Raw genomic sequence first — 115,343 nt, 5'->3', positions numbered from 1 at the left:
GAACGCGGAATTTATAGGTCATCAATTTTCGGGCGTCGGCGGCCAACTTGACTTTATTCGGGGGGTTCACTATTCAGAAGGCGGTAAAACCATTATAGCCAGCAGTTCCACAGCAAAAAATGGAACATTGTCTCGAATTGTCCCCCGTTTGACAGCAGTGGCTACTGACACGCGTCTAGACATTGACTATGTCGTCACTGAGTACGGCGTTGCTCAGCTGAAGGGCCGCTCAACCACTGAAAGGACTCATGCACTTATTAAAATTGCGCATCCTTCATTTAGAGATGAGTTGCAACATCAAGCTAAACAACAGGGTTTTATTTAAGGACCTACTATGGACTTATCCACTTCTCCAGCCATTTTATTCACTCCCGGGAATAAACCTGAGCGGTTCGACAAAGGGTTAACCTCTGGTGCGGATGCGCTTATTTTAGAACTTGAGGATGCTGTTGCCCCCGATGAAAAAGAACTAGCAAGAGATAATATCTTAAAGTTTTTAGATAAAAAAACCGCGCAGAATTTGCCCATTATTATTCGAATTAACCACATCACGACTGATGCAGGACTTACCGACCTAATGGCATTCAGGGAAGCAAAAGCACATTTTGATGCCATTTTATACCCTAAAACAGAAAGTGCAGATGAATTAAAAATTATTTATGACATTCTTCAATTAGAAGCTAAGAACATTAAATTATTTGCTTTGATCGAAACAGGGAAAGGTTTACATCAACTCGGTTCGATTGTAATGAATGCGCCTGTTTCAGGAATTTTTTTTGGTGCAGCTGACTTTGCAACCGATCTTGAATGCCAGTTAAGCTGGGAAACAATGGCTGTTGCGCGCAGCCAGATTATTCAAGCGGCTGCTTTAAAGAAAATAGCGGCCATTGATTCCCCATTTTTCGATTTCGGTAACGAGCAAGGGCTTATTGAGGAAACCCTTAAAGTAAAAGCGCTTGGCTTTAAAGGAAAAATGGCAATTCACCCAAAGCAAATAAAGCCCATTAAAGAGAATTTTGCTCCTGCTGCTGATCAAATTGAGCGGGCAAAAAATATTGTCGCCCTCTTTGAACAAGCGGAAGGTAAAGCTTGCCAATATAAGGGCGAAATGGTTGATGTTCCCGTTTACAAACACGCGCAGCAAGTACTTAAACTCGCGAAAAATATTAAAGGACAAGGTCATGAGTAATCAAAGCTATTTATCCCTGGGGGATAATCGAATCAGAGAAGATTTTGGTTTTTATTTTGAAGATTTCACTATTGGACAAATTATTGAGCACAGGCCAGGCCGAACTATAACCCAGAATGACAATATATGGTTTACTTTGCTTACCATGAATACCGCGCAGCTCCATTTTGATGCCCATTATGCCGAACAAACGGAATGGAAAAAACCTTTAGTGGATAGTACATTCACCTTAGCGATTATCACTGGGATGACAGTAAACACAATTTCTAAAAAAGTGGTCGCCAATCTTGAGTGGGATAAAGTCAAATTGTTAAAGCCCGTCTTTGAAGGGGATACTATCTATGCAGAAACAGAAATTAAAGCCAAGCGTGAATCAGACTCTCGGCCTAACCAGGGTATTGTGACAGTAGAGACACGCGGAATTAATCAGCACAATGAGGTTTTTATGTCATTTGAGCGCACCGTACTCGTTTATAAGCGAGGCGGTGCTCCTGATTATTCAATCTAATTTAATTGATCTGCAGTAATTACCGATTATGAAAATTTTTTCCCTTAGCAAAAGCCGACCTATTTGATGTAGATAGGGTCGGCATAGTAAGAACAGGAGAAATAACCTCTGATAAAACCAGCGTTAAGTAGAACGTAAAAAGCAAAAATCCATTCGAATAATCCAACACCCGCCAGGTTGCAGCAAGGGAGAAAGAGCTTTTGAGTCGAACCCGGGAAATAGCTAATTCGCTAACCTATCACAAGCAGGCGTTATAAAACTATCTCACAACTTAGGCGAATTAAAATCTGTATTTGGTTCATCGTCGCCTGGAGCTTCCTTTTTATCGTTATTATCACTGAACTTGAAACCTGGATAATTTGGCTTGCCCGTAATAAGCCGGTCAATGACTACACGGGGATCAACTTTCACCAGGGGATTGTATAACACCTTATTTTCTTCATTTACCAGAATAAAATGCCCCTCAGCAGCCTGAGTTATATAGATGCCTCGTAAAATCGGATCGCCGTCGGGCATCTGTTGAATCCATGCTCCTTCAGGAAGATCCCTTGGATCCAAACTATCAATAAAATTCTTAATACCCTGTAATTCCCTTGCAGGAATATTCGGGGGAACTTCATTGTCATTTGATGGATTGGAAGTGTTCAGGCGTCTATATAGCAAGTTAAAGTTCATAATACCATACCTCCTAATTTGGCTTACAGTAAGTATAGCCCTCTAAATCGTGAGTTTCATTCCTATTAGTCATTGGGCCATTTGGCCGCTAACTCGCATTTTCTGACACTCCCTCTGTTGCAGTAGGCTTTTTGAACCCGTAGGGACTTTTTCAATTGCTGTGTAATGAGTCTTAAGTTAATCAAGGCGTATTATCTTTTGTTGTTTCTAAACTATTAACGGGCTGTTCTCTTTTATTATTTTCCTGAAAAAATACTGCTTTTGAAGACCAATGTGTTGGAAAATCGTGTATATCTAACAGCTGAGGCTCCTTTTTTCCCAAATTTTTATTCAAGCCTTCAGAACCTTTGAAAATTGCACTTCCCATGTCGAAATCTGGAACATGCGGATTACCAAACCATAACCCCTCTTTTATTTTTGCGTCGACATCGCCACAGCCAGCAAAACCATGTTTTTGCCGTAAATTATCTATTAAGTTATAACACTGGATAAAATGTAACGGTGCGGTTCGTGGTTTTAATTCAATATAGCTACGTTCTAGTATAGGCAGTAGAAGGTTGTTTGTTTCATCTTCTTCCACACTAAGGATGGCTAAGCGTTTTAATTCTAAAATTTCATCTGTAGTAAGTGATGCGCATAAGTCTTTTTCAAAAGCGGAGTAGTCTTTTAATAGGGTTAAACATTGATCTAAGTCACCTGTTGAAACAGCTTTCTTAAATGCAAAAATGATATGTTTTTCCATTTTTTCTTCCTATCATAAAAAACAATATTAGGGGGTTAAATTAGTGGTACGAAATGCACGCTAAGCCAAAGTTAATTGTTGCTTATCTTAAATTTTACCAATAACAGTACCTTAGTGATAGAGCACTTACCTTGATCAATTATTCATTCGAAAGTATTTCGAGATGCACCGTTCAGATTCCTGCTTTAAGTGGGTAATGTGCTAAACTTTTCAGAAAATTACCTACAGGCATCGTTCTTCGACCTTCCATGGTCTGCAGCGACAGGGATTAGAAATTACAAGAAAATCAAAATCAACTAAATGTCCCATTCTAATAATGCAGAATGCGATACATCTTCCAAGCCTTTATCGTCAATGGGACCTGGGGGAATTGACGGAGAGGATTTAAAAAATAATTGGTCATCAGCTCCCTGAAGAACGCTTTTTTTCTTCACATAACTTCTAAGTTGACTCAGAAACTCCTCGTACGTAACTAATTTATCTATAAAAATGTCTTTTGCCTGAGGATCAATAAGATTACACTGTGTCATTTCCTCTAACTTATCCTTTAAAATTTCCTTATTTTCTGTAAATGGAACAAGAATTCGGGCTACATCAGAAAGGTTCACATTACTATGTGGAACTGAGGATTGATTAATACCTGGCATAGAGTAAATGAGATAGTAAGGACCATGTCCAACGGGTGATATATTGGGTGATCCACTAATAAAAGCCCCCCAATAAGATGAAGGCACCCTTACTTGATTACTAATACACATAAGGAGCAAATTATACATGCCTCCTTTTGTTTCTTCGACGCCATGAGCCTGGATACTCGCCCCGAATTCGCTTTCAATATGTTGCAAATCATAAGTAACTATTGTTTTGGTGTTTACATAAGGCATCTTGAATAAGCTTTTGAACACTTCATGAGCATTGTTATTACTTTTCTTAGCGTATGGAATCAAAATATCCGCTTTAATTTTCTCATAATCCGGAGCATCTCCCTTAAAATAGATGGGATAATAAGACTTGAGGAAACTTATATAATCCTTGCCGTATAAATTCACCCAATTGTTATTTGGTTGAAAAAAATCGTTAAAAGTTTTTATTTTCTTTGCAGAGACAGGATTTCTTGTATTTGAATCAGTTTTTCTTTTCATCGTAATTTATTTCTTGAGGTAGGCCCAAAAAGGCAATCATTGGTGGTAAAGCGAACCATTGTAGCACAAAATGATCAAATTGTCTCACCGCTGGTGAGACAATTAGCCTGGACATAATTTGATTATTATCAACCTACGGGAGGATAAGGAAGAGCCTGATTTTTATTTCAGATTATTGAATGGCGAGGCAAGCCCAAGCAGATTCGTTGTGACAATGGACCTGAATATATCAGTAAGTTGCTCGTGCAGTGGGCTGATAAAAATCAGATGCAGTTGGTTTTCATTCAATCAGGAAACCCGTAACAAAATGCGATTCCAGCCGAAAACACTAAAACCAACATAGTCATGAGAATTCACCTCACAGAAATGACCAAAAAGGTATTACGAGAACTCAAAGCCCACAGCGATTCAGAATACGTCATTACAGGCGCAAACGACCAAAGTATTTTATCCGCCCGAGTTATGCCAAGAGCAGTAACCAGAAGACAATCACGAGTCGGCATCTCCCACTGGACAGCCCAGGATTTTAAGACGCACCTTTGCAATTCAGCTTGGTGAGGCTTTGCATGTTGATCCGGTGGTGGTTGAGGAATGTTTAGGGCATAAGATGCCGAAGATCATGGCTACTTACAATAAGAATGAAATGCTACCTCAGCGAGAGGAGGCTTTAAATGCCTGGTCAGAGCTTATTGAAAATATGCAGCAAGAAAATGTAGTAATAATCAAACCCCAAAGAGTATCAGAACAATAAGGAATTTTTATGGGAAATAACCCAGCCAATTTTGAACAATACCATATTCGACGTTTATATGATGAAGAAACTGGAACATGGTTTTTTTCAGTTGTAGATGTAGTCCAGGCTTTGATACAACAACCTGAATATCAAAAAACCAGAAAATATTGGAACAAACTGAAAGAACGATTAAACAAAGAAGGAAGTGAAGTGGTGACAAATTGTCACCGGTTGAAAATGAAAGCTGAAAACAACAAATTGAGACTTACAGATGCAGCAACCGCTGAAACATTATTACGGCTCATTCAATCAGTGCCAAGCCCAAAGGCTGAACCCATTAAATTATGGCTAGCTAAAGTCGGCTACGAACGTATGCAAGAAATGTCAGACCCCTCTCAAGCACTTGATAGAGCCAGAGAAACATGTAAACAACATGGCTACAGTGAAAAATGGATACAACAACGCATGACGGGTCAGGAAACCCGGAATAAGCTCACGGACTATTGGAAAGAACATGGCATGAACCCAGTGAATTTGCAATCCTTACTAATATCATTCATCAAGAATGGACAGGATTGAGTGTAAAAGAACACAAACAGGCAAAAGGATTAAAATCCCAGAATCTTCGAGATCATATGAGCGAAGCTGAGCTAATCTTCACAGCACTTGCAGAGCTATCCACAAGGCAAATTGCTGAGGCTACAAATGCCACTGGAATGACTGAAAATCAGAAGGCTAGTAAGCAAGGTGGTAGCATTGCCAAAAAAGCACGTTTAGAGCTGGAAGAGAAAACTGGCAAAAAGGTCGTAAGCAAAGATAATTTCTTACCTAATAAAAATAAAAAAACCTTACCCAGCAAAAAATAAAGCCATGGACATCAGTTATTTCCAAAATGGAAACAACTGATCCAAGCAACTATTTCCATTTTGGAAACAGTTCGATAAATAATCACTTAATACTCATAATTTCAAAGGATAGGGGCAAATTGCCCCCCTCCCTTTCGATTAAAAAAATTAGTAAACTAAGTTTACAAAAAACATTGTGTGGCCTATTATGACTATAAACAATGTAGGCGAGGAAAACCCCTTGGAAGCTAAAATAGAACCTAATGTCCTATATATGGGACTTGGTTTTCCTATCGAATTAGAAAATGTAGAAATGATTAAATTCAATGATGAATGGCTTCCAAAAATAGATGTCCAATACATTGCCGATGAGATAATAAAAAAATTAGTCCTTCAAGAAGAAAGATTAACTGGCAATCAAGTTAAATTCATTCGCTCTTATTTTTCTATGCCTCTGCGAGAGTTTGGTAAAACAGTGGTTCATGAATCACATACCGCGGTTCGTAAGTGGGAAAAATGCGGTAATGATATAACCAATATGAATGAAAATACCGAGCAAGTGTTACGAATTTATATTATTGAGCAGACACAGACTAAAACCCGAGCCGAACAAGAGAATTTCTATTCAAATTTTAAAAAAAGCAAAGTATTTGTGAATGCTGAACGCAAAAATCCCAAGCCAATTCGATTAAATCTCTGTGCATAACGACTCAACCCTGATCTACTCAAAATCAGACAAAGTCTTACCATTTATTTAAATTTGGTAAGGTTATGTCTGATTTTGATTAAATTAAACCGTGACAATTTGTCACGCTTTGAAAATAACTTCATATATGTTCAATCAGTAACAACCAGAAAAATCTTTTGACAATCACTCCGATTTAAATAAACATCATCAATAGATAACCATTAAACTAAACTTTCACCACAATTTTTTAACTCCCCAAATCAATGAGCCTAAATCCGCCCAAAACAAGGCCGACCTTAACCCGACACATCAACCCGGCACAAACCCGACATAGCAAGATCCAATAGTAGTAAAGAGAAAAAACCTGTCGAATCTAAAAACCAGACAAAGAAAAAATCTCTAGGCCGACCCACCTCATAACTCCAGATCTTATTTTTGTGTGTTTATGCGCGCGAGGAAAAATTTTTTAAACAATTTTGAACAAAAATAACCAATTACCAATGTAAAAACTTCTCAGTAAAAAAATATTAGGTTCATTTAATATCATTTGCTATCAAGCCCATTTTCCCTATTGACACTCCCCACCAATTTCCTAGAATGAATCAAGTTTAATGCATCTTGGTTATCTAAATATCATCGATTGATAGCGTTTGATATCAATCGAAATAAAAATACAGGGTTAAAACAGGAGTCGAAATGGATTTCTTATTTGTCACCACATACGAACTGGACGCACTCAGAGAAATCCCTCTCATGCAAAGAGTGGTCTATCTCATGGGCATCCGTCCCTACATGGACAGAAAGACCTTCATGGTCGGCATCAAACGCAAAATCAGTTACCAGTCACTGAGAGAAACACTTTATGTCGCCCCCATCAAAGGCGTAAAAACAGGCTGTCCTAGTCACCAACAAATGAAACGTGTAATTAAATCTCTGGCACGCCAAGGCATCATAGAAATTCGCTCAACAACCAAAAACCTCATTGTGAAATGCCTTCTGGCTAACCCACATGAGCCGATAGAGCTTAAAAATAAATCTCGGCCTGAAGCAAATCCATCAACCCAAGCAGAACAGAAGCAATCATTACCATCAGACAATCTAAAATCAATCAAACCCAGACAGTCATCCAGCTCAAAATCAGACTTCAGGACGCAGCCCGGTAGTAACATAAAAGAGCTATACCAAAGATTTGAACAATTTTGGCAACTCTACCCCCTGCCTAGTTATAAATCTGAAGCCTGGAAGCAATTCCAACAAATTGATCCAGATGATCGGCTTTTTGCACAGATCATTGATGGTTTACAAGAGCAATTAACGACGGTTAACAGATCAGGGACTCATTGGCCTTATCCTGCTAGTTGGTTAGGTCAAAAAAGTTGGATTGGCAATAGAGTTAGATAAATTTGTATAAAAGAAAACCCGACCGTGCATTTTTGCAATGTAGAGGGTCGAGCCATATTATGAATATTATGCCACTATTAACTTTAAAAAAAAATGACAATTAATCTTCGCTGTAATATTTAGTTATTCTGTTTTACTTGCTCATAAATTCGCAAAAACTGCTTATAATCTCTTCCATGTTTCATATGACCATGATTTGGCTCGTCAGCATGACACTTAACACATAGAACTTTTAAATTATGTTTTCTATTATTATTTTTTTGCCCGTCAAGATGGTGGACATGAAGATACTGACTATAAGCACCGGCTAAATCAACGTGGCAATTTGAATTTTGACATTTGTAGCCAGCTTTTCTTTTTGCTTCTTTACTAATATGAGTCCAATCTGTGGAATAATCATTTAACGGTGCAGTATCTGCAGTATGCGAAGGAGTTACCGATAATAATGATTTAGGAAATTTTTCAAAGAACTGACTAATAGAAAATTCATCAACAATTTTATTTCTGATTAGTTTGTTTTCAGAGTAATTATTCCAATTTAGATTGTCCAAACAATTACGACAAACGTTTAATTTTTCCTGACGTACATCAACATTAGAGTTATTGTCAAATCTGGTGTATGCCCATTAGGCGGCCACTCTGTTTGACTGCTCATTAACTTGCACTCCGTTTACAAATTTCACATTATTAACAACTAATGTTAATAGGTTAAACCCTCTAATTTTAATCCATCGTTTTTGAGCCACTTCCATGAGCTTAAAGACCATTGCCAGGGTGGTGTCTCTGGAGCCACAGTTTCTGGACTTATTAGTCCTCAGACGCACTGTAGCGAAGGCAGATTCAATGGGATTGGTTGTCCGTATGTGAATCCAGTGTTCGGCCGGAAAATCGTAGAAGGCCAACAGTTCCTCTTTGTCCTTGGCCAGGCACTCCATCGCTTTTGGGTACTTAGCGCTGTAAAGCTCCACCGTATTATCAAACGCCTTATAGGCCTCTTCTTTGGTCGATGCCATCCAAATCTCATGCAAAGCGGCCTTTACCTTTGGCTGCATCGATTTGGGTAGCTTGTTTAATACATTCGCTGTTTTGTGCACCCAGCACCGCTGTTGCCGTGTTTCAGGGTAAATGGCTCCAAGGGCACTCCAGAATCCCAATGCCCCATCCCCCACGGCTAACTTCGGAGCCGTTGGAAGGCCTCGTTGGCGCAGGTCAGTAAGCACCTCACTCCAGCTCGCTGCGGACTCTCGATACCCATCATTAACCGCTACAAGCTCTTTTACCCCGCTCTCAGTAACACCAATGATGACTAGAAGGCACACCTTGTCATCCATGCGAACCTTGCTGTAAATACCATCAGCCCACCAATAAACATAGCGTTTGTCGCTTAAATCCTGGCGTTGCCACTCTTTGTGTTCATCAAGCCATTTTTCTTTTAATCGCGACACTGTATTGGCTGACAGTCCGCGCGCACTCTCGCCAACTAACGCGGATAAGGCTTCTGTATAATCTCCTGTTGATAACCCTTTTAAATACAGCCAAGGAATGAGTTCTTCCATGCTCTTCGTCCGTCTCAAGTAGGGCGGCAACAACTGACTGCTAAAATGAATACCTGAACCGCTACGATCTCGTACCTTCGGGACTTGAACCTCTACTTCTCCTATCCCCGTCTGAAGCTGTCTCGCGGGGAGATAACCATTCCTGACTACTGCTGGACGACCATCCAGTAAACGCACGTCTGAGTACGCTGAGAGCATCTCTGATAGTTCGGCCTCAACCGCTTTCCTTATCAACTCTTTTGCTCCTTGTCTCAACACCTCCGTTAACGGGTCTTCAAAGCCCTTGGCTACCGCTGGTGTCGATGACTGCTTTAGATTACAATCCTTCATGGCGTATCTCCTTTGTTGATTTGTGTTCCGACAAGAACAAGCAACAGAATACGCCACCTAATTTATTTTGTCATACACCACTTTCGACTATAACTCTCAACATTACCATCTCTCATAAGATTAATTTGAAAAATTCCATTTTCACGTTGATATAATACATAACGTTCAGATCGTTTTCTCTGCCACATATCAACCAAGGTCTTACAAGTAGATACATGAAATTTAGGTAAGCTTATTTCATGTCTATAAGCAGATACATCTCGAATATATATTAGAACTCTTTGTCCTCTGAAACCTAAAGTTGCATCACTTCTAAAATCGATTTCATCCAGGCTATCGATTTCAACTCCATCATCACCAAGCCTTTTTATAAAATCTTCATCAAGAAGTGAAATACCCGTATCAAATTTAAACTCTTTAATAAGCTCTGCTTCCATCATATGTCTAAGATTATTCAAAGCAGAGAATTCAAAAAAATTTACAAGCTTAACCATTTTTCATACTTCTAATCTGTTCAGAGATTTCATCTAATTTTGAATCAGCATTAGTAACAATTACAAACTCTACGCGCTGTGAACGATTGTCATCAGCAATATGTAATTGATTGAATACTGGTTTTGATGAAGAAAAACCACTTGATGTTAAAAACTTACGCATCCATTTTTCGTGTTCCAGCAGAGAAGGCAAGCTCAAAATATACTCCAACATTGATTGAGCTCTCTCTTGTGACAAGCGCATATTTTTAATATATGCAGTTTTTACATCCGTATCTAATGCCCATTTCTTTGATGTATGACCTTCAATGCGTATTTCTTTTATTGAATTTCTGTATTTTTCTGATGAGACAAGTGATATATACCGAGGTATGAAATCATTAAGAATCCTTTTAAAGGCAGGCTTAACGACGGAAGATCCCGTATCAAAAAGAACATCGGGGTTATCAAATCTTATTGTCATATCACCAAGTAGTTCAGCATCCCACTGCCTTAAATCTTTTGCAAACTCCTTTTGCAAAGCTTGAGCTAAATCACTCTTTGTTTCTTCAAACTCTTTAACGACTAATGTAGTGGTTTGTTCAACTCTCAACATAAAAGTTACTGCTATTAGCATAAAAACCATCATGAGGCCTGTCATTAGATCACTTAATGGAATCCAATATGATTGATTATGACCCTCCATGTTTATGCAGCCTCATTGTTTCTAGCTAAACGAACAACTTCTCGTAATCGTTCAGTTAATGGTAAATAATCAGAAACAAATTTTTCAGACAATGATGCAAGTTGTTTACCTAGACTTGTTAATGAGTCTGTAAGTCCTTTTTCAAGCTCCTTATCCAATGCAAGAACACCCTCTCTGATTATTTTTGCGTTTTCTTGTAACCCTGCTGTCACCTCTTGTTGAGATTTGGTTATACCATCTACAAGCACGTTTTTCATTTCAGCCTGAGTTGATTGCAATTGAACAGAGTGATTTTTTATAATGTCTGTTGTTTGTGACTCGACATTAATTATCGCTTCTTGAATCATTTCCATATTATTTTTGATACCAACCGAGAAAGAGTTTTGGGCTTCTTTCAACACATCCGCTAATGCATTTTTCATCTCATTATTAATTGATTTAATTTCTGTACCGTAATTAGAGATTATTTTGGTTGTTTCTAATTGAACTAATTTTACCCCTTCAGAGATTTCAGTAATCATTTTCTGAGTGCTTGATGAAAATTCAGGGATATGATCTTTCATTGTGGATAAAAGCTCACTTAATGCTTTTTCTTGAACAAAAAGTACATCTTTTTGTTTATCCATCGAATTAAGGAGTATCTTCAAGTTTTGAGCTATATCTGTGAATTGTTTTGCATGTTCTACCACAGTAGCAAAAGCGTCAGCGGATTGTTTCATATCATTGGAAAATTGAGATTGATACTGTTTTATAGTTTCTAGTTCATGCTTATATTGCTCTTGCCATATAATTAATTTTTCAACAGATTGATTTAGATGTTTAAAGTTTTCACCAAACTGTTCAGTTAAGTTTTGATTAAAATCTCTAATCGCCTCCTTTAAGGCTTCAATGAACGCTTTTTGGTTATTTTCGACCATATGTTTTGCAAAATTATCGAAAGATTCTTGCAATTTTTTCTGTTGATCATTTGAGTCTTGCCTCAACATTTTGATCTGTGAAATTAATGAACCCTCTTCATCACCTGATAAGGTTCTTCGTAAATTGGCAATTTCCTTGACTAAATCATCCATAGAAGCAGGAGCTGTTTCATTTATTTTATGGAAATCAACCTTGCTAAATTTATGTTTCCCTCTAATAAGTAGAGCACCAGATACGCCAATAAACGACGAACAAAAAGCAGTTTTAATACCATTTAATAAGAAAGGTATACTAGCTGTTATATTTTCGCTGTTAAAATGCAATAAAGCCCAGGCAATACAAGCAAAGCATCCTACAATCCCCATTGTGGTTAATATTTCAGGGCCATAGGTCACTGCAAATTTATCGAATTTAATAAAAAAGAATATAAAAAAGCATACCGTCAGAGACATCCAACATAATTCAATTATCGAGAATTGTTGGAGTAGAGAAAAGCCGCCTGGTGCTAATATCTGATTTTCAGAAGCCAACGCAAGCGAAGAAAAAAATGACAACACTAGAAATACAAAAAATTTAGGCATAAGGGATCTCAGTTTATTACAACACTAACTTCGACCGCCTTGATTTGTTATTCTTAGATTATTTTTATCTAAGTAAGTCGATAAATTATTTATTTGGTTACAATTAAGCCAAGCGATCATATCAAATTAAAATCTAGTTGCAATAAATTTATCAAATAAATTCTGAGAATTGCTTTCGAGGTAAATGCGCTATTGATATAAATTTATAAATTCGCCAGTTTCCGACACACGAAAGTGTTGCGTAGCATATATATATGTGAGTTCTTCTGAAAGTACTTTATTTATAAAATCTATTGCTTTTGTAATTTTTCTAGGCTCATTACTATTAATTTTATTTGGATTCTCATTTACATATTTTGCCAAATGTTTACCCCAGTCCTCCCCCTTGCCAAAGGTATTCAAGACTTTAAATGAATCTCTAACTAATTTTTCCAGCGCTTTTGCATTGTCAATTGATTTGAGCAATTGTTTAAAACTGTCTATTTCTGTATCTAAAGCACCTTCTTTTCCAGCATAATTACTTATAATTTGCTCAAGTTCAACTTTTGTAAAATTTTCAAACTCAAAATCAGGATCGGAATAAAATATTTGTCCAAAAAACTCATTGTTTTTACATGATTGTTTTAATGTTCTTTTCACATCTTCCCGATCATTATCAACAATAACAACGCTGAATATATTATCCTCCATATCTCGTTTTAAAAAATCCCTAATGTCAAATATTTTTTTACTAGAACTCATTTTTCCCTTCAAATTAATTACTTCAATACTTGTTGCTCCTGATAATATAGATTGAACTATACTTTGTTCAGTTTCGCCTTCCACATAACAACGAATTTTTATGGAATAATCAGCACCAATTAACTTAAAAATCTCCTTTGCTATAGAAGAGTCATCATATAACCTTTCTCGGCTATAATATTTCTGTTTATATCCCTTCGTCCAAAAGAAAATCCATTTTCAATCTCTTCAGGTAATTTAACATCATGTGCTCTTTCTATAGCTCTTCTGATCGACTCAGCCATATCAAATAGCACCATTGAAGCACCAATATTTCCTTTTAAATCCCGTCTAAAATCATCATTCATAAGTCTTATTAACAAATGTAAATATGGATTCCCGTCAAGATCTTCTGAGATTAAACAAATTTTTTTTCTTATAGCTTCTATTTCCTCAACAGAAATATTTTTAAATAACTCAATAACATCTGGAATATTTTGATATAACTTCGAGATAACCGATAATGCAATAGTATTATTCCGGCTTAAATTTTCTTTCACAAAAGATGTATGGAATCGGGGAGTATTCTTATCATGTGTATTTTCTAAATCAATAATTTTCTTAACGCCATCTTGATAAATTAAAAATTGCAGCGTATCAAAATTATATTTAGCAATATTTAAAATATATAATATTGAAAACAACCGAAACCTATGATGGTTATAGAGCTATCTGTTTTAGCTGGCAAAAGGCCATGAAGTCCTTAAGGCTCTCTGGAAAGAAATGCTGGCGTTATCTTTATGCTCAGCAATTAAGTTCACAATTATCCTCTCAAATATCACATTACCGTTTGTCCTTACTCATCATGGATGAAATGGGTCTGAAATCCCGTACCACAATTTGGAGTTATCTCAATGAGCAATAAATTACGCAGCGCACTTTACTCAGTACACCAATTAATTAAACAAATGCAGGGTTACTCCTATGCCAGCAAGGCAGATATGAAACATATGATTAATCGTTGCATGAAAGATTTACATGATTTAGGTTTCAAAGTTGGTCATTTAAATGGTCTAAAGCCCAAGCATATCTATATACTGGTTATACTGGTTGAACATTGGAAAAAACAGGGCAAGAGTCCCGCAACTATCAAGAATTATATGTCCAAACTGTGTAAACTCGCTTATTTTCTTGATAAACCCAAGCTGGTTAAAACTGGTAATGACTCCTATCAAATTGATAAACGCACTTATATTCCTACTCAAAATAAAGCAATCCACCATATTGATTTAAACTTATGCACCGATCCACACATACGCCTTTCACTGGAAGCACAAATGCTTTTTGGTCTACGTAGGGAAGAATCGATGAAATTTGTAGTCAGTGAAGCATGGCATGGTTATTGTTTGCATATCAAACCCAGTTGGACAAAAGGCGGTATCGGTCGATTGCTTAAAATCACCAATGAAGAGCAAATGAAATGGCTATTAAAAGTCTCGCAACAGATTAGACGGGGTGAGTCACTAATTCCTGCGGAAAGAACCTATAAGCAACATTTAGCCCAATATCAACAACAGGCTAAATTAATGGGAGTCTGTAAATTGCATGGCCTGCGTCATGCTTATGCTCAACGTCGATATACTGAATTGACCAAAGAGATTGCTCCGTTAAAGGTAGGATTAATCTGTCCAATAGCTGGTGGGAAAACTGCTACAGAATTAAATTTTGAAGAGAAGCAAATTGATAGACAGGCTCGAGAAATTATCAGCCGTGAACTTGGTCATTCGCGTTTAAATATTACTAAGACATATCTTGGATAGCAGCAACTATTAATTTCTTTGTGCGCTTTAGAAACTCAATCACTTGCTATAATGAATATAAATACAAGGATATAGTTAAATTTATATGGACAAAATTACTATTTTTGGTGATTCTGATAAAACTACGATTGACAAAAAAAATACCATTTATATCGTGCCAGTTAAGAATTTATTATTAACTAGTGAAACAAACCATAAAATATTAATTAATGGCATTAAATTCATTAGTCATAAAAAATTGCTCGAAGACGAAAATACAAAAATATCAATCCCTAAAAAAGTATCTGAAATTGATAAGAAATTTTATAAATATGATACATATGCAGTTAAACAATACACTAATTATAATGAAGAGCAACATGACTTATTCAGAGAAGAGGTGAGTTATTGTCAATTCTGGTGTATGACCAAAATTTCATCAGGCGGCCTTCCTGTCTGATTGTTCAACAACCTGCACTCCGTCTTCAAACTTAACGTTGTTAACGACCAGTGTTAATAGGTTAAACCCTCTAATTTTTATCCACCGCTTCTGAGCGGATTCCATTAGCTTAAACACCATTGCTAGCGTGCTATCTCTCGAGCCACAATTACGCGATTTTTTTGTACGTAAGCGCACAGTCGCAAAAGCGGATTCTATTGGATTTGTTGTTCGAATATGAATCCAATGTTCTGCGGGAAAATCATAAAACGCAAGCAGTTCCTCTCGATCTTTACTCAAGCAACCCATTGCTTTGGGGTACTTGGCACTGAATAATTCCAATGTGTTATCGAAAGCCTTGTAAGCGTCCTTGCGAGTCGGTGCCATCCAAATGTCATGCAGCGCGTCTTTTATTTTTGGCTGCACAGATTTTGGTAATTTATTGAGAATATTGGCCGTCTTATGCACCCAGCAGCGCTGATGACGCGAGTCGGGATAGACTTTACTCAGCTCATTCCAAAAGCCCAGTGCACCATCACCAGCAGACAATTTTGGTGAATGTGTAAGACCTCTTTGTCGCAGGCTCGTGAGCAACTCCTCCCAGCTTGCCGATGACTCACGATACCCATCACTCACAGCAACCAGCTCTTTGTGACCATATTCCGTAACACCAATAATAACCAGCAAACATAAGCGGTCATCCATTCTAACCTGGCTATAGATACCATCAGCCCACCAATAAACATAACGCTTTTGACTTAAATCCTGACATTGCCAGCTCTGATGCTCTTCAAGCCATTGGCTTTTTAGCCGAGATACTGTATTTGGGGATAAGCCTTTTGCATGTTCTCCCAATAGTGAACCTAATGCTTCTGAATAATCACCCGTCGATAAGCCTTTCAAATAGAGCCAGGGGATTAATTCTTCAATGCTCTTCGTACGTCTTAAATAGGGTGGCAGTAGATTGCTATTAAATTGAATCCCTGAACCACTTCGATCCCTCACCTTGGGTACCTTGATAATGACATCACCAATGCCTGTTTGAATCGTTCTCTCCGGCAAATATCCATTGCGCACAACGGCTTGCCTGCCATCGATTAGCTTTAAATCCTCATAGTCAGAAAGCATGGCGCATAACTCTGCTTCAACCGCTTGCTTAATTAAATCACGTGCACCATTCCTTAATAATTCGGTTAATGGATCAGTGATTTTTTTAACTGGTGTAGATACTGATTTCAGATTACAATCCTTCATGGCGTATTTTCCTTTTGTTGATTATGTTCTTCCGGAACAATCAACAGGAGTTTACGCCACCTAATTTATTTTTCCATACACTAGATTCGACTATAACTCAGAAGAGGTCAATAAAGCATTAGATATTCTTTCTCTTTCACAGTTAATCTATGCTAATAGAGAGCAAAATGCTGTATTATCATTTTCTAATGAAAGATCTATTAATAACATTAGTTTTTTGGTTGTAAGTAACGAAAATTATTTGCATGAAAATTTAGTTCTTGATAGTCCCATACCACTAAAGATTGATAAGAATTAGGTAATATTTCAGTCTTTTAGTTTTTTTTACGACCTACTGAAAATAATTAATAATGGTGTAAATAAAACCCTAAAAAATAAAATTCAAAAAAATTGGAGGGAGAAATTACTTTCTGATGCTATTTTAGCAGGAAAAAGCCAACGATCCAGAAATCTCTGGTATTCTTTTTTATTAAATATGATAGCGCTTGAAATTATTCTTGTTGCCGATGGTGAAAAATTTACAGATACTTTACCAGAAAGAGTTGAAGCTTTTATTGGCTGGAGTAACAATTGGAAAGTGGAAGATCTACATCTAAAAGTTTCTAAGTTGTATGTTAAAAGGTGTGATATTGTACATCGCGGAAAATTAGATATAACTTATGATGATCTTCGTTTATCTGATTATTTTCTTTTCAACATTCTTCAAAATATTGTAAAACATATTGATTTATTCCCTAAGCAGGCAGAATTAGTACTTTTTTCAAAGAAAGTTCAAGCGGAAAAGCTCTTGGGCATTGAGTCTAATGTAAGACCAGAAACTTTACAGGATATTGGGCATAACAAAATAATCCAGAAAAAATATGTTCCTAAACATATTTGGGATATTGTTGATCATATGATTAAACATGGGACTAGACAAAATTAATCAGAATAAGGTTTCTTTAAAGATTGTTTTGCTAAGCCCGCCTAAAAAAGATAATACGCTAAAGAAACTGACAATATCATTGATATGGTCATAATTGTTACCATGCGAATTTGTTGTACCTCTGATCGTGAGAAGCTAAAACTCATATTTTTCAGAATTTTTATCACCCATTCAAATATTCTTGTGGAAACAAAATTAACAATCGGGTAAAGAAAAAAGGTAAATATAACTGATACTGGGCTTATTCGTCCTCGAACATATTCAAATGCCAGCTTAGACACATAATTATCTTGGATAGGATGATTAATATACTTTGAATAATAAAAAATAAATATGAAACCCAAAGCTAAAATACAATACAGCCAAATCATTGTGATAACATAATATGTCCAATTAGATAAAAACACTCTCTCGTTAATCTGTTCACCAAGAGATGGTTTTTGGGTATTGAGAATATTAATTTCTGAGCTAATCATTAGTAGATCTTGACTGGATTTTCCTCCATCCCACATTTTGTCTAACCACTTTGCAAATATAACGCTAATTAATGCTATGAAAATTTGTTGAATCATTTCTGACATAACTGGTCCATAATACCTATTACTCATAATTCATTAATAACTTACCTTGCTATACTTTAATTATCAAGGACGAGAAAATGTATATTATTTATTTTGATGAAGTAAAGAATAGACCGCACAGACAAAAATATTACCGATTAGGAGCTTTAGCCATCCCAATTGATAAAGCAACAGATATTGAGGATAAGGTTAACTCATTATCACTGGACGTGTTTGGTAGTTCCCTGTTGTCAAAAGATACAGAATTTCATGGCAATCCTTTAATTTGTGGCCAAGGGCTTTATAACAATTATGATGATTATAAACGAATCTAGCAATAATCGACTCATTTAACGAAATTTTAAAAATTGATATTCGAATAGACGCTGATAAATATTTTGCTTCATTTGGAATAAATGAAATGGCTTTTATATTTCTCGTTGAAAAAGCTAATGAACTAATGAAAGAAAATAAAACTCACGGTATGTTGATTGGTGACTATGATGAACCCATTATTGATCAATCAGTAAAAGATCTAAGTGAATTCAAAATCTCTGGGACTCCCTATAAGTACAAAGAAATTGGGAACTTAATTGATACTGTTCATTATACCAAATCACATCACAGTAGATTTATTCAATTAGCTGATATTTATGTTCACTCCTTACAATTAGAAGAAAGAAGAAACCCCCAACCAATCACAGCAAGCATACAAAATTATATAAAGACGTTACAAAATAGATTTCCCCAAAAATACAAGCAATGGCCACAGTAAAAAATCCAAAGTACACCCAGAAGTACACCTAGCAGATTTTTTGATTTTAAATGAGTTTAACTAAGAATATGCAACTACCTGATTTCAAAGGGGATTTTATGGTCGGGACGGAAGGATTTGAACCTTCGACCACTAGCACCACATGCTAGTTCGTATCAATATCAAAAAATATCAAAGAACATCAAAAAATCGATATAACCATTGATATATAAGGATTTCATAGTTATCCTATATATCAATCAATATCAACTGAATTCATGTAAGCTCATAAAAAAGTACCCACTAAAGTACCCATTAAATCAATTATCAGGTGGAATCGATGAATCAATTTACGGACACGTTTATCAAACGACTAAAAAGTGAACAACTTGATTTAATAATTATTAAATATACTCAAGTATTAGTTACCTTCTATCAACCAAATAAAGAGGAAATCGCTAATAAATTGAATAATATTTTTTGCTAAAGAAATTATCTAAACGTGAAAAATAAATATTTGCTTTATTTATTCAAGGAAACACGATAACACAAGTCGCTCATACAGTCTATTGTCCCCTCGAACCATCGAAGAATATCTAGCTAATTAAAAGCAAAGTAAATGTGCGGAAGCAAATCTGAGCTTATTATGAAAGCCATCGAAAATGGCTGGATGACCATTAACTTATAACATTCTTTAAGGCCTTGGACTGAAGTTAAAATTGTAATTTTTTAAAGTACAACCAGTCTGATCCCGGTAGCACCATTCATATTAAATCCTGTTACTGTGCAATTAATCAAATTTCCATTAACAGAAACTTCACATTTGGTAACATTATCATCTGTTGCATTAGTAATATAGGCTAATGCTTCATTTGCATTGAGAACTAGAAATCGAGACGTATTACCGGTGGATGCAGCCTGAATACAATTAATCAGATTACCATTACTGTCCACTTCACATTGATCAACACTACCTATACCGAACGGGCCATTTACCACATAAAGTCGAGTTCCCGATGAATTGAAAGCTATACCAATAGGAACAGTAAAGCCTGCTCCAGCAAGCGAACAATTGATTAAATCGCCATTTATTCCAACATCACATTTTATTACCTGTGAACTTGATGCCATATACACCCTGGAACCTTCAGGGTTAAAAGTAATTCCTTTAGGAGAAATCACAGCTCCAGCATTTAAACAATTGATCAAGTTCCCATCGATATCTAGCCCACACCGGGTAACCCTATTTCCCATTATATTAGTAATATAGATTTGCGTACCTGCTGGATTAAAAATAATGTCAACCGGATTATTGAAAATTGCTGCCGAATTGCTGCAATTAATAAATTCACCATTCGTATCTATATCACATTTAGTGATAGTATTACCATTGAAGTTAGCCACATAAACCCGTGAGCGGTCGGGGTTAAAAGACAGACTAAAAGGATTTGAGAAGCCTGCGCCTACTATTGTGCAATTAGTAAAATTGCCAGTATTGTCGAAACTGCAGCGAGTTATATTATTTGCCCCAGATCCAAAATCATTTGTCACATAAGCGAAGGATTGACCAAAAACTACTGTTAGACTGTGGTTGGCATTAATATTGTTTAGCTGGAAACTCGTACCCCCAGTTTGCACCACAGCACCATCCAGAAGCCAATGCTTAACGGTAAATCCTGCATTTGGAGTTGCTGTAAACGTGAGATTACTTCCTGCATTTACTACCTGAGTCTGGTTTGGTGTAATAGTACCATTAAGTCCCGCCAAAGGAAGCACTGTATATTGTTGTATGGGTGGCTGTTTCAATAAATGGATACGGAGTGAATTAAGGATGCTGGGTTGATAGCATTGATTGAGATTTCCCTGCTGACACAATACGGGACCTCCTAAAACATCCCCCTGTAATGCGGCACCCTGAATACTCAGTCTCAAAGTGCAAGTGCCTCTACCCGGCAACTGGCAAACGCCATTTTGCGTGATACCTGCTATCGGTATCATCACTAAGGTCTTAGGATGGGCGGACTGATTTTGTACTGTATAAATAACTTCGGCACTGCCGTTATTTGTCAGTGTTAATTCGACTGATGTTTGTGGGATAAATGTCCATAAGGGTGTTGCGGCTTGTGCTTTTGCAATTATTAACAGTAAGAGTAATTTCATCAAATATATTTGTTTTTTTCGCATTCGTATTCCCTGAAGCTCGATGAATCTAATCCGATGACTAGTTAATATTTTTCTGTAGGCACAATATCAGTCAAAATAAATCTTGTTTTAAAAAAATTTGATTTTCATACTGATGTTAAAAGATACTAAATATGGTGTCTGGAATTATTTGACAATCACAGTCACCAAATGTCAATAGAAATTATGATTTTCTTTAACTTCTCTGCTATGCATAATGCTTGGTTTCGGGGTTTTTATTTTTCCAAGCTTGAACCAAAATAAACAATCATATATAGAAAACTGAGCTTAAATATTTCTGTACTATAATTCAATCAAGTTTATGATGGTGTTGTCATTTAATGGATTGATTATGAAAGCAAAATGGCTTGACAATCTTATCCCACTGCATACTCGTTACCAGGGTACACAATACGCAGGCTGGAAACCGGCCAAATTTGCAGATGAGAATCTGGGATGTATTCTTTATTCAGATGTTTTTGTCCCATGCCAGACGGTGTTCGTCTGTCAGCAGATATATATACTCCGCAAAAAAAAGGAAAATATCCGAGTATTGTTCAATTTTCAGCTTATAACCGTGATTTGCACACAGTGGGTATGCCAACAGGAACCAATGAAATAGGCTCCCCTCCTAATTTTACTAATCGAGGCTACAATGTCATTGTTTTAACTGCTCGCGGTATTGGACGCACGGAAGGAGAACTACGATATTGGCAATGCAATGAAGAAGTGGAAGATCACTATCATGCCATCCAGTGGGTCAGCGAACAAAATTGGTGTGACGGCCAGATTGTATTATTTGGTTCTTCCTATTATGGGATGTCTCAGGTAAATGTTGCAGTAAAAAATCCCCCTGCATTAAAAGCGTTTTTTGCGCATGAAGTCTGTACCGATTATTTCCGTCATGTCTTTCATTATGCAGGCCTAAGTGCCAATAGTTTTATGAGTTTATGGGCTGGCTCCAATTTCACCGAAAAAAATATCAAACGATATATTGCTCCCTGGAAGCGAGCTTTACTTAGCCATTTTATCAATCATCCCTGGACTTCAAAGCTCGGCCACACGTTTATAAATCATATCTATCATCATTTGAAAGACCACTATGTCGCTAAAGAAGTTCTTCCATTTTATGAACATATTATATTTGACTTAAATACAAGAGAAGAAAACATCGCCCAAGGCTCCTACCAACAGTTGAAAAATATACATATCCCCTTTGTTGTTGTTCAGAATAGAACGGATATTGCATTACATCAATTTGGTGCTTATGACTTATTTGAACATAGCTCAACACCTAACAATAAAAAATGGTTAATCATCAATCGCCCCGAGTATGAATTACCAGTTTTGGAATGGCAGTTAGAGGCGGCTGCATTTTTTGATTATGTCATTAAGGGATTGGACAATGGCTATGATAAACTGTCGCCTGTGCGTTTTTGGGTTGATGGAGAAGAACAGTTTGAAAGTGCCATCGCATTTCCTCCTGCAAATACAGAAAAGAGAAAATGGTATTTCAGTCAAAATACTCTTTCAAAAAACGTTCCAGCAGAAAATGATGAAACCTGGCTAAGTGTGCCGCCTTATGGAGATGTTGTTAAGAATATAAACAATATGACAGCGCAAACACTACGATATGAATTCCCAATCAAAGAGCCAATTAAAATTGCCGGCCCCATAACTGAGATTTTGTATTTTCCATCAGTATGCCAAGAGAGCCCCGAACCTCTTGGATAAAGATAAGGTCTGGCATAGAAAAAATCCCAATCTATATCTTTAAGACCTATCAAATGAGGGAACTCAGCAGAGCCTACTATGAGCTCCTGGATAAATAAATCAATCGTTGTAGCGGTAGGATATACTTGCTCAGTAGTGCAAGGTTCTGATCTTGGATGGGAAATTGTAACGTTGCCCCATAAAGGGGCACCATCTTCGATACTAAAAGCATTTACCCATCTGGAAGAATGAACAAACTTAAAGCTTTCAGTTTGAATATAACTCCAAATTTTCTCAAAATCCGATGGTTCTAAGAAATCATCGATTACTGCAAACACATCATTGCTTAGAATTAATTTCATATCTACAGCGAAACTATTAAGAGAGAATGCTTTTACTGACCTTGATTACCAAGGCATATATTCATCTTTATCTTCTTCCGTATCAATTGCATCAAAATATTCTTTCATAACATCTCCCTATAAAGATCATTTTTTGTCAGAGTGCCATTTATAAATTCATTGCGTTTCCGAGACAACTCATCTCCGGCTCTGTTTTTATACATCCTGGTTCATAGGGGAGCTTAAAATTATAATTTGTATTAGGCCGTCTACTTCTAGCTGTTAATGCGCTCGTTAAAAATCGTCACTAGTTGACAAATCATCTACTTTAGCTTTGATTAAAAATGGGGAATTACCCCTCTGATTGTAAAAGTTAATAACTAATTTAATGATTTCTCTTAATCCATAAAAACTGCCTCTTCCACATGAAATACCTACGGGTATTGCATTCTATCTCAAAATATTTCTCATACCCCGAATGCATCTTTTTAGACCAACAGAACTTTGCTCCTTGATTCTTTTCTTCAATACACTTTGAAGAAAGTTCTGGATAATTATTATCAACTTCTACTTCTTCGTCCTTGTAATCCTCTGCCTTAACTATCTTATAGCCAAATTTTTTTAGTATAAATGCGTGTAGCTTTAAAAAAGCTTCTTTGATTTTTAATAATAGAGGTAAAAGATCCATCTAGATTCTCATTTAAACAGTTAATGATTAAATTATAGATATCAGATATAAAAATCTGCGTTGATCCGTAATGTGAAAGACCATTAAATTATAAAGGCTCGCTTTATAGTTGTTTTGAAAAAAGTACCCACTGAAGTACCCAGTATAGAATAATTGATTAGTTAGAAATATTTATTTAGAGGTCTTAACCATATGATTTTGAAAGGATTTTATTGGTCGGGACGGAAGGATTTGAACCTTCGACCACTAGCACCCCATGCTAGTACGCTACCAGGCTGCGCTACGCCCCGAACTGCCGCTTATTAAAGCGATTTTGCAGGGAAATGTCAAGATGAAATGGTTTTATTTGAGTTGTTGGGTGTATTCATAGGCCTGTTTTTGCAGGTTATTACCGCTGCAGATGGGGCTGGCCCATTTGTCTGGGCAGGGTTTATCCCTGGCGATGGACCACATGGATAATCCGCCAATGCTTTTGCTGATTGCAAATTCACGTAGTTTTTTGGCATTATCCAGTGTGAATTGCTCTGTATTGATATCGTTGACTCCAATCATGGGGGTTATCTCAATCATTGACCATAATTCCGCTTCCGACTTTTTGGGAAACAGTATTCGCAATTCATCTCTTAGGGCGTTTGCTGATGCGATGGCATAATCGCCCATATCGCCGGTGTAAGCGGCGCCGTAATCCATGGCCATTATATTGACATTAAAAATCAAATCAGTGGCTTTGGCCATTTCAATTAACTCTTTGCCTTGACTGGTTAAACCTTCTGGTAGAACCGGTAACGTAAAGATTATTTTTATCTCGGGATTTTGCTGTTGAAAAATCTGTAAAGCCTGAATAAGAGTTGGTGCGTCCGCGGTATTATTTTCCACATCGAAATCCAGTGATTTCGCATGGTAAATTTCACTGACTTTGCTTAAAACCAGTTTGAGCTGTTCAACATTGCAATTCATGGATAAATCGGTTCCCAATGCGCCGCCAAAGGAAATGCTGATATCAATGTTATTTTTCATTAGTTTGTCAGTTAAATGCTGTCCCCATTTATTGCTGACTAAATAGCCTGAATGACCTCCCCAAGCAGGTTGACAATGCCCTGAATCGGTAATGAACGCCAAGCGAAAGGCTTTTAAATCCTGTTCCGTGGCGATTTTACTCAAGTCCATCGGTTGGATGGACTGATAATCCGGATCCCAGTAAGTATTGATAGTCATATCCGCATAAGGACTAAACGGTGGAGTGGCCGCGTCTTCCAGAGGATGCGCAAAAGCAGCTAAAGGAGTGCATACACTGATTAATAATCCAGTTATTTTATTAATCATTATTTAACCTTTTCTTATCCCTAGCTAAAGGATAGTCCATTAAACCCTTGTTGATTAAATCTTATTCAGATTATTTGCTTCTTCAAATTGTTCGGCAGTTTCATCCAGTTCAGGATCGGTTCCAGTAGCAATATAACCGGGAACCCCATTGCCTAACATATTTCCCATCTCGGCACCGGTAAATGAATTTTGCAAGGTATCATTGGAGCTGCCGGCAACCTTCAGCGCTTCCCTGAGGTATTCAGGCGATATCGCATCCATAGGCCTTACACGCGTATCTGGCTTTTCCGTCATTTTTATTTTTTTTGACTTTTTCGAATCCAGATCTTTGTCTTCGTCTTCATCCTTCGATTTGTTGGTGTATTCACGCGTGATGATGCCGAATCGTTTCTTAACCATAAACCCCACCTGTGCAATTGTTTATTTAATTATAAGATATACGCAGGCAAATTGAGTTGTATCAAAACAATTTTGCGAATTGTTAACGAATTGCCAGGGTCCCGCGGATAAAATCACATTTTTTTCCCGCATCGAATCCCCGCGGCAGCGACCGCGGGGCCCACACGAAGCCTATTTGGAATATCAGTTTTGCTAATTTTAGGATTATGTTTGAAAGACTTGTTCCTAACTGTTTTAATTGCTATATCGGCAACATTGGATTTCTCTGAAGAGCATGTCGGCCACCAGACATGGGCCCCGCGGTCCCAGCCGCGGGGATTCGACTGCATTTGTGTAGATAGCTATGGTATAAAACGCGGGACATTGGCATCTTGTCAGATCAACCAAAGGCATTGATACCCGTGATATGACGCCCTAATACTAGCGTATGCACATTATCCGTTCCCTCATAAGTGAAAACTGATTCCAGGTTGAGCATGTGACGGATGACTGGATATTCAAGGCTGATGCCATTTGCCCCTAAAAGGTTACGGCAGGAGCGGGCAATTTTTAATGCTTCGCGGCAGGCATTGCCCTTGGCCAGGGAAATCATAACCGGCGTTTCGCGATGCTGATCCTTTAAGCGGCCAATCTGCAGATTCATGCACTGGGCTTTAATAATTTCAGTATACATATCGGCCAGGTCTTTTTGAATTAACTGGAAAGAAGCCAGGGGTTTGGTGAATTGCTTACGTTCAAGCAGATAATCCCGCGTGGCATCAAAACAAGCCATGGCCGCACCAATGGCTCCCCAGGCAATTCCATAACGCGCCTGGCTTAAACAGCTCAGCGGTGCGCCCAAGCCTTTGTCACTACCGGGCAAATAATTTTCATCGGGAACGAAAACATCCTCAAATACCAGCTCGCCGGTTAAAGAAGCGCGCAGGGACATTTTATGTTTAACTTCAGGCGCTGAAAATCCTTTGGCCTTTGAATCAACAATAAAGCCGCGGATCCCCTCTTCTGTTTTAGCCCAGACAATGGCGATATCTGCGATAGGCGCATTGGTGATCCACATTTTTGAACCGTTCAAACGCCAGCCGCCGTCTACTTTTTTGGCATAAGTGCGCATACTGGCTGGATCAGAACCGGAATCTGGCTCAGTCAATCCAAAGCAGCCAATCACCTCCCCTCTTGCCATATCAGGCAGGTAGCGTCTTTTTTGTTCCTCTGAACCATAGCGAAAAATGGGATACATGCACAATGAACTTTGTACGGATACGAAGCTTCGCAAGCCGCTATCGCCTTTTTCCAATTCCTGACATACCAGACCGTAGGAAACATAGGACGCTTCTGCGCCGCCATATTCTGCAGGCAGGGTTAATCCCAGCAAACCTAATTCAGCCGATTGTTTAATCAGTTGACGAGGAAACTCGCCATGCTCAAAGGCTTCAGCCATTAACGGAATCACATCATGATTTACAAAACGGGCGACACTGTCCCGAATCATCCGCTCATCATCTTGTAGTTGTTCTTCAAGAAACAGCAAGTCGTCCACTTTCTTTCTCCCTTTTCACTGAATTCAAATCAAGAACTGCTTCAACAATGGATTCTTTACTCGGCAACAAATATTGCCACGCAGTTCCCAGGGGGATGAAGCAATCTTCACCCGTTATCCGTTTAACCTTTAAGCGAGAAGAAGCTTCTTCACTTAGAAGAGTCATTAATCCTTCGCTGATTGAAGCACTTCGCCGGCCTTCATCGACAATGAGAACGCGTTTTGCCTTCACCAGCTCACGCAAAATCGACTTGGCAGGCAGTGGGCTTAGCCAACGTAAATCGACGATTTTAGTTTTAATCTGATGTTGATCCCGCAACACTTTAGCGGCCTGCCTCGATAAGTAATAGCCATTCGCATAGGTCAGAATGACAGTATCCCCTTCACCGAATACGCCAACATCCCCATATTCTATGATCTCATTAACAGCAGGGTATTCAGACAACCAGCCATTATCGCCGTTTTCATGCAAATCTTTGGTCATATAAAGAGCAATTGGCTCGAGGAAAACAACCACCCGCCCTTCTTCATGCACCAGTTTCATGCAGGTTCTTAACATTTTAGCAGCATCCGCTCCATTGGAGGGACAAGCAACAATGACACCCGGAAGATCACGAAGTACTGCAATAGAATTATCATTGTGGAAATGCCCACCAAAGCCTTTCTGATAGGCAAGTCCAGCAATGCGTATCAGCATGGGGTTGCGGTATTGGCCATTGGAGAAAAAGGATAAAGTCGATGCTTCACCGCGTAACTGATCCTCTGCATTATGCAGATAAGCCAGGAATTGAATTTCAGGAACAGGAATAAAACCATTATGCGCAAGGCCAATAGCTGTCCCAAGTATTGTCGTTTCATCGAGTAGGGAATCGAAAACACGGCGCTGGCCAAATCTTGCCTGCAAATCAGCGGTAACCCGATATACGCCCCCTTTTTTGCCGACATCTTCTCCAAAAATCAGCATGTTGGGGTATTGAGCCATCAGATCAGTCAAAGCAAAATTAATGTTCTGACAAAGATTACGTTTTAACGTCAATTGATTATAGGCACTGCCAAAGGCTTTAATCCGTTCCGCCTCACCGGGCAAGGCATATTGTTTCACTGGCGTGATTTTAGGAACGAGGGAGGACATGACTTCAGCGGCACTGCCCATCCGCGGCAAGCGAATGGCTTCCATGGCTTTTGCCTCAATCAGGGATTTATTATCCAGATACAAATCCACCATTGCTTCCAGACTCATCCAGTTCTGTTCGTGTAGAATTCTGGCGGTATGGAGCAAGGGATCATTCGCCTCTATCCGTTCAATTTCAGCCTGGCTATGATATTGGGATTCAATATCCGATCCCGCATGACCTAAGAGGCGCACGCATTTCATGTGTAAAAAGACGGGCTGTTTTTTCTGCCTGGCGATTTGCTGGGCTTCCTGCGCTTTGCTATAAATATCGGCGATATTCAATCCATCACAGCTGATATAATGAATCATCGGGCGGTTTTTGATTGAATATTCAATCCAGTGCTTGGGAGTAGGAACGGAAATGCCTATTCCGTTATCTTCGCAAATGAAGACCAAAGGCAGAGGATATCCCTGGCTGGCAATCCAGGAGCAGGCATTCAATGTAGTCTGGGAAGAAGCGTGGTTGGTTGATGCATCCCCAAATGAACAGAGTATAACGGAATCAGAAGGCAGCTTCGATTCAATCCCTAATTCTTTAGCCCGGGTAATTGAAATTGCCGCACCCAGCGCTTTCGGCAAATGGGAGGCAATGGTGGAAGTCTGCGGTGGAATGGATAGGGGCACGCTGCCAAAAACTTTATGCCGGCCGCCAGCAATGGGTTCCTCCGCAGCAGCCACTAGGGAAAGCAATATATCACGTACCCCATCACAACCCGACAGTTGTTTGGCTCGCTGAAGATAAAATGCAGCGCTTCGGTAATGAAGAAAAGCCATATCGGTTCGACGGAAAACCTGTCCTAAAACCGCATTACCTTCATGGCCGCTGCTCCCAATGGTGTAAAAAGACAGGCCTTTTTCTTTTAACTGGCGGGCTATCAGATCAAGCAGGCGCGATTTAATTTGAGAATCAAACAGCTCGATTGCCATTTTCTTATCAATGCCAGCCTCTGCAGCCTGGGTACCACTTTGGGCAGCAGGGAAATCTGCGGCACGTACTTTATTCAGGAACTGTTCATCCACTACACTTGCTCTATCCAGCATCATTACACCCTGTTAATTGATCCTCAATCCTTCACGAACCATCAAGCTTTCCTGCTTGAAGAATTCTGCGTATAAGCTACGTGAAAAAAGAGCGAATAGCCAGATCCCGGGCTATAAAAAGTGTATACTTTAAAGAATTCCCGTAAGCACTTAGTGCATATAAAACCGGGACTCTTGCGACCTTAAGGAACAACCTGATGACCATGGAATTGGTAGTAGCGCAGAACCTGCGTTTAAATCCCGTTTCAAATGAACCTAGAATCAGCAAAAGCCAGGATTTGTACATAGGCCAGCTCCTTAAAGCGGTTGTCAATTTTCAAAACGCCAGCGAAGTCAGCATTAATATTAATGGCCAGAACATAAACGCCAAGACTTCCCACCATTTTTCACCAGGTGAATTATTACAGGTCAAAGTCGCTAAAACTGGCGACTCTACAATCCTTCAGGTTATTAAGGATCCCATTCCCCTAAACACATTGAACCAGGCTTTATTGCATTATTTGCCCCGGCAAATGCCAGCCACTCAATTGTTAAGCTTATTGGGTATTCTGCAAAACCAGGAAAGTCTTCCTGAACCGCTTCGCATGCAAGTACAGCAATTGCTGCAAAGTCTGGTGCCTTTAAATGAATTGCCGCAGAAATTTCAGCAAGCCCTGAGTCAAAGCGGTTATTTTCTGGAGGCTTCATTGCTTAATGCAGGCAAGCAATTAAATCCTGGAGTTGATTTTAAAGCGCAATGCCTGCAATTATTGGCCTCTATTCAAAAAAACTATGCTGGCAGCGGCAGCATTATTGCATTGGATAACAATCCGGTTCAAAAAGAAAATTTACCTCTTCCAGGGGTTCTGCCCCAACCTTTTGCCAGACCCTCGCCAATGGCAGATCTAAGTATTGAGCAACTATTGCCTATGATTCGCGATCACCTTGAACAGGTTTTAGCGCGCATCACTTCAGGACAGTTAAATCATTTATTGCATATCAGCAATTATGCTTACAGCCTGATGCTTGATTTGCCGGTTCGGAATGAGACGCATACGGACATCATCCCTTTGCTAATAAAAGAAGAACAACGGCAAAAAAGTCAGGAAAGCAATTGGTCAATCCGCTTTGCGGTCAATTTGGAACAGCTTGGCCCGATACAGGCTAAATTGTCTCTGCAAGGTAATGCCCTGGATGTCCAACTAAATTCCGAAATAGGTTCAACACTGGGTATTTTGCAGGATAATGAGCAAAGCTTTGCAGAGTTATTGGAAGAAGCTGGATTAAATTTACGCAGTTGGATTCTACGCCAGGGCTTGGAAGAGAATCAGCTGGATACAGCTAATCTTAAACTACTGGATATCAAGGTATGATAAAAAAGAACCGGCAGGCAGTAGCCCTCCATTATGATGGTAAGAAAGCACCGCGTGTGACCGCCAAAGGCGAAGGGGAAATTGCCGAGCGCATCATTCAGATTGCGAAACAACATGGCATTCCTCTGCAGGAAAACAAAGAGTTGACAGCGTTATTGGCGCAGGTACAACTCAATGGCGAAATTCCTCCCAAACTTTATGTGGCTGTTGCTCAAATGCTGGCATTTCTCTATTTTTTGAATGGCAAAACGCCGAAGGATTATCATCCTTAGAATGGGAACCTAAGCTGCGTACCACAAGCTATAACCCTCTACTTACCTCGTTTTATGCCTGAGCACAAAACACACTCATTGGCGAATATTAGTCAATTAAACTACAATTAAATCAATAATAAAAGACAAGAGGTCAATCATGCGATGGATAGCCGTCTTACCCACAGTTTTTCTTCTGGCAGCCTGCTGTTGCAAAAATAAAGAGGTGATTGAATACCGTCAGGTACTTGCCACCCCTCCTTGCTACACCTCAGCATTTGTCGATGAGGAACCTGTGGACGTGACTACAACGACGGTGCAATATTACTAGGAGGCAACATGACTCGTAATACATCTAGCCCTCAACCACAGGCAGTTGAACGGAAAGATAAATCGGTTAACAAAGAGCCGCCCTCAAACTTACAGGGCAGTAAGCCGGATAAACTGCCTAAAGACAAACGCTTTAATCGTTAAAATACACTTCTCCAGGCTTGATAACTATCAAGCTTGAAGGAGTGTTGCCAAAACCACCCTTTTGTGCAAAAATATACCACTTTTTCTATTTTCAGTTTTGAAATAGGATAATTTTGACACGTTGGAGCCTTAATGAGTTTATTTGAAGTACAGTCGGTTGAAGAACTGAAAAAAATGATAGTTACAATCAATCCTGCCGATTTAACCCAGCAAAACGCCCAAAAGCAAACCCCTATTGCCTATTATGCCTCGAAAGGAGAATGGGACAAGGTTGAAGCCCTGCTTAACCCTGACAATGACATAAAGGATTCGCAGATGTTTGCGGAAGTCATTGTACTTGCCCGAAAAGCAAAACAAGATTTGCTGGTGCAGAAACTCTTTGATTTAGTGCATCCCCAGACTCATTGGCTAATCCAGAATGAAGAAGGAAATAAAGATATTGCTCCCCTGCATTTATTCATCATGAGGCAAAAAAAAGAGCATATTGCAATCTTGGCTTCCACCGCTGATTTAAGCCTTAAAGGCCCGGGGACAGCAACCAGAAGAGGCTATACAGCAGTTCGCCTGGCCTCGATCTACCATGATTGGGAGACGGTGAAACTTTTGTCAAAAGAGAACACCGATGAATTGGATACGTTTCAGTATGGTGGAGCGATGCTCCATGCTGTACACCAGAAACAATATGAGCTGGCGATTGCATTGGCTAAAAAAGGAGCAAGGCTCAATTATGCCATCGGCTGTGGTGAAGAGGGAGCATTAAACTGCTTTCATATTGCTGTTAGAAAAAATCATACTGTATTTCTGGAGCTTTTAATCGCTGCCCAAATCCGAAGCTCAAATCAGGATGTTTTAGAGCAAAAATTCAGGGGTCATACTCCTATAGAGTGGGCTATCCTGTGTAAACACTGGCATCTTATCCCCCTTATGGCGAAAATGAAACCGGCTAATCCCAAAGCAGCCGGATATGTGGCTGCTTATAAAAAAGCAATGAAGAAAGCCGATATGTTTACACCGGAAACGCTGGAGGCCTTGCGGATAGCTGCTCAGGTTGAAAAGGAGGGTACGCCACAAAAACCTGTAAACAAGGACACGGCGAAAGGCAGTCCTCCGCCTGCCCAAAAGCCTAATTCTGATAGACTTTATGAAGCAACCCAAAAGCTCTTTCTCGCAGCACAAGAAGACGCACAGCTTTTAAGCGCATTTAGAAAGATTTATACAGCCTTGTACAATGGCCAATCCTCTTTTCTCAAATCAGCCAGCTTTCTTGATAAGCATGAGAATATCACCCTGAAACTGATTGATGGCTATTGTCGGGAAAAACCTGCCTCAAGAACGAGCAAAGCAATGGTCTTAGCGCAAAAATATGTAAAGGATATGACCAATATCGAGTTGGTCAAAGAAATCCATCAATATGCCTATGAGCACAGCGGTTTTTTCAAACGCTCTCCTAATAGGGCTAAATTGAACTCTGCCCGAGCGCAGGAAGCCTATATCAATGCAAATGCAGACTCAAGAACGGGTCAGATTCGAAGCGCATTGAGACAATAGGTATCTACACAAATGTATAAAGCTACAAAGTATTCTTAAGTCGAATCCCCGCGGCTGCGACCCATAGCTATCTACACAAGTGCATGAGAATTAAAACCTATCGAATCCCCGCGGCATCGACCGCGGGGCCCACACGAAGCCAATTTAATGTTAAGAACACTTGTTTATGACTACCTCTTAAACCCTTTTTTTGGCAACATTGAAACCGGTCTGACGACCATGCTACTCCAACAGGCATGGGCCCCGCGGTCGCAGCCGCGGGGATTCGGTGGTCGGTGCCGCGGGGATTCGGACGGGGAAAACATTTGTGTAGATACCTGTGTATAGGCATGGGAGCACTCAGCTTACATCGGCTGCGGTTCTGGTGCATTAGCAGGAACACAGGATGCGAATTCATCCTGAAACTCTTTAAGCATTTTTCCAGCCAGTTTATGGGCTTGCATACACGATGCATTTTTTTGCGCAAGCCGATCAACATAACCGCTTTCCGCAATATTTGTATTCACATCAAAGAATGAAAGTTTGCCACTCGGCTTATTCGTTTTCTCCAGTTTTGAAGGTCCACCCTGATCAACATGACTGTGACAGCAGGCGCCGCCATATAGGGTCGAGCGGTTATACGTAGTATCAAGGCTCCTTTGCACATCATTCATGGTGGCTTTCCCTTCGATGTAAGCCTTAAAATTAGTGAGTAATGCCAATTTGCCAGGAGTTAAATCCCTTGCCGGCTCGGTCATGCTCCAGAGCAAGGCAACCCGTCCGGAAACGGCCTGGTAGCGCTCGTTGGCGCTCTTACAGCCAGCAAGCGAAGCAGGCTCGAGGAAAATAGACATAGTCTGCATAAGCATGCCAAATTGAGCATTCCGATAATCGCCACTAGCCAGGGCTTTAAACAAAACCTGGGCGACCAGGGCATGGAGGTTATCTTCCGCAGCTTGTATATTGACCGAATTCCACTTCTCGCGCATGCCTTCAAAATAATCCTGAGCCATTTTTCCAGAGAAAGAATCCTTGAAAAAATCAGAATTATTTCGTTCTTGTTTTAAATAGGTAAAATAATAAGCGCGTAATTTTTCCGAGGCAGCATACAGGCTTTGATTTAAGGATACAGGCAAATATGAACGATAACTTACCAGGGTTGACAGCATTGCCATGTGCGCCATTAATGTGGCTTCTCTGGCCACATCGTCAAAAGCCTCATGATTCAGTTCGAGAGTATGCTGATTAACGGGAATATTCTGCACATAAACGAGCCCATCCAGTTTTCCCTCTTCAAGTTTTTTCTTATTGTATAAATGGGCTCCCTGAATAATCAGCTTTGCACTTTCCCGCTGATGATTTGCACCTGGCCCTATATCACCAATGCGGGTATATAATGAAGTGAGCAGATTATAGATCACTGGCCCGCGATAGGCTGGATTTCGAAGGTGTAGTTCTGCTACATCGACCGCCAGCTTTTCTGCAACATCCCTAACTGCATTCTCCTTTAATTTCAAAACAGCAATGGAGGGAACCCGCGCCTCAACCGCTTGTCGTTTGAAAGCGACTACCGCTTCTTTCACATTGGGATAGTATAAGTTTCTTGCAATGGGCCTGAATGCCTGCTTATTAGCACCTCTTCGCTTATTATGAGCTGTTTCCTCTGTAGCGCTTACACGCATCGTCAGATGATTACTGGCATCAGTATGCAGATAATCGGAACCTGAAGCGGTGGTTCCAGTGAAATGGGATTCATTTAAATCAGCGCTGACTGCCGCTTTTAATGCCTCAATATTTTGCGAATTACTAATTTTTTCACGTAAAATTGTGTGCAGTAACTCTCTGGCATCAGCAGACAATTTCTTTCTTGAGCTATCGAGCTCTTTATTCAAGGCAGCAATATTTGTAGAGTAGTTAAGCGCCTGAGTATAGGTATGCAGCACTTGCTTATTGATCTGGGCTAATAACTGTTGCTTTTCTTCCATAGTGAGCAAGGATTCACCCGGCTGCAACAGGTCTTTTTCAAGCAGGACCCGCTCCAGGGCTCTTAAGGCCAGAAAAACATGCATGGTCATTTCTTCCTGAAGGGGAATAACACTGCCCTGCTCTTTCTTATCAAACAGACCTTGCAGCCGGGCGGCTATTTCCTTGTCCGTTGATGCACCAACCGCATGCAGGAATTTTGCATGCAAACCTTCATTAAAACTGATATCCAGATTGCAGAATGTCGTGCCGGTAATGCGCCCGACCCCCATCGCTTCTGCTAATTTTTCCAGACTGCCGCGGGTTTCATTACCTTCCGATATTATTGTAATCAGCTCGTCCATGTCTTCCTGGGTAAGGCTTACTTCGATCAGAATATGCCCCTGGGTATCAAAAATGGGCTGTGTCTGCTTTTCAGCAATCGCGATACCTTTAGTGATTAGAAATTGTTGATAAATGGCCTCTGCACGTTGATGATTCTTGCCTAAATTATATTTGGCAACATTTGCCACTGACTTGTAGACACTCAATTCGCTTTCAATAATCCGTCCCAACCAGGATTCCTGGGCTGTCTCTGGCTTTACCAGAACCGTTTCAATACGTTCAGTCACGGCATTGTCAAATTTATCGGCTAATGTATCTACATGAGGCAATGAGCCTGTCAATATCATTCTCTGCTGATCTTGTGGCAAGAGCACTTCACCCAAAGTAGCGATGGTAAATAATTGTGTCATTAATTGTGCTGCGCGGGAACGAGTCGGCCCCGACCATTTGGCAAATAATTTATGTCTATCGGCTGCTTTTAGCGCATTTTCCAGCATCTCTACAGTGATCTGGCCTTTTCGTTTAATTTCTAAGCCCAACTCATAGAAGATTTCATCTTTATAAGCATTGGGATTTAATAGTAAATAGGATTCAATTGCATTCAAAGCTTTGGTAGCCTGTTCTCTATGGATAAATAGCTCGGCTCTTTCTCCCAATCGCTCCTTAACGCGTTCTCGCAAACTGATTAAAATCATTGAGCTACTCTGTGCAGCTTCGCCCTCCTTTGCTAAAAAATCACTTATAGATGACAATTGGTGGGTAGCTACAACAGGATCCTCCCGCAAGTATTCATTCAAATAGCGTTCTAATTCTCTGGTCTCTGCGGGGCTAAATGAATTGAGCACCTCTTTTTGTGATGGCGAGTTCAAAGACAGAAAAAACAGGGGATGTGCCGCTGTCAATTTCGCTAAGATAGCAACGTCAACTTGAGAAAGCGCATGAATTAATTGTTGATTACGTTCAATCAGGGCGGGATCTTTGTCTTGAATAAGAACAAGCATCTGATTAGTTAAATGCTCTGCAAACTCGTCTGCCCGGTCTTCTGATTTATATTGGCTGAAGAGTTGATTGATTAAAATTGGCAGATAGTCCGGAGCTCGTTGCAGGACAGTCAAACAACTGGTGCTTAAGTTAATGTTTTGCTTGTCCAATTCCTTTTTTAAGGCTGTCGACAGAATATAAACATTCGTTTCCGCTGGAATTGGCAGCTTCAAATCACTTAGCAATTGCCGATTCAAATACACTTGTTTAGCGACTGAGAAAGGATACTTTAGCCAGGCCTCATAAGGATAGCGGCTAATTTTTAGCGCATTTGTCTTTGAAATACCTTCCGCGACAATAATTGCCAGGGATAGATCATGTATGGGAATCCCAAGATAAGTCTCATAAATTCTTGCGACCAACTGGGCAGCCTGACTCGAAATCGCAGGCTTCCCCCGCATCCGCTTATAAAAAAGCAAGGCGCGATTTGTTTTCAAAGCTGCAATTTTTTCATTAAGATAATCAACAGAAAGACTGCCTGTTCTCAGCTTATCGAGTATGTCGGCAAAGAATTCTTTTTTGACTTTATTATGCCCTTCCTCATCTTTACTCTCGATGTATGCCCTAATATCATCGGCCAAAGACATTTATTACTCCAGAAATTCGAGTTCTTTTGAAATTATAGAATTTGACTTAAGGAAATATTATTTATTATACATCATGCTTTAAATTTACGCTTTTGTTACATTTGAATTGCGAAACGTTTGCATGCTTTTGGGGAGGGAAGGTCTTTTTTACTTCGGGATAAAGTTTGAGGTGCTGGGCTTTACAGCCCAGCCTACATTAACTGACGGCTTCTCGGATTATCCATACACGCTGCGAATCGGCGGGAACATTCGAGGTTTCCATCCATAAAATATTTCCGCTGACCATGGTTTTTGAAGAGACTGCTACGGCAAAGGGATATTTCTTTTTCAAAGCCTGAAGGGCGTTTAACACTCTGCCTGGATCAGACTGTGCATCCTTTAGTAATAACTCGTTGCCACGATAAATAACTGTTACCGCCTGCCCATTGACGGCCTGTTTAACCACCGTTTCCAGACGGCGCCATCTTGCCTGTTTACCACGCTGCTGTTCTGCCTGGGTGGGCCCCATTTGATATTTAATACGGTTTTTCGAGGCGAATATACGGGACCAGGAGTTATTACTGGGCTTTTGCTGCAGGAAATAAGTGCATAAGGCATCAATCAGATAACGGTATTTTCCTGAAATGGAGGGACTGGTTCCTGGGCGGTTATTGATATACATGGCAAAGGCCAGGGTATGCGCATTCGCGGTGTATAAATAACCGGACAAGCTGACAATACCCGTCATTGTACCGGTTTTCGCACGAACCATATCTTGCTGATCAGGCCGCTTGAACCGGCGCTGCAAGGTGCCGTCACGCCCCGAAACAGGCAGTGCAGAAATATATTCATAGGCAAGCGGAAATCTTTCATAAAGAAATCGCAGCAGATTAACAGTCTGGCTCGCTGTTAATAAATCATTACGCGATAAGCCGGAACCATCTGTCAGGATAGCTTGCTGCATGGGAATACCGGTTTGATCCTGAAGGAATTTTTTAACAACCTGCTGTGCTTCCGGCCAATTGACTGGTGACCCATGCAGCTTGTGAGCCGCATGCAAAAAGAGGCTGTCCGCATAGAGATTATCAGAAGGTTTCAGGGTATCAGCCATCAATTGGGAAATCGGTTTTGAAGAGTCTGTAGCTAGCAACATGGCACCATTCGGGGTATTGCCCAGTGCTACATTGCCGTCAAGAATAATATTCTCTTTGGCCAATTGCTGGCGGATTAAACCTTTCGCATAGGCGAGTGGATTACGGATCGCCATTTTCTGCTGAATAGCCCATTGCCCAACACCAATACAGCCTCTAACGTTTAAATGATTTTCCTGATCCATTACAAAGGAAACCCCGCAACGGGCGGTTTTCTCTTTGGTTTTCACTTCATTATTTACAATAATACTGCCGCTATCGTCATCGACCTCCACCACTGCCGTCTCACCTGGCTTGCCAGCAGGATTCACCGTTGCAACCATACGATTGGCATCAATCATGGTCGGGCCTAAGGGCGCGCCATAACTGTAAGCCAGGTCGCTGGTCATCCAGCCTGGTGCGTAAGGATTCACGATAGCATGGCTGCTATCAATGATTACATTGCCCTGAATGTGGTTGATATGCCAGCTTTTTAACACGGCTAACAAGCTAGCCAGACGCTCACGGCTAAAAGAAGGATCCCCGGAAAGTTTGAGGTAGAGGGAACCTTTTAACACGCCATTCTGTAATTGACTTGCATTGGTGCTCAGGGTATTTTTAAAGCGGTAATCGGGGCCAAGCACCATTAAAGCTGCCGCATCCGAAAATAATTTCATATTGCTGGCAGGCACAAAAGCCTGATTCTGATTACGGCTATAGAGCGTCGTGCCAGTGTTTAAATCGACGACTTCAATACCAATATTGGTTCTCGGGTCTACCTGATTAATTAGCCGGTCAGCTCCGCCTTTAATGGTCGCATGGGAGAGGTCAGAAATTATCAGGCTAAGCAATGCGCACGACAAGATCCTTTTCATCGATGAGGTTTCCTTAGTGATGTGATTTATAAAATCAGAAAAAAATTCTGCTAATCATACCGCAAGCCCATGCGGTCAAGAAGACCTGCAAGTGTATCATTATTGAAAAATTTTAGCTTTAACCAGCCCCCAGAGCCTTTTTCGCTGACAATTTCGACAGGGGCCCCTACTTGCTCGGACAGTTTCATTTCCAATTGCGCAACATCGCGGTCCTTAAATGCGCCTGGCTCTTGCTCAGTCCGCGTTTTTAATTTTTTTACCTCCTGCTCACTCTGTCTCACCGACCAGTCCTGTTCAATCATTTGTCGTGCAAGGCTTAGCTGCTGACCCTGCGCCAGTCCTACCAGCAACCGGGCATGGCCAAACGACAACTGCCCGCTGCGAAGTAATGATTGCACTTCTGGCATTAATCCGAGAAGCCTCATGATATTGGTAATATGACTGCGGGATTTACCTACCAGGACGGCTATTTCCTCCTGCCGGAAATTAAATTCATCGCACAAACGGCGATACCCGCTTGCCTCTTCAATTAAATTGAGTTCCTGGCGCTGTATATTTTCAATCAAGGTTAAGGCGGCGGCCTGCTGATCAGTATATTGGCCAATCATGCATGGGACTTCTGACAAACCCGCTATTCTCGCCGCCCGCCAGCGCCGTTCGCCAGCAATGATCTCATAACAGCCGCTGGCTATTTCCCGAACCACCAGGGGTTCGATTAGCCCTTGAGCCGTTATTGATTGGGCAAGTTCTGCAAGTGAATGGTCATCAAAATCAATACGCGGCTGGTAGCGCCCTTTTTGCAGACTATCAATTGGCAACAGCCGATAAATCGTCGTTTGAGACAGTTTATTGTTAATTTCTGTCATACAAATACCATCCCAAATAGAAGACAATATGTGCAAACATGGCAGCCAGTAAACCGTAATGCCAGAAAATATATCCAAAAATAAGTGCCTGCCAAAGGCATAGAATCAACATACAATAGACAAATTGGCGGCTGGCACGACATCCGGCAGCGAGATACGCAGGAAGCTGGCCTAAGGTAAAAAATATGCCGCTGATAACAATAGCGGTCCAGACCATTGCATTGGTTTTCTGGCCAGAAAATAACATGGCAAAATAAAGAATTACATTTAATAAGCCCCAGCGTGCGAGTATTTCATCAACTACCCCGCCATAGAGGATGCATCCGTCCAGGCCTATTTTATTTCGAAAAGTCTGCAGGGCTAATAACGTCGGCTGATCCAAAACTCGCATGGCCAGACCATAGTAGAGAAGCAGAAATCCCAGCAGGCCGATAACCGTCAGAACGCCGATTGCGACTAAACCGTCCTGGATCTGCCTCCAGGCTTCCCCACCTCCCAGTAAAGCTGATAACAGGGGATCACCGAGACCTGTCCTTTGCGAGAGGACAGTGCCTGCAACCGACATCAACATGACCATTACCAGTGTCTGGATAACCACCAGGCGGGTCATTTTTTTCTGAACCTGCGGGCTGTTATCGGGCAATAACAAAACGATTAGACGCGGCAAGACAATAAAAATTCCTGGAAGTGCCAGGAAAAATAAAAAAAGCACCATCGGCCAATACATACTTTTCAATCCTTGCTTAAAACACTATAAAAAAATCCATCGCAATTTTCCTGGCCCGGCAAAATCTGCCAGCCATATTCATTAGCGCTTCCCCAGGGTGGATTAATGGGTAATACACGGCACTGGGGTTCTGACTCCAGAAACGTCCGGATTTGATTTTCATTTTCACGTTTTAATATGGAGCACGTCGCATAAACCAGCAGGCCGCCTTTTTTTAATAAAGGCCAGATAGCCTGTAATAACTGTGCCTGCAGCGCGGCAACTGTAGCGATATCCTCTTCCTGCCTCAATACTTTAATATCGGGGTGTCTGCGGATTACTCCCGTTGCAGAGCAAGGTGCATCGAGTAAAATCCGGTCGAACAATTGGCCATCCCACCAATCTTCAGGTTTACGGACATCTCCCTGTATCACCGTTGCATCAAGCTGAAGACGTGAAAGATTTTCTTTCACACGCTGTAGGCGTTTTTGTTCAACATCAACGGCAATACAGGCTTTTAGATTGGCTTGCGACTCCAGGATATAGCTGGTTTTTCCACCAGGCGCACAGCAAGCGTCCAGTACGCGCAACCCGGGTTCAAGAGCCATTAAGCGGACAGCCGCCTGTGCCGCTTCATCCTGTACTGAAAAAAAGCCTTCAGCATAGCCCGGTAATTCACGAATATCCACAGAGGCATCCACATTAATACCATGCGGCGACAGAGGAAGCGCTCTGGCTTCGATGCCGGCTTGTTTCAGCTGCTCTAAATACCCCTCTCGCGTCACTTTCTGCTGGTTAACCCTAAGGCTAAGCGGGGGATGCTGGTCATTGGCACTTAAAATAGCCTGATAAGTATCAGGCCAATCCTTTTTCAGTGCTTTAATGAGCCACTGCGGATGATTGTGGGAATAAACCGATTTATTCTCAAGAGAAGCGAGAATAGTCTCTTTTTCGCGGCAAAAACGCCGCAATACCGCATTGATTAAACCCTTTGCCCAGCTTTTTTTGAGTTTATCCAGCAAGGCAACCGTTTCCTGGACGGTCGCATATTCAGGCTTATTCAAATATTGCAGCTGGAATAGGCCCATGAGTATCAAAAGCCAGATATCAGATGTGGCGGGCTTTTTATTGAGCAATTGATTGGCAATCAGCTCAAGCCGATAATAATAGCGGCAAACACCAAAACAAATCGCTTTGGTTAAAGCGCTAATTTCAGGGGATTGCAGCGAATGGTTGAGGGAAATATTATCGTCAAACAAGCCAATGAGAATTTTTAATGCCTGCCCGCGTTCATTTGCTTTCATTTAATACCTGGCCAATAAAACTTTGATATTTGCCGGCATTCATCCATTCTGCAATGGTAAGCGGTTTCCCACCCGCAAATTGCAGCTGCTTTACCCGTAATACACTGCTTCCGGTGGCAACTGACATTCCTTCCCTGCTAATTGATAATATAGTTCCCGGTACCGATTGGCTGGGTTGAGGCTCTACTTCAGCTTGATAAATTTTAAGTAATTCGCCATTAATGCTGGTATAACTCACCGGCCAGGGGTTAAACGCCCTGATTTGCCGCTCGATTACATCGGCATCCAGCCGCCAATCAATAAGCGCCTGCTCTTTCTGAATCTTGCCGGCATAAGTCACGCCTTCGCTGCTCTGTGCAGTCGGTTCAATTTTGTTTTCAGCCATTAAATTCAATGTTTCCAACAGGGGGGCGATAGAAAGAAGCGAGAGTTTATCATGTAAACTGCCGGCGGTATCATGCGCATCGATAGAACAACTAACCGACATCAGTTCCGCCCCTGTATCCATACCGGCATCCATTTGCATAATAGTCACCCCCGATCGAGGATCACCATGTAAAACAGCCTGCTGTATAGGTGATGCACCGCGCCAGCGAGGCAGGAGCGAGGCATGAACATTAATACAGCCAAGCCGGGGAATATCCAATACCCGTTGCGGCAGAATTAAACCATAGGCAATTACGACCATCACATCAGGTTTTAAAGCAGCAAGCTCGGCGACTGCAGCCTCCGTTTTGAAGTTTGCTGGCTGATAAACCGGGTAATTATTCTCAAGGGCCCAGGTCTTTACCGCAGAAGCCTGCAACTTACGCCCGCGGCCCGCCGGGCGATCAGGCTGAGAATACACCGCCAGTAAACGATGCCCGGAATGCGCTATGGCGTCAAGACAGGGAACACCAAACTCAGGGGTGCCGGCAAAAACGATTGAAAGCGAAGACTTCATGATTTACGCGCTTGTTGACGTTTAAATTTATCCAGTTTTCTTCTGGCCATGGTTCGTTTCAAAGGTGAAAGCAAATCAACAAAAAGCTTGCCGTTCAAATGATCAATCTCATGCTGAAAACACTCACCCAGCACGCCTTCGCCAGACATTTCATAAGGTTTGCCGTAGCGATCCAGTGCGCGAATCGTAACTTTTTCGGCACGAATAACCGTATCATAGACACTGGGAACTGAAAGACAGCCTTCCTGGTACTCGACCTGTCCTTCTGAGGCAATGATTTCCGGGTTGATTAAAACTAACTGCTGGGCTTTATCCCCTGCAATATCAATTACAGAGAGTCTGAGGCTGATGCCAATCTGGGGTGCAGCAAGGCCAACACCATTCACGCTGTACATTGTTTCAAACATATCATCAATCAGCTGCTGCAATTCTTCAGTAATTTCTTCCACAGGCTGGGCGACCTGCCGCAACCGGGGATCGGGTAAATAAATAATTTTACGAATGGCCATGAAAACTCTGTAAAAAAAAGTTGAAGGATAATATTATCGCGAATACAATGTTTGACTGCAAGATACCAATACCCGTAATTAAACAGCTTTCAGGGACAGAAGATGCGGCGTTTATTTGTCATAATCGGTTTGATACTATCATTCAGTGCACAAGCAGTATCCATTTTGGAGGACTCTCCCAGACGTTATGTCGTACAACCGGGGGACACGCTGTGGAGTATCGCCTGCAAATACCTGGCCAATCCCTGGGAATGGAAAACGCTCTGGCATGGAAATCCGCGAATTAAAAACCCCAACCGTCTATATCCCGGTGCCGTTCTTGAACTGCGCTATGCTCATAATGAGCCTTATATCCGCGTATTGTCGAATGGGACAATTAAACTATCCCCCAATATTCGCCCTCGCCCGATTGAAGATGCTATTCCTGCCATTCCGCTTATGGTTATTAAACCGTTTCTGAATTCCTCCCTGGTGATGGATGAAAACCGTTTGCTTAATGCGCCTTATATTGTCGCTTTTACGGGAGAACATATGTTAGGCGGCCAAGGAGACGAAGTGTATGTGAAAAATCTCCACCCGGATTGCAAGATGCCACAGGGAGCGACTATTTCCTATGCGGTTTATCGGCCAAATTGCCCTTACATAGAACCTGAAACCAATCGCCTGTTAGGGTATAAGGCAACGCTGGTTGGCTATGCAGAATTAGTTCGCGGCGGTGAGCCGGCGACTATTCTGCTGACCGAAATTACTGAGGGTGTCCGCTTGAAAGATCGGGTGATGCTCAATGATTTCCCAGAGTTTAATTTATCTTTTGAACCGAAAACTCCAAATAACCCTGTCTGTGGCTCCATCATTGATCTGCCCGGTGATTACACCCAGGGCGCAGTGGGCCTGGTTGCTGTTATTGACAGAGGCCAGGACGTGGGCCTTGAGCCGGGTGATGTCCTCGGTATATATTCTGAAAGGAAACTGGTCGCTGATCCACTTGATACTGCCAACCCTATTTTGCTCCCCCGTGAACGCGTTGGCGAAGTAATGATTTTTCGTAGCTTTTCAAAAACCAGTTTTGGGTTGGTCATGCGCTCCATTCGCGCCGTTCATCTTGGTGACAAGGTAACTAATCCATGAGCAACAAAGATTATTATCTCTTGTTAAACCGTATAGAAGGCATCGGCCCGCGTACCGTGCAGCGTTTATTAAATCATTGGCCTAATCTTGCCGCATTGTTCTCACTGTCTAAAAATGAAATGATGGCAGCGGGGGTGAATCCACTGCTGGCAACGGCCCTAAGCGCGGCTGATCTGAGAGTGATTGAGGCTGATTTGCAATGGGAACAACAAAGTCCATGTCACCATCTGCTATGCTGGGAAGATGAAAATTATCCTGCGCTTTTAAAAGAAATACATGATCCCCCCCTGGTGCTTTATGGAATTGGGAACCTGGATTGTTTAAAACAAAAAACCTTGGCCATGGTCGGCACACGAAAGCCCTCGGTTAACGGACATGAAACGGCCTATCGATTTGCCTTTGAACTGGCTGGCAAGGGAATAAGCATTGTCAGCGGCGGCGCCCTGGGAGTTGATGCCGAGGCCCATCGGGGCAGTATTGCGGCTAAAGGGCAGACCATTGCAGTCATGGGAACCGGCGTTGATGTCATTTATCCTGCCCGTCATCGTGATCTTGTAAAAAATATTATCACCAATGGCTTGATTTTAAGTGAATTTCCTTTAGGCAAGCCACCAAGTGCTGGACATTTTCCACGGAGAAATCGTATAATAAGTGGTTTATCTATTGCCACATTGGTTGTTGAGGCTGCAATTAAAAGTGGTTCACTCATTACAGCCAGATTAGCACTTGAGCAAAATCGTGATGTACTTGCTATACCAGGCTCGATACATAACCCACAAGCGCGGGGCTGCCATTATCTTTTACAGCAAGGAGCCAGGTTAGTGACCTCCCCCGCCGATATTTTGGACGCGCTGGGATGCAATAATTTACCTAATGATGCAGGTGGCCCAGCACTATCCCTTGCAACAAATAATAAAAACCTAGTAAAGTGCATTGGTTTTGAAATCACAAGCATTGATCAGATCAGTCAGCGCAGTGGAATCCAAATCGATGAAGTGGCCTGCGGCTTGGCTGAACTTGAATTACAGGGCATTGTCAAAGCAGTACCCGGCGGCTACATGAGGTGTTATTAATGAAAGACAGCTTGTTTGAAATGCTGATGAGCTTTTTTGAGAAAAGTCTCTCGGAATTGAAAGAAAGTAATTTATCTGATTTAGATAACGAGACAGACAGCGAAGAAGGCGATAAAGACAAAAGTCTTCTATTTATCCGCGCGGCTCGCGATGCCTCAATTCGTGTGTTTACTTATGAAGAACAAATTAAATTCACAAAAGCAAGTTATCAGTTTTTAATGAAATTAATGCTGTGGGGAATTATAGCTTCTGAAACCATGGAGCAAATTCTCAACCAGCTTCTTTTTTCGGAATCCCGTTTCGTAACGCTGCAGGAAACGAAGTGGACCATCCGTAATTGCCTGGCTGATAGTTTGAGTACCGTACAACTCGCTTTTCTTGATCTTGTGCTATATCAAAAGGAAGACGAATTGCCTTTGCATTAGCTAACGCCAATTAAGCTGCTGCCGGGCTAGAGCCGCTTATTGCAGCAAGAACAAGTAATTAATAACAACAAATGAAGAAACTTCTAAAGGATAAAGGTCTTTTATGAGTAAACACCTGGTTATCGTAGAATCACCCGCAAAAGCCAAAACCATACAGAAATATTTGGGTAATGACTATGATGTACTTGCCTCCTATGGCCATGTCAGAGATCTGCCCCCGCGTAAAGGCTCGGTAAATCCTGACAATCATTTTAAAATGACTTATAGCCCCATTGAAAAAAATGCCAGGCATATTGAATCGATTGCCAAGGCGCTAAAGAAGTCTGATTCCTTGCTTCTTGCAACCGACCCTGATCGTGAAGGCGAGGCGATATCCTGGCATGTATATGAACTGATGCAGGAGCGTAATCTACTCAATAATAAAGCGGTTCATCGTATATTTTTTAATGAGATTACCAAATCAGCCATTCAGGAAGCCATTCAGAATCCGCGCGAGATATCCATGGATCTGGTCAATGCCCAGCAAGCCAGACGGGCGCTTGATTATCTGGTCGGCTTTAATCTATCCCCTCTTTTATGGAAGAAAATTCGCCGCGGCCTTTCCGCAGGCCGCGTGCAAAGCCCCGCTCTTCGCCTGATTGTAGAGCGTGAAGAAGAAATCGAACGCTTCGTCGCCCAGGAGTACTGGCGCATCATCGCCTCCTGCCAGCATGACTCAAGTCCATTCTCTGCGAGGTTGACCCACTATCAGAAAGAAAAATTACAGCAATTCAGTATTACCGGAAGCGAACAGGCCCACGAGACCCGAGAGCAGTTATTAAAAGCAGCTAACGGCGAGTTGATTGTCGAGAATATCGAGAAGAAACAACGCAAACGCAATCCCGCTGCACCTTTTATCACCTCGACCCTGCAGCAAGAAGCGGCTCGCAAATTGGGCTTTACTGCCCGCAAAACCATGATGGTTGCCCAGCAGCTTTATGAAGGAATCGATATTGGCACCGGCACTGCAGGTTTGATAACTTATATGCGAACCGACTCAGTCAGTTTGGCCAATGAAGCTATTTTTGAGATCCGCGATTTTATACAACAGCGCTTTGGCGAAAAAAATTGCCCGAAAAGCCCACGGATGTATAAAACAAAATCCAAGAATGCCCAGGAAGCGCACGAAGCGATTCGCCCCACTACGATTCGACAAACACCGGAGTCCATCCAGCAGTACCTGACGAATGACCAATACAAGCTGTATAACCTAATCTGGAAAAGGACCATTGCCTGTCAGATGTCTGAAGCATTAATTGACACGGTAGCCGTTGATTTAAGCTGCGGTGCGGGCAATCTTTTCCGTGCGAATGGTTCAACAATTGCTTTCCCAGGATTTCTCACTGTTTATGAAGAAGGTATCGACGACTCAACTGACGACGAGAATTCTGGCCTATTGCCGCCGCTTAACGTCGGTGAGAAGGTCAAATTACTTGATATTGCTGCCAATCAGCATTTTACTGAACCTCCGCCGCGCTATAGCGAAGCCTCATTAGTAAAAGCATTGGAAGATTATGATATTGGCAGGCCGTCCACTTATGCCACCATTATTCATACGCTGCAGCAACGCGAATATGTAATTGTTGATAAAAAACGCTTCGTTCCCACAGATGTTGGCCGCATTGTCAGCCGCTTCCTCTTAAGCCATTTTACCCGCTATGTCGATTATAAGTTCACAGCCAAGCTGGAAGATACGCTCGATGAAGTGTCCCGCGGCGAGAAAGAATGGGTTCCGGTGCTGGAAGAATTCTGGCAACCGTTTATCCAACAGATTAATACCACCGATACACAGGTGCAAAGAAAAGATGTGACCTCCGAAATCCTGGAAGAGCAATGCCCCAAATGCAGCAAACCCTTATCAATTCGCCTTGGTAAAAGGGGACGTTTTATTGGCTGCACGGGCTATCCAGACTGCGACTACACTCAGGATTTGAATAATCAGGAGGGAGAGAAAAGCGAACCGGAAGTCATCGAAGGACGCCAATGTCCCGAATGCCAGGGTGCACTCCACATTAAAACAGGACGCTATGGCCGATTCATTGGTTGCAGCAATTACCCTGATTGTAAGCACATGGAGCCCATCGAAAAACCGGCTGACACGGGGGTTGAATGTCCCAAATGTCATAATCATAAAATTTTGAAGCGCAAATCAAGAAAAGGAAAAATTTTCTATTCCTGCGGCGGCTATCCAAAATGTGATTACGCCTTATGGAATGAACCCATTAACACCCCCTGCCCACAGTGCGCATGGCCGTTGTTAACCGTGAAGGAATCCAAACGCTCCGGAAGGCAGATCCTTTGCCCGAAAGAAGGTTGCGGGTACACGGCCCAGGATGACGGTTAGCACATGACTCGTCGACTTTACCGAATCCCGCGGTCGTTGCCCATGGCTACGCAAATATTTTCTCATTCGAATCCCAGCGGCGAAGACCCATAGCTATCTACACATCGCCACTACGCGCTATAGCGCTGTCTACAACATTGCCACTACGCCCTGCGGCTTGTCCGCAGGGTCCAGCGATTGTCTATGAGTCTTATGGATCCCTCGGACACAAGCCGAGGGACGTAGGAGCTAGGAGCAGATCTATGGGCATCGACACCGCGAGAACCAAGTCTGGTGGCCGAACATACTCTTTGAGTATGCCTAGGCATTGAATCAAGCCGGTACTATCAAAATAGTCAGGGTATCGGTGTATGTTCCCTGTTTGGCCAAAACCTGGAGGCAACGGCAGCTCATTAACCTGCACGGAACCCCTAACGCCAATTTTAATATTCGGATTAGCAGCGCCCAGGTAACCGGTGCGCCTGCTGCTGTTTATACCGATACGGTAACTTTATTGATTTCGCCTTCCTAGTGCTGGCATTGATCTACTGGGCTTTACAGCCCAGCCTACACGCTATTCTTGAAATATCCTATAATTAAGAGGAAATTTAAGAGTTATGGAGAACTCCTATGTCGTTTATGAATTTGTTGGAAACTCAGGACAGCATCCTGCTTGCTGTGGATAAACAGGATGACGCAAAGCAAAAGCAGATTGAAAAAAAACCTGGGATTGATACGCCTGATTTACCTCTGCCCTCCGCGCCCAAAGAACCGGAAATTAATATTCCACCGAAGGAAAAGGTTTAGCTACTTTTTCTTATTAAGTGGTGTAAAGCTGTGTAGCGGCAAAGAACTGAAATAGCCTGTTTTCATGCACGCCAATGTACGCAGCATTTGCTGCTTTAAAAAAGGGGTTTTGCAAAAAAGGCCATGAAACCAGTCTCTGAGGATCCCCATACTCTCATGCGAGGACTGAAACCACGGCGTAATAAATCGGCTGGCTTGCTGATAATAACGAAGCTGCGACCTTCTCCTTTGAGTATACTGAGACAAGGCTTCTTGCAGGGGAAATTGGCTGAGGCAATCATAAAGTGTTCTGGCATCAATCAGGCTCAGGTTAGCCCCCTGTCCTAATTGCGGGCTCATGCCATGCGCAGCATCGCCAATGATGACTACTCGCCGATCATGCCAGGGATAAACGCTCGCATCCGCATAGGAAGCCAGAGCAAACTGCTGGTGGCTGTTAAACTGCTTAAATACTGGCTCCAGGGCTGGCCAAATACCTAATACTTCTTTTTTCCATTCTCCAAATGGTGTATTAAGCCATTGCGGAAAGTAGTCTTTTCTCATGCTCCAGAAAAAACTCAGTAATAATTGCTGATTTTCAAAGCCAATCGGCAGGATTCCCGCCATGATTTCGGTACGCCGATAGATTTGCTCAAGCGTCTGATTAAATTGTCCCTCATTATCCCTGGCAATTGACCACAATGCTCCCCATTCATAGGGTTTGACCCTGATATTGACCTCCAGGTATTGTCTTAAGCCTGAGCGTGAGCCATCGGCAACAACGACGCAATCAAAAGGGCCATGCATGTGTCCGCAATTGTCATGTAAATAGACACTGTCCGGGGTTTGTTTTAGCGATACAATCTCGCAGGGATTAATGATACGGACACCGGAGGCTTGCATTTTGGCAAACAATTCCCGGTAAAGCACTGCCCGATGAATCCCCAGGCCAAAATGATAATCGACCAGATCACAATAACGTAAATCCAACACCACTTTCTGGCGATGGTTAATACCCAAAAGACCGGCAATCGGCGCCCCTTGGGGAATGAGAGTTTGCGCGATTTCCAGTTGATTCAGTACATCAAGTCCAGCCGGCTGCAATAAAAAACCAGACCCCACTGGCGTCAGGTTTTCTACCCTGTCAAAAATACTGACTTCAGCATCCAGTCGCTTTAAAAAAAGAGCCGCTGCGGGACCTGCAATTCCGCAGCCAATTACTGCAACTTTTAACATCAATAAACTTCTTAATAAATTTTTACTTGCAAGGGAGTATCACTGCCAATCCATGCACGTTTCATAATTTCAGTATTAAAAGCGCAATGAATTTCGCCCTTGCCATTAATAGCAATGACCCCCATTTCCCTTCGGGCAATATTTCGTTGATGAATGACATAATCACAGGCTTGCTCAAGGGACCACTGATTTAGCTCCATTAACATGGCAATCGTATGCGCAACGACTTGCGTAATCAAGGCCTCTCCTTCGCCAGTGCCTGAAACAGCGCAGGATTTATTATCGGCGAAACATCCGGCGCCAATCATACAACTGTCACCTACCCGCCCGGGCAAGCAATTCCCTGTTCCGCCGGTTGAGGTTGCCGCAGCCAGATTGCCCTGGGCATCCAAAGCGACAGCCCCTACCGTCCCTTTAATTTTTTTATCAAATATATCGTCTGTGCTTTCCCGTTTGGAGGCCTCTAAATATTGCCCATACTGGTATTCGGTAACAAAATAATCCTTTGATTTAAGCTCAAGATCATTTAATTTGGCCACCGCCAAGGCACCGTAACCTGAGAGAAAAACATGATGCGTTTGCGTCATGATTTTTCTTGCAAGCGAAATTGGGTTTTTTACTTCCTGCACCATGGACACAGCACCGGCATCGAGGATATGCCCGTCCATTATTGACGCGTCCATTTCCACCTGTCCTTCACTGTTAAGGACCGAGCCTCTGCCAGCGTTAAACAAAGGATCGTCTTCCAATTGCCGAACAGACGCTTCTACTGCATCCAGTGCAGAACCTCCCTGCTGCAGCACGTCATATCCCCTATACAAAGCCACTTTAAGACTCTCCTCATATTCCGGTAAATGACTTCTTAGCAATTCGGTCGCTTCACTGGCCCCTCCGTGAATGGCCATGGCAATCTTATTCATCCTTGTTTCCTCTTTTAGACGCAACTTTGGTTGGGTTATAAAGCTTACGGGTTTTTATTGAGAACCGACAGCCTTTTACCAGCAGATGGACTTTCAGGTTTTCCACATAAACAGGCTCATTATCACGCACAGCGGTAATATTGGTTTGCCGGATATGCTTGCCGTCAATAATAACAACCATTCCCGAACCGCGGCATTCGGCCTCTGAACCATTTTTTATAATTAATGCCGTATCTTCCCCCAAACCTACCCCAAGCTGATCAGGGTTGATGATAATCGCATGGGCGAGACGGGCAAAACGGCCGCGTTTAATAAAATGCGTATCTATAATGCAATTTTGAATAAAGGCGAGGCCGGAGGATGTTTTTAAATCCTGCTCAATTAACGCCTCTGCCAGCCCCCCGGCGGTGATCATTATTGATGACATGACCATGGCCCCTGCACTCGTTCCTGCAACGATAAAATGCCGATCCTCGATATAGCGCTGCCTGATGAAATCGATGAGATTGGTACCCCCTAAAATGGTTGCCAATCTGAACTGATCACCACCAGTAAAAAACACGGCATCCGCTGCTTCTACACGGGCTAAATAGTGCTTATCCCTCGCCTCCATTTTATCCTCAATATGGATAAAACCAGGGGCTTTATAGCCTATATCGTGGAATGCCCTTTGATAGCGCTCTTTAACCTCTTCCTGAAAACGACTGCCTGAAGTAATAATTTCTATTTTTTTATTTTTCGAGGCATTGAATAATTCCCGGAGAATTTCGTAACGCTGCAACTCCCCGGTATCTTTAGGCGGGAATGGGGGTTCTTTATCGCCAACGTCTTCCGCTCCCCCGATAATAAGCATCTTACCTTTTGCAAGCATGTAACAAGCTCCTAACTGACAGCCATTGTCGTAGCACGAACGCCTGCTTGCAATTTCTTAAGATAGGCAATAGCAGTCATTACATCCTCTGGAAAATAAAAAATGAAGGAACCAGGAACTGCTTCCCGTAAAACGTGATGAAGTGCCTCCATTTCATTGGATATAATTTTCACCTGTCTGGAATCAAAACCTTCCGTCTGCTCTATCCCCTCAAGAAGGAGTGCTGTCAACTCTTCATTACTGCGTCCTCTGCCATCCACATCATGCCGGATAATAATTTCATCAAACATTCTGCAGGCATAGGCGCCTATCTTGCGAATATCCGAGGCCTTTCGATCGCCCGTTGCGGCGATAATTCCGATTTTGCGGGTCGCTGGCTGCTGGACAATATAACCTTCCAGATGTTCAAAGGCAGCCGCATTGTGCCCATAGTCCACCAGGATGCGATAATTTTCAAATGCAAAGAGATTCATGCGGCCAGGAAGGTTTTCCGGAGAGGGTTGAAACTCATGAAGCCAGGCCGCGATATTCTCGATACTAAAACGGGAAATATGGGCGGCCAGAACTGCGGACAGGATATTTTGGATCATCCCTGCGGCCTTTCCACCAAAAGTGAGCGGAATTTTAGACACATGCGCTATTTGCGTTTTTTTATCAGCATCTTGCAATACAATAAACCCATTAGAAAGGTAGATTGCCAAACCGCCTTCCCGGCAATGCTTTTCAATGCGAGGATTGTCGTCCTGCATACTAAACAATGCGACTGAAGATTCGACGGCCTCCTTCATCTGATAAACCCGGTCGTCATCCGCATTCAAAATGGCATAGCCTGTTTTTATTGTGCTGCGTGGCACAACCTCCTTCACCTGTGCAAGCTCCTCAAGGGTATGAATCTCATCAAGGCCAAGATGATCTTCCGATACATTGGTTACAATGCTGATACTACAGTGATCGAAACCCAGCCCTTCACGTAAGATACCGCCTCTTGCGCATTCCAGCACAGCATAATCGACCAGGGGATCACGAAGAATAACCCTGGCGCTGAATGGCCCGCTGCAATCGCCTCGGTACACCTCCTGTTCGTTGATATAAATTCCTTCAGTGGAGGTTAAACCGACATGGCGTCCGGCTTTTCGTGCAAAATAGGCAATTAGTCTTGCAGTGGTTGTTTTACCATTGGTTCCGGTGATAGCCACCAGCGGTATTCGTGACTCGCTTCCAGGTGGAAACAGCATATCAATCACCGGACGCGCAACATTTCGCGTCTTACCGCATTCTGGAGAAAGATGCATACGGAAACCGGGCCCTGAATTGACTTCAATAATGGCACCATTATTTTCTTTCAAGGGTAAACTGATATTTTCGGCAACTATGTCGATACCGCAAATGTCCAGGTGCATAATGCGCGATACGCGTTCAGCTATGAACAGGGTTTCTGGATGAACAATGCTGGTCACATCAATTGCAGTGCCGCCAGTACTTAAATTCGCGGTATGTTTGAGGTAAAGGACTTTGCCCGCAGGTAAAACAGAATTTAAATCAAGGCCGTTTTCTTCCAGAATAGCCAAGGTGCTTGCATCCAGCTTGATAGTTGTCAGGAACTTTTCATGATGTTCCCCGCGGTTAGGATCCTGGTTTACCGCATCAATGAGCTGCTGTATGCTTGCAGTACCCGTTCCTACAATCATGGCCGGGGTGCGTTTAGCGACTGCAATAACCTTATGGTTAACCACCAGGAAACGGAAATCGTGACCACTAATAAATTGTTCTACAATAATCCTCTCGGAAATTTCTGCAGCTAACTGAAAAGCAGCTTGCGCTTTTTCTTTATTCTGAATATTGGTTGTAATTCCTCGTCCATGATTACCATCAACTGGTTTGATTACACAGGGATAACCTACCTTTTCGATCGCCTCTTTCAAGGAAGCCATATCGTCAATTATTACACCGCGGGGAACCGGGATATAATCATTTGCCAGTAACTGCTTGGTTCTTTCTTTATCTGCCGCATTATCCACTCCAATACTGCTGGTCAAGCCGGTAACCGTTGCGCATATTAACTTCTGATGGCAGCCATAACCAAACATAATCGTGGAGGAGTCATCCAGCCGGGTGTAAGGAATATTGCGTTTACGGGCTTCATTTACCAGGGATTGGGTACTGGGGCCAAAACCTTCCTGCTGATGGATTTCCCTTAATTGCTCCAAATGATGTTCCACGAGTGTGTAGGGGCGCTGATGAGCTAAAACCGTTACCAGTTCCACTGCTGCTTTCGCCGCATAAAGGCCTGCGCTTTCAATCTCGTAGGCAAATACCACATGATAAATCCCTTTTTGATGAGTCGAACGTGTTCTACCATAGCCGCAGGGCATGCCTGCCAGCCACTGGAGCTCCAGGGCTACATGCTCGATGACATGACCTAACCAGGTTCCATCATCCAGCCTTTTGAAAAATCCACCCTCGCTGGTTTCAGAACAAAAATGGTTATATAAGGAAGGAAGTAATTTTTTTAAATTATCGTTAAATCCGGGAATCGCATTGCTTGGAAGCTCTTCAAATTCCTTCAGATCCAGTTTCATGAGAATTAGTTTTTTTCTGGTGTTTGACCAATAATTAGGCCCACGCAAAACTCTCAGGTTTAAAATATCCATTTTTTAGTTTTCCCTTTATATATGCCCTGCATAGTCATAAACTCAGGTTAATTTTCGAAGGTTATTGCGAATGTTCCCTAAAATCGCAGCGACCTGTAATTGTACAGATTAAACAGTGAAGATATCCAAGCAGAAACAACACATTATTACAACATAACTCATTGATCAATAAATAATACGCAGCAGATGCGTCCTATACGTAATATTTTTCAAGTGATGAAGCAAAACTGGTGTCCGCAAAATTGGGCCAATTATCCTTATCAAATCCAGGTGCGTTTTTTAAACGCTCTTTTTCTATCTGTAAAATAAAACAGTCATCTTCTTTATTGTAGTTGAATAAATGCCAGGGAATGGCAAAAAATTTATTACCAAATCCCATAAATCCCCCAAAATCCAGGACCAGATAATTTACTCTGCCTGAAATCTTATCAATGACAACCTCATTGATCTCGCCAAGATATTCACCTGCATTATTTTTTACTTTGCCCCCACTGACCTCACTAGCCTTTACCACATGCCGTTTTCCCATGTGTTCTCCTGAATAAAGTCTTTCTATTAATCATAGAACAAAACGTTTAAACCCGCTCAGGCTAAAAGCTTCTGTTTGCTGAAATGGCAACGACGCGTCCATTCTGAAATAGCACCTCATAAAGAAATTCATTGGGCGATTGCTGATACGTCCAGACTTCATACACATCCGAGGCAAGGCCGTAGGGAATATTAAAACTATTTACCAACAGGGAAGAATCCTGATAGATATCCTTTGCCAAAGGCGGACCGCATTTCCGCTCAACTATGTATTTGCTATCCCCTTCAAGCACTAAAGATTGCTTGCAGCGCATGGCAAAGCCTTGATCGACAAGAATCAATGGAATTAGAACGCTTGCCAGTAAACGATGAATAATCATGTTGTGAGTCGATGAGAATGCATAAGGAAGATATAGCACAGCGCTGGGAAATATTCCTAAGACTAAATCAGTGCGGCCGGCGATTCCCGAGGCATCTCCACTCCGAATCCCCGCGGCACCTCCACTCCGAATCCCCGCGGCACCGACCGCGGGGCCCATGTCTGGTGGCCCAACAGGCTCCTACTTTTGCAATGTTGCCAAAAAATAGCGAGTAAAAAGGCACAAGACTTATACTTGGATAGGCATCATGTGGGCCCCGCGGTCGGTGCCTCGGGGATTCGATGGAAAGTTGGCTAAGCCTTTTCCCAATAAATCTTCTTCATTAATGCTAGATGAGCCCTGAAGGTATCCATTGCGTCCAGGCTAGGTTTAAGCAAATCATGTGATTTACTTTTCCAGATATAGATTAACCAAAGCAGCCAACTGTGAAAACACAAGAACCATAGCAACTCGTCTTCTGCTGGAAGGGGAGCTACCGATTGATAGCCTTGCAGGGTCATGGAAAAATGCTGTGGCCTGAACACAGCATCTGCAACTCCGGCGCAATTAACTGCAAGTCCAATCAAATCAACAAAAGGATGGGTTAAGCCGGCACTTTCCCAGTCAATGATGGCAGCTAATTTATCTTCTGACCATAAAAGATTTCCCATATGCAGATCGCGATGACTGGCAACCCAGTATTCCTTTTGATAGTAGGAATGCTGGTCGATTAAAGTATTTACCTCTTTCATCCAGGGGGCAGGCTCAAAATCTGGCGGCCAGGTAATTGCCGGCCAGTATTCAAAATTTTCCTCAGGTTTTGCCATAGCATGCATTCTTGCCAATACCTGCCCCAGAAAAAATGCCTGTTCGGGAGATGGCAGGCGGACAGGTGCGCCTTTGAAATAGGGGCGAAGCAAATGGATTTTATCTTGCTCTACAACAATCTGGCTTTTGACACCACCCTGATAGTCAGGAAAATGATGGGCAAGCCAGGAATTAATCTCAAAGCCCAATAACTCGTTCCTGCATACCTGTGAATGGTGAATGGTACCCAACCAGTTTTCCCGGGCAAGTTGCTTGTAAATCCATTCGCTACCGTCTTCAAGGCGAAAATAGGAAAGCCTGTGACCAGACCGTTTAATAAGCTGTTCGACAAGAATTTTTCCAGAGAAATAGCGGTTTGCCCTGTGTTTATGGCTCATGCATCAATTGTTCAATATAGCGTCTGCAGGTCAAGGGCTTGTCGAGAAAATTAATCGCATAACGCGTCCCCCCGGTTCCAGTAATCATTAATGAACCATAACGCAAAAGGCTGCCGACTATCGATTGCCTGATATCAATACTTTCAATTTTTCCTAAAGGAATATCGATAGTATTGCGGACCATGATACCGGCGCGCAAAATCACTTGCTTTCGCCTAATAGTCAGCGAAGAGAAGTGATAATTTACCCAGGTTACAGCGGCCCAGGCCAAAGCAAATAAAAGGAACAACAGGGCAACAATCTTGACTTGCTCAATATAAATTCCCAACAACATTGCCAGGCATGCCATTAAAAAGGGGCCTAAAAAAATCACCCAGTGGAGTCTTGCCACATACACCACGTTACTATCGGTGTTACTATCTATCATCATTAGATTCCGGATAAAGAGAGAAAATATAATAGTGCAGATAGAATTAATTTGCTATGCTCCTTTTCGGCGTCACCAATTGAGACTGTTAGTAAATGCGGCGTATTAATCATTGCATGAACAAACAACTGGCCGAGATCTGCTTGAAATCAGCAGAAATCGACAAGCTGAATACCGAAGTAAAAAAGTATCTGCCCGAGCATTTAAGCCCCCACTGCCAAGTGGGCAGTTTTAGCAGAGGAACATTGACGCTGCACATTCATAATCCCGCCTGGGCCACCGAATTACGCTACTGCCTGCCTGATTTGCGTGACTCACTCAGGAGAGAATCCGGTCTTTATCAATTGGCATCGGTTAAAATTGCAGTGGCTAGCGAAAATTATGAACAGCATTCTCCCCCAAAAAAGACGCGGCAATTTCTCTCGGCAGCAACTTGCTCATCGCTCTATGCGCTGAGTGAGGTTTGCAGTTATGAACCACTACGTGATGCATTGCGAAACCTGGCTAACAACAATAAATTTGCGGGTGATAAATCAGTTAATGAATAAAACAGTTATAAAAATGTAAATTTTATTGTTATTCATAACAATTTGTGCAAAAATAAAACCATCGATATAATGCTAATCGAAGACATTGTATTTTACGGTTTGAACCAATGACCAAGCTTTTTTCAGCAACAGGTGACGGTGCCTGCCTATTTAATGCTTTAGCCCTAGGCTTTTCCATCGAGCTGCTGAGCGGTCGTCTTGACGGCCGCCTGGAAGACGAGAATTATCAGAAGCTGCTCGAACAATTTGCTGCGCAACATCCTAATTTTTCGCCCAAAACCTGGGCTAATGTCAAATCATGGCTGCAATACTATAACAATGCCCGCGATATTGAGCTCATTCTTGCCCCGGTCTTGTTTAATCTGAATAAAAATTTCGCCTCTGAACCGCAAGACATTTTATTACAGGAATTATCCAGCCTGTTGTATTATAACAAAACTTCTATTCAATCAGGGCTAGCCTGGTATGAAATTATGGCGCAGCCTGCCCAGGGAATCTGTTTCCCTACGCTGGATATGTTAAGCCTCGCGACAAAAGCAGTGATCCTGGAGCGTTTAGGACAGTTAATCAGGGAAGCTCAAGTGGATGAGTTTCAAAACTGCAAGGCATTAATAAATAAAGAAGCGTCTTTATTGGATTTACTTACAAACGAATACAAGAAAATTGATACATTTCAGCGCGGCTATAGTTGTGGTGATATCAGTAAAATGGCGGAACAACTGCATCTTGAAATCCATGAAAACGAGATGCCTAATCCCAAAAACGCCAGTTCTGGCATTTACCTGAAAAATAAAGAGGCGCATTGGGATCTTTATACCACTGAAGAAGACGGTTTCCTGATTGATCAGCAAGAGCGCAAGTTGTTGTTTAGCTCGGCTGATGCTTTTTATAATCGTGAAACCGTAGCAGCCCCTCCTGGGAATGCTACTGAGCCACCACAAGTCATTATTGTTAACAAACTGATTAATAATCCAGGTTTGGGAAATTGTGCATTTTATGCTTTTGCAACAGGCCTTATTAATATAATTCAGGAAGAACATTCTAGCCATAATCGGGAATTATTTAACCGTCTGACGCAACTACAGCCCTCGATTAGGCCTCTTTATCAGCAAATCTGCGATTTTCATATTGAGGAAGCAGCACGCACCAGCCAGGACAAACAATTACTGGAAAGTTTGCAAAAAGCATTACGGCGAATGCTTTTCCAAACCCAGCTTAATGAATTAAAACAGGATTGTGTCAATCCTGGTGAAGATAATACCCGGTTAAAATCCAATAGCATTTTTAGCAATTTTGCCGCAGTCTATTTTGAAAATATTAGGGAGATAAAGGACTATAATGAGTTCGCCCGTTCAAAATCCATCCTAAAAGAAATTGACCAATTAAAAGCTGAGCACAGCAAAATCAAGGACATTCCATTTACTCAAATTATTCTTGATCTGCAAACGCTTTTTCTTAGACTTCTGTATGGCAAGGACACACCTGCAATAAGCCTGGAAACCCCCTTTTTACGCAACTCTTCCATAGTTCTGGCTATGGAGGAAATTACCCGGGACTATGTATGGGGCACTTATACCCATTTGGACGCCCTGGCTCGCACGCTGTCTGTTAATTTACATTATTTAATAAATGGCTCAGCCTCTCAGCCTTTTCATGACCTGCCCAATCAACACTGCATAACCATTGATAATCAAAACAATATGCATTGGGTAACCCATGTCACAATTGCCTTTGATCGTTTAAAAGAAAAGACTTCCAAACCAGCTACGACACCTTCCTCTCCTCCTGCAACTACCCCAGCAAGAGCTTCTTTTTTTGACATTCACTATTCTCGCGAAAAGGATGAAATGAGATCTGAAGAACCCGTTGAACCTGCCATGGCCAACCCAGTGAACATTGGAGACCCTCTGGATCGACTAATCAGGCGAGTAGAACAGGCGAATAAGGAGTACCAAACTTATAATAAAAGCCTGTGGTTTTCTCTTCGCCATCGCCATGCGGCTACAGGCAGACGGAATGCAAACCAATTTGTAGCCAACCTCAAGAAAGAGACCCGTTATCAGGATGCAATAGCTCTGCTTATTGATTATATGGAGCATAGACGATTGGATAATGGTAATACCCATCCCCACTCGTTCAGGACGATGTTATTGCAAAATGTATTGGGCGATGAGCCTCGCATTCCGCTAACGTTGGTGTCCAGTCAGTTTAAGTCCTTTCTGCAACAATTCAAGGAGTGTCAGCAACTTGAATCATTTTTTGCAACAGACCCTGCAAAAAAAATCTAGGCTTATTCCATAGAGCCTTCTAACTCGACACTGGCTCAAAAACAACTATATTAAATCTGAGATGTTTAGAATTTAAAGTCAGAGGGATAATAATGAACAATACTCAGAACAACTACATCCATGGTTACAACCCTAATGAAACACAACGTTTATACCAACAAGCGAAATTAATTTATCATTTTGCGCATCAGGATTTACCCTTTCATAAAAAAGAACGGTTGCTGGAAATAGGCTCAGGCGTAGGCGCCCAGACCGCATTGCTTTTAAAAGACTTTCCCAATATTCATGTGACCGGCATTGATCGTGAACCGGGTCAAGTTGAACAGGCAAGAAAGTATCTATCTACGATACCATGGTCAAAATGGCCAGATGGAACACCCCGATATGAGTTTTTAGTCATGGATGCTGCCAATCTTAAACTGGAAAAAGATAAATATGACTGCGCTTATTTCTGCTATGTGCTGGAACATGTGCAGCAACCGGAGCTTGTCATATCCTGCGTGCAGGAGGTACTTCAACCTGGCTCGCCGATCTCCTGCTATGAAGAACTTAATGAAACGGCTTATATCTACCCGCCCTTACCCAATACAAGCCTTTATTGGAAAGCACTAAATGATCTACAGCATGAAATGGGATGCGATGGGGATATTGGCGTTCGCTTAGGCAATCTATTATTAAATGCAGGCTTCCACGATATCCAGACGAATGTTCGAACCTTTCATCACGACAACCGTAACCCGGAAAAGAAAAAGGAATTTTTTTACTATTTCCGTGATATTTTGTTAACCTGCTCCAAAGACCTGCTTGAAACCAAACGTATCTCCTTAAAAACACATGATCTGATGCTCCAGGAAATTAATGCCGCCGCCCATGATCCGGAAAGCGCCATTGTTTTTTTTAATATGCAGGCAATTGGTTTTGCTTAAGCAATTAACTTCTGGAACTTAATCTAACAAATTTGGACCACAAAGCGGGAGCAAGTGAAGTATTATGTCAATTGCTCCGTCATTGCGAGCCTTGGCCAAGCAATCCAGATCGGAGCTTGGACGAGCGCAGGGTTCTGGGTTGCTTCACTTCGTTCGCAAAGACGGGGAGTAATCCAGATGCTGAATAACTGACTGCCAATCTAAAGTTCACGCTAGTTGACAATGTCTATTGATTCAATTCTCGCTAATGCTTAAGGACTTTAAATTCGTTTTTAAAGTCCTTAGCGACTTGCATTTTTTTAAAATGAACTTCAGTTCAGGCTTCTACGGGTAGGAATCCAGGCATAGCCGGCATGTAATTTTCGGCATCAAAATAGGTGTATTCCCAGGCATCCTGACGCAGCATTAGCTCTCTTAGCAATCGGTTATTCAACTCGTGGCCTGATTTATACCCTTCAAATGCACCGATTAAGCCGCAACCTAGCAGATATAGGTCACCAATAGCATCCAGAACTTTATGCGTGACAAACTCACTATCGAAGCGAAGACCGTCTTCGTTCAGTACCCGGTATTCGTCGACCACGATGGCATTATCGAGGCTGCCGCCCTTTGCCAAATCATTTTCACGCAATTTTTCATAATCTGAAAGAAAACCAAATGTTCTGGCTCGACAAACTTCTTTAACATAGGACGTATTTGAAAAATCAAAGGTCGCGGCCTGCGGTTTATCATTAAATACCGGATGGTCGAAATCAATGGTAAAGGACACCTTATAACCGTTATATGGCAGAAATTGCACGTACTTGCCGTTATCTTCAACGCGAATTGGTTTTAAAATGCGAATAAAGCGCTTGGCAGCACTTTGTTCACGGATACCAGCCGATTGAATCAGGAAAACAAAAGGTGCCGCACTGCCGTCCATAATTGGGACTTCAGGCGCATTAATATCCACATAGGCATTATCAATTCCTAAACCAGCCAGTGCAGAAAGCAGATGCTCTACAGTAGCAACTTTCACCCCTTTATGCAGAAGAGACGTGCATAACATCGTATCGCCAACATAATCATAAACTGCAGGGATTTCGACTACGGGATCTAAATCGATACGTCTAAATACGATGCCAGTATTGATTGGAGCGGGACGCAAGGTTAAAAGTACTTTATCACCAGAATGCAAACCAACACCTGTAGCTTGAATCACCTTTTTAGGAGTTCTTTGTTTAATCATTCAGCGATCACCTTATTCAGATATCCCATTTTTTCACACAATAGTTCCCCCAATGATATCAACAATCAATTGATTAGTCTAATTTTTTATAAGAGAAATACTGGAGCAGGCTGGGCTGTAAAGCCCAGGATAGTTACCCGCTGGGCTTTACAGCCCAGCCTACTGTTAGGATTCCACCTGTTCTTCCTGTCTGCGTAAGAAAGCAGGGATGTCAAGATAATCAACATCAGGAATTGCAGGTTCGTTGGATTTTGCTGTTGCCTGCATTGCAGGGCTAGATTGCTTGCGCATAACAGCGGGTCTGTCAAATTGCTGGTAATCAAAAGAACCATCGCTTCGCATTGATTCAGCCGCACGGGTTTTAGCAATGCCAGCATATTGGGGCTGTTGCTGCTGTTGACGGCCACGGTTCGGATCGCCTAGTCCAGTAACGATAACAGTCACTCGCATTTCATCAGTCATCTCTGGATCAATTACTGTTCCAACAACCACAGTCGCATCATCAGAAATGAACTCTTTAACAACATCACCGACTTCCTCAAATTCACCAATGGACATATCCAGGCCGGCAGTGATGTTAACCAGAATACCGCGAGCCCCGGAGAAATTGACATCCTCCAATAATGGAGAAGCAATTGCCGCTTCTGCCGCCTGTCTGGCTCTCTGCTCGCCGCTTGCGCTGCCGGTTCCCATCATGGCCATGCCCATTTCAGACATAACAGTACGGACATCGGCAAAATCCACATTGATTAAGCCTGGACGGGTAATCAAATCGGAGATCCCTTTAACAGCGCCTAAAAGTACATTGTTTGCTGCTTTAAAGGCATTCAGAAGGCTAATATTCTTACCCAGAACGCTTAAAAGCTTATTATTGGGAATAGTAATTAACGAATCTACATGTTCGCCCAGGCGTCTAATGCCCTCTTCAGCCGCTAAGGCTCTTTGCTTGCCTTCGAAAGAAAAGGGTTTGGTTACCACAGCCACTGTTAGAATGTTTAATTCTTTGGCCACTTCTGCGAACACAGGGGCAGCTCCTGTACCTGTTCCACCGCCCATGCCTGCAGTAATAAATACCATATCGGCGCCTTCAAGTACTTCGCGGATTCTGTCGCGGTCTTCTTCTGCGGCTTCACGTCCGATTTGTGGGTTGGCACCCGCCCCAAGACCTTTGGTTAGATTATCGCCTAATTGAATATGTAATTTTGCATTGGAGTTTTTCAATGCCTGTGCATCTGTGTTTGCACAAATAAATTCTACCCCGTCAATATTCTCAGCGACCATGTGTTCCAGCGCATTACCGCCGCCGCCGCCAACTCCTACAACTTTGATAACGGCACTGTTTTCCTGGCTTTGCGTTAATTCAAACATTCCTGCCTCTCCCCTCTTTTTAACTGCCGATTAAGACCTAGAGATTATGTATCGTTATACATAATTCAACTCATTTTTATACAGTCAATTTGATTAATTCCTGAGCTGTATACCTAAAACTCCAATTTAAAAATTCCCTTGAAACCATTCCCGCATTCTTGACCACATACTTTTGCCGCCCTCATTTAAGGCAGGGACGCTGTAGCCGCCTTCATACTGCTGTTGAAACCCATGCAATAGCAATCCCACGCCTGTCGCCAGGGAAGGATTGGTCGTCGCTTCAACTAACCCTGCCACATGATGCGCACAACCTTGTCTTACTGGCATTTCAAAGCATAATTCAGCCAGCTCAATTGCGCCTCGTACGCAGGAGCCGCCACCTGATATCACCATACCTGCCGCAATTCGATTCTCAAAACCACTGCGTCTTAACTCGTGCCTTACCAGTGTAAATAACTCTTCATAGCGCGCTGAAACGACATCAGCTAATATTTTTGCGGATATTTTTCGCCCCGGACGTTCATTCACGCTAATGACTTCGAGCATTTCATCGGGATTGGCCAATTCCTGCAGGGCACAGGCATGATTGATTTTAATCGCCTCAGCTGCTTTAGTCGGTGTTCTCAACGCCATAGCAATGTCATTGGTAACCTGATCACCGGCAATGGGGATAACCGCTGTGTGCTGGATAGCCCCCTCAGCGAAGATAGCGATATCCGTGGTACCGCCGCCAATGTCCAACACGCAGACACCCAATTCTTTTTCATCATCGGTCAATACTGCATGACTGGATGCCAGTTGCTCAAGAATAACATCGGATACATCAAGGCCGCAGCGGCGCACGCATTTGGCAATGTTCTGGGCAGCACTGACGGCACCGGTTACGATATGAACCCGTGCTTCCAAACGCACACCTGACATACCGACTGGCTCGCGTATACTACCCTGGTTATCAATGATGAATTCCTGGGGCAGAATGTGGAGGATTTTTTGGTCAGCAGGAATGGCGACTGCTTTTGCTGCCTCAATAACACGTTCGACGTCAGCCTGGGAAACTTCCTGATCGCGAATAGCAACAATGCCGTGCGAATTCAGGCTGCGGATATGACTGCCAGCAATTCCTGCATAAACAGTGCGTACTTCACAGCCAGCCATTAACTCGGCCTCTTGTACTGCCCGCTGGATAGAATTTACCGTTGCCTCAATATCGACAACAACGCCACGTTTTAAACCGCGGGATGGATGGCGCCCGATACCGATTATTTCAATAGTTCCATCGGTGCTTACTTCTCCTACCAGCGCGACCACTTTCGATGTCCCTATATCCAAACCGGTTATGATATTTTTTTCTGATTTTTTAGCCATTATCTTCCCGCTTCATTTTTCCATTGCACTGCCATACCACGCGGATAGCGTAAATCCACACTTGCCAGTTGCGCCGATTTTTCTGCAAAAACAGCTGGATAAGCCTTACAGAATCGAGATATCCTCTTTTCCAAATCCCGCTTACCCAGCCGCAATTGCACGCCATTATCCAAACCAAGCTCCCAAGCATGATTGTCGCGTAATTCCAATGAGGATGCGTGCAAACCATAAATTGATAATATCTTACTCATTTTTTTGTAAACTTGTAAGACTTCTCTATATTGATTGGACGGTCCACTCAGTTGCGGCAATAAAGTATCGGCTTGTGGATTGCCTTCATTAAACATTTCTCCATCTTCGGTAAGCATGGCATTATTCCATGTTGCGAATGGAATTTTTTCTACCAATGTTATCTTCAGCGTATCAGGCCAGACACGTTCAATATGCACTTGCCGCGTCCATTCAAAAGCCGACAGTTCTGCATGCAGCCTACCCACTGACAGAGAAAAAAAACTGTCATTCAAATATTTGTCCAGTACCTCTTCCAGTTGCTTATGCGAAATATGATGATAACTGGCAGCAATCTTAACGGTATTTATCGGGAAGCGCAGGGGATCTGCTACAAATAAATAGATTAGACGCGCTGCTAAAAAAAGAGCGCAGGCGATCAATAGTGATAATACACTCGCATAGCGCAATTGCCCTTTTTCCCCGTCCATCCGCCTGCCTCATCTTCTCATTATCGCGCCGGGCGCCCAGGCCCAGCAAGCGAACATATCCGTTACTGATAATTGGTTACCAATTGCTGTTTACAGCGATGGTGTCTCATCGCCAGTTCAACCAGTTTATCCAGCAAATCAGGATAGCAAAGACCGCTGGCATCCCAAAGCTTTGGATACATGCTAATGGGGGTAAAGCCGGGCAAGGTATTGATCTCATTGAAATAAATTTGATTGGTCTGTTCATTAACAAAAAAGTCGACTCTCGCCATTCCCTTGCATTTTAAACGCAGAAAAATATCTTTTGCCGTTTTTTGCAAGCGTTCCAGTAATGATACTGAAAGATTCGCAGGAATGTGTAACTCAGTTGCTTCGCTTTCCAGGTATTTGGCTGTGTAGGAATAAAACCCATCGGCATGGTTGACCTTAATTTCCCCCGCGACACTCACCAAAGGTTCTGAAGCGGTCTGCGCATTTTCGAGAACCGATAATTCAATCTCACGGCCAGCAATGTATTCTTCCACCAGAATTGCCTCGTCATAGCGAAGGGCATCATTGACGGCATTAACCAGCTCTTCGGGAGTTTTTGCTTTATGAATCCCTACGGAAGAACCCAGCGAACAGGGTTTCACAAACAGGGGCAAACCAAAATCATTGATTAGCTCCTGGCAAAAGGCCTGTTTTTCTTTTGCTGATGCATGCCAGGATAACAGGCGGTATCGAGCGCTTTGAATGTCGCCATAGCAGGCCAGGCGTCGCGCCATATCCTTATCCATTCCAATCGCAGATGCCAACACATCGCAGCCTACATAGGCAGCATCCGCTAATTCCAGCAGGCCTTGGATACAGCCATCTTCATACAAGGGCCCATGCATGACCGGGAAAACAACATCCGCCTCAACCGCCAGGCGCCCATCGATAAACAGGCTGGGCAGGGGCTGTGATTTGGCGGTGCTCACTGGCAGGCTTTTGCTATGTGTTAACAGCTCCTGATAATCGTTGAGATAGCACCGGCCTTCTTTATCAAGGCCAATAGGGATTATTCGATATTTATCGGCATTGAGTTGGCTTAATACTGAAGCCGCAGAGATGAGTGAAACCTCATGCTCACCGGATTTCCCGCCATAAAGAAGTACAAGATTAATTGGTTTAGACATGTTTTGCTCCGATGATATGTACTTCGCGAATCAGTTCTACCGCAGTTTGCTGCCGAACTGTTTCACGCACCAGCTCTATTAACGACTCAATATCATTAGCAGAAGCATTTCCATGTTGATTAATAATAAAATTCGCATGCTTGGTTGAAACTACAGCGCCTCCCAGTTGATAACCTTTTAATCCGCAGGATTCGATTAGCCGGGCTGCAAAATCGCCGGGAGGATTTCTAAACACTGAACCGCAATTATATTCGCTGGTTGGCTGTGTTTCCGCCCGATGCGCCAATAATTCTTTAATTAGCTTAAGGGATTGCTCTTTTTCCCCCTTTTGCAAACGGCAGGTTGCTGCAATAAACCATTCATCCTCAGCCAAACCGGATACGTGGCGATACGCGATTTCAAATTCCTCAGGTGTACGAATTTTCCGCTGTCCCTCTCGCGTCATGGTTTCAACCTCAACGACTGCTTTCCAGGTTTCACTTCCGAAACAACCGGCATTCATGCGCAAGGCGCCTCCCATAGTACCGGGAATGCCAGCCCAAAACTCGCCGCCAGCCAGATTATTGCGAGCACAGAAACGGGCCATGGTAGCACAGGAAACACCGGCCTCGACATGTACTGTTGTTTCATCGACAAGCTGAACGTTCTTCAGACAACCCTGGGTTAAAATCACTGTTCCAGAAAAACCGCCGTCCCTTATGAGAGAGTTACTGCCAAGCCCTATCCAGAGAAGCGGCTCATCTGCCGGCAACTGCTTCAAAAAGGCTGCCAAATCGTCAATACCCGCTGGTTTATACAGCTTGTGAGCCAAGCCGCCTACCCGCCAGGTTGTGTAGTCAGCCAGGGGCTCCTGCAGTAATAATTCCCCTTGGAGAGATAGCTCGTCTGTTTGCAGATTCATTGTTGTCATGCTGGCTCTCTTGCAGTTTGTATCAGATTGATAGCCATCTGCCCCACATTTCCGGCCCCCTGCATCAAAATGACATTTCCCTCGGTGACAATTTCATCCAGGGATGCCTGCAAAGTCTGCTCATTGACCAGACGCGCATTGGGAAAATCTTTACGAATTTCCTGCAGAAGCGACTGGCTGGAAATGCCTTCAATAGGTGGCTCGCCTGCGGAATAGATATCCAATAACAGCAATTCATCAGCCAGGCTTAAGGCCTGGACGAATTGCGGGAACAAAGAATGCGTACGGCTGTATCGATGCGGCTGGAATACATGAATCAGCCGGCGATCTGGCCAAACACGGCGAAATGCATCGATCGTGGAAATTATTTCCTGAGGATGGTGGCCATAGTCATCCACTACAATGGCACTACCCTGCTCAAAGCGTCTCTCCCCCAGAATTTGGAAACGCCGCCCGACTCCCTGAAATTTAAACAGGCCATTTATAATCGCCTCGTCACTCACATCCAGTTCGGTTGCAATAGCAATTGCGGCCAGAGCGTTTAATACATTGTGCCGTCCAGGCCAGGGGAATTTAATTGCCAGCGGTTTGTGCGGTGCCGGCCGTTGAACAGTGAACTCACTCAGCAGTCCATTTTGAGTCCAGTCCAGTGCTCTAAAATGAGCCCCCTCGCGAAAACCATAGGTTTTGGTAGGCCGCTGGATTTCAGGCAATATGCGGCGTACTTCATCGTCTTCAAGACATACCACTGCCAGGCCATAAAAGGGTAAATGATGAAGGAACTCAACAAAGGTGCTGCGCAGCTTGTCAAAATTATCGTCATAAGTACCCATATGATCGGCATCAATATTAGTAACGACAGCCATCATCGGCTTCAGGTACAGGAACGAGGCATCGCTTTCATCCGCTTCGGCTACAAAATAGGCCGACTTACCCAGTTGTGCATTGCTGCCACAGCTATTTAACTTGCCGCCAATAACAAAGCTGGGATCAAAACCGCCTTCTGCCAATATACTGCTGACCAGGCTGGTCGTTGTGGTTTTACCATGGGTACCCGCGATAGCGATTCCATGGCGGAAACGCATAAGCTCTGCCAGCATGGCAGCGCGCGGGATAACGGGAATCAGCTGCTCATGTGCGGCAGTAACTTCAGGGTTTTCGGATTGAACAGCCGTGGATCGGACTACGACATCCGCGCCCTTGATATTTTCCACGCGATGGCCAATATGAACCTTAATACCGAGAGACTGTAGGCGTTGCACCGCTTTATTTTCGCTAATGTCCGAGCCGGTTACCCGATAACCCTCATTATGCAAAACCTCTGCGATACCGCACATGCCAACGCCGCCAATTCCCACGAAATGAATCTGTTCCACCCGCCCCATCCTTGGCGAAAGAAAGTGTCCCAAACTATTCACACAATTCCCCTTTATTTTTTATAAGGCTGGCGATCTTAATCCTAATGATTGCCAACGATTTTCATGATCGATACGCAGCAGTAATGCAATGACCATACAATTTACCACCATACTGGCGCCACCATAACTTAATAATGGCAACGTCAACCCTTTTGTCGGTAGCAGCCCTGAATTTACACCCATATTGATAGCAGCCTGTAATCCCAGCCAAAAGGTTAAACCGTAGGCGGCGAAAGCAGCAAAAAGCCTATCCTGGCTATGAGCGGTATATCCGATTAATAAACCTCGAAACACAAGTATACTATACAAAATTAATACGAGAAGCACACCCAGCAAACCTAATTCTTCTGCTAGTACAGCAAATAAAAAATCCGTATGCGCCTCAGGCAAATAGAATAGCTTTTGAACACTATCGCCCAAACCAACGCCCATCCAGCCTCCTCGGCCAAAAGCGATAAGGGACTGCGTCAACTGATAGCCGCTATTGTATTGATCCGCCCAGGGATCAAGGAATGCAGTCAGTCGTGCCACCCGGTAAGGAGAGGAAATGGCCAGCAAAGCCAATGCCACGCCCACTGCTAACAATAATCCCGCATAGTAACGAAATTTGACGCCTGCTAAAAACAGCATAGCCATTACCGTGCCGGTAATTACAACGGTAGCCCCAAAGTCAGGTTCCATCAATAATAAAACGGCTACTATGCCCAAAATAATCATGGGCTTGATAAATCCAGCAATGGATTGCCTGATTGACTGCTGCTGGCGTACCAGATAACCGGACACATAGAAAATCATGGTCATCTTTGCCAACTCAGACACCTGGATCCCAATCGGGCCAAATGCTAGCCAACGCCGGCTGCCATTGACTGTTCTGCCAATACCTGGGATGAGTACAATTAAGAGCATCAACAAGCAAACGAGTAAAAGCGGCATACTCATTTTTTCCCATGAGCTGCTGTCGATACGCATGATGACCAGCGCAACCATAAATCCGGCAAACAAATAACAGAATTGCCTAATCAGGAAATGAAAAGGCTGATGATAATATTTGGTGGAAATCATTACCGCACTTGAAGCGACCATCATCAGACCGATAATGATAAGTCCTAAAACGGCACCCATTAGCCACCGATCGTACAGGGCCAATGGCTTATGTGTTGGTTTACCGCGCTGAGTATAATGCCTGGGTTGCATACGCTTTATAACCTTCTGACTGCTTCGCTGAATGCTTCGCCGCGATGATTGAAATCTTTAAACATATCCATACTGGCGCAGGCAGGAGAAAGCAGTACAACATCACCTGCTTGAGCCTCGGCTTTAGCCATAGCGACTGCATCATCAAGACTTGCAGCCCTCAACACCGGCACTAGGCCTGTCAAAGCCTCTTCAATCAGATCAGCATCCTTTCCAATTAAAATAACAGAACGGACGTACTCGCTGACGGGGGCGCGTAATTCGCTGAAATCAGCCCCTTTGCCCAAACCGCCGGCTATCAGGATGATCCGTCCCTGCATAGCGCCGCCTATCCCTGAAATAGCAGAGATTGCTGCGCCAATATTGGTTCCCTTGGAGTCATTAATCCAGTCCACACCATCAAGCGTCCTCACCCACTGGCAACGATGTGGAAGGCCGGAAAAATGAGTCAGTACCTCGCGTATACTTTGAACATCAATTCCTGCAGCAGTTGCGAGTGCACAGGCAGCGAGGGCATTTTGCCAATTGTGCTTCCCTTTGATTCGTATGTCATCGATGGAAATAACACAGTCTTCCCCCTGAGCAAGGCTTATCATATCCGCTTGGCGGATAATTCCCCATTCCTCTGTTGTTGGCTTGCTAAATCCAAAGCTGACAGTTTTCTGCGTTGGCTCAAGATCAATAGGTGCAGTTTGCCAATCATCCCGGTTATAGAGGCATAGCCTGGCGCGCCGGTAAATACGCTGCTTGGAAAACCGGTAAGCCTCAATGCTATGATGTCTGTCCAGATGGTCAGGGGTAATGTTAAGAATGGTGGCGGCCACAGGAGATAAACTATAAATCAGATCCAGTTGAAAGCTCGAGAGCTCAAGAACCCAGAGATTATAGTCATTATCATCGTCCAGCAGATCAAGTACAGGGGCGCCGATATTCCCGGCAACAGCCACCGAAAAGCCTGCTTTTCTGGCCATCTCACCGACTAAACTGGTTACAGTGGATTTACCATTGGTGCCGGTAATTGCGATGACGGGCACCTGAATATCCCGGGCCAGGCATTCAATATCGCCAATCACCGGGATTTTTCTTTCAAGGGCCTTTTGCAAAAAAGGTTCGTCCAGAGAGATACCAGGGCTGGTAATAATTTCTTTTAGCTGATCATAAATTTCATCAGGAAATTGGCCAAGAAAAATATCAACCCCCGGAAACATGGCTCTGAACTCGCTTAAGCCTTCCGGTTGGGGCCTGGTATCAAATACCACAAAAGGTAAATTACGACGATGTAAATAGCCCGCTATTGAACGCCCGGTTTTTCCAAGACCAGCAACGAGATACAATGATTGATTCATAGTTTTCCTATCGTAATTTCAATGTAGCCAGACCACAAAGCACAAAGATTATGGTCATAATCCAAAACCGGACAATCACTTTAGGCTCTGACCAGCCCTTTAACTCAAAGTGATGATGCAATGGCGCCATGCGGAACAGGCGCTTCCCGCCAGTGCATTTAAAATACCCCACCTGTAAAATTACTGACATAGTTTCCAGCACAAACAGACCACCCATAATCAATAAAACCAGTTCCTGTCTTACGATTACAGCAACCGATCCTAAAGCAGCTCCCAGGGCCAGGGAGCCGACATCACCCATAAATACTTGCGCAGGGTAGGTGTTATACCAAAGGAAACCAAGACCCGCCCCTACAACAGCCGAACAGAAAATAGTCAACTCGCCGGTATCGGGCACAAAGGGGATTGCGAGGTAATGGGCATAGAGGGCGTTACTGCTGGCATAAGCAAATACACCCAGCGCACCGGCTACCATAATGATAGGAACAATGGCCAGACCATCCAATCCATCAGTTAAATTCACTGCATTACTACTACCGACGATAACAAAATAAGCCAATATCGGAAATAGCGGCCCAAGGTTTATTATCAGATTTTTAAAAAAAGGAATGGTAAGCTGGGTATGGACGGGTAAATTGGCATTGAAATATAAATAGGATACTGCCACAATGGCAATAACAGACTGCCAGAAATATTTCCAGCGGCCTGGCAGGCCCCGGCTGTTTTTTCGCACCACCTTACGGTAATCATCAATCCAGCCGACAGCGCCAAAACCGAGTGTCACCAGAAGGACCAGCCATAAAGCAGGCTGATGCAAATCGCCCCATAACAAGCTGCTGGCGGTAATACCCACCAGAATCAACACACCGCCCATAGTGGGCGTACCGGCTTTAGATAGATGGGTCTGGGGGCCGTCATTTCGTACTACCTGTCCCATCTGTAAACTGCGCAGCCAGCGAATCATCAATGGTCCGCAAAACAAACTAACCAATAGCGCAGTGAGTGCGGCAAGAATGGAACGGAAAGTCAGGTATTGAAACACCCTAAACGCATGATACTGTCCTTGTATAAGCTGCGTTAACCAGTAAAGCATGTTGAAAATTCCTCAAAGTTAGTAATAAATAACGTCACTGTTCTGCCAACGGCAAAAAAGAGCGCAAAACCGGGCAAGAATACCACAAAGGTTGGTATTGCAAAATCCCTGGGTTTGCGCTATGCGCCAAACATCTTATTTTTGAAACTGGCGAAGCTTTACAGCTTCTTCTCTCATTGCAAGCATAGGCAAGTAATGACAAGCCTCTCAAGCGACTAATTGCTGCACTATTTTTTCCATGGCCGCTGAACGTGAGCCTTTCACCAATACAGTGGTAGTACTGTCCAGTTGCGGTAATAAATCCTGGGCCAGTTCGTCCTGACTGCTATAATGCCTGGCTGTTTGCCCGAATGCCTTACTGGTAAACTCACTTTGGCGTCCACAGGTCATCAGTAAATCAATCCCCTGCTGTAAAGCGGCCAGGCCAATTTCTTCATGGTGCTTTTGAGTCCAGGCGCCCAGTTCGCCCATATCACCGAGAACAAGAATACGCTTGCCCTGCCGCTTCGACAGTACATCAACGGCAGTCAGTACTGAGCGCAGATTGGCGTTATAAGTATCGTCAATTACAATTGAATTATTTTTTCCCTGTAAATAGGTCATTCTGCCTTTCACCCCGGAAAATGCATTGAGGCCATTAACAATTACATCCAGGCCAATCCCGGCGGCATATGCACAACTGGCAGCAGCCAAGGCATTTCGAATCGAATGCTCTCCTGGTACGTGCAGATGGATATTTCCGCTTCCATTGGGCAAATTCAGCATAAATAAGGGGCATCCCCTCTCATCGTAAGTCACTTCCCGCGCAAAAACGTCACCAGCCTGCAATCCAAAACGAATGACTTTCTTGCCTGCCAACAGCTCATCCCAGAAATGCGCATAGTTATCATCGTGATTGACCACTGCAGTTCCGGTTTCACCCAGGCCTTCATAAATCTCCCCCTTGGCCCGAGCCACTCCATCAATAGAGCCAAACCCTTCAATATGCGCAGGGGCAATGTTATTTATTAAGGCTATCCCCGGTTTAACGATGGCAACCGTATGGGCAATTTCTCCCGGATGATTGGCTCCCAGTTCAAATACGGCATAGCGATGTTCATTTCTTAATTGCAGCACACTGAGCGGCGCGCCAATATGGTTATTCAGATTGCCGTAGGTGGCGAGGGATGGATTGGGTAAAATTGAAGCAATCATTTCTTTTACAGTTGTTTTACCATTGCTTCCAGTCAGGGCAATGACAGGGCAGTGAATAGACTGACGATGGGCTTTGGCCAATTCAGTCATGGCTGCTAATGAGTCGCGGACCAGCAGTTGCGGAATTTTTACCTGCGGATGGTTCTGCTCACAAATAACCGCAACAGCGCCCTTGGCTTCGGCATCCAGAATAAACTCATACCCATTGAAGCGTTCACCTTGCAAAGCGACAAACAAATCACCAGGCTGCACCTGCCGGCTATCAATCACTATCCGTGAAACTTCGCCGCTTCGCTGCGAACAACCTAATACCTTTGCTATTTCTTGTAATTTCATGAACTCTCTCCGTCTTTCGGAACAGGTTTTTTACGTTTATTCCCATCTTTGCGAACATCGTGAAGCAATTCAGGACTATGCCACAATAAAGCTTCGATCTGGATTGCTTCGCGCAGGCTCGCAAAGACAGTTAATCTAAAACTAATACATGTACATGCTAGTCGGCCAACTCCAACAGACCTCTTTCCTCTTCGGGAATATTGAGCATCTGATAATACCGGTTCATAGATTCTTCGTTCAAAGGCCGCTGTTGGTCATCCAGCAAGCGAGTATCCAGACCTTCACTCAATAACCTCGCGGTTTCAAACAAGGTCCCCATTCGCTCAGCATCAATTTCCGGCTCACCTGAGGTCTGCATGAACAGGCAAAGGCCCTTTACACTGAATGCACCGATATTCTGTAAGTCAAATATGCCGGTCGCCGTCGCTGCAGCAAGGCTACAAAGAACCGGCCCCTGGCCATTCGATTGCTGATGCCGGTGAAATAATTGTCCTTCTCCAAAACGAAGACCAGCAGCCAGAACCGTCTGCAGTAATTCATAACCAGCAAGCTGGCGATTTTCCTTGGCCTGCAGGAACAGCATTATTGTTTTGCCAGGCTTCACGGCAGGCCGCTTTTTCTCTTCAACGACGATTGTTTTAACCACCGGTGCCTTCACCTCGCGAACGACGGGTTTCCGAACCTCCGGCTCTTCTTTCACTTCAGGCGCTGCAGCTGGTTCCTGGTTTAGCTTGCGCACGGCAATAATATCATCAAAGGAACGATTTTCTGCTGCCTGTCCCAAAGTGGGCTTCGGTTGTTGATTCACTACCGTACTAAAACTTTGCCGTCTCGCTTTCATTAACCGCCCGATTGCGATTACCACCCCAATGAGTAACACCACATTGAGAATCAGACTCCAGTTTGCCTGCATGTTTGACTCCTATATTTGCCTTGAGGTTAATAGTCACCTGCCAAGGTATTCGATTTTTATTAATTATGATTCTGTCATTATTAAAGCCTGCTCAACATCTACAGAAACCACTCGCGATACACCGGGTTCCCTCATAGTGACACCAATTAAGTGATCCGCCAACTCCATTGCGATTTTATTGTGGGTAATAAACAGGAACTGCACGAATTGTGACATTTCTTTGACCAAAGCACAAAATCTTCCGACATTCACATCGTCTAGCGGCGCATCCACTTCATCCAGCATGCAAAATGGCGAGGGGTTCAGTTGAAAAATGGCAAATACCAATGCGACAGCCGTCATTGCCTTTTCACCGCCTGATAGCAAATGAATTGTACTATTACGCTTGCCTGGCGGCTGCGCCATTACCATAATCCCCGCTTCCAGGAGATTATCACAGGTTAATTCAAGCATAGCGCGGCCGCCGCCGAAAAGACGTGGAAAAAGACTTTGAAAGCGCGCATTCACTTCATCAAAAGTAATTTGCAAACGCTGACGCGTTTCTTTATCCATTTTTTCAATGGCTGATTCGAGGGTGGCCAAGGCCTCTGTGAGATCATTATGTTGCTCATCAAGATAGAGTTTTCGCTGTGCCTCCGCCTCATATTCTTCGATCGCGGCAAGATTGATAGCACCCAACCGGCCAATTTTTTCGACAATTTCCTGCAACTGCTGTTCACGTAATCCGATAGTCACATCCTCAGCAATATCTCGCAGAATCAGCTCAGGGGTTACTGCCAGTTCATTAAGATTTTCCATCAGTCCGTCAATACGCACGCTAAGCGTTTGCAGCTGCAACTGTTCCTGCTGCATTTTATCCTGCAGGGTTTTGGCGAAGGACTCTTCTGTCTTATAGAGCGTCTCCTGCTGGCTTAAACTCTGATTTAAACTATCAATTGTTTCCCGGTATTGGCAAAGCAAATCTTCCAGCTCCTGGTGCTGGGCCAGTTTATCATCCAATTGATTGGTCTTATCCGCATCAGGGGCTTCAAGATCGAGCAATCGCTGTGCAATCTTTTCCAGACGTTCAGTAATGGTCTGCTGCCTCGCCTCTTCCCGTTGAATATTGCCGCTAAGCTGCTTATTAATCAGTGTTTCACGTTCGCGCTGTAATTCCACCTGGTGAATACGGCTGCGGCACTCATCTAAAGATTGGCGGTGCGTTTTAATCTGTTCATCCCAAACCTGTTTTTCATCATTACAACGCATCTGCTCCTGCTCATAGCGCTGTAATTCCTGTTGCAAAGCCTTCAGTTTGGCTTCCACAGTTTCCCGCTCCTGAGTCAGGTCTTCAAGCTGCTGGCAGAGTGCGTCATGTTCATCATTAAAACGGCTGCGCATTTGATTTTGGTGTTGAATCTGACGTTCGAGCGTTTCAATTTCTGCTTTTAGTTGCCGCAGTTGATCCTGCGTCTGCCGGCGGTTATCCTGCCAGGTTTCAAGCTCAAACTCTTTGCCCTGGATATGCTCACGAGATTCTGCCAGCCTGGATTCAAGCTCTTCCAGCAAGGCTTCGCACGCCAGCAATTTGTCACGGCACAGATTTAATTGCTGTTGCTTGGCTAATAAACTTTCACCGGATTGCGGTTGAGGCAGAATCACCTGGAGCCAGCTTTGCGCCAGCCAAATCCCTTCGGGGGTAATGATTGATTCCTCAGGTCGAAGCCCGGGCAGCCACTGACGTGCCTGCTCTAAATCCGCTGCTGCAAAGATTTCACTCAAGCGAGGGGCGGATTCCGGAATGAGCCCTGTTATTTTGTCTGCCAGAGAGGGCATCCCTCTGCTGGATTGTTTTATATCTGCGGGACTGGTAAATGTGCCGCCAGTGATTTGCCGGTTCCATAGGTCGGGGAGTAATTGGCTGAAATCATCCACTAACACGGCATGCATACCCAGCCCCAAAACTAACTCGACGGCATATTCCCAGCCCGTCTCCACCTGCATTTTCTCAATCAGCCGCGGCTTGGCCGACCAGGATTCGGGTATTTTATGTTGCTGGTTAATACGATTATGTAAAGCAGCACTTAAACTGGCTTGCTGCACATTCAGCTGATGGGATTTGCTTTGTTCCTGACGGATACGTGCCTCAGTCTCATTCGCATGGCGTTTCAGGATCTGAATCGCTTCAACTTGCTGCTCGCATTGCATTTCCGCCTGTTCGTATTTCCCTTCTGCTTCGAATAATGCATCCTGCAAGGTACTTAATTTCTCTTCAAGCCCGTCAACGGCAGACAATTGCTGCCTTTCGATAGTAATTTTTTCGAGCTTGACCTGATTTTCCTGGCTTCGCTGGCCGATATGCTGCAAACGCAATTGCTCCAACTGGGTATCGCGGGTCAATCTGTTCAGATTAACTGTTGTTTCATTGACGGTATTTTGCCAGGCAGCAAACCCTTCCTGCACCGTCTGATAGGCATTGCTATATTCATCCACCTCCTGGCGCAAACTGTTCAGCCTGGTTTCAAGCTCCTGGTGATTAAGATTGCTGGCCTCCAGTGCTTCAGTATCCAGCTGCAATTGCTCACAGACAGTCTGCCAATCACTTTGTAATTGCTGTTGATCGCTTTGCAGGCGCTGCTTCTCGCGCTGCTGCTGTTCACGGCTCTCTTCAAGGCGCGCTATTTCTGTAGCCAGTTGATAAAATTGTTCCTGCAATAATTGAAATTGCTGATTCTTTGCATGCAGGCTTTCCCGCATATCAGTACATATTCGGTAAGCCGCAGTGGATTGTGCCTGATGCTGCTCACAATTAACGGCCAGCTCTGAGAGGTTTTTTTGAGTCGTTTCCTGATCTTTGAGCAGGTTTGCCCATTTCAATGCCAGAATTTCTGATTTGCAGCGTTTTTCCTGCTCCACAAGTTCCTGGTAGCGGGCAGCCGTTTTCGCCTGACGCTCAAGACGCTGTAATTGTTTGCCCAACTCTTCCCGCACATCAGCAACACGTAAGAGATTTTCACGGGTATGCCCTATTCTCAGCAGTGTTTCCCGCCGTCTCTCCTTGTATTTGGAAATTCCCGCCGCTTCCTCCAGAAAAGCACGCAACTCTTCCGGCCTCGCCTCAATAATCTTGGAAATGGTGCCCTGGCCAATGATTGAATAGCCTCGTGCCCCGGCTCCGGTGCCCAGGAAAATATCAGTGATATCACGCCGTCTGCAGCGCGTTCCATTCAAAAAATAAGAGGAATCCCCGTCACGGGTAATCACGCGCTTGACAGCAATTTCCTGATAACTGGCATATTGGCCGGTGAGACGTCCCATGCTGTTATCAAATACCAGTTCAACAGAAGCCTGCCCTACGGCTTTTCGAGTGGACGAACCGTTGAAAATTACATCGGTCATGGACTCGCCGCGCAAATTTTTCGCAGCACTTTCCCCCATCACCCAACGCACCGCATCAATGACATTGGATTTGCCACAGCCATTCGGCCCAACGACAGCGACAAGCTGACTGGGAAAAGGGATTGCGGTCGGATCTACGAAAGATTTGAAACCTGCCAGTTTTAATTGTTTAAGTTGCATGACACACAGGACAATCAATTATTGAAAAATTGTACCTTAATACCTCTTATGAAGAGAAGGATTTTAGTGTAACTGATGTCTGAAAATTCATTCAAATTTCTTTGTCGTGCAATAGTTTCACAACAAGCTATTCAAAACGCGGCTATACTTGAAAAACAAGCAGCCATTTTTCTACGCCCAGCTCATCTGGTTGGCTGCTATCCACCTGACATCTGCCGGCGAGGGTGAAAATGACCAAAGCAATATGGAATGGCACAATAATTGCTGAGAGTAATCTATGCGAACGGGTGGAAGGGAATTTCTATTTTCCTCCCAACTCGGTACATCAGGAGTATTTGACAGGCAGTTCCCATACGTCAATCTGTCCCTGGAAGGGAGTTGCCCATTACTACGACATAAGGGTAGATGGCAAAGTGAATCCGGCGGCAGCTTGGTATTATCCGGCCCCTAAAGAGGCTGCCAACCGGATTAGGGATTACATCGCTTTCTGGAAAGGCGTAAACATTATCGATTAATGAGCGATCCCTCCTCAGAAGGATTAAAAAATGAATCGGGCACAGCTTAGAAATAGTTATCAGACTATCCGCAATCAGACCGAAACGCTGTGCGGGCCTTTGGTAACTGAAGATTTTGTGATTCAGGCGATGGAGGATGTCAGCCCGCCGAAATGGCATTTAGCCCATACGTCCTGGTTTTTTGAGACCTTCATTCTGCAGGATTTCGTTACAAATTATCAGCGGTTCCATGATGATTTTCATTTTTTATTTAATTCCTATTATCAGGGAGTGGGCAGCCCGTTCCCCCGCCCAAAAAGAGGCCTTCTATCGCGGCCCACCGTGAATGAAGTCTTTGGATATCGACGAGCAATTAATCATCAGATGCTGGAAATGATTGATAATCTTTCTGATGAGCAGATTCAGCGGGTAACGCCGCTGATTACGTTGGGTTTACATCACGAGCAGCAACATCAGGAATTACTCCTGATGGATATCAAGTATAACTTCTCGATTAACCCTCTGTTTCCCATTTATAAGCAGGCTAAAAATACGCCAAACCCGGGCGGAACATCTCCGCTGCAATTTATCGGAATGCCTGGCGCAGTGGCAGAAATCGGCCATGAGGACGGCGGGTTTTGTTTTGACAATGAAAGGCCCCGCCATAGCACTATACTGATGCCCTATGCGCTCGCCAATCGCCTTGTTACCAATGCTGAATATTTGGAATTTATCGAAGCCCAGGCTTATGAGGAACCGCAATGGTGGTTAGCTGATGGGTGGGATTGGTGTCAGAATCAACACATCCGCTGCCCACTTTACTGGCATCGAATTGATGGGCAATGGCATATCTTTGGTTTGTCGGGCCTTAAACCCTTAGTGCCCGGCGAGCCGGTTGCGCATATTAGTTTCTATGAAGCGGATGCCTATGCAAGATGGCGGGGATGTCGACTGCCGACTGAAGCAGAATGGGAACATTTTGCAAGCCACTGTAAATTTCGCCCGGAAACGGACAATTTTATGGATAAGGGGATTTATCATCCAGTTCCCTTCTTCCAGCAAAGCAAAGAACACAGCTATCAGTTATTTGGCGATTTATGGGAATGGACTTCCAGTTGCTATAGCGCCTATCCAGGCTACAGATCACTAGAAGGTTCCCTGGGTGAATATAATGGAAAATTTATGAATAACCAGCGGGTCTTGCGTGGAGGAAGTTGTGCAACACCTGCAGCACACATCAGAACGACTTACCGCAATTTTTTCCAAGCAGACAAACGCTGGGTCTTTAGCGGCATTCGTCTGGCCAGGGACGAGGAAAATCTGTCGAAAAGAACAAATAAGAGGGAACTCAAATGAATGCAAATTTACAAATAAAGACAATATCGGAAGGAAAACTTCCAAAGAATGATCTTCATGAATTTATGCTTGATGTAGAAAAAGGACTTTCCGGCAGAAAAAAGTTCATTTCCTCCAAATATTTCTATGATGCGAAAGGCAGCGAACTGTTTAATCAAATAACCAGACACCCTGATTACTATCTTACCAAATGTGAACTGGAAATTCTTGAAGAGAATAAACGCGAATTTGCCTCTATTTTTGGTGAAAGCAGCTTTAATCTCATCGAGCTTGGGCCAGGTGAAGGAATTAAATCCAGAATATTCCTCGACCAGTTTCTGAAAGACTCTCTGGATTTTACTTATTTCACCATTGATATATCCAGACGCTACCTGAATCAGATTGTGAAGCAATTCCATCAGGATTTACCCAAACTGAAACTGATTGCCCTCAATTCAGATTACTTCAGCGGATTGCATTGGCTCAGCCAGCGCTCAAAACGCAGGAATGTGGTGCTCTTTCTTGGCTCCAGTATTGGCAACTTTAATCCAAAAGACACAGAAACTTTTTTGAAAAATATTGCTAACGACTTGCAGAATGATGACTATCTTCTCATTGGTTTTGATCTACGGAAAGACATTGACATTTTAAATAAAGCCTACAATGACAGTGATTTGATAACGCGTAATTTTAATCTGAATCTGTTAACACGCATGAATCGCGAGCTGGGTGCACATTTTGATTTGGAGAAGTTCCAACACTATGCCACTTATAATGTCTATTCGGGCGCCATGGAAAGTTATTTATTAAGTCGAGCCAAACAGTCTATACGAATTGATGCCTTAAACCGCTCCTTTAATTTTTATGAATACGAACCCATTCATGTTGAATATTCTTATAAATATTTAATCGACCATATTGAAGAAATCGCTCATAAGAGCGGATTTGAAATTGTGAAAAATTATATGGATTCAAAGAGCTATTTTGTAGATTCACTTTGGCGCGTTCGAAAACAATCCCCAGGCGAAAATTCCGTCTAAGAGAGGTTACTATGACGAATCTGGTCACAGCGAGTAAAGCCGTTTCCTTTATTAATAAACAGGGTATCCGGCTTAAAGGCATTCTTGAGCAACCTCTCATTGGCAGTAAAACCTATGCGATATATGCCCATTGTTTCACCTGCACCAAAAGCTCCCTGGCTGCGGTTCGGGTGAGCAAGGCTCTGGCACAGAAAGGGATTAATGTACTTCGTTTTGATTTTGCCGGCTTAGGCCAAAGCGAAGGAAATTTCAGTGACTCGAATTTTAGCAGCAACTTGGATGACTTAGTGGCCGCCTTTCAATTCCTGAGCCAGGCGTTTTATCCTCCTCAAATATTAATTGGCCATAGCTTAGGCGGAGCGGCTGTTTTGGCAGCCCTTGATCAGTTACCGGACATTAAAGCCGTTGTGACAATAGGAGCGCCAGCTTATGCGGATCACGTGACCCATAACTTTCACGACAAAATAAGTGAAATCGAACAGCAAGGGAGAGCTCAAGTCTTTCTAGGGGGCCGGGAATTAACCTTAACCAAACAATTCATTGACGATTTGGCCCAATATCACTGCCTTGACCGCCTGGCTAAAACCAAAGCCGCTCCTTTGATCTGTCATTCCCCCGTAGATAGCATTGTCTCTATCGAACATGCAGAACTGATATTTAAAGCCGCTAAACACCCCAAGAGTTTCGTATCGCTTGGAAACGCAGACCATCTCGTCACCCAACAGAAAGACGCTGAATTTCTTGCCGATATGATTACCGCCTGGAGTATGCGCTGGGTCAGCGTTGAAAGTAAATCCCCGGCAATGGATGCTCAAAATCAAGTCATTATTAATGAAAGCCACCAGAGTCAGTTTCAGCAGATTATCGATTGGCAAGGCCAGCAATTTATTGCCGATGAACCAGTTGAATCCGGAGGTAAGAACACTGGTCCCGGGCCCTATGATTATCTATTAATGGCCTTGGGCGCCTGCACCAGTATGACTTTAAGGCTTTATGCCAACCACAAGCAAATTCCCCTCCAGCATGTCAGCGTCAAATTAAACCATAAAAAAGAACATATTCGCGACTGTGAGGATTTCGAAAACAAAAACAAAGTGCTGGATCATATCTTCAAGCAACTGGAAATAAGCGGCCCGCTGACGGAAGAACAGCTGGAACGGCTTGAAGAAATTGCAGAACGATGCCCTGTCCATCGAACCTTGCTGGGAGAGATTATTATTACCAGTGAATTGCTTCGAAAAGAGGACTAAGGAAAAACCTTGATCAGGCTGCGGCTGCCTCGGTAGTTATCGCAATTATAAGCATTATTTGCTAATCTAAATTATTAAATTAGGCTTAATTAGGAGTAGGGATGACTCAGGACACAGAACTTGGCGATTTGATGAAATCGGTTGCCGAAAAAAGTTTACAGATGATCAGCCAGTTGAAAAATCAACCGGCTGCTTTACCCATGGTGATTAATCAATACATTGATTTAACCAATGATTTTCAATCCTTAGTCGTTAGTTTATTAAAAAATCCCGAACAAGTCTGGCACATGCAACTGGCCTATTGGCAGGACGCAATGAGCCTGGCCCAGGCACAGTTTACTTCCTGGCTTGAAGGCAAGCCAATGCCTATCGAAGACAAACGTTTTAGCGGCGAGGAATGGGTGAACAACCCATTCTTCAACCTTTTAAGCCAGCATTATCTGCTTGCCAGCGAACATATGAATTCATTGCTGGAACATATGGACTATGGAGACAAGCAGTTGGCCCGGCGGGTTCAATTTTTTACCCGGCAGTTTCTTGATGCCCTGTCGCCAGCCAACTTCGTGGCCACCAATCCACAATTAATGGCAGAAACTATCCAAAGCCATGGCAAAAATTTATTACGCGGCCTGCAAAATCTGCTGACTGATTTGGAATCAGGGTCTTCGCGCTTAATTATCCAGATGACCGATATGAATGCCTTCAAAATTGGAGAAAACATTGCAACTACCCCCGGGAAGGTTGTGTTCCGCAATGAAATGATGGAACTTATCCAGTTTAAACCGGCCACTGAAAAAGTGTACTCCATTCCCCTGCTGATTATTCCACCGTGGATCAATAAATACTACATTCTTGATTTAAGTAAGGATAACTCCTTCATTGGCTGGCTTGTCAGCCAGGGCATTACTGTCTTTGTTATTTCCTGGATTAACCCGGATGCAAGTTATGCGGACAAGGGGCTGTTTGACTATCTGCAAGATGGGCCAATGGCGGCTATTGAAGTCATGAAAAAACAGCTTCAGGTCAAACAGGTAAATACTCTGGGTTTTTGCATTGGCGGTACTTTGCTGGCTTGTATGTTGGCTTATTTAAAAGCCCATCAGCAAGATCCGGTTCGCAGTGCCACGTTCCTTGCCTCAATGATTGATTTTAGTGATCCCGGCGATATTTCCGTCTTCATTGATGAACATCAGATCAAACGCCTGGAAGAAGAAATGAATCTGAAGGGCTTCCTTGATGGACGGTTTATGGCGAGTACCTTTAATTCTTTGCGCGCCAATGACTTGATTTGGTCATTTTTTATTAAAAATTATTTACGCGGGCAAAATCCGGTGCCGTTTGATATTTTGTACTGGAATGCTGATGCCACAAACATGCCGGCGAAAATGCATTCCCAGTATTTGCGCTGGATGTACCTGCATAATGATTTGATTAAACCGGGCAAAATTAAACTAAACCACACCCCGCTTGATGTTAGCCAGATTGATATTCCAACCTTTTTTGTTTCTACCAAAAAAGATCATATTGCGCCCTGGCAAACCACTTATACCGGATTCCAGCACATGAAAGGTAAAAAGCAATTCCTGCTGGGAGGCTCAGGACATATTGCTGGTATCGTTAATCCGCCGCAAAACCAGAAATACAGTTATTATACTAATCCTAAAGCCCCGGCAACTGCGGAAGAATGGCTGCAGCAAGCGACCGAACATGCCGGTTCCTGGTGGCCTGAATGGCTCAAATGGTTACAAAAAGAATCTGGCGAATTGGTTGCAGCGCCCGATATGGCGAAATTGGCGTTCAAAGCAATTACTGATGCCCCTGGTACTTATGTGTTGCAAAACCACAAGCCAAAACCGGAGACTGAAACTAAAATGCAGAGCCCAGCCCCTGCAAGCGGAGCAAAAAAAAAATCACTTGATGTAACTCAATAGGTTTGACCATGCTGCATGATTCCTTAGCAGATATCTTTTTGTCCTTTAGCCAGTTCAATGTCCTATTTATCATTGCACTGGCTGGTTTTTTACTCATTAATAGACCCCTGTTTTTTCAGACAGCCTGTCTGACCGCCTTTGATATTGTGGTGAATGTTGCTTTGAAAGGGACATTTAAGGTACCCCTGGCAGCCTGGCTCGGTAAGGGCTACGCTTTTCCAAGCGGCCATATGCAATTATCGACCGTTTTCTATCTCTGGCTGGCCTGGCATACTCCCCGGTTATCACTCCGGCTTCTGGTTGCGGGCATTCTCTCAGCCATCGGCGCAGGACTCATCCATTATGGCTATCATAATTTCTATGATGTACTGGGTGGATTATTGTTCGGAGGCATTCTGGTTTCACTCTATTGGTACATCAGCCTGAAATACGCCGTATATATGCCATGGATATTAGCCTTAGCAGCTACCCTGTTAATGGTTTACAATGGCTTGCAATATACACCCATTCCAAGGTACTGCTGGGTTGGATATTACTGCTTATTAGGTTTAATTACGGCAGAAAGGATAATCTTAAGAGATGAACACAAATACTACTGGCGGCTGGTGGTCTGGCGTTAACTGCCTTCTTTTATTATTTTTTCTATGCTGTCCTTTTCATTCTATACAGGCAGATATGCTGACCATTTCTACACCCGGAAATGGTATTCATTTTGAGCAAAAAGACATAATCAAACACCCGGCACTTGTAGATATGGGACAGATAACCCTGCCCGCTTATCCCAACCAGGCCCTATCCCTGAAAGGGGTTCCTTTGTGCAAATTACTGCAAGGTCTGTCCTTCAATCCAGAAAATTATTTAAAAGTGACCGCAAAAGACGACTATATCGCCTATTTTAGCATTAACGATTTTTATCCTTGTGCCAGCAACAAGATACCGGCATTCCTTATAGCAGAGGATCCTCAATATCCCTGGCCTTTAATTATTAATTCGGATCGATCTGCCGGTCCTTTTTATCTGGTTTTACTTGGCAAGCGTTTTTCAGAATCAGTGTATGGGGTGCACGGCATGGAGATTGTTGCCCAACAGCCTCTGGAGGCCACTTTATCAGCCGCAAAGATGAATGCACAAGAACTCGCGGGAGCCCGCGTATTCATAGCTAAAATGCAATGTTTGTCATGCATTGAATGGTACCGGCAGCTCGCATATGGCTCACGATCTGAACAATCCAAATCCGTTGAACTATTTTAGCGAGGATGAATTACGCCGCTTTATCCGTGATCCACGCTCTATCCGCCCGGTCATTAGCCCGAAGAAATATGCATTTACCCCGGGAGATTTGTCCCTTCAGGCATTAAATGAACTGATTGCCTTTCTGCGTTTTGTCCAGGAAAATACGAGTCCGTCAACACAGGCAAATCACTGAATGCCAAACCAGCCACCCGTATCACCACCAGCCCAGCAACCGCCTTTACATGCCGGGATTTTACTGCTGCAAAGCTGTTTGAACTGTCCCTCTTTACTAATATCTTTATTTTCAAACCCAGAGGGTTGGCAAATACGACTGGCATAAGAACCCGGGACCCGGATCTGGCCGACAACGCTAATGTCTGGAGAAACGGCATAAGCGCCGGCGGTATGCGAATAGCAGGCAATATAACACCCTGGCTGCCCTGTGTAACTATTATCAGTTGGCAACTCCACTTTGAGCGCCCCTGGATAAGGATGGTTAATAACCGCCTGTCCCTCAATGACGTATACCGGGAAAGGGGATGGCAGTAAATTCCTATTGGCATCAGGAACAGCCAAGGGTTCAGCCTGGGCATAACAGCTCATACCTAACAGAAGGACTGACAGTATTTTATTCATTTTGAGCCTCCATTTATCTACTTTCTTTAGTATATGCCTTTTTCAGATACCGGTAACTGCCGTCGATACAGCACCGATCATCACAAGATTCACTACCGCATTAATTTTTCCTTAAGGTATCCCTAGGTTAAATCAGCTAAAATTAAAATTATTTCGCTAAAAGTAAAACAAATGTACATTTTTGCTGAATTACACCTCGAAAAGATTGACGATAAAAAAGGCGGCAAAAACAAAGTCGGCGGCTTTTATAAAGATACTAAAACGGGTAAAGAGTATTTTATTAAACAACCGGAAGATAAAAAGGAGCTATTTACTGAATTACTGGCCGGTCTTATCTTAAAAGAAATGCTAAAGCGTTCCCTGATTGATTCGCAATATACGGATTCGCTGATTTGTGCTGATGTCATTCAAATGTCTGATGGTTCTTATGCGCTTATTCAGCCTAAAATCGATTTTGAACTTCTTTTTAAGATAATAAATACTGGGTTTCGGGATGGTTCTGACCGCAATCCGCGGCTCGAAGCAGCAGACGGTCCTGCCTATTATATGTCACTATTGGATGTAAAAAACTCTTTTGGACTTTCAACCTCACTGATGCTGTCAATGTTGCTTGGCGATTACAGTGTGCATAGCGCCAATATGGTGCGCCTTACCCGCAACCATGCCGGTAGAACCATCTATCAATATGGGAAAATCGACTGGGGTGCCGCTTTTCGCAATTATGCCAGAGATGAAAACACGAATAATATTATTTACGGTTATGAATCGCTCGGCAGTATAAACCATAAACGGGTCACAAAAGCTTATTTTTTAAACTACAAGTACATTCCTGGCATATACGAAGCAATGAAGCAAAAAGCCATCCAGTTGGATACGCGGCTTGAATCGGAGTCTTTCGCGGAGATTGTTTATTCTGCCTTAAAACAAATACCGCCTGATTTATTCAAACAAAAAAAGCCGGGACGGCAAGCCTCCCCTGATTCCCCAAAAGCACAGCGAAGCAGTGACAAGTTCGAACTGGAAGTGCAGCATCAATTGGATGAGACTGATCCTGAGGAACAAGTAATACTTGCTGACTTATCCGATTACACCTTTATTGAAAGCTTCAAAACGCTTCGCCTGGGTGATGAAAGCAGTATGAGAAAGGTCGCTGAGGCCTTTGCAGCAGTGATGGACAATCGTTTACAAGTTATGAAAAGCTTACAAGCCCCTGAGGACAACTTTAAGGATAAAGCCAGGAAATTATTTTTGAAACAACCGACCAGTGTCCATGAGAGCATCTTTATTCCTCATGAAATGGGTCCCACGATTTGGGAAGAGCCCTTTCCTGTTCTCGTCAAAGCATTTACTGAATGGACTGCCAAGGATGATTTTTCTCAAATTGACATGACAGCTGTAGTCAATCAGCTTAACCGCTATATTGATTTTTGGGCGCAGCAGGGAGAGTTATTAAATCTCTGGGGAAACAACAACCCATCACAGAATATATTTTCCCCCTTCGCTGACGGCTCTCTTGCCCCCAAGTCTGTGCGCGGGCACGCCTATATTTATCAATATCGTGAGGCGACTTTAATGCGGCGTATGTCGTATAGCTATAAGTTTGTGGATGAGAAAAACCCCCAAGGCGTATTTGCTACCCATAGAATCTCTCCCTATGAAAACCCCATCGCCAGGTATGTGGCAGCCAATCCAGACTCGTATTGGGCTTTATGCCAGAATGCCGTCACCGAAGGACAGATCATCCTCAATACATTACAAATCATACAGCGGGCACAGCTTTCCTCCATCCCCCCCGATGAAAATACTGTATTAGGCTTTCAAAAATCAATTAAAAATTTTTTATATCATAATGAAAAACTTGAGCGCTTTCTTAAGCAAATGCCCCCTCAGAAAACCAACAGCGGGCAATATAGCAGCGAGTTTTTTTACCCCATACCAAAACAAGAACTAAAAATGATGTCCGCTGATCAGCTGGCCACCATTTGCCTGGAAGAATTGAATGCCTGGGAGGTAAGCGCCTTGCTTACTGATATTGTCAGTGACAATGAGCTTTACTCAAAAGTGGAAGAGGCACTTTCAAGTGGCAAATTTATGGGACGTGCAGATAATCCAGCCACTAAAACAGCTGAATTGCATAAGTTCTACCTGTTTATCAATACTTACAAGCAATTTAATCTGGCTGAAACATATATTAAAAAACAGGAAGATCGCCAGATAATGTTCGAGCAGCTCAAAGCGCTGGATACTAATCTCAAGGGTGAAGCAATGCGGTTGTTACAGGAAGCCGATGATCATTTGCTTAGCCTGCATCAACAGGAAATTGATTATGAAGAAACGCTGGAGGCCTTTAATAAAGACCCCAATCAGTCTTCCCTGGAGCTATTAAAATCCCAGTATGCGGTTTTGCCGTCTGATATCCAGGAAAGTAAAAAGGAAACTCTGGAAGCAGCAGAGGAGGGCTTGCGACAACTTCTATTGGAAAAAACGTATCTCCTCTCTGTTAAACAATATGAGGAAGAATCTACAAGCTTAAATTTCATATCTTTAGAACAATGCTATCAGGAACTCAACGAAATTTACCAATCAAAACATCAGGAGAGCTACAAAAAAGCGAGCAGCATCAACGACCGGCAAAATCTAATTAGCGCCTATCAGGGCAAATTGTCCGCCTTCGAAACAGAAAATAATGCAGACAATCTACATGCTTTAGAAACCGCCTTTCAGGCATTATCAGAGGATGACAAAACAGTTTATCGGCCCAGTTATGAAAAAGCGGTCAAATTAATGGATTTTAAAAAACTCTACGATGAGGCTCTACAGGGAGAATCCGATGTTAAGCGATTCCTTGCCATTTCAGCGCAACTTTTAGATAAATATCCGCATCTCGATGAAGCAAAAAAAGAGCAGTATAAAGCGGACTATGATGATTTAGTAGCAAGAGAAAAATATTATACGGTGCTTCTGGATGATCAGGTTATTTCGCAGTCTACTCCGGTCAATGAGATTGACCCTGTCCTCGAAAAAATATTTGCAAGCCCTGACCTGGCTGGTTCGCCATGGCTGAAAGAGTTCAGGGAGCACGTGCTTCAGGATAAGCGATTATGGGATGCTGTTAAACAGTCCCTTCCTTCATTAAAACCACATCTAATCAATGACCTGTTGATTCTCAAAAAATTTCATGATGAGAGGATATTAAGAAATAGCGGGAATAAATACGGTTCCGAATACTCAAACTCGCTTGACCGATTTTATGAGGAGGCACTTAAGATAAGATTATCTGGCCAACCCATTACTGATCAGGCTAATGCCATGCAGGAATACGCTAAAAAAGAATTCCAGGCCCGTCATTCCACCCGCCGCTTTATTGCTGACGTAGTGATGATGCTAACCTCTCTTTTTGGCGGCGTTTTTGTGGGTGTAGGCCGCAAGCTTTCCGGGAAAACATTTTTCTTCAGCACGTCTGAAACTCAAACAACACGGGAGGAAGATTTCAATTCCCTTCTTAAGGACCAAGAGGAAATAAACGGGGATAACCCTGATGAAGAATCCTTATTTAAGAAACCATTTTCAGGCGGATGATCAGGTCGTGACTTCCGTTGCATGCACCTGCGGCAAATGTTCAGTCATACTGACAGTCTGTACATAAACGGATTGATCCTGCGCGTTGGTTAATTTGAACAATTGCTCATTGCTGGCAAGGTTCGGATCATTAATCTGAGTCACATGCGCGCTTTCCAGACTGATACTGTCAAAATCAGTGCTGGCAGCTGACTGCTTTCCATCAGCGATAATTTTTAGCACATTAACATGATCGCCGCTGCTCAATTCAAAATTAAGTTGATTATTCTGAATCAATTGATGAACCGCTTCGAAATCAAGTTGCAGGTTATTATTCCCCTTCCCGCTCATATCGATGATTTCCCAGTTGGATATGAAATGGTCTTTAAGCTCGGAGGCATTCAAGCCCATATTTAATTGATCAAATTGAATGGTATCCATTCCAGAAGTACCAGACATAATCCCCAAATGACTCAGGTCATCGGTGACATATACCACCTCATTTCCGGCACTCAAACTGGATACATCCTGGGTTGCCATCAGGCCGCTGAAACCCAGATCTTCAATGCTTACGGTATAATCAATTTGGTTATGGCCAACCGCGCCGCCATCATCAGTGATCGCAAAATGAATGGATCGCGTGCCGCCGCTAGTCTCGGAGGCTACTGGCACAAAAGTTATCGCCTGAAGCAATAACTCAAACACATCGACAGGCACCGCTCCGCCATGACCTGAAAAAAGCAGATGATAAGGGTTGCCATCATTGATCTGGGTGATATCAATCTGGTAGTTCTGGTTTTGATAAGTTATGATAATACTGTTTGTTCCAACTGTTACACCAGGCAGTGTTCCATTAAACTGCAGCAGATCACCCGCCAAAAATCCGCTGGTACTGATTTCAACGCTGGTAATCCCTGCGCTGTCAATGTCAGTCAAGGTATTAATGCCTGAGGCCGAGGTCGTGGTGAGCTGGTTGATATTAGTGCCGATATTGACGCTGAATACTAAATCGTTGTAGTCGCTGTCGCCAGCACCGAATAAGTCCTCAAAACCAATGAGCAGAAGTCCGGCATAATCAGCCATGTTTCCGGTGTTATTAAAAGTGATACCGCCAATTGCATGCGCATCACTGTTGATAGCTGAGTCCGCATTAAGGCTATTGTCATGTGAAAAGAAAACATCTCCGCTAACAACGGTGCCATTAATTTTTACCTGACCATTTTCAATAGTCACATCATTATTGAGATCAGCCAGGCTGGAATAATTTCCCTGAATTAAATTGGCGTTGGCAGCAAGGGCGGAACCATTAGCCACTACAAAAAAACCAATTCCCTGGCCGGGCTGCAGGGTATCCGAAATTGTATAAGTGCCTGACTGAGAAATACCAAAGCGAATATTATGCAGGGAACTGCCGTCGGGAGTATCTGTTGCCAGCCACATAAACCCCACTTTATCCGAAATGATCTGGCCATTACTATCAAAAATGTAATAACCCACCATATTGTTATTAGCAGATCCCTCGGTTATAAAATTAACCGTTATCTGGACGGGAGTGTTGATTATGGTATTAGACAAATCAACCCCATGTTCCGGCACAGTAATCGTTTGCCCGCCGCTGCCGCTTAATTTCTGTGACAGGAGATACTGGGCTGCCTGAGCATCCGTCAATTGCAAACCCTGGGCATCCCGGTAAAACTCAATCGATTGATTTGTTATGTTAAGCACGGCCGGCGAGTCAACCGCATTGAAAATGGACGTATCCTGTGCGCTAAGCGCATTGCCATTGTTATCCTGGCCAAATACCTGCAATGATAAAAGCCCATCGCTAAGACTGGATGCATTGAGCTGGCTGATATGAAACATGCCATTGCTATCCAAGGCAGCAACCCCTGAAATCTGATTGCCTCCCGCATCACTGAGAATAAAATTGATGGTGCTGGATGAAAAATCAACGGCATGCCCGCTAATATCGATAAAGGGGGAATAATTACTGGTAACCAGATCGGCTGTAAGCGAACTGGCCACCGCATCAAGGCTTGCTGTCTGCCCCCCCGTCAACGGATCACCATTATTGTCAATGCCTGTCACCTGTACCGAAATAGTCCCATCGGTAAGGGATGAAACATCTAGTTGATTGAGATTAAATGAGCCGTCACTCGCAACAACAGCCGTAGTGGACACCTGGTGTCCATGCGTATCCTGCACAATGACGGTTAATACCGTTCCGGGATATATGTCTGTAGTCTGCCCACTGATATCGACAAGTGGAGAGTGGCTCACCGTTACTAGTTGTGCGCTGATAGAGCTAACCAATGCATCGAGCTCTGTAGTATCGCTGGCAACAAGGCTATTGCCATTATTGTCTGTGCCTGTCACCTGAATAGTCACATTGCCATCCACCAAGGCAGACACATCAAGCTGGTTAAGTTGGAAAGATCCATCACTATTGACCGTTGTCGTGCTTGATACTTGATTGCCATGGCTATCGCTAATAGTAATGGTCAGGACGCTTCCTGGATAAACATCCACACTTTGCCCGCTTATGTCGACTAAGGGTGAATGGGGATAGGTAGTCAACTCCGTGGTTAATGCGCCCTGCAAGGCATCCAGCTCAGCGGGGACGTTGGCCGTTCTGATGACGCCATTGTTATCTGTTCCAGTGACTTCCAGCACAATATGACCATCAATTAATGAGGAGGCATCAAACTGATTAGTCTGAAAATGCCCGTCACTGCCGACTACAGCAGTTGTATGAATTTCGTTTCCGTGATTATCGCTTATAGTGACATTCAGAATACTGCCTGCAGGAATATCGGTGGTTTGTCCATTGATATCAATTAAAGGGGAATGGGTCAATGTGACAACCTGCGCCGTCACCGAGCCTGGGACAGCATCAAATTCAGCCTGGCCTGTTGCCTGCAGAATTTGCCCGTTATTATCAACTCCGGCAATAGAAACAGTAATCTTTCCGTCAGTCAGGCTGGAGGCATTAACATTGGCCAGGCTAAAACTGCCGTCAGGATTAATAACGACTTTGGCATTAACTGTATGTCCGTGTTTGTCCACAATCCAGGCATCCAAAACACGACCAGATAGGATATCGGCCGATGTACCGCCAATTCCAACAATGCTTTGATTTTGCTGAGTAGTTAAATTAATCTTGAGAGCGCCTGCGATTGCATCCAATACAAGTTGATCATTAGCAGCGACAATCTGTCCTAATCCGTCTACAACGGTAGCATTAATAGTTAAGGTGCCGTCAATTAAGCCCGATAAATCAATGCCATTCAAGCTATAACTGCCGCCTGTAGTGACGGGAATAAGACTGCGCACCTGATTACCCTGGCTGTCAGTAATCGTAACAATCACTGTCGAACCTGGCTCAATGTTAGTCGTTCTTCCGATGAGATTCATCGAATAACCGCTACCGCTACTGCGCAATGCCAGTTGGCCATCCACTGATAAATTGCCTGGCTCTTTAGGATCATAGACAATTACGCCGGGATCATTCGGATTACCAGGGGGAGTTGGAGTGAACTTCGAGTTATCAATATCCTGTGACTGGTCGTTATTTGAAGTATCGCTCAAAGTGGAGGTTTCTATTGATTTTCCGCGCGGTTTATATTCAGCTAAAAGGGCGTCCTGGAAGTGGTCGCCTAAGGGAACCAGCAGCGATTGGCTGGCAAAATCATTACTGTCGCCCATTAACTCAAGGCGGCTGACCAGGGTTTTAAAAAGTTCATAGAGAAAGGACAAATTAAAGAAGCTAAAGCCTGGCTCCTCTCCTTCGGCAGCGGGGAACCAGTCATTCCATTCTTTATAGGCAACATACCCTGTAACCGAGGAAACGATGGCAACAGCAAGCAGAGCCAGGTAATACTGGTTACTGCGATTATATTCCATGTTAGCCATCTGATTCTGATCGTACATGGAAATTAATTGATATAATTGCGGGGAATTCGATTCTATCGCGTCAAATAACAAACTCGTTAATTTAAAGCGGAACCCCTTCAACAGTCTTAATAACTGATGATCATTTGTTTCAATGATTAGGCTTCCTAGCGACGTATCAATTATATCATTTTCGATTATAATAAAATTTTCATTTGCACTCAGCTGGTTCGTGCTTCGGTAAATTTGAACAATTCCCTCTGTCTGATGTACGCGAAGAACACGAGCGGAGTGGTTCGCATAATCCATCAAAACCCCCAACTTACTACTTATAGTATATATAGCTGGTCGGTTATTGCCCAACAAAAAGTGCTAAGGATGTGTAAAATTAAACTAAAAATACACGCCAATCTGCGCAATGACAGAATCCGCTGACTTTCCTGTACCGATTGTATTGGAGTTCGATAGACCAGGGGCCGCGGCACCATTTGCGAAATCACTGACAGGAAAATCCTTGTCGTGGCGGTATTCAAGGCTTTCGACAGTATCCTTCCATATCGAAATATTAAACACACCTGCGATACGGCTCTTGGGTAAGTTGAGCGCAAGTGTTTCCTGAGACCATTGATATCCAAGCGCAACTGAGGCTGGCTTATCAAATGCCATAAATGTCACCGCTCCTTCCAGTTGAGCTCCCTGGGGTTTGGCGCCATACCCGTTAAAGCTCAGATCCTGTGTACGAAATGCCCTGCTTGCACCTACCCATTCAGCGGTCAGGCTATATCGATCAAAACTGACGTTACCGTGAATATTCAAGCCCTGGCGTTTTGATACCGCTTCATTACCATTGGTGGGAGAAGCGAATCCTCCAAACGTTGTCAGAGGCGCAGATCCAGTGCTCTGCAAGCCCTGTGCATCGGCGATAGAACCAATCAATCCGCCGCCCACTTCACCCGACGCATCTCCATGTTTAAAGATATAGCCGAGATTAACACCACCAACTGCCGAATGGCCGAGCGTCGTATCCGATTTGAATCCATAGACTGCAGCAAATGGGCCTGTATCCGTCTGGGATTTATAACCCAGAATAAAAGGCCTGGTTTTCGTTCGCGTAATCGACTGAGTAATAGGCGAGCTAATCATTGAACTGGAATAACGGCCAAAAGGCGCATAAAGCTGTCCAGCCGTAAAGTAAAAGGGGCTTTCATCCAGATTGCCGATGTTAACAAATCCAAGATTCAGACCAAAGGCAGAGTTTGCCAGACGTTGGCCACCAACATCAGGAGGACTCTCATCATAAGCAATACCGATAAATGCCTCGACATAGCTATTCAAGGCCGCCGCCACATCCAGCTCACTGGATCCCAGCGTTAAATCACCGCTTGACTGGCCAACATAGGGCTGACTGAAACTGGCAACCGGTTCAGCCTTTCCGCTCAGCGCGATAATTGGGGTATTCGGAACAGGATAACCAATACGCTGATAAGCATCATACAAGCGTCTTCTCTGCTGCATCAGGCGGATATCACGGTTAATACTGGAAATATTGACGATATAATCAGAGCCATCAAATGCGGGTCGATCACCCAGATAGGGTGAAGTAACAACCGGGGTTCCTGCTATATAAGTAACAACCTGATTGTCAGCCAAAAGTGCGGTTGGATAAAAACCAATCGACTCCGGGTGTCCTTCGGGTGTATGAATTGATAAAGGTGCGCTGTGGAATCGGTAAGTGGTACTTGCGCCTGTCTGCGCTGATTTTGTAACTGGAGCGGGCGCCGTTTGCTGTGCTGTTTGCGGTGGTTTTCGAGTAAGCCTAACTGGTTTTACAACCGATTTTGTATTGCCGGATTTTGCTCTTTGGACAGTATTCTTGTTAAGCGATGACTGAGCGACTAATTGCTTTTGCAATTGGCTTAGCTGATTTTGCAGCTCTTGAGTCTGACGTTGTAATTGCAGGATTTGTTGTTGTAATTGTTCATTATCGGCTGCAATTACCGGGACTGAAACTGCGGCCAGGGCAATGATTAAAGCTTTGTGTTTCACGGGTACTCCTGACTTATTTTTTTTTTCTTCCACATAAAGGCGAGGACGATTATAGCCTGCAGAACCCTGGCTGGCCAGCCAATTGTGTAATTTTTATCTTGAAAGAAAGGAGGAGAACAGAACATATTTTATGAATCTGTCACTCCCGCGAACCGGGAATGACAGCAAGCTTTCAGCATAAAGACTTCAGAGAGTCTTTAGTCAATTATCCAACCCATTTAAGACCGAAGTATGGACCATAAAGACCAAAATCACTAAAGGCCACGGTACGTGTACAGCATTGGAATTCAATATCTTGCAAGGCGTTAAAATAGTTAACAACCTGATATCCACCTTGAATATTCAGCATTCCCTGCGCTACCGGATAAGCATAGTTAGCTCCCAGTTTAGCCTCTACGCTGGGTACAATGCTATGTTTTGAGCCATAGTCATTTAGGGCAACCAGGCCAACATTATAAACATCAGCTCGGTTAATTCTGGAAGTACCATAAAGAATAGAGCCCGCAGTGTTAGCAGTGATGCTAAAGCTTGGAGTTACATCATAGGCGTAATCAATACCAATAACCGGACCTACGCCATTGAAATCTGTATTGTTAAATGTTCTGACACCAAAAGTACCCGCTTGTACTGTTAATGGAACATTATAGTAATAAGTTGAATCAACCTGAATATCAGCATACTGTAAACCGCCATAAAAACGAGCATTTTTAAGCAGGCCGAAATCTACATGTTGCCCCATTACCAGATTGACCTGGTCAAAGCGGTTGTCAACATACTGACGGAATGTTCCTGGAAGAAAGTCTTCAAGTGCAGTCACATAGTAAGGACCATAATAGGGAGCAAGCCTGCTGTCCGCATCATAGTGCATCCAGGTTGCTGTTATATCATTACCAGTACTGAAATGATAGGAACCCTCCAGGCGGTAGCCCCAACCCCAATCAGGATCAACGTCATTGTAGTAATTGTTAAGTAAGGTTCCACCCAGTTCATAACCGCGTTGAGCGCTGTAAATAGGTTGCAGGTAAAGCGCCTGTATGCCCAAATCCCATTGTTTCGCTTCACAGGGAACTGTAACATCACCTGGTGTACAGGTAGGTGCAGGAGGCTCAGAGTACATCCCTGCAGAAGCCATGGTACTTACAGTCAAGCCTAACACAGCCAAAGTCGTTTTTTTCAACATATTCACTCCATTTCGTAAAAAAAAGCCCATCACTAGTGATGGGCTTTACTAAAGCTGTACAGCTATTATACGTTACCGACCCATTTCAGACCAACGTAAGGACCGTGCAGAGCGAAGTCGCTTTCGTTGACAGTTGGGAAGCCAGCAGCAGGATATCCAACGTGGTTCACGTTGAAGTAGTTAACCCACATCCAACCAGCATCCAGAGTCAGGTCACCTTGTGCCATTGCATAAGTGTACTTAGCACCCAGTTTAGCTTCTAACTCAGGAACCATAGAAGTTTTGGAACCGTGAGCGTAGCCCAGGCTGGAAGCGACAATACCGTTGCTGAAATCGCTGTCACCAACCAGGATTGCAGTAGCGCCATTTGCATAGATAGCAAATCCATTACCCCAGTCGTAAGACATGTCAGCACCAACACGAGGACCGAAACCACTGAATTTAGTTTCGAAACGGCTGTTAGTTGTTACACCATCATAGTACCAAGGACGCAGTCTCAGATCATGTTCGATACGAGCATACTGAACACCACCGTGGAAACGGATGTTTTTGAATTCGCCGAAATCAACGTGTTGACCGAATTCAACGTTAACAGCATCCCATTTAGGTTCCCAGCTCAGGTGATAAGGTACGTTAGCATCCAGGAAATAATCGTAAGTGTTGATACCACGATCATCATCATTGTCCCAATGGTACCAGTTAACAGTCAGATCATTTCCAGTGCTGAAATGGTAAGAACCTTCGATTTTGAAGCCCCAATCGAAATCAGGATCATTTTCGTTGAAACGGTAGTTGCCAGTGAATGGATCAACAAATGCACCGTGGTAACCGAAATCGCCACTGTATACAGGCTCAAGATAAAGAGCAGATACACCAAAGTCCCAAGCTGTTCTTTCGCAAGGAACTGTAACATTGCCAGGGGTGCAAACAGGACCCATGGTTCCAGCAAATACTGCACTGCTACCTAAAGCAAGAACAGCTACCGCTGTTTTTTTCAAATTTAACATGCTTCATCTCCACTTTTTTATTATTAATTTCCCGTTTTGCAGTCAAACCCATCAGGTTGACGACAGTACGCAATCATCGCTCTAACCGAGAACGTACATGGGCAAATTATCAAGCGCGGATTTAGCAAAGTCAACAGTATTTCATCTAATTTTCAATATAATTTTTAAAAACTGTTAAGCAAATTCTACTAAGTGATTTCAAAATAATCATCGTAATCAACTTATTGTCAGAATTAATTTTTTAAGATATGGTTTACCAGAAAAACCAAATGGAATAAATTCATCCTAAATGCAATTATTTAGCGCACGACAAAAGGCATTATAGTGAACACAATGATTAATTTCATTCCCTGCGAAAAATAAAAGGCATGAGCATATAAAATTTCAGGAAAAACATGCATTATGCCTGCAGTTCTGTCTGCGTCATGAATAAGTCGATTATTTGATTAATTTGACAACGACACGACGGTTAGCCGCCTGGCCTTCCTCTGTATCATTGGATTCCGCGGGTTTTGTGGCTCCATACCAGGTCACAGTTAACTCATGTTTATCAATCCCTTTACTGCTCAAATAGCGGCTAACAGCCTCCGCCCTATCTTCTGACACAGCATTATTATAAGATTTTCGTCCTGTACTGTCGGCATATCCTGCAATTGCTATTTTTTTGATTTGGGCATCAGCACGGAAGTATTCGGCCACCTTGTCCAGCTGTTTTTTCGCAGCTTCACTCAACTCTGCCTCATCGGTATTGAAGAGGATAACCGTAACCGCAACACTTTGAAAAGTATAATCAAGAAGATTGCCCAGGCATTCCTGGTATTTTGCATAGGGTTCCTGAAATTTGACTGGCGACAGAATTACCGATACGGCAAATCCCTCTTCAGAGTGGTACTGGAATTTCGTTATGAAGCCCCGGGACAAATAGGTCAGCGCCTTGAGAGCAGGCTCCCTTTTCAAGAATACGCCATATTTCCCTGGACTTATTGCAGTTTTAGAAATTAAAAAAATTGGACCATGCGGTTTCCACATTGGCGGGCCTGCGAAAAAAGTCGCTTGCAGTGGTCTCTCGACCTGCTGCCATTTCGTCATTATGAAATGTGGAGGCCTCGCGGCATACTGCTCAAAATAAGCTATCCCAAAATTTGGAACGGTTAATGATAGACCGCAGCGTAATTTACTCCCCGTCATTTTCCAGTTCTCTGTTCCCAGAGGGCTGACGTACTCAACATGCAGAGGAACCGAAAAAGCTGGCGCACTCACCAGGCTTAATAAAAACAGACAAAGCGGTATTCTGCCGAAAAATCGTACTTGTGTCATTTTTTGCTCATCCACATCACGAAAGCATGTTATTCTTCTTTATCGGCAATTCTCAGAGAATCTTTATCTTGAAGACTATCACCATTACAATGCCTGACGATTGGCATGTACATTTTAGAGACGGTATTGTATTAAAAGACACAGTCAATGCAACTGCCAAACATTTTGCTCGAGCGTTGGTTATGCCCAACTTAAAACCAGCACTGACTACACTTGAAGCAGTCCTTGCCTATCGTCAGAGAATTATGGACGCTTTGTCAGAGAGTGCTGACTTTAATCCGCTGATGACTTTCTATCTTAATGAGAGCGTATCGCCTGGTATATTGGATAAAGCCAGGCAGTATGATTATATCCTTGGTGCAAAACTGTACCCCGCTGGGGCGACGACTAACTCTGATCAGGGTGCAAAATCAATCAGTAGTTTATATCCATTACTTGAAGTGATGCAGGACAGAGATCTGGTGCTGCAAATTCACGGCGAAACCGTAGAAGGTGACATTTTTGAGCGCGAAGAGGATTTCATCATCAATTATCTGGCCCCAATTTTAAGCAATTTTCCAAAACTTCGTATTGTCCTAGAGCATATTTCCACAGCAAAAGCGGTCGAATTTGTTCAAGATGGCCCGCAAACTCTCGCCGCAACCATCACCCCACATCATTTACTCTATAATCGAAATCAGTTGCTGGCGGGCGGTATTAAACCGCATTATTATTGCCTGCCTATTCTTAAACATCGCAAGGATCAACTTGCCTTGCAGGCTGCAGCTTTCAGCGGTAACCCCCGATTCTTTGCCGGTACTGACAGCGCCCCCCATGCACTCCATAATAAAGAATCAGCCTGCGGCTGTGCGGGGATTTACTCCGCTCCTTATGCCGTTCCGTTTTATACTAAACTTTTTGATGAGGGAAGCAAACTGCCATTACTTAATGGGTTTCTGTCTCAATATGGCGCTGATTTTTACAAGCTGCCGCGGAATAACAGGCAATTACACTTAATTAAAAAAGCGCAAACGATCCCCGCTTTTCTAGCTTTGGGTACAGATAAAATTGTACCAATGGCAGCGGGAGAGGTTTTATCTTGGAGCGTCGATGTCTAAATTTGTAGAAACTTATGGGGAGCAACTTAAAGAACGGTTCAGGGGGTTTTTACCGGTCATTGTAGACTTGGAAACCGCCGGGATCAATCCCAGACTTAATGCTTTGCTTGAAGTGTGCATTGTACTTATCAATCGTGATGAAAACGGGCATTATCACCGTGAATCCACTCATTTTGAGCATATCATTCCTTTCGAAGGTTCCGAACTTGATCAGAAATCACTGGAGTTTATTCAGGTTGATCCTTTCCAACCGTTGCGATTCGCAATAGAGGAGAAGCAGGCGCTTTCCAATCTGTTCAATCCCATTCAACAGGCACTGAAGAGAAATCATTGCCAACGTGCGGTACTTGTAGGACATAATGCCTGGTTTGATTTATTATTCATCAAGGAAGCGGTCGAGCGAACTGGAATCAAATCCCCCTTTCATGCATTCACCTGCTTTGACACAGCAACCTTATCCGGTCTTTTTTATGGGCAAACTGTTTTGGCTAAGGCAGTCAGAGCAGCGGGCCTGGACTTTAATACGCAGGAAGCACATTCAGCAATTTATGATGCTGAAAAAACTGCCGATCTTTTCTGCAAGATGTTAAATACCTGGCACGGTTTCTTTAGATAGATATTGCTGGGCTTTACAGCCCAGCCTGCATATTATTCTTCTTCGCCGGCGGGCTGCTCTGAACCGGCATCCGCTGTTTCAGTCTCCGCTGAATCAGCTTCAGGTGCAGGTGCTGCCTCAGGCTTGTCTTTCCACTCCAGTTTGATACGGCCTTGCTTGTCAATGCCGGCAACCAGCACTTCAATCTCCTGGCCCTCACTGAGAACAAATTCAACTTTCTGGGAGCGGTCGCTGCATATTTGAGATATATGCAATAAGCCGTCTTTTCCAGGGAGCAGATTGATAAAGGCACCAAAATCAACAATTTTGCTTACTTTACCACGGTAAATTTGTCCGACTTCCACCTCGGCAACCAAGGCTTTAATCTGACGTTGCGCTTCTTCGAGAGCCATTGCATCAGGAGAGAATAGCTGAATGACACCTGCATCATCGATATCGATAGAAACACCAGTGCTTTCAATCAAGCCTTTAATCGTTGAACCGCCTTTACCAATAACAGTTCGGATTTTATCCTCTGCAACCTTCATAGTACAAATACGTGGGGCATGCTGAGATAACTCATCTCTATGTTCTGAAAGGGCATTATTCATTACACCCAGAATGTGAAGACGGCCTGCTTTCGCCTGTTCCAACGCCTGCTCCATAATTTCCCTGGTGATACCGGTAATCTTGATATCCATCTGTAAGGCAGTTACACCTTTTTCTGTTCCAGCTACTTTAAAATCCATATCCCCAAGATGATCTTCATCACCAAGAATATCTGTGAGCACTGCAAAACGCTCGCCTTCTTTAATTAAGCCCATTGCCACCCCGGCAACCGGTGCTTTAAGGGGTACACCAGCATCCATTAAGGCAAGGCTGGTACCACAAACGGTTGCCATAGAGCTTGAGCCATTGGATTCCGTAATATCAGATACTACCCGCAGAACATAAGGAAACTCGCTTGCGCTGGGGAGCACTGCAATAAGGCTGCGCTTTGCCAAACGGCCATGACCAATTTCACGACGCTTCGGACTGCCAACCATACCCACTTCGCCAACAGAGTATGGAGGGAAGTTATAGTGCAGCATGAAGCGGTCTCTGGATTCACCAGTCAAGCTATCCAGAATCTGTGCATCACGATCATTACCCAAAGTCGCAGCAACAATTGCCTGCGTTTCTCCCCGAGTAAACAACACAGAACCATGCGCCCTTTCCAGGAACTTGGTGCGGATTGAAATCGGTCTTACTGTCTGCTGATCACGTCCATCTATACGTGGCTCACCATCAAGAATGCGATTACGAACAATCTCTTTTTCCAAAGCATTCATTGCTTCGCCGATTTGAGCAGGCGTTATTTCGCTTGCCTCACCGCCAATATTTTCATTGAGCATCGCCCTGATATCGTCAAGCCGCTGATAGCGTTGCTGTTTATCCTTGAGCAAATAGGCTTCGGTGATACTTTCTCTTGCTAATTCGTTTACACGCTGAGCCAACTCTTCATTGGCGGGTTTCATAGCCCAGTTCCAAGGAGTCTTGTTGACCTCTTTAGCTAACTCCTTAATGCCTTGAATGACGGATTGCATCATTTCATGGCCATAGAGTACTGCACCTAACATAATTTCTTCAGATAATTCGCTAGCCTCCGATTCCACCATCAGGATAGCATCCTGAGTGCCCGCTACAACCAAATCCAGATCCGATTCCTGTAATGCCTTGTAGCCAGGGTTTAGCAAATATATACCGTCCTTATAGCCTACTCGTGCGGCACCAATTGGACCTTGAAAGGGTAAGCCGGAGATAGCCAGAGCGGCGGAAGCGCCTATCATTGAAACGATATCCGCAGGGGCATCGGGGTTAAGCGACAATACGGTGGCAATAATTTGAACTTCGTTGGAAAAGCCCTCTGGAAATAGTGGTCGCAAAGGTCTGTCCATCAAACGCGAAGTCAATGTCTCATGCTCGCTGGGCCGTCCTTCCCTTTTGTTAAAACCACCAGGGATTTTGCCGGCAGCATAGCTTTTTTCCTGATAATTCACTGTCATTGGAAAAAAATTATTGGATTCAGCGCCTTCTTTTTTTCCGACAACTGTCACCAATACCTGTGTACCCGCCAGATTAGCCAATACAGCGCCATCCGCTTGCCTGGCAATTTCACCGGTTTCCAAAACCAGGCAATGCTCACCAAAACGTATTTCTTTTGTAATTTTGGACACGTGTTTTACCTCGTTTAATTATTATGAAAAAAAAGGCGCAGAAAACTGCGCCTTTCATTTAGGTCAAATATATAAAGAGTCTCTGACATTAATTGAAACCCTGAATTAATAAGAATCTCTCAATCCAAGACTTTGGATTAAAGTCTGATAACGATTTGAATCATTATCTTTTAAGTATTTCAGGAGCTTTCTTCTTTTGTTAACTAACGCTTGCAAGCCACGTTTTGAATGAAAATCTTTACGGTTTGCTTTAAAGTGTTCAGTTAAGTATTTGATACGCCCAGTAATCAGGGAGACTTGAACCTCTGGAGATCCTGTGTCATTGTCAGCTCGTTTAAACTGATTGATGATTTCTACTTTTTGTTCGCTGCTTAGCGACATTGTTCACTCCTGGATATAAGCTAAGTGTGGGTATTAAAGGGGAGCATTCTACCAAGACAATAGAAAATAAACAAGTATTGGATAATGCATTGCTATACTTTAGTGAAAAACTTATGCAAAAACAACTCTTTTTGCTAATTTCGTATTTTTATTTTTGCTTTTTTATATCTAGGCTGGGCTTTACAGCCCAGCCTACGCTTGGGTTGGTTAAAATGCCAGCAATCGCTTAACTTGCAGACAGCCATTTTCAAGTAGCTCGCCAATACCTGTGAATTGGCCATCACTGCTGTAAAGACGTGACAAGCCGGTATGATTATCAATAGTTCGTTGAACAATTTTTCCCTGACGCAGATGCTGTAGCTCTTCATCATTTAATTCGACTAAGGGCAAATGCGCAATCGCATTTTCCATAGGCAATAACAGTGGCTGCAAATCATCGTGGTTAGCCAACTCCTCAAAACTATACATTGGCATTTGATTAAAACCAGCCGTATGTAAACGATGTAATTGCGTCATATGCGCATAAACGCCTAACATTTCACCAATGTCTTCAATCAGGGAGCGTATATAGGTTCCTTTACTGCAACTCACTTCAATTGAAAAATCACTGCCGTCAAAATGCAGCAGCTTGATGTAATAAATATCAATTGTCCGTTTCTTTCTTTCGACTGTCTGGCCCCGACGAGCATATTTGTAAAGTGGCTGCCCCTGATATTTCAATGCGGAGTACATTGAGGGTGTTTGCTCAATTGAGCCAATGAATTGGCTTATTACAGCTTGTAATTCGATCTGACTGATAGACGGTAGGCAAGAAAGCTCCGCTATAATACTTCCGGTGGAATCACCGCTGTCAGTTTTTATACCCAAACGGCCTGTGGCCTGGTACGTCTTATCGGCATCCAGCAAATACTGGCAAACTTTCGTCGCCTCACCGAAGCAAAGTGGTAACATACCGGTAGCCAATGGATCCAGGCTGCCCGTATGCCCTGCTTTTTTGGCATTTAATAATCGCTTTGCTTTTTGTAGAACCGCATTTGAAGACAAGCCCTGTGGCTTATTAAGCAAGAGAATACCGTTCACAGGCTGCGGTAGATCAAGTCTCTTCATCAGGCTCCGCAGGGTTTACTTCGTCAATCAGCTTGCTTAGCCGACGCCCATATTCGATGGACTCGTCATAAACAAAATGTAACTGCGGAACAGTACGCAATTTAACGGAACGCGCCAGGGCGCTTCTTAAATAACTGGCTGCAGCATTCAGGATTTCGGCAGTCAATTGTACATCATGATTCAACACCGTAAAGTACACTTTTGCATGGCCCAAATCGGGAGAGACTTTAACATCAGAAACAGTCACAAAAGAAGGCAAACGAGGATCTTTCACCTCCTGCTGTATCAGTTGTGACAATTTCCGCTGCAGCATTTCTGCAACACGATCTACTCTTTTGAAATTACTCATAAATCACGTTTTATTTCAATGGTTTCAAACACTTCTATCAGGTCGCCTGGCTTCACATCATTGTAATTTTTAACGCCGATACCGCACTCAAATCCCTGCCGGACCTCAACCACGTCATCTTTGAAACGACGAAGTGACTCAAGCGTACCCTCGTAGATCACCACATTATTACGCAATACCCTGATTGGATTATTACGTTTAACCGTTCCTTCAATGACCATACAACCAGCGATCGCACCTAATTTGGGTGAACGGAAGACATCGCGAACTTCAGCGATACCGACGATTTCTTCTTTAAATTGCGGTGCCAGCATACCGGTTAATGCGCCCTTGACCTGATCAACAATGTCGTAAATTACACTATAGTAATTCAGTGACACACCTTCCAACTCGGCTAGGCGTTTGGCACCTGTGTCTGCGCGCACGTTGAAACCTATTAATATTGCATTTGAAGCGATAGCCAAATGCACATCTGATTCTGTAATACCGCCTACACCATTGGCAATGATTTCTACTTTTACTTCTTCAGTAGAAAGCTTGACCAGCGCATCTGCAATAGCTTCAACAGAGCCTTGAACATCCGCTTTAAGGACAACATTCAATACCTTGGCCTCAGTCGTCGTCATATTTTCAAAAATCCCTTCAAGAGAGGATTTTTGACGTCTGGCTAATTTCACATCACGGAATTTGCCTTGTCTGAACAGAGCAACTTCACGCGCTCTTTTCTCATCAGGAACCACGACAGCTTCATCGCCTGCATGCGGGATGGCTGATAAGCCTAAAACCTCTACCGGAATAGAGGGGCCGGCACTGTCGACCAAAGAGCCATTATCGCTGACCAATGCCCTGACCCTGCCATATTGGAAACCGGCAAGCAGAATATCACCTTTATGCAGCGTTCCGCTCTGGACCAGTACCGTTGCAACGGGGCCGCGTCCCTTATCAAGACGTGATTCAATAACCACACCTTTCGCAGCACCGTCAGTGGGGGCAGTTAGCTCCAGTACTTCCGACTGCAATAAGATGGCATCAAGCAATTCATCAATCCCTGTCCCTGCCTTGGCAGAGATTTTTACAAACATGTTATCGCCGCCCCAGGCTTCGGGAATCACATCATAGGCTGATAGTTCATTCATAACCCGATCCGCATCCGCATCCGGCTTATCCATTTTGTTGACAGCAACAATAATGGGCACATTGGCGGCTTTGGCATGTTGAATAGCCTCAATGGTTTGCGGCTTGGCGCCGTCATCGGCTGCAACGATTAACACCACGATATCAGTCGCCTGCGCACCGCGGGCACGCATGGCAGTAAAGGCCGCATGTCCTGGTGTATCCAGGAAGGTAATTTCACCCTTTGGCGTTGCAACGTGGTACGCGCCAATGTGCTGCGTGATCCCGCCCGCCTCACCAGCAGCCACTTTGGTACGGCGAATGTAATCCAGTAAAGATGTCTTCCCGTGGTCTACGTGACCCATAATAGTTACTACAGGTGCACGTTCTACACTATGGCTTCCCTTACTCAGGGCATCACCAAGATTTTGTTCAATAGCATCTTCTTTCAGGATACGTGCTTTATGCCCCATTTCCTCAACCACAATAAGCGCAGTATCCTGATCGATGACCTGGTTAATGGTTGCCATTGCACCAAGCCCCATCATGACTTTTATTACTTCAGCCACTTTGACTGACATTCGTTTAGCCAGCTCGCCAACGGTAATGGTTTCAGGTATTGCTACCTCCCGAACGACCGGTGCAGTTGGCATCGCGAAACCATGGGTTAATGCTTCTTCCGCTTCCCTGTATTTATCTGATTTTTCATTCGGCTTTCGTTTTTTCGGCTTGCTGCGCTTGAAACGAACACCGCCCTCGTCATCCTCGCGGTCAGACATTTGCTGATATTTAGGTTTCTTCTTACCACGCTTGTAGTCGCTTTTGTCGCTCTCCATTTCTTCTTTTTCTACGTGACGCTTTTTGGCTGGCTTTTCCAGCTTTTCGTCATTATTACGCTGTGGAAGTGTTTTAGGTGCAGATTCAACCTGCGTTTCGGGAATTGGGCTTAGCTCTGTTTCTACCTTAAAACTGGATTCTTTTTCAGTCTCTGCGATTTCTGGCTCAGCAAGCAATTCTGGTTCGGCTTGTACTGCCGGTTCGGCAGCAGCTGCAGTCACATCCTCACTGATAACAGCATCAACTGCTGCTTCTAAAGGGGCATTGGTTGCCTGCGTGGTTTCTGGCTCATGCTCAACCGATTCAGTTACGACTGGTGCTTCGTCAATTTCTGCCTCTTGCTGCTCCAGCGCAGAACGCTTGACATAAATATGCTTTTTTCTAAATTCGACATTAACGGTTTTGCCGCTATGGATATCATGCCCCACGGTGACCTTGGTAAGGCTTTTGCGTTTGAGCGTTATACGCTCTGGACTTGCACGCAATTCACCACGGCTGCTTGTTTTTAAGTGATTGAGTAATATTCGCTTCTGATCTTCATTTACAGTTTGAGTACCATCAGTAAACGATAGCCCCGCCTCCTGCAACTGGTTTAACAGGCTCTCAACCGGGATACCCACGACCTGAGCTAATTGTATAACCGTTACATCCGCCATATTTATGATCCTCTTTTGGCAACTTCAATCAAATTGCTTTGTTCTAAATATTCATTTTTTACTGGCTGAGCGTATTTATACACGCTCAACATATCTTCCCGGTTGCAAGCTTCTTATTAGCTAAACCAGGGCTCACGTGCTTTCATTATTAAGGCTGCAGCCTTCTTCTCAGTCATACCTTCAATGTCCAGCAGCTCATCAACAGATTGCTCTGCCAGATCGTCCATTGTTAATATTCCTCTTTTATTCAGTGCCTCCGCAATTTCGGTTGTCATTCCTTCCATTTCCAGCAGGGAGTCATCATTTTGTGTATCTTTTAAGTCCTGGCCAGAGGAAAGCGCCTGGGCAAGCAATGTATCGTTAGCCCGGTTCCTTAACTCGTCTACAATTTCCTCATCAAATTCTTCAATGCTCATTAACTCTTCCTTGGGAACGTATGCAACTTCTTCCAGGGATGAGAAACCATTAGCAACGAGAAGGCTGGCTATTTCTTCATCAATGTCCAAAGACGAGGTGAACAAATGAACTATCTTGGTAGACTCTTCCTGTGTTTTGGCATTGAACTCATCAACCGTCATCACGTTTAAGGTCCAGCCTGTGAGCTGACTGGCCAGTCTTACGTTTTGCCCATTGCGTCCAATAGCCTGTGACAATTGTTCCTTTTGTACCGCCAAATCCATTGTGTGACTATCTTCATCAACAATGATAGACGAAATATCAGCTGGCGCCATTGCATTAATGACTAGCTGAGCCGGATTGTCATCCCAGAGGATAATATCAACACGCTCACCGCCCAGTTCGCTGGACACAGCCTGAACCCGTGCACCACGCATGCCCACACAGGCGCCGACAGGATCAATACGACCATCATTTGTCTTCACAGCAATCTTTGCCCGAATACCCGGTTCTCGGGCAGCTGCTTTGACTTCTATCACATTTTCGCCAATTTCTGGCACTTCTATTCGAAATAATTCGATAAGCATTTCATTTCGAATGCGGCTAACGAATAATTGGGGACCTCTGGATTGCGGGGTAATCTCATAAAGATATGCACGCACTCTATCGTTGGGCCTGAACATTTCATTTGGCAGCATTTCCTGGCGCGGCATAAATGCTTCTGCTTTTCCGCCCAAGTCTATAATGATATTGTCTCGAGTTACCTTTTTGACTGTACCATAAACCAATTGGCCATGCTTGGCGCGAAACTGCTCAACAATTTGCTGACGCTCTGCTTCACGCACTTTCTGCATGATAACCTGACGTGCTGTCTGAGCGGCAATACGCCCAAATTCAATGGAAGGCATCGGCTCTTCAATTTTATCGCCGATTTCGATAGATGGTGAGCGCTCTTTTGCAGCAGATAAGGCAATTTGTGCCGCTGGATTTTCGAGTTCATCATCAGCAACAACATCCCAGTACCGGTAGGTTTCGTACTCGCCTGTTTTAGGATCAAGCTTGACGCGTACACCCATATCGTGTCCCGAAAGTTTTCGAGTAGCTGATTCAAGAGCTGCCTGAATGGCTAACAACACGACATCTTTAGTTACCCCTTTTTCGTTGGATAATGCCTCTGCCACTAATAACAATTCTTTACTCATGCCTGCCTCACTCGCCTATCAAATTAGCTTTTATAATATCGGAAAATGGTATTTCCAGATGTTCGTCTTCCACTTTAAGAACTACAGAATGTTCCTGAACGCTTTCAATAATAGCGTCTATTTTTTTTCGCTTTCCATCAATCGCTTTTCTAAGTTTCACATATACTTCATGCCCTACATACATCAGATAATGTTCTTTATGGAACAATGGGCGTGGTATGCCAGGAGATGAAACTTCAAGGCTGTAATTTCCGGGTATTGGATCTTCAACGTCAAGTAATGCACTAACCTGCTTGCTAACCAGTTCGCAGTCCGATAACCCTATTCCTTCGGGCCTGTCTATGTAAACTCTTAGCAGGGAATGCTTGCCCTGTGGTAGGTACTCACAGGCCCATAATTGATATCCTAGCTCACTCACAATCGGGTATAACAAACTTTCTATATCATTTTTTATCATAGATAACTTCAGTTTAATTTAAATCATTGTTTTCAGGGATTGCTCTCTTCCTTCGCTTTAATCAGTAATCTGACATTGCTAAAAGCTTATAACGAAATGATGGCTTTCAGCCTTGATTCAGAATAGTAGGAAATAGTCACCTCTCGGCTTTAAGAGTGTATATTGACGTTGGAGTGTTATCTCATATACTCCAATTACCCATGCATCAATGATTTGACATTTCCTTTTGCTTATATGAAAACTTTTATAAGGGATGTCGATAAATGAGATCCGTTTTTTACATAATAAAAAACCCCATAAATGGGGCTTTTAATAGTGGTAGCGGGGGCAGGATTTGAACCTACGACCTTCGGGTTATGAGCCCGACGAGCTACCAGGCTGCTCCACCCCGCATCAACTGAACCAAGTATACGCAGCATTTATTAACTGTGCAAGTACTTTCTTCCATTATTGACGAATATTTACAACTGTTTATTAAGGAGCAGCTTGAGATAAGAATTTTCTGCAGCACAAATACTAGCGCAACTATTAGTAGAATATTAAATGGTTGCTAAAAGGTGAATTAAATAAGAAATAGCGTAAACAGAAAAACCTTGATAAGCAATGCTCATCAAGGTTTCATTAGGCTTGCATCATCCTGAAAAAGCATTAACACAGGCAGTTAATAATCCAGTAGGGAATAAACCGAGTGCTAGCAAAGTGAGGCAATTGGCAGAATACAAAAAAGTAGCCGGTGCCGATAATCGAATAGGAGATGTTTCCTCCATCTCATCAAAATACATTACTTTCACGATACGGATGTAGTAGTAAGCACCAATTACGGCAAACATTAAACCGAAAACAGCAACCCAGGTTAAATGCACATCAACCAGGGCCTTAAGCACTAACAGTTTCGTGAAAAAGCCAACTGTTGGCGGCACGCCCGCCATGGAGAACATTACTATCAGCATCATAAAAGCCATCCAGGGATTACGTTTATTTAGCCCCCTTAGATCGCTAATCTGTTCAATTTCAACACCGCTTCGAGAGAGCAGAAGAATTAATCCAAATGCAGCCACGGTCATAATTGAATACATTAGGACATAAAACAACGCCGCAGAATAACCAGCTGCATCGCCCGCCAGAATTCCAAACAATGCATAGCCCGCATGAGAAATTGCAGAATAGGCCAGTAAGCGCTTCAAATTGGTTTGAACGACGGCCAGTAAATTACCGATACCCGTTGAGAGTAAAGTAATCACAAGAAGCAACTGCTGCCAGTCCGCTGCCAAATCAACCAGACCAAGTGTCAATAATCTGAATGTCATACCAATGGCCGCAATTTTTGGTGCAGTGCTGATAAAAAGAGTAACTGATGTTGGCGCTCCCTGATAAACATCAGGCGCCCACATATGAAAAGGTACTGCAGCAAGCTTGAAGGCAAAACCAGCTACAATGAACACCAGTGCAAAGCTTAATAAACTCCCTTGCTCCTGCCAGTTGACAGCAATTGCATTGGCAATATCCAGCAAATCAAGCTTCCCGGTAGCGCCATATACCAGTGACATCCCGTAGAGCAGCATTCCAGAGGCTATTGCACCCATTACAAAATACTTCATAGCAGCTTCCGAAGCATCGCTGTTGGTACGGCGAATCGCAGTCATTGCATATAGCGGCAAGGATAATAACTCCAGGCCAAGATATACCGTCAGTAGTGAGTGTGCCGACACAAGTATCATCATGCCGAGGCAAGAAAAGAGACCCAATACATAATAATCACCGGCAGGCATTTGACGCTCATCGATGTATCTTTCTGAATAAGCAAAACCAAGGAAAACGCTTAGCAGAATAAATATTTTCATTAAGGCAGCTACATCATCGCTGATAAAAAGTCCACCCAGAATAACAATTTTAAAATTCCCTAAAAGGAAATAGCAGACAATACCGGCAAGCACCAAACCAGCGAGGCTAATGCCATAAGCCAGATTCCTTATTTTTTCCTTGAAAAACAGATCGCCCAGCAGTGCCAGTAAAGCTGTTATTAGTATGATTATTTCTGGTATTGCGACATGTAGATTGTCAAGTAAAGGCATCATGTTTATTAACCCTGCATTTTATAATTTTGATTTGTCAGCCTGCGCTAATGTATAGCTAACAGACTGATGAACATAATCAAGGACTGGCTTTGGATAAATTCCCATTAGTATGACCATTATTGCCAATAGAACGTAGGCGCTGGTTTCATAAATGGAAAGATCTTTCAAAGCGGCGACCTTCTCATTGGCAATTTTGCCAAAAATGACGCGCTTATACATCCACAGTGTATAGGCAGCTCCAATGATTAGAGTCATGGCCGCCCAGAATGCAACCCAGAAACCCGCTTTAATACTACCTAGAATTACCATAAACTCGCCAACAAATCCGGATGTTCCTGGCAGACCTGCATTGGCCATGGCAAACAGCATAAAAAAGGAGGCAAAAACAGGCATTGTATTGACTATACCGCCAAAATCGCTGACCTTTCGGGTATGCATTCGATCATAAAGGTAGCCTACTCCGGCAAACATGCCACTGGAAACAAAGGCATGAGAGATCATGACCACAATAGCTCCCTCGAGCACCAGCCCTGCATTACTCAGGCCAGAACGTTCTGCAATAGTAAAAATTGTAAAACAGCCTAAAGTTACAAAACCCATATGCGAAATTGATGAATAGGCAATAAGGCGTTTCATGTCTTTTTGGATAATGGCAACCAGACCCACATAGACAACAGCGATCAACGATAGCGCGATCATTAGTGGTGCATAGTGCCTGCACGCATCTGGGACAATCGGCAATGCAAAGCGGATAAATCCGTAAGCCCCGAGTTTTAGCAAGATTGCAGCAAGCACTATTGAGCCGCCGGCCGGCGCTTCAGTATGTGCGTCAGGCAACCAGGTATGCACCGGAAACATTGGGATTTTAATTGCGAATCCAAGAAAGAAAGCAATAAAGATTAATGTCTGCGCAGTCATACCCAATCGGATCGCATAAAATGTCTCAATTCTGAACGAACCAACGGTATAGCCCATATATAAAAAGGCAGCGAGCATTAAGACTGAACCTAGAAAGGTATACAGGAAAAATTTAATGGCGGCATAAACGCGGTTATCCGAACCCCAGATTCCAATAATCAGATACATCGGGATAAGTGTAGCTTCCCAAAAAATGTAAAAGACAATAGCATCTGTCGCGGCAAAAACACCGACCAGCAGACCCTGCATAATCAGAAATGCCGACATGTATTGCGATACACGTTTGTGGATGCTCTCCCATGTCGCCAGAATAACGATTAAATTAGTGAATATGCTTAATACGATCAACAGCACCGATAAGCCGTCGACTCCCAGACTGTAATTGATTCCTAACGAGGGCAACCAGACGATTTCCTCAACGTACTGCATGCTGTATGTGTTTGGGTCAAATCCGCTTATTAATGGAATACACATTAACAGCGTCAGCAGCACAGTGAATAAGGACACATAGCGTGCAGTATTAGGATTGTTATCATCTCCAGTGAGAAATACAAATATACCGCCAACAATGGGTAACCAGATCAATAAATTCAGCAAATGATACATACCTTCACCTTATAATTAGCCTAATAGCAGCCAGCATAAGAAAATAAAAAGACCCAGTACCATAACTGCAGCATAATGGTAAAGGTAACCACTTTGGAAAGCTCGTCCTTTCTGAGCAAACCAGCGAACTGTATGACCAGTTCCATTGACAATTAATCCATCAATGAGCTTTTGATCGCCAGTGTTGTAAAAGAACCGGCCTAATGCCTTACTTCCGCGAACAATAACCAGATCATTAAATGCATCAAAGCCATATTTATTTAACAAGACCTTATAAAGCCATCTAAAGGTATGCGCAATTTTGGCGGGAATACCAGGCAGCGCAATATAGCACACCCAAGCAAGGATAATCCCTGCAACTGTTAACCAGAATGTAAGAGTCATTGGCGCTTCTAAAGCGGATAATGCGGGAGAGTGCACTTCTTTAGCTAGTTCGGCCATTACATTATGCTCTGGCAATACAAACAAGGAGCGAGCCAGTAGACTGGGGGTATCAAAAAGCATCGGCATATACAGGATGTAACCAATAATTACAGATGGGATGGCCAGAATTACCAACGGCAGCCAGACAACCCATGGGGATTCATGGACATGCTCTTCCGTGTGCTTATCCATACGTGGCTTTCCGTGGAAAGTCATAAACAAAGCACGGAATGTATAAAGTGCAGTCACCATTGCCCCAAGGCTGACACAGAAGTAGGCATAGCCGCTTCCAGGAATTTCAGAAAGCTTGGCAGCTTCGATAATTGTATCTTTGGAGAAGAATCCAGCAAAAGGCGGAATCGCACATAATGCAAGACTACCAATAACAAACGTGACATAAGTAATTGGCATTTTTTTCCATAAGCCTCCCATGTTTCTCATGTCCTGCTCATGGTGCATTGCAATTATTACAGAACCAGCTCCCAGGAATAACAGGGCCTTGAAACATGCATGGGTTAGCAAATGAAAAATCCCGGCGCTATAAGAAGATACTCCCATAGCAACCATCATGTATCCTAGCTGCGATAAAGTTGAATAGGCAACCACGCGCTTGATATCATTCATTACTATCGCGAGAATTCCTGTAAACAGTGCGCCTGTCGCACCAATTACAGTAACCACTGTTAAGGTGGTAGTCGAATACTCTATTAAAGGAGAAATACGGGCGACCATAAAGACACCTGCCGTAACCATTGTTGCCGCATGAATTAATGCGGAAATGGGTGTTGGACCCTCCATTGATTCAGGAAGCCACACATGCAAAGGGACTTGTGCCGATTTACCCATAGCCCCGACAAACAGGAGCAAACAGCTAACGGTTAATACGGACCAGTCGTGTCCCGTATACAGTTGTATAGTCTGTGTAGATAGGGCTTTTGCTCCGGCGAAAATGGTTTCGTAGTCAAGTGAGCCAGAATAGGCCAGGATCATTCCAATCCCCAATACAAAACCAAAATCGCCGACCCGGTTGACCAGAAAGGCTTTTAAACTCCCCTCAATAGCAGACTCTTTTTGATACCAGAAACCGATAAGCAAGTACGAAACGAGACCTACGCCCTCCCATCCAAAAAAGAGTTGCAGGAAATTATTTCCAGTAACCAGCATTAGCATCATAAATGTAAACAGTGAGATATAGCTGAAAAAGCGCTGGTAGCCATCGTCATCAGCCATGTAGCCAATAGAATAAATATGTACAAGCAAGGATACGAATGTGACCACA

99 protein-coding genes, 2 tRNA genes and 6 pseudogenes (2 of these 107 only partly in view) are annotated in these 115,343 nt (G+C 43.4%); 41 read left to right on the top strand and 66 right to left on the bottom strand.

From position 1 onward, the window contains the following. The 3 genes in view from DYH42_RS02235 to DYH42_RS02225 are tightly spaced (at most 9 nt apart) and all read left to right on the top strand, a layout consistent with a single transcriptional unit that may run on beyond the window. Nucleotides 1-325: the end of an acetyl-CoA hydrolase/transferase family protein gene (locus DYH42_RS02235; RefSeq protein ID WP_058523169.1), read on the top strand. Its footprint begins 989 nt before the window's first position; the window shows 325 of its 1,314 coding nt (coding positions 990-1,314); its start codon lies off the left edge, out of view; its stop codon occupies nt 323-325. Between the two features lie 9 nt (nt 326-334). Continuing rightward, nucleotides 335-1,189, top strand: coding sequence for an HpcH/HpaI aldolase/citrate lyase family protein (locus tag DYH42_RS02230; RefSeq protein WP_058523170.1), 855 nt, complete (start codon nt 335-337; stop codon nt 1,187-1,189). Next, nucleotides 1,182-1,697: a MaoC/PaaZ C-terminal domain-containing protein gene (locus tag DYH42_RS02225; protein ID WP_058523171.1), complete on the top strand. Its 516-nt coding sequence runs from the start codon at nt 1,182-1,184 to the stop codon at nt 1,695-1,697. The genes DYH42_RS02230 and DYH42_RS02225 overlap by 8 nt, the downstream gene beginning before the upstream one ends. A gap of 264 nt (nt 1,698-1,961) precedes the next feature. Here the strand turns inward: DYH42_RS02225 and DYH42_RS02220 are convergent, their stop codons facing one another. The 3 genes from DYH42_RS02220 to DYH42_RS02210 form a co-directional block, all read right to left on the bottom strand. Beyond that, nucleotides 1,962-2,372, bottom strand: a complete 411-nt coding sequence (locus DYH42_RS02220; RefSeq protein WP_058523172.1) for a hypothetical protein — start codon at nt 2,370-2,372, stop codon at nt 1,962-1,964. Nucleotides 2,373-2,553: 181 nt separating this feature from the next. Then, on the bottom strand, nt 2,554-3,114 hold the full coding sequence (locus DYH42_RS02215; RefSeq protein ID WP_058523173.1) for a hypothetical protein: 561 nt from the start codon (nt 3,112-3,114) through the stop codon (nt 2,554-2,556). Nucleotides 3,115-3,410: 296 nt separating this feature from the next. Further along, nucleotides 3,411-4,256: a hypothetical protein gene (locus tag DYH42_RS02210; RefSeq protein WP_058523174.1), complete on the bottom strand. Its 846-nt coding sequence runs from the start codon at nt 4,254-4,256 to the stop codon at nt 3,411-3,413. 162 nt (nt 4,257-4,418) lie between these two features. Here DYH42_RS02210 and DYH42_RS02205 point away from each other — a divergent pair. The 6 genes and pseudogenes from DYH42_RS02205 to DYH42_RS02185 form a co-directional block, all read left to right on the top strand. Next, nucleotides 4,419-4,556 (top strand): annotated as a pseudogene (locus tag DYH42_RS02205) (DDE-type integrase/transposase/recombinase); the annotation flags it as partial. 12 nt (nt 4,557-4,568) lie between these two features. Then, nucleotides 4,569-5,007 (top strand): annotated as a pseudogene (locus DYH42_RS02200) (tyrosine-type recombinase/integrase); the annotation flags it as partial. Between the two features lie 9 nt (nt 5,008-5,016). Continuing rightward, nucleotides 5,017-5,568, top strand: a complete 552-nt coding sequence (locus DYH42_RS02195; protein WP_202814586.1) for a BRO family protein — start codon at nt 5,017-5,019, stop codon at nt 5,566-5,568. After that, nucleotides 5,565-5,855, top strand: coding sequence for a hypothetical protein (locus DYH42_RS16720; RefSeq protein ID WP_202814587.1), 291 nt, complete (start codon nt 5,565-5,567; stop codon nt 5,853-5,855). Before DYH42_RS02195 ends, DYH42_RS16720 begins: the two co-directional genes overlap by 4 nt. A 220-nt stretch (nt 5,856-6,075) precedes the next feature. Continuing rightward, nucleotides 6,076-6,540 carry a hypothetical protein gene (locus tag DYH42_RS02190; protein ID WP_058523181.1) on the top strand — a complete coding sequence of 155 codons (465 nt, stop codon included), beginning with the start codon at nt 6,076-6,078 and terminating at the stop codon, nt 6,538-6,540. A gap of 678 nt (nt 6,541-7,218) precedes the next feature. Beyond that, complete coding sequence (locus tag DYH42_RS02185; RefSeq protein WP_058523175.1) at nt 7,219-7,923, top strand: hypothetical protein; 705 nt, start codon at nt 7,219-7,221, stop codon at nt 7,921-7,923. A 119-nt stretch (nt 7,924-8,042) separates the two neighbouring features. On the opposite strand, the gene DYH42_RS02180 is transcribed toward DYH42_RS02185, so the two are convergent. The 7 genes from DYH42_RS02180 to DYH42_RS02150 all read right to left on the bottom strand — a co-directional run bounded on the left by DYH42_RS02180 (nt 8,043) and on the right by DYH42_RS02150 (nt 13,911). Beyond that, nucleotides 8,043-8,474: a hypothetical protein gene (locus DYH42_RS02180; RefSeq protein WP_058523176.1), complete on the bottom strand. Its 432-nt coding sequence runs from the start codon at nt 8,472-8,474 to the stop codon at nt 8,043-8,045. A 75-nt stretch (nt 8,475-8,549) separates the two neighbouring features. Then, nucleotides 8,550-9,809, bottom strand: a complete 1,260-nt coding sequence (locus DYH42_RS02175) for an IS256 family transposase (RefSeq protein ID WP_115316897.1) — start codon at nt 9,807-9,809, stop codon at nt 8,550-8,552. Nucleotides 9,810-9,871: 62 nt separating this feature from the next. Further along, nucleotides 9,872-10,303: a hypothetical protein gene (locus DYH42_RS02170; RefSeq protein ID WP_058523897.1), complete on the bottom strand. Its 432-nt coding sequence runs from the start codon at nt 10,301-10,303 to the stop codon at nt 9,872-9,874. Further along, entirely contained in the window at nt 10,296-10,931 is a 636-nt protein-coding gene (locus tag DYH42_RS02165) for an OmpA family protein (RefSeq protein ID WP_237759025.1), read from the bottom strand. Before DYH42_RS02165 ends, DYH42_RS02170 begins: the two co-directional genes overlap by 8 nt. A 59-nt stretch (nt 10,932-10,990) precedes the next feature. Next, entirely contained in the window at nt 10,991-12,487 is a 1,497-nt protein-coding gene (locus tag DYH42_RS02160) for a hypothetical protein (RefSeq protein ID WP_058523899.1), read from the bottom strand. Between the two features lie 189 nt (nt 12,488-12,676). After that, nucleotides 12,677-13,312 (bottom strand): hypothetical protein, encoded by a 636-nt coding sequence (locus DYH42_RS02155; protein ID WP_058523900.1) that lies wholly within the window; start codon nt 13,310-13,312, stop codon nt 12,677-12,679. Nucleotides 13,313-13,368: 56 nt separating this feature from the next. Further along, nucleotides 13,369-13,911, bottom strand: a complete 543-nt coding sequence (locus tag DYH42_RS02150) for a hypothetical protein (RefSeq protein ID WP_058523901.1) — start codon at nt 13,909-13,911, stop codon at nt 13,369-13,371. Between DYH42_RS02150 and DYH42_RS02145 the strand changes: the two genes are divergently transcribed. From DYH42_RS02145 to DYH42_RS02135, 3 genes are all read left to right on the top strand, one after another. After that, nucleotides 13,902-14,132: a hypothetical protein gene (locus DYH42_RS02145; RefSeq protein ID WP_058523902.1), complete on the top strand. Its 231-nt coding sequence runs from the start codon at nt 13,902-13,904 to the stop codon at nt 14,130-14,132. The genes DYH42_RS02150 and DYH42_RS02145 overlap by 10 nt on opposite strands. Then, complete coding sequence (locus DYH42_RS02140) at nt 14,122-15,027, top strand: integrase domain-containing protein (RefSeq protein ID WP_058523903.1); 906 nt, start codon at nt 14,122-14,124, stop codon at nt 15,025-15,027. Before DYH42_RS02145 ends, DYH42_RS02140 begins: the two co-directional genes overlap by 11 nt. 85 nt (nt 15,028-15,112) lie before the next feature. After that, nucleotides 15,113-15,466, top strand: coding sequence for a hypothetical protein (locus DYH42_RS02135; protein WP_058523904.1), 354 nt, complete (start codon nt 15,113-15,115; stop codon nt 15,464-15,466). On the opposite strand, the gene DYH42_RS02130 is transcribed toward DYH42_RS02135, so the two are convergent. Next, nucleotides 15,446-16,699, bottom strand: a complete 1,254-nt coding sequence (locus DYH42_RS02130) for an IS256 family transposase (RefSeq protein ID WP_115316915.1) — start codon at nt 16,697-16,699, stop codon at nt 15,446-15,448. The two genes, DYH42_RS02135 and DYH42_RS02130, sit on opposite strands and share 21 nt — an antisense overlap. A 475-nt stretch (nt 16,700-17,174) precedes the next feature. Here DYH42_RS02130 and DYH42_RS02125 point away from each other — a divergent pair, with 475 nt between their 5' ends. Beyond that, entirely contained in the window at nt 17,175-17,624 is a 450-nt protein-coding gene (locus DYH42_RS02125) for a hypothetical protein (RefSeq protein ID WP_058523384.1), read from the top strand. 41 nt (nt 17,625-17,665) lie between these two features. Here DYH42_RS02125 and DYH42_RS02120 read toward each other — a convergent pair whose 3' ends face one another. After that, complete coding sequence (locus tag DYH42_RS02120; RefSeq protein ID WP_058523383.1) at nt 17,666-18,205, bottom strand: hypothetical protein; 540 nt, start codon at nt 18,203-18,205, stop codon at nt 17,666-17,668. A gap of 77 nt (nt 18,206-18,282) precedes the next feature. Between DYH42_RS02120 and DYH42_RS02115 the strand changes: the two genes are divergently transcribed. Then, complete coding sequence (locus DYH42_RS02115; protein WP_058523382.1) at nt 18,283-18,519, top strand: hypothetical protein; 237 nt, start codon at nt 18,283-18,285, stop codon at nt 18,517-18,519. 2 nt (nt 18,520-18,521) lie between these two features. Beyond that, on the top strand, nt 18,522-18,959 hold the full coding sequence (locus DYH42_RS02110; RefSeq protein ID WP_337589140.1) for a DUF3800 domain-containing protein: 438 nt from the start codon (nt 18,522-18,524) through the stop codon (nt 18,957-18,959). A 708-nt stretch (nt 18,960-19,667) separates the two neighbouring features. Here DYH42_RS02110 and DYH42_RS02105 read toward each other — a convergent pair. After that, nucleotides 19,668-21,122, bottom strand: a complete 1,455-nt coding sequence (locus tag DYH42_RS02105) for a beta-propeller fold lactonase family protein (RefSeq protein ID WP_058523380.1) — start codon at nt 21,120-21,122, stop codon at nt 19,668-19,670. A 453-nt stretch (nt 21,123-21,575) separates the two neighbouring features. Here DYH42_RS02105 and DYH42_RS02100 point away from each other — a divergent pair, with 453 nt between their 5' ends. Beyond that, nucleotides 21,576-22,853, top strand: a complete 1,278-nt coding sequence (locus DYH42_RS02100) for a CocE/NonD family hydrolase (protein ID WP_083503097.1) — start codon at nt 21,576-21,578, stop codon at nt 22,851-22,853. Here the strand turns inward: DYH42_RS02100 and DYH42_RS16760 are convergent. From DYH42_RS16760 to DYH42_RS02065, 7 genes and pseudogenes are all read right to left on the bottom strand, one after another. Next, nucleotides 22,799-23,194, bottom strand: a pseudogene (locus DYH42_RS16760) (2OG-Fe(II) oxygenase); the annotation flags it as partial. The gene DYH42_RS02100 and the pseudogene DYH42_RS16760 sit on opposite strands and share 55 nt — an antisense overlap. Before the next feature lie 364 nt (nt 23,195-23,558). Continuing rightward, nucleotides 23,559-23,861 (bottom strand): hypothetical protein, encoded by a 303-nt coding sequence (locus DYH42_RS02090; protein WP_058523378.1) that lies wholly within the window; start codon nt 23,859-23,861, stop codon nt 23,559-23,561. Between the two features lie 213 nt (nt 23,862-24,074). Next, nucleotides 24,075-24,151: transfer RNA gene (locus tag DYH42_RS02085), tRNA-Pro, on the bottom strand. Between the two features lie 52 nt (nt 24,152-24,203). Next, nucleotides 24,204-25,184 (bottom strand): chitinase, encoded by a 981-nt coding sequence (locus DYH42_RS02080; RefSeq protein WP_058523377.1) that lies wholly within the window; start codon nt 25,182-25,184, stop codon nt 24,204-24,206. 54 nt (nt 25,185-25,238) lie between these two features. Then, a complete protein-coding gene (locus DYH42_RS02075) occupies nt 25,239-25,583 on the bottom strand; it encodes a hypothetical protein (RefSeq protein ID WP_058523376.1) in 345 nt (114 codons plus the stop codon). Between the two features lie 379 nt (nt 25,584-25,962). After that, complete coding sequence (locus tag DYH42_RS02070) at nt 25,963-27,120, bottom strand: acyl-CoA dehydrogenase family protein (protein ID WP_058523375.1); 1,158 nt, start codon at nt 27,118-27,120, stop codon at nt 25,963-25,965. Then, entirely contained in the window at nt 27,098-29,335 is a 2,238-nt protein-coding gene (locus DYH42_RS02065) for a thiamine pyrophosphate-dependent enzyme (RefSeq protein WP_058523435.1), read from the bottom strand. Before DYH42_RS02065 ends, DYH42_RS02070 begins: the two co-directional genes overlap by 23 nt. Before the next feature lie 197 nt (nt 29,336-29,532). Here DYH42_RS02065 and fliK point away from each other — a divergent pair, with 197 nt between their 5' ends. The 5 genes from fliK (at nt 29,533) to DYH42_RS02050 (ending at nt 32,960) form a co-directional block, all read left to right on the top strand. Further along, on the top strand, nt 29,533-30,687 hold the full coding sequence (fliK, locus tag DYH42_RS02060; protein WP_058523374.1) for a flagellar hook-length control protein FliK: 1,155 nt from the start codon (nt 29,533-29,535) through the stop codon (nt 30,685-30,687). After that, entirely contained in the window at nt 30,684-30,959 is a 276-nt protein-coding gene (locus DYH42_RS02055) for an EscU/YscU/HrcU family type III secretion system export apparatus switch protein (protein ID WP_058523373.1), read from the top strand. The genes fliK and DYH42_RS02055 overlap by 4 nt, the downstream gene beginning before the upstream one ends. 139 nt (nt 30,960-31,098) lie before the next feature. Then, nucleotides 31,099-31,269, top strand: coding sequence for a hypothetical protein (locus DYH42_RS16505; RefSeq protein WP_157062386.1), 171 nt, complete (start codon nt 31,099-31,101; stop codon nt 31,267-31,269). A gap of 8 nt (nt 31,270-31,277) precedes the next feature. Further along, complete coding sequence (locus DYH42_RS16840; RefSeq protein WP_272946867.1) at nt 31,278-31,412, top strand: hypothetical protein; 135 nt, start codon at nt 31,278-31,280, stop codon at nt 31,410-31,412. 132 nt (nt 31,413-31,544) lie between these two features. Then, complete coding sequence (locus DYH42_RS02050) at nt 31,545-32,960, top strand: ankyrin repeat domain-containing protein (RefSeq protein ID WP_058523372.1); 1,416 nt, start codon at nt 31,545-31,547, stop codon at nt 32,958-32,960. Between the two features lie 344 nt (nt 32,961-33,304). On the opposite strand, the gene DYH42_RS02045 is transcribed toward DYH42_RS02050, so the two are convergent. The 7 genes from DYH42_RS02045 to def form a co-directional block, all read right to left on the bottom strand. Beyond that, a complete protein-coding gene (locus tag DYH42_RS02045; RefSeq protein WP_058523371.1) occupies nt 33,305-36,874 on the bottom strand; it encodes a hypothetical protein in 3,570 nt (1,189 codons plus the stop codon). Nucleotides 36,875-37,070: 196 nt separating this feature from the next. Beyond that, nucleotides 37,071-38,858, bottom strand: coding sequence for a D-alanyl-D-alanine carboxypeptidase/D-alanyl-D-alanine endopeptidase (dacB, locus tag DYH42_RS02040; RefSeq protein ID WP_058523370.1), 1,788 nt, complete (start codon nt 38,856-38,858; stop codon nt 37,071-37,073). Between the two features lie 50 nt (nt 38,859-38,908). Continuing rightward, on the bottom strand, nt 38,909-39,724 hold the full coding sequence (locus DYH42_RS02035) for a ParB/RepB/Spo0J family partition protein (protein WP_058523369.1): 816 nt from the start codon (nt 39,722-39,724) through the stop codon (nt 38,909-38,911). After that, complete coding sequence (locus DYH42_RS02030; RefSeq protein WP_115316913.1) at nt 39,711-40,451, bottom strand: CPBP family intramembrane metalloprotease; 741 nt, start codon at nt 40,449-40,451, stop codon at nt 39,711-39,713. Before DYH42_RS02030 ends, DYH42_RS02035 begins: the two co-directional genes overlap by 14 nt. Before the next feature lie 5 nt (nt 40,452-40,456). Further along, nucleotides 40,457-41,734 carry a 16S rRNA (cytosine(967)-C(5))-methyltransferase RsmB gene (gene rsmB, locus DYH42_RS02025; RefSeq protein WP_058523367.1) on the bottom strand — a complete coding sequence of 426 codons (1,278 nt, stop codon included), beginning with the start codon at nt 41,732-41,734 and terminating at the stop codon, nt 40,457-40,459. Beyond that, a complete protein-coding gene (gene fmt, locus DYH42_RS02020) occupies nt 41,721-42,677 on the bottom strand; it encodes a methionyl-tRNA formyltransferase (RefSeq protein ID WP_058523366.1) in 957 nt (318 codons plus the stop codon). Before fmt ends, rsmB begins: the two co-directional genes overlap by 14 nt. Then, nucleotides 42,674-43,186 carry a peptide deformylase gene (gene def, locus DYH42_RS02015; RefSeq protein ID WP_058523365.1) on the bottom strand — a complete coding sequence of 171 codons (513 nt, stop codon included), beginning with the start codon at nt 43,184-43,186 and terminating at the stop codon, nt 42,674-42,676. Before def ends, fmt begins: the two co-directional genes overlap by 4 nt. A gap of 102 nt (nt 43,187-43,288) precedes the next feature. On the opposite strand from def, the gene DYH42_RS02010 reads away from it, so the two are divergent. From DYH42_RS02010 to DYH42_RS16500, 6 genes are all read left to right on the top strand, one after another. After that, the gene (locus DYH42_RS02010; protein ID WP_058523364.1) at nt 43,289-44,314 is read left to right on the top strand and encodes a LysM peptidoglycan-binding domain-containing protein; all 1,026 of its coding nucleotides are present in this window, start codon (nt 43,289-43,291) and stop codon (nt 44,312-44,314) included. Further along, on the top strand, nt 44,311-45,387 hold the full coding sequence (gene dprA / locus DYH42_RS02005) for a DNA-processing protein DprA (protein ID WP_058523363.1): 1,077 nt from the start codon (nt 44,311-44,313) through the stop codon (nt 45,385-45,387). The genes DYH42_RS02010 and dprA overlap by 4 nt, the downstream gene beginning before the upstream one ends. Next, entirely contained in the window at nt 45,387-45,812 is a 426-nt protein-coding gene (locus tag DYH42_RS02000; RefSeq protein ID WP_058523362.1) for a DUF494 family protein, read from the top strand. The genes dprA and DYH42_RS02000 overlap by 1 nt, the downstream gene beginning before the upstream one ends. Nucleotides 45,813-45,915: 103 nt before the next feature. Next, complete coding sequence (gene topA, locus DYH42_RS01995; protein ID WP_058523361.1) at nt 45,916-48,195, top strand: type I DNA topoisomerase; 2,280 nt, start codon at nt 45,916-45,918, stop codon at nt 48,193-48,195. A gap of 307 nt (nt 48,196-48,502) precedes the next feature. After that, on the top strand, nt 48,503-48,706 hold the full coding sequence (locus DYH42_RS16420; RefSeq protein WP_131792975.1) for a hypothetical protein: 204 nt from the start codon (nt 48,503-48,505) through the stop codon (nt 48,704-48,706). 98 nt (nt 48,707-48,804) lie between these two features. Continuing rightward, entirely contained in the window at nt 48,805-48,981 is a 177-nt protein-coding gene (locus tag DYH42_RS16500; RefSeq protein ID WP_157062385.1) for a hypothetical protein, read from the top strand. Here DYH42_RS16500 and DYH42_RS01990 read toward each other — a convergent pair whose 3' ends face one another. The 8 genes from DYH42_RS01990 to DYH42_RS01955 all read right to left on the bottom strand — a co-directional run bounded on the left by DYH42_RS01990 (nt 48,982) and on the right by DYH42_RS01955 (nt 57,157). Continuing rightward, nucleotides 48,982-50,196 (bottom strand): FAD-dependent oxidoreductase, encoded by a 1,215-nt coding sequence (locus tag DYH42_RS01990; protein ID WP_058523360.1) that lies wholly within the window; start codon nt 50,194-50,196, stop codon nt 48,982-48,984. 11 nt (nt 50,197-50,207) lie between these two features. Continuing rightward, complete coding sequence (locus DYH42_RS01985; RefSeq protein WP_058523359.1) at nt 50,208-51,116, bottom strand: isoaspartyl peptidase/L-asparaginase family protein; 909 nt, start codon at nt 51,114-51,116, stop codon at nt 50,208-50,210. After that, nucleotides 51,109-51,987, bottom strand: a complete 879-nt coding sequence (locus tag DYH42_RS01980; protein ID WP_058523358.1) for a cyanophycinase — start codon at nt 51,985-51,987, stop codon at nt 51,109-51,111. Before DYH42_RS01980 ends, DYH42_RS01985 begins: the two co-directional genes overlap by 8 nt. A gap of 11 nt (nt 51,988-51,998) precedes the next feature. Then, a complete protein-coding gene (cphA, locus tag DYH42_RS01975; protein WP_058523357.1) occupies nt 51,999-54,638 on the bottom strand; it encodes a cyanophycin synthetase in 2,640 nt (879 codons plus the stop codon). A gap of 193 nt (nt 54,639-54,831) precedes the next feature. Continuing rightward, entirely contained in the window at nt 54,832-55,167 is a 336-nt protein-coding gene (locus DYH42_RS01970; protein ID WP_058523356.1) for a PRC-barrel domain-containing protein, read from the bottom strand. Nucleotides 55,168-55,228: 61 nt separating this feature from the next. Then, entirely contained in the window at nt 55,229-55,546 is a 318-nt protein-coding gene (locus DYH42_RS01965) for a DUF2845 domain-containing protein (RefSeq protein ID WP_065232808.1), read from the bottom strand. Nucleotides 55,547-55,839: 293 nt separating this feature from the next. Then, complete coding sequence (locus DYH42_RS01960; RefSeq protein WP_058523354.1) at nt 55,840-56,730, bottom strand: phosphotransferase enzyme family protein; 891 nt, start codon at nt 56,728-56,730, stop codon at nt 55,840-55,842. Further along, entirely contained in the window at nt 56,720-57,157 is a 438-nt protein-coding gene (locus DYH42_RS01955) for a PH domain-containing protein (RefSeq protein ID WP_058523353.1), read from the bottom strand. Before DYH42_RS01955 ends, DYH42_RS01960 begins: the two co-directional genes overlap by 11 nt. A gap of 116 nt (nt 57,158-57,273) precedes the next feature. Between DYH42_RS01955 and DYH42_RS01950 the strand changes: the two genes are divergently transcribed. The 3 genes from DYH42_RS01950 to DYH42_RS01940 all read left to right on the top strand — a co-directional run bounded on the left by DYH42_RS01950 (nt 57,274) and on the right by DYH42_RS01940 (nt 60,919). After that, a complete protein-coding gene (locus DYH42_RS01950) occupies nt 57,274-57,705 on the top strand; it encodes a DciA family protein (protein WP_058523352.1) in 432 nt (143 codons plus the stop codon). Between the two features lie 107 nt (nt 57,706-57,812). Then, nucleotides 57,813-59,993, top strand: coding sequence for a hypothetical protein (locus DYH42_RS01945; RefSeq protein WP_058523351.1), 2,181 nt, complete (start codon nt 57,813-57,815; stop codon nt 59,991-59,993). Between the two features lie 92 nt (nt 59,994-60,085). Then, nucleotides 60,086-60,919, top strand: a complete 834-nt coding sequence (locus DYH42_RS01940) for a class I SAM-dependent methyltransferase (protein WP_058523350.1) — start codon at nt 60,086-60,088, stop codon at nt 60,917-60,919. A gap of 316 nt (nt 60,920-61,235) precedes the next feature. On the opposite strand, the gene lpxC is transcribed toward DYH42_RS01940, so the two are convergent. From lpxC to smc, 13 genes are all read right to left on the bottom strand, one after another. Next, nucleotides 61,236-62,147 carry a UDP-3-O-acyl-N-acetylglucosamine deacetylase gene (gene lpxC, locus DYH42_RS01935; RefSeq protein ID WP_058523349.1) on the bottom strand — a complete coding sequence of 304 codons (912 nt, stop codon included), beginning with the start codon at nt 62,145-62,147 and terminating at the stop codon, nt 61,236-61,238. A gap of 165 nt (nt 62,148-62,312) precedes the next feature. After that, nucleotides 62,313-63,515 (bottom strand): cell division protein FtsZ, encoded by a 1,203-nt coding sequence (gene ftsZ, locus DYH42_RS01930; protein WP_058523348.1) that lies wholly within the window; start codon nt 63,513-63,515, stop codon nt 62,313-62,315. Between the two features lie 126 nt (nt 63,516-63,641). Further along, nucleotides 63,642-64,880, bottom strand: a complete 1,239-nt coding sequence (ftsA, locus tag DYH42_RS01925) for a cell division protein FtsA (RefSeq protein WP_058523347.1) — start codon at nt 64,878-64,880, stop codon at nt 63,642-63,644. Beyond that, entirely contained in the window at nt 64,880-65,599 is a 720-nt protein-coding gene (locus DYH42_RS01920) for a cell division protein FtsQ/DivIB (RefSeq protein WP_058523346.1), read from the bottom strand. Before DYH42_RS01920 ends, ftsA begins: the two co-directional genes overlap by 1 nt. A 62-nt stretch (nt 65,600-65,661) precedes the next feature. Continuing rightward, complete coding sequence (locus tag DYH42_RS01915; RefSeq protein ID WP_058523345.1) at nt 65,662-66,756, bottom strand: D-alanine--D-alanine ligase family protein; 1,095 nt, start codon at nt 66,754-66,756, stop codon at nt 65,662-65,664. Continuing rightward, a complete protein-coding gene (gene murB / locus DYH42_RS01910; RefSeq protein ID WP_058523344.1) occupies nt 66,749-67,666 on the bottom strand; it encodes a UDP-N-acetylmuramate dehydrogenase in 918 nt (305 codons plus the stop codon). Before murB ends, DYH42_RS01915 begins: the two co-directional genes overlap by 8 nt. Then, nucleotides 67,663-69,051 carry a UDP-N-acetylmuramate--L-alanine ligase gene (gene murC / locus DYH42_RS01905; RefSeq protein WP_420324122.1) on the bottom strand — a complete coding sequence of 463 codons (1,389 nt, stop codon included), beginning with the start codon at nt 69,049-69,051 and terminating at the stop codon, nt 67,663-67,665. Before murC ends, murB begins: the two co-directional genes overlap by 4 nt. A 51-nt stretch (nt 69,052-69,102) precedes the next feature. Continuing rightward, a complete protein-coding gene (ftsW, locus tag DYH42_RS01900; RefSeq protein WP_058523342.1) occupies nt 69,103-70,278 on the bottom strand; it encodes a putative lipid II flippase FtsW in 1,176 nt (391 codons plus the stop codon). Between the two features lie 5 nt (nt 70,279-70,283). Then, nucleotides 70,284-71,624 (bottom strand): UDP-N-acetylmuramoyl-L-alanine--D-glutamate ligase, encoded by a 1,341-nt coding sequence (gene murD / locus DYH42_RS01895; RefSeq protein ID WP_058523341.1) that lies wholly within the window; start codon nt 71,622-71,624, stop codon nt 70,284-70,286. A 7-nt stretch (nt 71,625-71,631) separates the two neighbouring features. Further along, a complete protein-coding gene (gene mraY / locus DYH42_RS01890) occupies nt 71,632-72,717 on the bottom strand; it encodes a phospho-N-acetylmuramoyl-pentapeptide-transferase (protein ID WP_058523340.1) in 1,086 nt (361 codons plus the stop codon). 207 nt (nt 72,718-72,924) lie between these two features. Then, the gene (locus DYH42_RS01885; protein ID WP_058523339.1) at nt 72,925-74,247 is read right to left on the bottom strand and encodes a UDP-N-acetylmuramoyl-tripeptide--D-alanyl-D-alanine ligase; all 1,323 of its coding nucleotides are present in this window, start codon (nt 74,245-74,247) and stop codon (nt 72,925-72,927) included. 157 nt (nt 74,248-74,404) lie between these two features. Further along, nucleotides 74,405-75,160 carry a cell division protein ZipA C-terminal FtsZ-binding domain-containing protein gene (locus DYH42_RS01880; protein WP_058523338.1) on the bottom strand — a complete coding sequence of 252 codons (756 nt, stop codon included), beginning with the start codon at nt 75,158-75,160 and terminating at the stop codon, nt 74,405-74,407. A gap of 63 nt (nt 75,161-75,223) precedes the next feature. Beyond that, on the bottom strand, nt 75,224-78,718 hold the full coding sequence (gene smc, locus DYH42_RS01875; protein ID WP_058523337.1) for a chromosome segregation protein SMC: 3,495 nt from the start codon (nt 78,716-78,718) through the stop codon (nt 75,224-75,226). A gap of 230 nt (nt 78,719-78,948) precedes the next feature. On the opposite strand from smc, the gene DYH42_RS01870 reads away from it, so the two are divergent. From DYH42_RS01870 to DYH42_RS01835, 8 genes are all read left to right on the top strand, one after another. Continuing rightward, complete coding sequence (locus DYH42_RS01870) at nt 78,949-79,233, top strand: DUF427 domain-containing protein (protein ID WP_058523336.1); 285 nt, start codon at nt 78,949-78,951, stop codon at nt 79,231-79,233. 30 nt (nt 79,234-79,263) lie between these two features. Further along, a complete protein-coding gene (egtB, locus tag DYH42_RS01865) occupies nt 79,264-80,568 on the top strand; it encodes an ergothioneine biosynthesis protein EgtB (protein ID WP_058523335.1) in 1,305 nt (434 codons plus the stop codon). Beyond that, entirely contained in the window at nt 80,565-81,587 is a 1,023-nt protein-coding gene (egtD, locus tag DYH42_RS01860; protein ID WP_058523334.1) for an L-histidine N(alpha)-methyltransferase, read from the top strand. The genes egtB and egtD overlap by 4 nt, the downstream gene beginning before the upstream one ends. A gap of 11 nt (nt 81,588-81,598) precedes the next feature. Further along, nucleotides 81,599-82,837, top strand: a complete 1,239-nt coding sequence (locus tag DYH42_RS01855; RefSeq protein WP_058523333.1) for a bifunctional alpha/beta hydrolase/OsmC family protein — start codon at nt 81,599-81,601, stop codon at nt 82,835-82,837. A gap of 101 nt (nt 82,838-82,938) precedes the next feature. Further along, nucleotides 82,939-84,768: a PHA/PHB synthase family protein gene (locus DYH42_RS01850; protein WP_083503096.1), complete on the top strand. Its 1,830-nt coding sequence runs from the start codon at nt 82,939-82,941 to the stop codon at nt 84,766-84,768. 8 nt (nt 84,769-84,776) lie between these two features. Continuing rightward, the gene (locus DYH42_RS01845; protein ID WP_058523332.1) at nt 84,777-85,388 is read left to right on the top strand and encodes a phosphatase PAP2 family protein; all 612 of its coding nucleotides are present in this window, start codon (nt 84,777-84,779) and stop codon (nt 85,386-85,388) included. Then, the gene (locus DYH42_RS01840) at nt 85,348-86,019 is read left to right on the top strand and encodes a hypothetical protein (protein ID WP_115316909.1); all 672 of its coding nucleotides are present in this window, start codon (nt 85,348-85,350) and stop codon (nt 86,017-86,019) included. The genes DYH42_RS01845 and DYH42_RS01840 overlap by 41 nt, the downstream gene beginning before the upstream one ends. Further along, nucleotides 85,976-86,194, top strand: coding sequence for a hypothetical protein (locus DYH42_RS01835; protein WP_131792974.1), 219 nt, complete (start codon nt 85,976-85,978; stop codon nt 86,192-86,194). Before DYH42_RS01840 ends, DYH42_RS01835 begins: the two co-directional genes overlap by 44 nt. Here the strand turns inward: DYH42_RS01835 and DYH42_RS01830 are convergent. Then, on the bottom strand, nt 86,188-86,604 hold the full coding sequence (locus DYH42_RS01830) for a hypothetical protein (RefSeq protein ID WP_420324121.1): 417 nt from the start codon (nt 86,602-86,604) through the stop codon (nt 86,188-86,190). The two genes, DYH42_RS01835 and DYH42_RS01830, sit on opposite strands and share 7 nt — an antisense overlap. Nucleotides 86,605-86,808: 204 nt before the next feature. Between DYH42_RS01830 and DYH42_RS01825 the strand changes: the two genes are divergently transcribed. Beyond that, nucleotides 86,809-90,216, top strand: a complete 3,408-nt coding sequence (locus tag DYH42_RS01825; protein ID WP_058523328.1) for a LepB GTPase-activating domain-containing protein — start codon at nt 86,809-86,811, stop codon at nt 90,214-90,216. On the opposite strand, the gene DYH42_RS01820 is transcribed toward DYH42_RS01825, so the two are convergent. The 5 genes from DYH42_RS01820 to DYH42_RS01800 form a co-directional block, all read right to left on the bottom strand. Further along, a complete protein-coding gene (locus DYH42_RS01820; RefSeq protein WP_058523327.1) occupies nt 90,217-94,395 on the bottom strand; it encodes a beta strand repeat-containing protein in 4,179 nt (1,392 codons plus the stop codon). Between the two features lie 84 nt (nt 94,396-94,479). Next, nucleotides 94,480-96,132, bottom strand: coding sequence for an LbtU family siderophore porin (locus tag DYH42_RS01815; protein ID WP_058523326.1), 1,653 nt, complete (start codon nt 96,130-96,132; stop codon nt 94,480-94,482). A 205-nt stretch (nt 96,133-96,337) separates the two neighbouring features. Continuing rightward, nucleotides 96,338-97,312, bottom strand: coding sequence for an Lpg1974 family pore-forming outer membrane protein (locus tag DYH42_RS01810; protein WP_058523325.1), 975 nt, complete (start codon nt 97,310-97,312; stop codon nt 96,338-96,340). 65 nt (nt 97,313-97,377) lie between these two features. Beyond that, the gene (locus tag DYH42_RS01805) at nt 97,378-98,319 is read right to left on the bottom strand and encodes an Lpg1974 family pore-forming outer membrane protein (RefSeq protein WP_058523324.1); all 942 of its coding nucleotides are present in this window, start codon (nt 98,317-98,319) and stop codon (nt 97,378-97,380) included. A gap of 438 nt (nt 98,320-98,757) precedes the next feature. Further along, nucleotides 98,758-99,636: a flagellar protein MotY gene (locus DYH42_RS01800; RefSeq protein ID WP_058523323.1), complete on the bottom strand. Its 879-nt coding sequence runs from the start codon at nt 99,634-99,636 to the stop codon at nt 98,758-98,760. A 68-nt stretch (nt 99,637-99,704) separates the two neighbouring features. On the opposite strand from DYH42_RS01800, the gene pyrC reads away from it, so the two are divergent. Continuing rightward, complete coding sequence (pyrC, locus tag DYH42_RS01795) at nt 99,705-100,733, top strand: dihydroorotase (RefSeq protein ID WP_172464981.1); 1,029 nt, start codon at nt 99,705-99,707, stop codon at nt 100,731-100,733. Continuing rightward, nucleotides 100,726-101,349 carry a ribonuclease T gene (rnt, locus tag DYH42_RS01790; RefSeq protein WP_058523322.1) on the top strand — a complete coding sequence of 208 codons (624 nt, stop codon included), beginning with the start codon at nt 100,726-100,728 and terminating at the stop codon, nt 101,347-101,349. Before pyrC ends, rnt begins: the two co-directional genes overlap by 8 nt. Before the next feature lie 109 nt (nt 101,350-101,458). Here the strand turns inward: rnt and pnp are convergent. From pnp to nuoL, 12 genes and pseudogenes are all read right to left on the bottom strand, one after another. Then, a pseudogene (gene pnp / locus DYH42_RS01785) lies at nt 101,459-103,544 on the bottom strand (polyribonucleotide nucleotidyltransferase); the annotation flags it as partial. A 105-nt stretch (nt 103,545-103,649) separates the two neighbouring features. Further along, nucleotides 103,650-103,925: a 30S ribosomal protein S15 gene (rpsO, locus tag DYH42_RS01780; RefSeq protein WP_058523320.1), complete on the bottom strand. Its 276-nt coding sequence runs from the start codon at nt 103,923-103,925 to the stop codon at nt 103,650-103,652. 207 nt (nt 103,926-104,132) lie between these two features. After that, on the bottom strand, nt 104,133-105,032 hold the full coding sequence (gene truB / locus DYH42_RS01775) for a tRNA pseudouridine(55) synthase TruB (RefSeq protein ID WP_058523319.1): 900 nt from the start codon (nt 105,030-105,032) through the stop codon (nt 104,133-104,135). Continuing rightward, complete coding sequence (rbfA, locus tag DYH42_RS01770; protein ID WP_058523318.1) at nt 105,019-105,381, bottom strand: 30S ribosome-binding factor RbfA; 363 nt, start codon at nt 105,379-105,381, stop codon at nt 105,019-105,021. The genes truB and rbfA overlap by 14 nt, the downstream gene beginning before the upstream one ends. Continuing rightward, nucleotides 105,378-107,375: pseudogene (gene infB, locus DYH42_RS01765) on the bottom strand (translation initiation factor IF-2); the annotation flags it as partial. The pseudogene infB and the gene rbfA, both read right to left, overlap by 4 nt. A gap of 257 nt (nt 107,376-107,632) precedes the next feature. Beyond that, nucleotides 107,633-107,987 (bottom strand): annotated as a pseudogene (locus DYH42_RS16905) (translation initiation factor IF-2 associated domain-containing protein); the annotation flags it as partial. 116 nt (nt 107,988-108,103) lie between these two features. Further along, nucleotides 108,104-109,585: a transcription termination factor NusA gene (gene nusA / locus DYH42_RS01760; RefSeq protein WP_058523316.1), complete on the bottom strand. Its 1,482-nt coding sequence runs from the start codon at nt 109,583-109,585 to the stop codon at nt 108,104-108,106. Nucleotides 109,586-109,592: 7 nt separating this feature from the next. Next, a complete protein-coding gene (rimP, locus tag DYH42_RS01755; RefSeq protein ID WP_058523315.1) occupies nt 109,593-110,042 on the bottom strand; it encodes a ribosome maturation factor RimP in 450 nt (149 codons plus the stop codon). A 316-nt stretch (nt 110,043-110,358) separates the two neighbouring features. Continuing rightward, nucleotides 110,359-110,435 (bottom strand) — tRNA-Met (locus DYH42_RS01750). Nucleotides 110,436-110,674: 239 nt separating this feature from the next. After that, on the bottom strand, nt 110,675-112,117 hold the full coding sequence (gene nuoN, locus DYH42_RS01745; protein ID WP_058523314.1) for an NADH-quinone oxidoreductase subunit NuoN: 1,443 nt from the start codon (nt 112,115-112,117) through the stop codon (nt 110,675-110,677). 18 nt (nt 112,118-112,135) lie between these two features. Beyond that, on the bottom strand, nt 112,136-113,641 hold the full coding sequence (locus DYH42_RS01740; RefSeq protein ID WP_058523313.1) for an NADH-quinone oxidoreductase subunit M: 1,506 nt from the start codon (nt 113,639-113,641) through the stop codon (nt 112,136-112,138). 15 nt (nt 113,642-113,656) lie between these two features. Then, nucleotides 113,657-115,343, bottom strand: partial view of an NADH-quinone oxidoreductase subunit L gene (gene nuoL, locus DYH42_RS01735; protein ID WP_058523312.1) — the 3' portion only. It continues 287 nt past the right edge of the window; the window shows 1,687 of its 1,974 coding nt (coding positions 288-1,974); its start codon lies off the right edge, out of view; its stop codon occupies nt 113,657-113,659.

The sequence above is a fragment of the Legionella birminghamensis genome (assembly GCF_900452515.1).
GTDB classification, from domain to species: domain Bacteria; phylum Pseudomonadota; class Gammaproteobacteria; order Legionellales; family Legionellaceae; genus Legionella_C; species Legionella_C birminghamensis.
Note: the sequence above shows the minus strand (reverse complement) of the source record. Positions and strands in the feature narration are given on the sequence as shown.

Excerpts from the sequence above, each read along its gene's own strand:
- DYH42_RS02230 (WP_058523170.1), top strand. The coding sequence starts at position 335 with ATGGACTTATCCACTTCTCCAGCCATTTTATTCACTCCCGGGAATAAA.
- DYH42_RS02225 (WP_058523171.1), top strand. The coding sequence starts at position 1,182 with ATGAGTAATCAAAGCTATTTATCCCTGGGGGATAATCGAATCAGAGAA.
- DYH42_RS02220 (WP_058523172.1), bottom strand. The coding sequence starts at position 2,372 with ATGAACTTTAACTTGCTATATAGACGCCTGAACACTTCCAATCCATCA.
- DYH42_RS02215 (WP_058523173.1), bottom strand. The coding sequence starts at position 3,114 with ATGGAAAAACATATCATTTTTGCATTTAAGAAAGCTGTTTCAACAGGT.
- DYH42_RS02210 (WP_058523174.1), bottom strand. The coding sequence starts at position 4,256 with ATGAAAAGAAAAACTGATTCAAATACAAGAAATCCTGTCTCTGCAAAG.
- DYH42_RS02195 (WP_202814586.1), top strand. The coding sequence starts at position 5,017 with ATGGGAAATAACCCAGCCAATTTTGAACAATACCATATTCGACGTTTA.
- DYH42_RS02185 (WP_058523175.1), top strand. The coding sequence starts at position 7,219 with ATGGATTTCTTATTTGTCACCACATACGAACTGGACGCACTCAGAGAA.
- DYH42_RS02175 (WP_115316897.1), bottom strand. The coding sequence starts at position 9,809 with ATGAAGGATTGTAATCTAAAGCAGTCATCGACACCAGCGGTAGCCAAG.
- DYH42_RS02170 (WP_058523897.1), bottom strand. The coding sequence starts at position 10,303 with ATGGTTAAGCTTGTAAATTTTTTTGAATTCTCTGCTTTGAATAATCTT.
- DYH42_RS02165 (WP_237759025.1), bottom strand. The coding sequence starts at position 10,931 with ATGATGGTTTTTATGCTAATAGCAGTAACTTTTATGTTGAGAGTTGAA.
- DYH42_RS02160 (WP_058523899.1), bottom strand. The coding sequence starts at position 12,487 with ATGCCTAAATTTTTTGTATTTCTAGTGTTGTCATTTTTTTCTTCGCTT.
- DYH42_RS02140 (WP_058523903.1), top strand. The coding sequence starts at position 14,122 with ATGAGCAATAAATTACGCAGCGCACTTTACTCAGTACACCAATTAATT.
- DYH42_RS02135 (WP_058523904.1), top strand. The coding sequence starts at position 15,113 with ATGGACAAAATTACTATTTTTGGTGATTCTGATAAAACTACGATTGAC.
- DYH42_RS02130 (WP_115316915.1), bottom strand. The coding sequence starts at position 16,699 with ATGAAGGATTGTAATCTGAAATCAGTATCTACACCAGTTAAAAAAATC.
- DYH42_RS02125 (WP_058523384.1), top strand. The coding sequence starts at position 17,175 with ATGATAGCGCTTGAAATTATTCTTGTTGCCGATGGTGAAAAATTTACA.
- DYH42_RS02120 (WP_058523383.1), bottom strand. The coding sequence starts at position 18,205 with ATGTCAGAAATGATTCAACAAATTTTCATAGCATTAATTAGCGTTATA.
- DYH42_RS02115 (WP_058523382.1), top strand. The coding sequence starts at position 18,283 with ATGTATATTATTTATTTTGATGAAGTAAAGAATAGACCGCACAGACAA.
- DYH42_RS02105 (WP_058523380.1), bottom strand. The coding sequence starts at position 21,122 with ATGCGAAAAAAACAAATATATTTGATGAAATTACTCTTACTGTTAATA.
- DYH42_RS02100 (WP_083503097.1), top strand. The coding sequence starts at position 21,576 with ATGTATTCTTTATTCAGATGTTTTTGTCCCATGCCAGACGGTGTTCGT.
- DYH42_RS02090 (WP_058523378.1), bottom strand. The coding sequence starts at position 23,861 with ATGGATCTTTTACCTCTATTATTAAAAATCAAAGAAGCTTTTTTAAAG.
- DYH42_RS02080 (WP_058523377.1), bottom strand. The coding sequence starts at position 25,184 with ATGATTAATAAAATAACTGGATTATTAATCAGTGTATGCACTCCTTTA.
- DYH42_RS02075 (WP_058523376.1), bottom strand. The coding sequence starts at position 25,583 with ATGGTTAAGAAACGATTCGGCATCATCACGCGTGAATACACCAACAAA.
- DYH42_RS02065 (WP_058523435.1), bottom strand. The coding sequence starts at position 29,335 with ATGCTGGATAGAGCAAGTGTAGTGGATGAACAGTTCCTGAATAAAGTA.
- fliK (WP_058523374.1), top strand. The coding sequence starts at position 29,533 with ATGACCATGGAATTGGTAGTAGCGCAGAACCTGCGTTTAAATCCCGTT.
- DYH42_RS02055 (WP_058523373.1), top strand. The coding sequence starts at position 30,684 with ATGATAAAAAAGAACCGGCAGGCAGTAGCCCTCCATTATGATGGTAAG.
- DYH42_RS16505 (WP_157062386.1), top strand. The coding sequence starts at position 31,099 with ATGCGATGGATAGCCGTCTTACCCACAGTTTTTCTTCTGGCAGCCTGC.
- DYH42_RS16840 (WP_272946867.1), top strand. The coding sequence starts at position 31,278 with ATGACTCGTAATACATCTAGCCCTCAACCACAGGCAGTTGAACGGAAA.
- DYH42_RS02050 (WP_058523372.1), top strand. The coding sequence starts at position 31,545 with ATGAGTTTATTTGAAGTACAGTCGGTTGAAGAACTGAAAAAAATGATA.
- DYH42_RS02045 (WP_058523371.1), bottom strand. The coding sequence starts at position 36,874 with ATGTCTTTGGCCGATGATATTAGGGCATACATCGAGAGTAAAGATGAG.
- dacB (WP_058523370.1), bottom strand. The coding sequence starts at position 38,858 with ATGAAAAGGATCTTGTCGTGCGCATTGCTTAGCCTGATAATTTCTGAC.
- DYH42_RS02035 (WP_058523369.1), bottom strand. The coding sequence starts at position 39,724 with ATGACAGAAATTAACAATAAACTGTCTCAAACGACGATTTATCGGCTG.
- DYH42_RS02030 (WP_115316913.1), bottom strand. The coding sequence starts at position 40,451 with ATGTATTGGCCGATGGTGCTTTTTTTATTTTTCCTGGCACTTCCAGGA.
- rsmB (WP_058523367.1), bottom strand. The coding sequence starts at position 41,734 with ATGAAAGCAAATGAACGCGGGCAGGCATTAAAAATTCTCATTGGCTTG.
- fmt (WP_058523366.1), bottom strand. The coding sequence starts at position 42,677 with ATGAAGTCTTCGCTTTCAATCGTTTTTGCCGGCACCCCTGAGTTTGGT.
- def (WP_058523365.1), bottom strand. The coding sequence starts at position 43,186 with ATGGCCATTCGTAAAATTATTTATTTACCCGATCCCCGGTTGCGGCAG.
- DYH42_RS02010 (WP_058523364.1), top strand. The coding sequence starts at position 43,289 with ATGCGGCGTTTATTTGTCATAATCGGTTTGATACTATCATTCAGTGCA.
- dprA (WP_058523363.1), top strand. The coding sequence starts at position 44,311 with ATGAGCAACAAAGATTATTATCTCTTGTTAAACCGTATAGAAGGCATC.
- DYH42_RS02000 (WP_058523362.1), top strand. The coding sequence starts at position 45,387 with ATGAAAGACAGCTTGTTTGAAATGCTGATGAGCTTTTTTGAGAAAAGT.
- topA (WP_058523361.1), top strand. The coding sequence starts at position 45,916 with ATGAGTAAACACCTGGTTATCGTAGAATCACCCGCAAAAGCCAAAACC.
- DYH42_RS16500 (WP_157062385.1), top strand. The coding sequence starts at position 48,805 with ATGTCGTTTATGAATTTGTTGGAAACTCAGGACAGCATCCTGCTTGCT.
- DYH42_RS01990 (WP_058523360.1), bottom strand. The coding sequence starts at position 50,196 with ATGTTAAAAGTTGCAGTAATTGGCTGCGGAATTGCAGGTCCCGCAGCG.
- DYH42_RS01985 (WP_058523359.1), bottom strand. The coding sequence starts at position 51,116 with ATGAATAAGATTGCCATGGCCATTCACGGAGGGGCCAGTGAAGCGACC.
- DYH42_RS01980 (WP_058523358.1), bottom strand. The coding sequence starts at position 51,987 with ATGCTTGCAAAAGGTAAGATGCTTATTATCGGGGGAGCGGAAGACGTT.
- cphA (WP_058523357.1), bottom strand. The coding sequence starts at position 54,638 with ATGGATATTTTAAACCTGAGAGTTTTGCGTGGGCCTAATTATTGGTCA.
- DYH42_RS01970 (WP_058523356.1), bottom strand. The coding sequence starts at position 55,167 with ATGGGAAAACGGCATGTGGTAAAGGCTAGTGAGGTCAGTGGGGGCAAA.
- DYH42_RS01965 (WP_065232808.1), bottom strand. The coding sequence starts at position 55,546 with ATGATTATTCATCGTTTACTGGCAAGCGTTCTAATTCCATTGATTCTT.
- DYH42_RS01960 (WP_058523354.1), bottom strand. The coding sequence starts at position 56,730 with ATGAGCCATAAACACAGGGCAAACCGCTATTTCTCTGGAAAAATTCTT.
- DYH42_RS01955 (WP_058523353.1), bottom strand. The coding sequence starts at position 57,157 with ATGATAGATAGTAACACCGATAGTAACGTGGTGTATGTGGCAAGACTC.
- DYH42_RS01950 (WP_058523352.1), top strand. The coding sequence starts at position 57,274 with ATGAACAAACAACTGGCCGAGATCTGCTTGAAATCAGCAGAAATCGAC.
- DYH42_RS01945 (WP_058523351.1), top strand. The coding sequence starts at position 57,813 with ATGACCAAGCTTTTTTCAGCAACAGGTGACGGTGCCTGCCTATTTAAT.
- DYH42_RS01940 (WP_058523350.1), top strand. The coding sequence starts at position 60,086 with ATGAACAATACTCAGAACAACTACATCCATGGTTACAACCCTAATGAA.
- lpxC (WP_058523349.1), bottom strand. The coding sequence starts at position 62,147 with ATGATTAAACAAAGAACTCCTAAAAAGGTGATTCAAGCTACAGGTGTT.
- ftsZ (WP_058523348.1), bottom strand. The coding sequence starts at position 63,515 with ATGTTTGAATTAACGCAAAGCCAGGAAAACAGTGCCGTTATCAAAGTT.
- ftsA (WP_058523347.1), bottom strand. The coding sequence starts at position 64,880 with ATGGCTAAAAAATCAGAAAAAAATATCATAACCGGTTTGGATATAGGG.
- DYH42_RS01920 (WP_058523346.1), bottom strand. The coding sequence starts at position 65,599 with ATGGACGGGGAAAAAGGGCAATTGCGCTATGCGAGTGTATTATCACTA.
- DYH42_RS01915 (WP_058523345.1), bottom strand. The coding sequence starts at position 66,756 with ATGTCTAAACCAATTAATCTTGTACTTCTTTATGGCGGGAAATCCGGT.
- murB (WP_058523344.1), bottom strand. The coding sequence starts at position 67,666 with ATGACAACAATGAATCTGCAAACAGACGAGCTATCTCTCCAAGGGGAA.
- murC (WP_420324122.1), bottom strand. The coding sequence starts at position 69,051 with ATGGGGCGGGTGGAACAGATTCATTTCGTGGGAATTGGCGGCGTTGGC.
- ftsW (WP_058523342.1), bottom strand. The coding sequence starts at position 70,278 with ATGCAACCCAGGCATTATACTCAGCGCGGTAAACCAACACATAAGCCA.
- murD (WP_058523341.1), bottom strand. The coding sequence starts at position 71,624 with ATGAATCAATCATTGTATCTCGTTGCTGGTCTTGGAAAAACCGGGCGT.
- mraY (WP_058523340.1), bottom strand. The coding sequence starts at position 72,717 with ATGCTTTACTGGTTAACGCAGCTTATACAAGGACAGTATCATGCGTTT.
- DYH42_RS01885 (WP_058523339.1), bottom strand. The coding sequence starts at position 74,247 with ATGAAATTACAAGAAATAGCAAAGGTATTAGGTTGTTCGCAGCGAAGC.
- DYH42_RS01880 (WP_058523338.1), bottom strand. The coding sequence starts at position 75,160 with ATGCAGGCAAACTGGAGTCTGATTCTCAATGTGGTGTTACTCATTGGG.
- smc (WP_058523337.1), bottom strand. The coding sequence starts at position 78,718 with ATGCAACTTAAACAATTAAAACTGGCAGGTTTCAAATCTTTCGTAGAT.
- DYH42_RS01870 (WP_058523336.1), top strand. The coding sequence starts at position 78,949 with ATGACCAAAGCAATATGGAATGGCACAATAATTGCTGAGAGTAATCTA.
- egtB (WP_058523335.1), top strand. The coding sequence starts at position 79,264 with ATGAATCGGGCACAGCTTAGAAATAGTTATCAGACTATCCGCAATCAG.
- egtD (WP_058523334.1), top strand. The coding sequence starts at position 80,565 with ATGAATGCAAATTTACAAATAAAGACAATATCGGAAGGAAAACTTCCA.
- DYH42_RS01855 (WP_058523333.1), top strand. The coding sequence starts at position 81,599 with ATGACGAATCTGGTCACAGCGAGTAAAGCCGTTTCCTTTATTAATAAA.
- DYH42_RS01850 (WP_083503096.1), top strand. The coding sequence starts at position 82,939 with ATGACTCAGGACACAGAACTTGGCGATTTGATGAAATCGGTTGCCGAA.
- DYH42_RS01845 (WP_058523332.1), top strand. The coding sequence starts at position 84,777 with ATGCTGCATGATTCCTTAGCAGATATCTTTTTGTCCTTTAGCCAGTTC.
- DYH42_RS01840 (WP_115316909.1), top strand. The coding sequence starts at position 85,348 with ATGAACACAAATACTACTGGCGGCTGGTGGTCTGGCGTTAACTGCCTT.
- DYH42_RS01835 (WP_131792974.1), top strand. The coding sequence starts at position 85,976 with ATGGCTCACGATCTGAACAATCCAAATCCGTTGAACTATTTTAGCGAG.
- DYH42_RS01830 (WP_420324121.1), bottom strand. The coding sequence starts at position 86,604 with ATGAGCTGTTATGCCCAGGCTGAACCCTTGGCTGTTCCTGATGCCAAT.
- DYH42_RS01825 (WP_058523328.1), top strand. The coding sequence starts at position 86,809 with ATGTACATTTTTGCTGAATTACACCTCGAAAAGATTGACGATAAAAAA.
- DYH42_RS01820 (WP_058523327.1), bottom strand. The coding sequence starts at position 94,395 with ATGGATTATGCGAACCACTCCGCTCGTGTTCTTCGCGTACATCAGACA.
- DYH42_RS01810 (WP_058523325.1), bottom strand. The coding sequence starts at position 97,312 with ATGTTGAAAAAAACGACTTTGGCTGTGTTAGGCTTGACTGTAAGTACC.
- DYH42_RS01805 (WP_058523324.1), bottom strand. The coding sequence starts at position 98,319 with ATGTTAAATTTGAAAAAAACAGCGGTAGCTGTTCTTGCTTTAGGTAGC.
- DYH42_RS01800 (WP_058523323.1), bottom strand. The coding sequence starts at position 99,636 with ATGACACAAGTACGATTTTTCGGCAGAATACCGCTTTGTCTGTTTTTA.
- rnt (WP_058523322.1), top strand. The coding sequence starts at position 100,726 with ATGTCTAAATTTGTAGAAACTTATGGGGAGCAACTTAAAGAACGGTTC.
- rpsO (WP_058523320.1), bottom strand. The coding sequence starts at position 103,925 with ATGTCGCTAAGCAGCGAACAAAAAGTAGAAATCATCAATCAGTTTAAA.
- truB (WP_058523319.1), bottom strand. The coding sequence starts at position 105,032 with ATGAAGAGACTTGATCTACCGCAGCCTGTGAACGGTATTCTCTTGCTT.
- rbfA (WP_058523318.1), bottom strand. The coding sequence starts at position 105,381 with ATGAGTAATTTCAAAAGAGTAGATCGTGTTGCAGAAATGCTGCAGCGG.
- nusA (WP_058523316.1), bottom strand. The coding sequence starts at position 109,585 with ATGAGTAAAGAATTGTTATTAGTGGCAGAGGCATTATCCAACGAAAAA.
- rimP (WP_058523315.1), bottom strand. The coding sequence starts at position 110,042 with ATGATAAAAAATGATATAGAAAGTTTGTTATACCCGATTGTGAGTGAG.
- nuoN (WP_058523314.1), bottom strand. The coding sequence starts at position 112,117 with ATGATGCCTTTACTTGACAATCTACATGTCGCAATACCAGAAATAATC.
- DYH42_RS01740 (WP_058523313.1), bottom strand. The coding sequence starts at position 113,641 with ATGTATCATTTGCTGAATTTATTGATCTGGTTACCCATTGTTGGCGGT.